This window comes from Acinetobacter sp. BIGb0102 (assembly GCF_003815055.1).
Taxonomy (GTDB): Bacteria; Pseudomonadota; Gammaproteobacteria; order Pseudomonadales; family Moraxellaceae; genus Acinetobacter; species Acinetobacter vivianii.
Genome location: NZ_RKQE01000014.1, coordinates 115,343 through 230,685, shown reverse-complemented (window position 1 = coordinate 230,685; position 115,343 = coordinate 115,343). Strand labels below are relative to the sequence as shown.

General features: G+C 41.3%; 103 protein-coding genes and 3 tRNA genes (2 of these 106 running past the window's edge). 44 read left to right on the top strand and 62 right to left on the bottom strand.

Features of this window, described 5'->3' with window-relative positions:
- Both EC846_RS14365 and EC846_RS14360 read right to left on the bottom strand, forming a co-directional pair.
- A protein-coding gene (locus EC846_RS14365) for a fatty acid desaturase family protein (RefSeq protein WP_004770259.1) crosses the window boundary here: on the bottom strand, positions 1-113 show its beginning. 982 nt of this gene lie to the left of the window's left edge; only the first 113 of its 1,095 coding nucleotides appear in the window; it begins with the start codon at positions 111-113; its stop codon lies off the left edge, out of view.
- Positions 114-127: 14 nt separating this feature from the next.
- Positions 128-1,195, bottom strand: a complete 1,068-nt coding sequence (locus EC846_RS14360; RefSeq protein WP_123775577.1) for a ferredoxin reductase — start codon at positions 1,193-1,195, stop codon at positions 128-130.
- A gap of 140 nt (positions 1,196-1,335) precedes the next feature.
- Here EC846_RS14360 and fabR point away from each other — a divergent pair, with 140 nt between their 5' ends.
- From fabR to dps, 3 genes are all read left to right on the top strand, one after another.
- Positions 1,336-2,031: an HTH-type transcriptional repressor FabR gene (gene fabR, locus EC846_RS14355; protein WP_004770262.1), complete on the top strand. Its 696-nt coding sequence runs from the start codon at positions 1,336-1,338 to the stop codon at positions 2,029-2,031.
- Between the two features lie 82 nt (positions 2,032-2,113).
- A complete protein-coding gene (locus tag EC846_RS14350; protein WP_004770263.1) occupies positions 2,114-3,130 on the top strand; it encodes an AI-2E family transporter in 1,017 nt (338 codons plus the stop codon).
- Positions 3,131-3,348: 218 nt separating this feature from the next.
- The gene (dps, locus tag EC846_RS14345) at positions 3,349-3,846 is read left to right on the top strand and encodes a DNA starvation/stationary phase protection protein Dps (protein ID WP_005258969.1); all 498 of its coding nucleotides are present in this window, start codon (positions 3,349-3,351) and stop codon (positions 3,844-3,846) included.
- A 57-nt stretch (positions 3,847-3,903) separates the two neighbouring features.
- On the opposite strand, the gene rapA is transcribed toward dps, so the two are convergent.
- The 6 genes from rapA to EC846_RS14310 all read right to left on the bottom strand — a co-directional run bounded on the left by rapA (position 3,904) and on the right by EC846_RS14310 (position 10,958).
- On the bottom strand, positions 3,904-6,741 hold the full coding sequence (gene rapA, locus EC846_RS14340; protein WP_047426840.1) for an RNA polymerase-associated protein RapA: 2,838 nt from the start codon (positions 6,739-6,741) through the stop codon (positions 3,904-3,906).
- Between the two features lie 144 nt (positions 6,742-6,885).
- Complete coding sequence (locus tag EC846_RS14335; RefSeq protein ID WP_171066968.1) at positions 6,886-7,530, bottom strand: RluA family pseudouridine synthase; 645 nt, start codon at positions 7,528-7,530, stop codon at positions 6,886-6,888.
- Positions 7,531-7,672: 142 nt separating this feature from the next.
- Positions 7,673-8,089, bottom strand: coding sequence for a GlcG/HbpS family heme-binding protein (locus EC846_RS14325; protein ID WP_005258973.1), 417 nt, complete (start codon positions 8,087-8,089; stop codon positions 7,673-7,675).
- Between the two features lie 350 nt (positions 8,090-8,439).
- Positions 8,440-9,738 carry a glutamate-1-semialdehyde 2,1-aminomutase gene (gene hemL / locus EC846_RS14320; protein WP_047426834.1) on the bottom strand — a complete coding sequence of 433 codons (1,299 nt, stop codon included), beginning with the start codon at positions 9,736-9,738 and terminating at the stop codon, positions 8,440-8,442.
- Positions 9,739-9,821: 83 nt separating this feature from the next.
- On the bottom strand, positions 9,822-10,433 hold the full coding sequence (gene thiE / locus EC846_RS14315) for a thiamine phosphate synthase (protein ID WP_123775607.1): 612 nt from the start codon (positions 10,431-10,433) through the stop codon (positions 9,822-9,824).
- A 153-nt stretch (positions 10,434-10,586) separates the two neighbouring features.
- Positions 10,587-10,958 carry a DUF962 domain-containing protein gene (locus EC846_RS14310; RefSeq protein WP_004770275.1) on the bottom strand — a complete coding sequence of 124 codons (372 nt, stop codon included), beginning with the start codon at positions 10,956-10,958 and terminating at the stop codon, positions 10,587-10,589.
- Positions 10,959-11,135: 177 nt separating this feature from the next.
- Here EC846_RS14310 and EC846_RS14305 point away from each other — a divergent pair, with 177 nt between their 5' ends.
- On the top strand, positions 11,136-12,593 hold the full coding sequence (locus EC846_RS14305) for a CYTH and CHAD domain-containing protein (RefSeq protein ID WP_123775576.1): 1,458 nt from the start codon (positions 11,136-11,138) through the stop codon (positions 12,591-12,593).
- A gap of 326 nt (positions 12,594-12,919) precedes the next feature.
- On the opposite strand, the gene EC846_RS14295 is transcribed toward EC846_RS14305, so the two are convergent.
- Positions 12,920-13,552 carry a hypothetical protein gene (locus tag EC846_RS14295; RefSeq protein WP_123775574.1) on the bottom strand — a complete coding sequence of 211 codons (633 nt, stop codon included), beginning with the start codon at positions 13,550-13,552 and terminating at the stop codon, positions 12,920-12,922.
- A 105-nt stretch (positions 13,553-13,657) separates the two neighbouring features.
- Between EC846_RS14295 and EC846_RS14290 the strand changes: the two genes are divergently transcribed.
- On the top strand, positions 13,658-14,041 hold the full coding sequence (locus EC846_RS14290; RefSeq protein WP_004770279.1) for a DUF3144 domain-containing protein: 384 nt from the start codon (positions 13,658-13,660) through the stop codon (positions 14,039-14,041).
- Positions 14,042-14,093: 52 nt separating this feature from the next.
- Here EC846_RS14290 and EC846_RS14285 read toward each other — a convergent pair whose 3' ends face one another.
- Together EC846_RS14285 and EC846_RS14280 are read right to left on the bottom strand one after the other, a co-directional pair.
- The gene (locus EC846_RS14285; RefSeq protein ID WP_123775573.1) at positions 14,094-16,862 is read right to left on the bottom strand and encodes a M16 family metallopeptidase; all 2,769 of its coding nucleotides are present in this window, start codon (positions 16,860-16,862) and stop codon (positions 14,094-14,096) included.
- 144 nt (positions 16,863-17,006) lie between these two features.
- Positions 17,007-17,825 (bottom strand): PhzF family phenazine biosynthesis protein, encoded by an 819-nt coding sequence (locus tag EC846_RS14280; protein WP_123775572.1) that lies wholly within the window; start codon positions 17,823-17,825, stop codon positions 17,007-17,009.
- A gap of 273 nt (positions 17,826-18,098) precedes the next feature.
- Here EC846_RS14280 and EC846_RS14275 point away from each other — a divergent pair, with 273 nt between their 5' ends.
- Both EC846_RS14275 and EC846_RS14270 read left to right on the top strand, forming a co-directional pair.
- A complete protein-coding gene (locus EC846_RS14275) occupies positions 18,099-18,710 on the top strand; it encodes a DJ-1/PfpI family protein (protein WP_123775606.1) in 612 nt (203 codons plus the stop codon).
- A gap of 13 nt (positions 18,711-18,723) precedes the next feature.
- Entirely contained in the window at positions 18,724-18,888 is a 165-nt protein-coding gene (locus EC846_RS14270; RefSeq protein ID WP_123775571.1) for a DUF1427 family protein, read from the top strand.
- Between the two features lie 79 nt (positions 18,889-18,967).
- On the opposite strand, the gene EC846_RS14265 is transcribed toward EC846_RS14270, so the two are convergent.
- The gene (locus EC846_RS14265) at positions 18,968-19,588 is read right to left on the bottom strand and encodes a pentapeptide repeat-containing protein (RefSeq protein ID WP_123775570.1); all 621 of its coding nucleotides are present in this window, start codon (positions 19,586-19,588) and stop codon (positions 18,968-18,970) included.
- A 137-nt stretch (positions 19,589-19,725) separates the two neighbouring features.
- A complete protein-coding gene (icd, locus tag EC846_RS14260; RefSeq protein ID WP_123775569.1) occupies positions 19,726-20,982 on the bottom strand; it encodes an NADP-dependent isocitrate dehydrogenase in 1,257 nt (418 codons plus the stop codon).
- A gap of 195 nt (positions 20,983-21,177) precedes the next feature.
- On the opposite strand from icd, the gene EC846_RS14255 reads away from it, so the two are divergent.
- The gene (locus tag EC846_RS14255; RefSeq protein WP_004770289.1) at positions 21,178-21,981 is read left to right on the top strand and encodes a pseudouridine synthase; all 804 of its coding nucleotides are present in this window, start codon (positions 21,178-21,180) and stop codon (positions 21,979-21,981) included.
- A 65-nt stretch (positions 21,982-22,046) separates the two neighbouring features.
- Here EC846_RS14255 and EC846_RS14250 read toward each other — a convergent pair whose 3' ends face one another.
- The 4 genes from EC846_RS14250 to EC846_RS14235 form a co-directional block, all read right to left on the bottom strand.
- A complete protein-coding gene (locus EC846_RS14250) occupies positions 22,047-22,691 on the bottom strand; it encodes a hypothetical protein (protein WP_123775568.1) in 645 nt (214 codons plus the stop codon).
- A 101-nt stretch (positions 22,692-22,792) separates the two neighbouring features.
- Positions 22,793-25,024: an NADP-dependent isocitrate dehydrogenase gene (locus tag EC846_RS14245; RefSeq protein WP_123775567.1), complete on the bottom strand. Its 2,232-nt coding sequence runs from the start codon at positions 25,022-25,024 to the stop codon at positions 22,793-22,795.
- A 327-nt stretch (positions 25,025-25,351) separates the two neighbouring features.
- On the bottom strand, positions 25,352-26,719 hold the full coding sequence (locus EC846_RS14240; protein WP_123775566.1) for a heavy metal sensor histidine kinase: 1,368 nt from the start codon (positions 26,717-26,719) through the stop codon (positions 25,352-25,354).
- Positions 26,712-27,398, bottom strand: a complete 687-nt coding sequence (locus tag EC846_RS14235; protein WP_123775565.1) for a heavy metal response regulator transcription factor — start codon at positions 27,396-27,398, stop codon at positions 26,712-26,714. Before EC846_RS14235 ends, EC846_RS14240 begins: the two co-directional genes overlap by 8 nt.
- A gap of 150 nt (positions 27,399-27,548) precedes the next feature.
- Here EC846_RS14235 and EC846_RS14230 point away from each other — a divergent pair, with 150 nt between their 5' ends.
- Together EC846_RS14230 and uraH are read left to right on the top strand one after the other, a co-directional pair.
- Positions 27,549-28,241, top strand: a complete 693-nt coding sequence (locus EC846_RS14230; RefSeq protein ID WP_123775564.1) for an outer membrane protein — start codon at positions 27,549-27,551, stop codon at positions 28,239-28,241.
- Between the two features lie 117 nt (positions 28,242-28,358).
- Positions 28,359-28,763, top strand: a complete 405-nt coding sequence (uraH, locus tag EC846_RS14225; protein ID WP_123775563.1) for a hydroxyisourate hydrolase — start codon at positions 28,359-28,361, stop codon at positions 28,761-28,763.
- Between the two features lie 36 nt (positions 28,764-28,799).
- Here the strand turns inward: uraH and EC846_RS14220 are convergent, their stop codons facing one another.
- Positions 28,800-30,503, bottom strand: a complete 1,704-nt coding sequence (locus tag EC846_RS14220) for a M61 family metallopeptidase (RefSeq protein ID WP_123775562.1) — start codon at positions 30,501-30,503, stop codon at positions 28,800-28,802.
- 170 nt (positions 30,504-30,673) lie between these two features.
- Between EC846_RS14220 and EC846_RS14215 the strand changes: the two genes are divergently transcribed.
- From EC846_RS14215 to EC846_RS14175, 9 genes are all read left to right on the top strand, one after another.
- Complete coding sequence (locus EC846_RS14215) at positions 30,674-31,993, top strand: D-alanyl-D-alanine carboxypeptidase PBP6B (protein WP_123775561.1); 1,320 nt, start codon at positions 30,674-30,676, stop codon at positions 31,991-31,993.
- Between the two features lie 93 nt (positions 31,994-32,086).
- A complete protein-coding gene (locus tag EC846_RS14210; RefSeq protein ID WP_123775560.1) occupies positions 32,087-33,373 on the top strand; it encodes an NAD(P)/FAD-dependent oxidoreductase in 1,287 nt (428 codons plus the stop codon).
- Positions 33,374-33,498: 125 nt separating this feature from the next.
- Positions 33,499-33,981 (top strand): FKBP-type peptidyl-prolyl cis-trans isomerase, encoded by a 483-nt coding sequence (locus EC846_RS14205; protein ID WP_004770302.1) that lies wholly within the window; start codon positions 33,499-33,501, stop codon positions 33,979-33,981.
- A gap of 120 nt (positions 33,982-34,101) precedes the next feature.
- Positions 34,102-35,544, top strand: a complete 1,443-nt coding sequence (locus tag EC846_RS14200; RefSeq protein ID WP_123775559.1) for a cryptochrome/photolyase family protein — start codon at positions 34,102-34,104, stop codon at positions 35,542-35,544.
- A gap of 179 nt (positions 35,545-35,723) precedes the next feature.
- Positions 35,724-36,473 carry a hypothetical protein gene (locus EC846_RS14195; protein WP_123775558.1) on the top strand — a complete coding sequence of 250 codons (750 nt, stop codon included), beginning with the start codon at positions 35,724-35,726 and terminating at the stop codon, positions 36,471-36,473.
- Positions 36,473-37,378 (top strand): hypothetical protein, encoded by a 906-nt coding sequence (locus tag EC846_RS14190; RefSeq protein WP_123775557.1) that lies wholly within the window; start codon positions 36,473-36,475, stop codon positions 37,376-37,378. The genes EC846_RS14195 and EC846_RS14190 overlap by 1 nt, the downstream gene beginning before the upstream one ends.
- Entirely contained in the window at positions 37,365-38,615 is a 1,251-nt protein-coding gene (locus tag EC846_RS14185; RefSeq protein ID WP_123775556.1) for a glycosyltransferase family 2 protein, read from the top strand. Before EC846_RS14190 ends, EC846_RS14185 begins: the two co-directional genes overlap by 14 nt.
- Entirely contained in the window at positions 38,616-40,463 is a 1,848-nt protein-coding gene (locus EC846_RS14180; RefSeq protein ID WP_123775555.1) for a hypothetical protein, read from the top strand.
- Positions 40,441-41,328 (top strand): hypothetical protein, encoded by an 888-nt coding sequence (locus tag EC846_RS14175; protein WP_171410033.1) that lies wholly within the window; start codon positions 40,441-40,443, stop codon positions 41,326-41,328. The genes EC846_RS14180 and EC846_RS14175 overlap by 23 nt, the downstream gene beginning before the upstream one ends.
- A gap of 18 nt (positions 41,329-41,346) precedes the next feature.
- On the opposite strand, the gene EC846_RS14170 is transcribed toward EC846_RS14175, so the two are convergent.
- The gene (locus tag EC846_RS14170; RefSeq protein WP_123775553.1) at positions 41,347-42,561 is read right to left on the bottom strand and encodes a tetratricopeptide repeat protein; all 1,215 of its coding nucleotides are present in this window, start codon (positions 42,559-42,561) and stop codon (positions 41,347-41,349) included.
- A gap of 231 nt (positions 42,562-42,792) precedes the next feature.
- On the opposite strand from EC846_RS14170, the gene EC846_RS14165 reads away from it, so the two are divergent.
- Complete coding sequence (locus EC846_RS14165; RefSeq protein WP_069578029.1) at positions 42,793-43,494, top strand: VIT1/CCC1 transporter family protein; 702 nt, start codon at positions 42,793-42,795, stop codon at positions 43,492-43,494.
- 118 nt (positions 43,495-43,612) lie between these two features.
- Positions 43,613-44,656, top strand: coding sequence for an NAD(P)H-dependent flavin oxidoreductase (locus EC846_RS14160; protein ID WP_123775552.1), 1,044 nt, complete (start codon positions 43,613-43,615; stop codon positions 44,654-44,656).
- A gap of 52 nt (positions 44,657-44,708) precedes the next feature.
- On the opposite strand, the gene ppk1 is transcribed toward EC846_RS14160, so the two are convergent.
- Together ppk1 and mtgA are read right to left on the bottom strand one after the other, a co-directional pair.
- A complete protein-coding gene (gene ppk1 / locus EC846_RS14155) occupies positions 44,709-46,787 on the bottom strand; it encodes a polyphosphate kinase 1 (RefSeq protein ID WP_062846519.1) in 2,079 nt (692 codons plus the stop codon).
- 113 nt (positions 46,788-46,900) lie between these two features.
- A complete protein-coding gene (gene mtgA / locus EC846_RS14150) occupies positions 46,901-47,575 on the bottom strand; it encodes a monofunctional biosynthetic peptidoglycan transglycosylase (RefSeq protein ID WP_004770313.1) in 675 nt (224 codons plus the stop codon).
- A gap of 72 nt (positions 47,576-47,647) precedes the next feature.
- Here mtgA and EC846_RS14145 point away from each other — a divergent pair, with 72 nt between their 5' ends.
- The gene (locus EC846_RS14145) at positions 47,648-48,454 is read left to right on the top strand and encodes a rhomboid family intramembrane serine protease (RefSeq protein WP_123775551.1); all 807 of its coding nucleotides are present in this window, start codon (positions 47,648-47,650) and stop codon (positions 48,452-48,454) included.
- Here the strand turns inward: EC846_RS14145 and EC846_RS14140 are convergent.
- On the bottom strand, positions 48,451-50,937 hold the full coding sequence (locus EC846_RS14140) for an ABC transporter permease (protein WP_123775550.1): 2,487 nt from the start codon (positions 50,935-50,937) through the stop codon (positions 48,451-48,453). The genes EC846_RS14145 and EC846_RS14140 overlap by 4 nt on opposite strands.
- Positions 50,934-51,638: an ABC transporter ATP-binding protein gene (locus EC846_RS14135; protein ID WP_047426761.1), complete on the bottom strand. Its 705-nt coding sequence runs from the start codon at positions 51,636-51,638 to the stop codon at positions 50,934-50,936. The genes EC846_RS14140 and EC846_RS14135 overlap by 4 nt, the downstream gene beginning before the upstream one ends.
- Before the next feature lie 42 nt (positions 51,639-51,680).
- Between EC846_RS14135 and EC846_RS14130 the strand changes: the two genes are divergently transcribed.
- Positions 51,681-52,304 carry an arylesterase gene (locus tag EC846_RS14130; protein ID WP_171410037.1) on the top strand — a complete coding sequence of 208 codons (624 nt, stop codon included), beginning with the start codon at positions 51,681-51,683 and terminating at the stop codon, positions 52,302-52,304.
- Positions 52,305-52,331: 27 nt separating this feature from the next.
- Here EC846_RS14130 and aac(6')-I read toward each other — a convergent pair whose 3' ends face one another.
- A complete protein-coding gene (aac(6')-I, locus tag EC846_RS14125; protein ID WP_123775548.1) occupies positions 52,332-52,772 on the bottom strand; it encodes an AAC(6')-Ighjkrstuvwx family aminoglycoside N-acetyltransferase in 441 nt (146 codons plus the stop codon).
- A gap of 104 nt (positions 52,773-52,876) precedes the next feature.
- The gene (locus EC846_RS14120) at positions 52,877-53,491 is read right to left on the bottom strand and encodes a carbonic anhydrase (protein ID WP_032810306.1); all 615 of its coding nucleotides are present in this window, start codon (positions 53,489-53,491) and stop codon (positions 52,877-52,879) included.
- Positions 53,492-53,727: 236 nt separating this feature from the next.
- On the opposite strand from EC846_RS14120, the gene EC846_RS14115 reads away from it, so the two are divergent.
- Entirely contained in the window at positions 53,728-54,741 is a 1,014-nt protein-coding gene (locus tag EC846_RS14115; RefSeq protein ID WP_123775547.1) for an alpha/beta fold hydrolase, read from the top strand.
- 25 nt (positions 54,742-54,766) lie between these two features.
- Positions 54,767-55,774 (top strand): hypothetical protein, encoded by a 1,008-nt coding sequence (locus EC846_RS14110; RefSeq protein WP_123775546.1) that lies wholly within the window; start codon positions 54,767-54,769, stop codon positions 55,772-55,774.
- A 37-nt stretch (positions 55,775-55,811) separates the two neighbouring features.
- Here the strand turns inward: EC846_RS14110 and EC846_RS14105 are convergent, their stop codons facing one another.
- The 10 genes from EC846_RS14105 to nfuA form a co-directional block, all read right to left on the bottom strand.
- Positions 55,812-57,821 (bottom strand): ligand-gated channel protein, encoded by a 2,010-nt coding sequence (locus tag EC846_RS14105; protein WP_123775545.1) that lies wholly within the window; start codon positions 57,819-57,821, stop codon positions 55,812-55,814.
- Positions 57,822-58,279: 458 nt separating this feature from the next.
- Positions 58,280-59,365 carry an agmatine deiminase gene (gene aguA / locus EC846_RS14100; protein ID WP_123775544.1) on the bottom strand — a complete coding sequence of 362 codons (1,086 nt, stop codon included), beginning with the start codon at positions 59,363-59,365 and terminating at the stop codon, positions 58,280-58,282.
- Between the two features lie 72 nt (positions 59,366-59,437).
- Complete coding sequence (locus EC846_RS14095; RefSeq protein ID WP_123775543.1) at positions 59,438-60,766, bottom strand: APC family permease; 1,329 nt, start codon at positions 60,764-60,766, stop codon at positions 59,438-59,440.
- A gap of 112 nt (positions 60,767-60,878) precedes the next feature.
- Complete coding sequence (locus EC846_RS14090) at positions 60,879-62,294, bottom strand: aldehyde dehydrogenase family protein (protein WP_123775542.1); 1,416 nt, start codon at positions 62,292-62,294, stop codon at positions 60,879-60,881.
- Between the two features lie 206 nt (positions 62,295-62,500).
- Positions 62,501-63,901 (bottom strand): aminotransferase, encoded by a 1,401-nt coding sequence (locus EC846_RS14085; RefSeq protein ID WP_123775541.1) that lies wholly within the window; start codon positions 63,899-63,901, stop codon positions 62,501-62,503.
- Positions 63,902-63,978: 77 nt separating this feature from the next.
- Positions 63,979-65,238 carry a Zn-dependent hydrolase gene (locus EC846_RS14080; RefSeq protein ID WP_123775605.1) on the bottom strand — a complete coding sequence of 420 codons (1,260 nt, stop codon included), beginning with the start codon at positions 65,236-65,238 and terminating at the stop codon, positions 63,979-63,981.
- Positions 65,239-65,620: 382 nt separating this feature from the next.
- On the bottom strand, positions 65,621-66,382 hold the full coding sequence (locus EC846_RS14075) for a TorF family putative porin (RefSeq protein ID WP_123775540.1): 762 nt from the start codon (positions 66,380-66,382) through the stop codon (positions 65,621-65,623).
- Positions 66,383-66,554: 172 nt separating this feature from the next.
- The gene (locus EC846_RS14070; protein WP_123775539.1) at positions 66,555-68,273 is read right to left on the bottom strand and encodes an amidohydrolase; all 1,719 of its coding nucleotides are present in this window, start codon (positions 68,271-68,273) and stop codon (positions 66,555-66,557) included.
- A 156-nt stretch (positions 68,274-68,429) separates the two neighbouring features.
- On the bottom strand, positions 68,430-70,151 hold the full coding sequence (locus EC846_RS14065; RefSeq protein WP_123775538.1) for an amidohydrolase: 1,722 nt from the start codon (positions 70,149-70,151) through the stop codon (positions 68,430-68,432).
- 311 nt (positions 70,152-70,462) lie between these two features.
- The gene (gene nfuA, locus EC846_RS14060; RefSeq protein WP_004770341.1) at positions 70,463-71,101 is read right to left on the bottom strand and encodes a Fe-S biogenesis protein NfuA; all 639 of its coding nucleotides are present in this window, start codon (positions 71,099-71,101) and stop codon (positions 70,463-70,465) included.
- Between the two features lie 153 nt (positions 71,102-71,254).
- Here nfuA and EC846_RS14055 point away from each other — a divergent pair, with 153 nt between their 5' ends.
- The 5 genes from EC846_RS14055 (at position 71,255) to EC846_RS14040 (ending at position 76,258) form a co-directional block, all read left to right on the top strand.
- Positions 71,255-71,872, top strand: coding sequence for a rhomboid family intramembrane serine protease (locus EC846_RS14055; protein WP_004770342.1), 618 nt, complete (start codon positions 71,255-71,257; stop codon positions 71,870-71,872).
- A gap of 133 nt (positions 71,873-72,005) precedes the next feature.
- Positions 72,006-73,688 (top strand): arylsulfatase, encoded by a 1,683-nt coding sequence (locus tag EC846_RS14050; RefSeq protein WP_123775537.1) that lies wholly within the window; start codon positions 72,006-72,008, stop codon positions 73,686-73,688.
- Positions 73,685-74,686, top strand: coding sequence for an SUMF1/EgtB/PvdO family nonheme iron enzyme (locus EC846_RS14045; RefSeq protein ID WP_123775536.1), 1,002 nt, complete (start codon positions 73,685-73,687; stop codon positions 74,684-74,686). Before EC846_RS14050 ends, EC846_RS14045 begins: the two co-directional genes overlap by 4 nt.
- A 100-nt stretch (positions 74,687-74,786) precedes the next feature.
- A complete protein-coding gene (locus EC846_RS18345; RefSeq protein ID WP_171410032.1) occupies positions 74,787-74,948 on the top strand; it encodes a hypothetical protein in 162 nt (53 codons plus the stop codon).
- Between the two features lie 182 nt (positions 74,949-75,130).
- On the top strand, positions 75,131-76,258 hold the full coding sequence (locus tag EC846_RS14040; RefSeq protein ID WP_123775535.1) for a helix-turn-helix transcriptional regulator: 1,128 nt from the start codon (positions 75,131-75,133) through the stop codon (positions 76,256-76,258).
- An 18-nt stretch (positions 76,259-76,276) separates the two neighbouring features.
- Here EC846_RS14040 and epmA read toward each other — a convergent pair whose 3' ends face one another.
- A complete protein-coding gene (epmA, locus tag EC846_RS14035) occupies positions 76,277-77,260 on the bottom strand; it encodes an EF-P lysine aminoacylase EpmA (protein ID WP_123775534.1) in 984 nt (327 codons plus the stop codon).
- Complete coding sequence (locus EC846_RS14030; RefSeq protein WP_123775533.1) at positions 77,257-78,321, bottom strand: 4-phosphoerythronate dehydrogenase; 1,065 nt, start codon at positions 78,319-78,321, stop codon at positions 77,257-77,259. Before EC846_RS14030 ends, epmA begins: the two co-directional genes overlap by 4 nt.
- Positions 78,322-78,513: 192 nt before the next feature.
- Between EC846_RS14030 and EC846_RS14025 the strand changes: the two genes are divergently transcribed.
- On the top strand, positions 78,514-78,888 hold the full coding sequence (locus EC846_RS14025; protein ID WP_123775532.1) for a diacylglycerol kinase: 375 nt from the start codon (positions 78,514-78,516) through the stop codon (positions 78,886-78,888).
- Positions 78,889-78,958: 70 nt separating this feature from the next.
- On the opposite strand, the gene groL is transcribed toward EC846_RS14025, so the two are convergent.
- The 4 genes from groL to EC846_RS14005 all read right to left on the bottom strand — a co-directional run bounded on the left by groL (position 78,959) and on the right by EC846_RS14005 (position 82,807).
- Positions 78,959-80,593 carry a chaperonin GroEL gene (gene groL / locus EC846_RS14020; RefSeq protein WP_123775531.1) on the bottom strand — a complete coding sequence of 545 codons (1,635 nt, stop codon included), beginning with the start codon at positions 80,591-80,593 and terminating at the stop codon, positions 78,959-78,961.
- Positions 80,594-80,652: 59 nt separating this feature from the next.
- Positions 80,653-80,943, bottom strand: a complete 291-nt coding sequence (locus tag EC846_RS14015; protein ID WP_004652030.1) for a co-chaperone GroES — start codon at positions 80,941-80,943, stop codon at positions 80,653-80,655.
- A 177-nt stretch (positions 80,944-81,120) separates the two neighbouring features.
- Positions 81,121-81,888 carry a metallophosphoesterase family protein gene (locus tag EC846_RS14010; RefSeq protein WP_069577560.1) on the bottom strand — a complete coding sequence of 256 codons (768 nt, stop codon included), beginning with the start codon at positions 81,886-81,888 and terminating at the stop codon, positions 81,121-81,123.
- Entirely contained in the window at positions 81,869-82,807 is a 939-nt protein-coding gene (locus EC846_RS14005; protein ID WP_123775530.1) for a diacylglycerol/lipid kinase family protein, read from the bottom strand. Before EC846_RS14005 ends, EC846_RS14010 begins: the two co-directional genes overlap by 20 nt.
- 398 nt (positions 82,808-83,205) lie before the next feature.
- On the opposite strand from EC846_RS14005, the gene EC846_RS14000 reads away from it, so the two are divergent.
- Together EC846_RS14000 and EC846_RS13995 are read left to right on the top strand one after the other, a co-directional pair.
- Entirely contained in the window at positions 83,206-85,035 is a 1,830-nt protein-coding gene (locus tag EC846_RS14000; RefSeq protein ID WP_005259074.1) for a phosphoenolpyruvate carboxykinase (GTP), read from the top strand.
- Between the two features lie 197 nt (positions 85,036-85,232).
- On the top strand, positions 85,233-87,425 hold the full coding sequence (locus EC846_RS13995) for a TonB-dependent siderophore receptor (protein ID WP_123775529.1): 2,193 nt from the start codon (positions 85,233-85,235) through the stop codon (positions 87,423-87,425).
- Between the two features lie 42 nt (positions 87,426-87,467).
- On the opposite strand, the gene glpD is transcribed toward EC846_RS13995, so the two are convergent.
- The 3 genes from glpD to glpK form a co-directional block, all read right to left on the bottom strand.
- The gene (gene glpD / locus EC846_RS13990) at positions 87,468-88,988 is read right to left on the bottom strand and encodes a glycerol-3-phosphate dehydrogenase (protein WP_123775528.1); all 1,521 of its coding nucleotides are present in this window, start codon (positions 88,986-88,988) and stop codon (positions 87,468-87,470) included.
- A 260-nt stretch (positions 88,989-89,248) separates the two neighbouring features.
- Complete coding sequence (locus EC846_RS13985; protein WP_004770366.1) at positions 89,249-90,007, bottom strand: DeoR family transcriptional regulator; 759 nt, start codon at positions 90,005-90,007, stop codon at positions 89,249-89,251.
- Positions 90,008-90,060: 53 nt separating this feature from the next.
- Complete coding sequence (gene glpK / locus EC846_RS13980) at positions 90,061-91,575, bottom strand: glycerol kinase GlpK (protein WP_047426602.1); 1,515 nt, start codon at positions 91,573-91,575, stop codon at positions 90,061-90,063.
- 261 nt (positions 91,576-91,836) lie between these two features.
- Here glpK and EC846_RS13975 point away from each other — a divergent pair, with 261 nt between their 5' ends.
- A complete protein-coding gene (locus EC846_RS13975) occupies positions 91,837-92,259 on the top strand; it encodes a hypothetical protein (protein WP_004770368.1) in 423 nt (140 codons plus the stop codon).
- A gap of 55 nt (positions 92,260-92,314) precedes the next feature.
- Here EC846_RS13975 and EC846_RS13970 read toward each other — a convergent pair whose 3' ends face one another.
- From EC846_RS13970 to folD, 3 genes are all read right to left on the bottom strand, one after another.
- The gene (locus EC846_RS13970; protein WP_004770370.1) at positions 92,315-92,596 is read right to left on the bottom strand and encodes a GNAT family N-acetyltransferase; all 282 of its coding nucleotides are present in this window, start codon (positions 92,594-92,596) and stop codon (positions 92,315-92,317) included.
- Positions 92,597-92,740: 144 nt separating this feature from the next.
- Positions 92,741-93,409, bottom strand: a complete 669-nt coding sequence (locus EC846_RS13965; protein ID WP_069576236.1) for a class I SAM-dependent methyltransferase — start codon at positions 93,407-93,409, stop codon at positions 92,741-92,743.
- Between the two features lie 48 nt (positions 93,410-93,457).
- Positions 93,458-94,306: a bifunctional methylenetetrahydrofolate dehydrogenase/methenyltetrahydrofolate cyclohydrolase FolD gene (gene folD, locus EC846_RS13960; RefSeq protein ID WP_123775527.1), complete on the bottom strand. Its 849-nt coding sequence runs from the start codon at positions 94,304-94,306 to the stop codon at positions 93,458-93,460.
- 152 nt (positions 94,307-94,458) lie between these two features.
- Between folD and EC846_RS13955 the strand changes: the two genes are divergently transcribed.
- Positions 94,459-94,532 (top strand) — tRNA-Cys (locus tag EC846_RS13955).
- A gap of 8 nt (positions 94,533-94,540) precedes the next feature.
- A tRNA-Leu gene (locus EC846_RS13950) sits at positions 94,541-94,626 on the top strand.
- 122 nt (positions 94,627-94,748) lie between these two features.
- Here EC846_RS13950 and EC846_RS13945 read toward each other — a convergent pair.
- On the bottom strand, positions 94,749-96,509 hold the full coding sequence (locus EC846_RS13945) for an alkaline phosphatase D family protein (RefSeq protein ID WP_123775526.1): 1,761 nt from the start codon (positions 96,507-96,509) through the stop codon (positions 94,749-94,751).
- 212 nt (positions 96,510-96,721) lie between these two features.
- On the opposite strand from EC846_RS13945, the gene EC846_RS13940 reads away from it, so the two are divergent.
- Positions 96,722-96,807, top strand: a tRNA-Leu gene (locus EC846_RS13940).
- A 131-nt stretch (positions 96,808-96,938) separates the two neighbouring features.
- Here the strand turns inward: EC846_RS13940 and pgaD are convergent.
- The 7 genes from pgaD to EC846_RS13905 form a co-directional block, all read right to left on the bottom strand.
- Positions 96,939-97,355 carry a poly-beta-1,6-N-acetyl-D-glucosamine biosynthesis protein PgaD gene (gene pgaD / locus EC846_RS13935; RefSeq protein WP_005259094.1) on the bottom strand — a complete coding sequence of 139 codons (417 nt, stop codon included), beginning with the start codon at positions 97,353-97,355 and terminating at the stop codon, positions 96,939-96,941.
- A gap of 33 nt (positions 97,356-97,388) precedes the next feature.
- Entirely contained in the window at positions 97,389-98,645 is a 1,257-nt protein-coding gene (gene pgaC / locus EC846_RS13930) for a poly-beta-1,6-N-acetyl-D-glucosamine synthase (protein ID WP_123775525.1), read from the bottom strand.
- A 12-nt stretch (positions 98,646-98,657) separates the two neighbouring features.
- Positions 98,658-100,655 carry a poly-beta-1,6-N-acetyl-D-glucosamine N-deacetylase PgaB gene (pgaB, locus tag EC846_RS13925; protein WP_004770377.1) on the bottom strand — a complete coding sequence of 666 codons (1,998 nt, stop codon included), beginning with the start codon at positions 100,653-100,655 and terminating at the stop codon, positions 98,658-98,660.
- A gap of 258 nt (positions 100,656-100,913) precedes the next feature.
- Positions 100,914-101,315: a hypothetical protein gene (locus EC846_RS13920; protein WP_004770378.1), complete on the bottom strand. Its 402-nt coding sequence runs from the start codon at positions 101,313-101,315 to the stop codon at positions 100,914-100,916.
- Positions 101,316-101,681: 366 nt separating this feature from the next.
- Positions 101,682-102,023 carry an FKBP-type peptidyl-prolyl cis-trans isomerase gene (locus EC846_RS13915; protein WP_004770379.1) on the bottom strand — a complete coding sequence of 114 codons (342 nt, stop codon included), beginning with the start codon at positions 102,021-102,023 and terminating at the stop codon, positions 101,682-101,684.
- Between the two features lie 30 nt (positions 102,024-102,053).
- Positions 102,054-102,584: a YaeQ family protein gene (locus EC846_RS13910; protein WP_123775524.1), complete on the bottom strand. Its 531-nt coding sequence runs from the start codon at positions 102,582-102,584 to the stop codon at positions 102,054-102,056.
- 81 nt (positions 102,585-102,665) lie between these two features.
- The gene (locus EC846_RS13905) at positions 102,666-103,679 is read right to left on the bottom strand and encodes a CobW family GTP-binding protein (RefSeq protein WP_069576228.1); all 1,014 of its coding nucleotides are present in this window, start codon (positions 103,677-103,679) and stop codon (positions 102,666-102,668) included.
- A gap of 478 nt (positions 103,680-104,157) precedes the next feature.
- On the opposite strand from EC846_RS13905, the gene EC846_RS13900 reads away from it, so the two are divergent.
- Positions 104,158-104,343, top strand: coding sequence for a hypothetical protein (locus EC846_RS13900; protein WP_123775523.1), 186 nt, complete (start codon positions 104,158-104,160; stop codon positions 104,341-104,343).
- Positions 104,344-104,480: 137 nt separating this feature from the next.
- On the opposite strand, the gene EC846_RS13895 is transcribed toward EC846_RS13900, so the two are convergent.
- The 3 genes from EC846_RS13895 to EC846_RS13885 all read right to left on the bottom strand — a co-directional run bounded on the left by EC846_RS13895 (position 104,481) and on the right by EC846_RS13885 (position 106,315).
- Complete coding sequence (locus EC846_RS13895; protein WP_004770386.1) at positions 104,481-105,002, bottom strand: acyl-CoA thioesterase; 522 nt, start codon at positions 105,000-105,002, stop codon at positions 104,481-104,483.
- Positions 105,003-105,213: 211 nt separating this feature from the next.
- Complete coding sequence (locus tag EC846_RS13890; protein WP_004770387.1) at positions 105,214-105,837, bottom strand: MarC family protein; 624 nt, start codon at positions 105,835-105,837, stop codon at positions 105,214-105,216.
- Between the two features lie 61 nt (positions 105,838-105,898).
- On the bottom strand, positions 105,899-106,315 hold the full coding sequence (locus EC846_RS13885) for a J517_1871 family lipoprotein (protein WP_123775522.1): 417 nt from the start codon (positions 106,313-106,315) through the stop codon (positions 105,899-105,901).
- A gap of 318 nt (positions 106,316-106,633) precedes the next feature.
- On the opposite strand from EC846_RS13885, the gene EC846_RS13880 reads away from it, so the two are divergent.
- Positions 106,634-106,969, top strand: a complete 336-nt coding sequence (locus tag EC846_RS13880) for a hypothetical protein (protein ID WP_123775521.1) — start codon at positions 106,634-106,636, stop codon at positions 106,967-106,969.
- Positions 106,970-107,175: 206 nt separating this feature from the next.
- Here the strand turns inward: EC846_RS13880 and EC846_RS13875 are convergent, their stop codons facing one another.
- Positions 107,176-108,063 carry an ArgP/LysG family DNA-binding transcriptional regulator gene (locus EC846_RS13875; RefSeq protein ID WP_123775520.1) on the bottom strand — a complete coding sequence of 296 codons (888 nt, stop codon included), beginning with the start codon at positions 108,061-108,063 and terminating at the stop codon, positions 107,176-107,178.
- Positions 108,064-108,281: 218 nt separating this feature from the next.
- Here EC846_RS13875 and EC846_RS13870 point away from each other — a divergent pair, with 218 nt between their 5' ends.
- A complete protein-coding gene (locus EC846_RS13870; protein WP_004770393.1) occupies positions 108,282-108,878 on the top strand; it encodes a LysE/ArgO family amino acid transporter in 597 nt (198 codons plus the stop codon).
- Positions 108,879-109,385: 507 nt separating this feature from the next.
- Here EC846_RS13870 and EC846_RS18495 read toward each other — a convergent pair.
- The 3 genes from EC846_RS18495 to EC846_RS13855 form a co-directional block, all read right to left on the bottom strand.
- Positions 109,386-109,610 (bottom strand): hypothetical protein, encoded by a 225-nt coding sequence (locus EC846_RS18495; RefSeq protein WP_228200684.1) that lies wholly within the window; start codon positions 109,608-109,610, stop codon positions 109,386-109,388.
- Between the two features lie 115 nt (positions 109,611-109,725).
- On the bottom strand, positions 109,726-109,992 hold the full coding sequence (locus EC846_RS13860; RefSeq protein WP_228200683.1) for a type II secretion system protein: 267 nt from the start codon (positions 109,990-109,992) through the stop codon (positions 109,726-109,728).
- A gap of 228 nt (positions 109,993-110,220) precedes the next feature.
- Positions 110,221-110,700, bottom strand: a complete 480-nt coding sequence (locus tag EC846_RS13855; protein ID WP_002047820.1) for a hypothetical protein — start codon at positions 110,698-110,700, stop codon at positions 110,221-110,223.
- A gap of 93 nt (positions 110,701-110,793) precedes the next feature.
- On the opposite strand from EC846_RS13855, the gene EC846_RS13850 reads away from it, so the two are divergent.
- From EC846_RS13850 to EC846_RS13835, 4 genes are all read left to right on the top strand, one after another.
- On the top strand, positions 110,794-111,000 hold the full coding sequence (locus EC846_RS13850; protein ID WP_002047802.1) for a helix-turn-helix domain-containing protein: 207 nt from the start codon (positions 110,794-110,796) through the stop codon (positions 110,998-111,000).
- 98 nt (positions 111,001-111,098) lie between these two features.
- Entirely contained in the window at positions 111,099-112,580 is a 1,482-nt protein-coding gene (locus tag EC846_RS13845) for a type I restriction-modification system subunit M (RefSeq protein WP_123775519.1), read from the top strand.
- The gene (locus tag EC846_RS13840; RefSeq protein WP_123775518.1) at positions 112,577-113,743 is read left to right on the top strand and encodes a restriction endonuclease subunit S; all 1,167 of its coding nucleotides are present in this window, start codon (positions 112,577-112,579) and stop codon (positions 113,741-113,743) included. Before EC846_RS13845 ends, EC846_RS13840 begins: the two co-directional genes overlap by 4 nt.
- Before the next feature lie 29 nt (positions 113,744-113,772).
- Positions 113,773-115,343: the 5' end (the start) of a DEAD/DEAH box helicase family protein gene (locus EC846_RS13835; RefSeq protein WP_123775517.1), read on the top strand. The gene runs 1,870 nt beyond the window's last position; only the first 1,571 of its 3,441 coding nucleotides appear in the window; its start codon is at positions 113,773-113,775; the stop codon falls past the right edge of the window.

Below are 115,343 nucleotides of genomic sequence, written 5' to 3'. Positions count from 1 at the left end.
AGTACCTCTTGTTTAATTTGATCAAGTTCACGAGCAAACGCATCTAACTCGGCAGCAGTAAGATCACGATTTTTAGGATTTTTGAAAAATTCAATTTTAACAGGCATGTTCATAATCAATTTCTCTCTTATAGATCAATCACAAGATCAGACTGGGCTGAATTGACACAAATTTTTAACAACTGAGCAGGTTCATTATTGGCCGCGCCATTCAATAGGTTTTTGGTGGCACCTTGCGCCTTGTTGCAGGCACATTTATTACAGATTCCCATCCGGCAACCGTGATTCGGTTTAATGCCTTGATGCTCCAGACTGGAAAGAATCGACTGGCCTTTCGGAATCGCAATCGTCTTATTGGATTGCGTCAAGGTCACATTAATAAAACCCGTCTCAGTGCTATCTTCCGTAAACTGGCTCAAACTAAAGGCTTCTGTTTGCAGTGCTGCGGCATCTTTAAACAGGCTTTCCGCCGATGCTGCAAAACCTGATGGCCCGCATGCATAAACCGTGGTATCGCTTAACGTAGTGAATTGATCCACATGGCTTTGATTTAAACGCTGATCTTGTTCTTGGGTATAAAAAATCTGATAACTAAAATTAGAGAAGTTTTCTGATACTTCTTTCAGATATTCAACATAGGCTGCATCTGCCTGAGTCTTGACCCAATACATCAATTGAACTGTATGTGTATTCAATTGTTTAGACTGGCACAAGGCTTCAATCAGACTCAGCATCGGCGTAATGCCACTACCAGCTGCCAACAATAATAAATGAGACGTCTCAATGGTCTGTTGCATTTCACCATAAGGTTGTCCCAAACGGAGGACATGACCAGTTTGGCTGTGCTCAACCAACCACGAACTTACCAGACCTTGATCCACTCTTTTAACAGTTAAACACAAGTGATCTGCATCAATCTGCATCAGGCTATAAGTACGCTCGTAATGACGACCTTCAATCTCAACCGTTACAGGATGGTGCTGCCCTGCCACACCTCGTACCACATGACGGTTGCACTGTAAAATCAGGCTGACTGTATCCTTTGCCACATTTTGTTTTTTTACGATTTTGGCAAGTGGCTGATTGATTGACCACAAGGGATTGATTTTCTGTAACCAAAAATTGGCGTCATGGCTGTTCATTACACTTTGAGCCAACGAATTAAATAGAGAATTTCTCTTTTCAATTGCTTGCATGAGCAGTTTTACTCTGGTTGTTTGCTAATTATTATACACATGTATATATATTTGTATATACACTCGTATAAGAATTTACATTTCACAAGTACAACGACAATCGCTATAATCCCGAGTAGCTTACTTATATATTGAAAATAATGGTTCATTCTTCTTTTTTACCGCTCGGCCATGACACCGTAAACGAACAAGATGTCATTCCCATGAAATCTCCTGTACGTTCGGTGGGTAGGAAAGCAACGATTACAAAAGAAGAGTTGTTTCAAGCCACTCTGAATCTGATCGGCCCGCAAAAAAGTATCGCATCCCTCAGTTTACGTGAAATTGCACGTGAAGCTGGCATTGCACCAAACAGCTTTTATCGTCATTTCAAAGATATTGATGAACTAGCGATTGCATTGATTGATCAATCTGGTCTAGTACTTCGTCGCATTATTCGCGAAGCACGTTTACAGGCTTCAAAGCAGCAAAGCATTATTCGTAGTTCGGTTGAAGTGTTTATTCAACAACTGAATACCGACGAAGGCAATCTGAGTCTGTTATTGCGCGAAGGCTATACGGGTTCAACGTCATATAAAGCTGCGGTTGATCGCCAGCTCAATTTCTTCCAGCAAGAATTGCAAGAAGACCTGATCCGTTTAGAACGATTAAATAACAGCAAAATCAGTCATGCTGATCTGGCTGCCAAAGCCATTACCCAACTGGTATTTAACATGGGTGCGAAAGTCATTGATCTACCTGTGGAGCAACGTACCGAAGTTGCGGAACAGACCATGGTGATGATCCGTATGATTTTAGAAGGCGCTCGTCATATTCATGAAACGGAAATTGATTAATTCTTTGCATCACAATACGATAGATCTCAGCAAAATTATATTTTGTCTCTTAGCATAACAACTTAAATCAGGCATATAGATCATGAATCTACTGAATGACCGTCAAAGCATCATCGCCAGTTTTATCCTGATGTCTTTATTTTTAATGATGGTCATTCCCCTGCATTTACTGCCAAGTTTCTTTGCCGGGTTTCTGGTTTTTGAAATTATTAACAGTTTAAGTTCAATTGTTGAAAAACATATTGATGGTCAACGTGCTCGTATTTTTATCAGTATTATTCTGGGGATATTGGCAACCGTGCTGATCGGCTTCTTTATTACCAGCCTGATCAGCTTTGTGATTTATGATCTTAAAGGTACAGGGCTAAATTCTTTCAATATTAAAATCGACCAGACGCTGATCAAGTTTCAGGCGGAGATGAGCCATTATTTGCCGGGCTATCTGCCGCATAGTGTTGCCGATATCAAGAATCAGATCTTGTCCTTTATTAAGAATAATATTTCCATTGTTAAAAATACGGGCACCGATATTCTGCATAATCTGGCCACAATGGTGATCGGCCTGATTGTTGGTATTCTGGTATCAATCCAGAATTTTAAACAACATGCCCCGCAACCTGCATTTAAGGCAGCAATTCTGCATCGTATCCAAAAGCTTTCGGTTTCTTTTAAAAACGTTGTCTTTGCTCAGGTCAAGATTTCACTGATTAATACCGTGTTATTCATGATCTTTGTGTTTATTGTTCTGCCTCTATTCAATATCCACTTACCTTTTGCCAAGACCCTGACCATTCTGACCTTTATTTTTGGTCTACTCCCGATCATTGGTAACCTGATTTCAAATACCCTGATCATTATGGCAGGCTTAACCATTTCCTTGTCTGTGGCAGCGATTGCACTGGCCTATCTGGTGATTATTCACAAACTTGAATATTTTATTAACGCCAAAATTATTGGTACCAAAATCAATGCCAGTGCATGGGAAGTATTATTGGCGATGCTGATTTTTGAAGCTATTTTTGGGCTGAGCGGTTTGATTGTTGCACCAATTTTCTATGCCTATATCAAACTGGAATGCAAAGACGCAGGCCTGATCTAAGCCATTTTTTTACAAGTGAATACGCAGCGTAACAGATTGAATCATCATTTAATCTGAATCAAAACCTGCGTTTCTAAAAATAAAATTGATGATAACTAAACTTACAAAAGATTAGAAAATGAAAACACTCACTGCCCTATTCACGGCGTAAGCTAGAGATGAATTAGGCGGTTTTTTATTCACTACATTTCATCACATTATAATTGAATGAGGTAACTATGAGTTCTTCAGCAGCTAAAGCTTTAAAAGTATATACACGTAATAATTTAGATGATGCGATCAAAGAATCTACCGTAAAAATTTTAAATCAAATTCTTGCCAATCTTATTGATCTTTCGTTACTGACGAAACAGGCGCATTGGAACATGCGGGGTAGCAACTTTATTGCGGTACATGAAATGTTAGACATGTTCCGTACCTCGCTGATCACACACTTGGACAATGTAGCTGAGCGTGCCGTACAGATCGGTGGAACAGCGTTGGGAACAACGCAATCTGTTGGCGAAAGTTCGCACCTTAAGCCTTATCCAGTGGCGATCCACGCGGTACAAGATCACTTAAAAGAACTGGCAGATCGTTATGGTGTGGTTGCCAACCATCTGCGTGATACCATTGATGAAATTCAGGATCCGATTTCAGAAGATATTCTGCATGCTGCACTCGAAGATCTGGATCAATATTTATGGTTCCTGGAAGCCAATATCGATCAAAAATAATCAAAAGTAGACCACAAAAAAGAGGACATATTGTCCTCTTTTTTATTTCTATCTCAATTATGGTTTAACCACAACCAACACCTGAATCGCTTCTGGAGTTACAGAAAGACCATCTAACAGGCCTAAACCTTCTTTTTGGAATTTCTGTAAACGCTCAATTTCATCTTCACGAATACTTGGGTTAAATTGCTTGAGATAAGTTAAACGGTCAATTTCATATTGCCATTTACCGCTGTAATGCTCTTTGGCTTGTTGCATCAACTCTGGTAATGATTCTTTAGCAATATCCAGCGCCTGTGCATAACGTGATTCAATTACTTCACGGCGTGCTTTCACCACCTGACGGCAGCTATTACCGTCTAAATGATGCAAGTATGGACGTAAAATGCTTGGATCAATCTTGGCAGACAAGTCCTGACCATTTTCACTGAGCAATACACGGATCAGTTGTTTCGGTAAGCTTGATGGCAGATTCAATGCTTTTGGCGCCACCACATCGACCTTAAACCAGACTTCTAATAACACTGAACCTTGTTTCAGGGCATTCGATTTGAGTAAAGCAACATTGGTACTACCAAATGATTGCGTGCGGATCATCTCCATCACACTTTCAATAAATGGATGTTCCAGCGTCAGGTACTGTGCATCTTCACGGATTTGTGCCTGATCACGATAGAAGGTTGCTGTCATACCCTCTTCGTCTAGAGTTAGACCTTGAACTTGCATTTGATCAGTCGGCTTGATAATCACCGTACCGTTACTTTGCTCATCAAAATCGATATTGGTTGATGACATGAAACGCTTCACAAACATTGGTAAAGTGGTGTTGTCATCATAATCTTCAAGCGCTTGCACGATGCCCTGCGCAACCACTGGACGGCATGAATTGTACTCAAGCAAACGGTCACGACCCGCCTGTAATTCAGCTTCCAGCGCTTGACGCTGTACATTCACTTCTTCAAGTAAATCTTCAAAGGTCTGGCCTTGATCTGCGAGTAAGCAATCTTTCAGCTCAACAATAAAGTTCTCTTGTAGCGTTTGTGCCGTTGGAGAAATATTGCTGAAAATATTGAGTGCTTCGTTGTACCAGCGGAACATACGCTCTTGCGCTGTCCCCATGAGATAAGGCACATGGATCTGGATACGATTTTCCTGACCAATACGATCCAGACGACCAATACGCTGTTCGAGTACGTCAGGGTTTGCTGGCAAATCAAATAAAATCAAATCACTGGCAAACTGGAAGTTACGCCCTTCTGAACCAATCTCGGAACACAGCAAGATTTGTGCACCATAGCTGTCTTCGGCAAAGTATGCTGCCGCTTGGTCGCGCTCCAGCAAGCTCATGCCTTCATGGAACATCGCTGTACGAATACCTGCATGTAAACGCAATACATTTTCCAGCGCTTCGACGACAGGCCCACTACGTGCAATCAATAATACTTTTTTGTGTTTTAAGTCTTTACGCAAGACTTCCATCAACCAAGGCACACGCGGATCATTTTCCATCCATGCACCATCAAGCTGACCTTCTTCTGGCCACATCTGCTCGCGCATTTTGCCGTCCATTGACCAGTCTTCTGGCGCTGTTAATGGCGCTGGCTGACAATCACGGCCTGGGAAGCCTTGAATCGCTTCACGGGTATTACGGAACAGGATACGACCTGTACCATGACGGTCCAATAATTCATGAATTGCACGCATACGCTGTTCAGGCTGATCATCAATTCGATGACCCAATAAGCCTTCCAGTGCAACAAGATGATCTTCTGTTAAAGCGTCATCTGACATCAACACTTCTGCAATTTTCGCAGTTTGCTGATATTGCTCTTCTTCATCAAGGAAACGGTCAAGGCTGCTAAAACGTTGCGGATCAAGCAAACGTAAACGCGCAAAATGACTTTCTACACCAAGTTGCTCTGGAGTTGCAGTGAGCAGCAACACACCAGCTGTCTGTTCTGCCAATTCTTCAACGAGGTCATAACGATCATTGCCGCCTTCTTCCTCACTCCACATCAAGTGATGTGCTTCATCGACCACCAATAGATCAAAACCAGCTTCCATCGCCTGCTCACGCAAGTCATCATGGTCAACCATCAGGTCAACGCTGGCAATGATGCATTGTTCAGTCAAGAACGGATTTAAATCAGGATCATGTTCTTTGATCGATGCGGTACGGGTTAAATCAAATAGAGAGAATTGCAAATTGAAACGGCGACGCATTTCAATCATCCACTGATATTGCAGTGAATCAGGCACCAAGATCAGAATACGTTCTGAACGGCCTGTTTTGAGTTGCTGGTGGATAATCAAACCCGCTTCAATGGTTTTACCCAAGCCAACTTCATCAGCCAGTAAAACACGCGGCGCAAAACGCTTGCCGACTTCATGTGCAATATAAAGCTGATGCGGAATTAAACCGACACGCGCACCAAGAAATCCACGTAAAGGGCTGGTATGCATTTGCGCCTGCAATAACATGGCTTCAATACGCAGGTCATACCATTCTTTATAATCGACTTGGCTAGCTAACAAACGCTCTAAAGGTTTTGACAGCTGGATTTGCGCACCGATACGGGTTTCGTTCAGTGACTTGCGTTCTTGTTCGCCATTTTCCAGTGTACGAACTACATCATAACGAAGGACGCCATGACGGTCTTCAATCGACTCAACAATCCACTTAAGGCCTTCTTGGTCTTGGACTTCATCATTTACATTGAAGATGATGCGAGATAAAGGCGCATTGTTGCGTGCATAGACACGAGTTTCATCACTTTTAGGGAATAAAATGCTGATAGAACGTTCATCTACATCAATAAGAACCCCTAAACCGAGTTCAGTTTCAGTATCTGATAACCAACGTTGACCAATAGCAAACTGCTGCAATTTTTCCACCTTTATCTCAAGTTAGCCCACATATTTTATGCCCTGACCCAAATAAAAGTTAAGGCATTTTATGTAGTTTTCAACGATGTATTTTGACACAAAGCATCATTAAATAGCGTGCATCACATCGTGTTTCATAAAAAAGTTTTTAGACTAAAACGGTACAGGACAATCAAATGTCAGTTGCGCACCTGTTTTAGGATGAGCGAAGCTTAATTGCGTTGCATGTAAGCACAAACGCGCATAAAGCTGCTGCTGTTCTGGTGTGGCATATAAGGTATCGCCCAGAATCGGATGACCTAAATATTGCATATGCACACGAAGCTGATGTGAACGCCCTGTAATCGGAATCAGTTGAACTCGGGTTACAGCTTGTCCTTGAATTTCTAAATGTTCAATCGCTTGCCATTCCGTTAATGCTGGTTTGTGATGAGTGGCATCAACAATATGCAATGGCGGACGGCTTGGATCATAAATCACAGGAATATCAACAGTGCCCTGACCTTCTAAATGGCCTGCAACCAAAGCTTGATAAATTTTTGAAGTTTGACGATCCTGAAACTGACGTGAAATCGTGCTCTGTCCAAATTTGGACAAGCCAAAGACCAAGATCCCTGAAGTGTCACGATCTAGACGATGAATCAGTAAGGTTTTGGGTTCTAGTTCTAATAGACGATTGATTAAACAATCTTGTAAATCTGGCGTTTTCCCAGGTACGGTGAGTAAGCCTGCTGGTTTATGGATGACCATAAAATCTTCATCACGATGAATCAAATGTTCACTTAGAAAATCACTCAAGGTAGCCTTCCAACGACTGGATGAAAACAAGCGGGCAATCATAAAAAGCTTGGCGCTGAATTACAATGCATGACACGTATTTTTACTATTTTTTTTCGTGTTTCTCTCGAATTTTCATCCAGATTCGAATTTAAATGCTGATTTAGACTTGTTGCTCTAGAAATTGTTGAATCGCATGCTGAGCAATTTCTGCATCTTGGAAAGATTGTACACCCGAAACACCAACAGCTCCGACAACCTGCCCTTGATAAACAATCGGCTCACCGCCTTCTAACATGCCTTTTGCCGCATTAATGGTTAAAAAGCCGATTTTACCATCACGGATCATATCTTCGGATGCCTTGGTTGCTCTTCGACTGACCGCAGCAGATTGTGCTTTTTCTTGGCAAATCTCGGTTGATAATACTGATGCGCCATCCATACGCTTCATCATTAATAAGGTTCCACCGTCATCGACCACTGCGATACTGACATTAAAACCATGTGCTGTTGCATATTGTGATGCTGCATGAACCAGAATTTCTACATCAGCAGAAGTTAAATAATGTTTAGTTTTCATGTTTTACTCCATTCCTATGAGTTTCTTATATAAAGCTTGTTTAAACATATGCTACAAGCGCTATCTTACAGCTTGCCTAAGCCAATACGTTCGCGCTTTGGGACAGCCAAAGACAAACGCCAAGATAGTGGATTATTCAAGCATATTTTACTTTGCGATACAGTAAAGATTCTTTATCTTTACTGCTATTCGTCGCTGAGGTTTATCGTAAAAATAGATGAAAACTCAATAAGATTTGGATGATGACTCAGCATTATTTTTTTAATGAGTTAAAGTCGGCTTCTATTTAGATCAACCTAAACAGCAGCCATAAAAAAAGCCCGAATAAATCGGGCTTGTGTATCACATGTTTATTTCATTTCAGCAAAGGTTTCTTTGGCTGCCTGAATGGTATCTGCAATATCCTGATCTGAATGCATTGACGAAATAAAGCCTGCTTCAAATGCAGAAGGTGCAAGATAGACACCACGCTTTAGCATGCCATGGAAGAATTTCTTAAATGCTTCAACATCACAGGCCAACATTGAATCAAAGCTGGTAATGTCATCCTGATCCGTGAAATACAAACCAAACATGCCGCCCACTTGCTGGGTCTTAAATGGAATCCCCGCTTCGTCTGCCGCAGCCTGTAAGCCCGCAAGCAATTTGGCTAACTGTGCAGCAAGCTTGTCATAGAAACCCGGTTCACGTAAATGTTTGAACATTGCGATACCTGCACGCATTGCCAATGGGTTCCCTGACAATGTACCTGCTTGATAAACGCCACCTAAAGGTGCGATGCATTCCATAATTTCACGTTTACCACCAAAAGCACCGACAGGTAAGCCAGCACCAATGATTTTACCCAACGTAGTCAAGTCAGGTTTAACATTATAAACCGATTGAGCACCACCTAAAGCAACACGGAAACCAGTCATCACTTCATCAATAATGAAGACAGATTTATATTCATCACAAACATCACGGATCGCTTGCAAGAAACCATCGATTGGTGTCACCAAGTTCATATTGCCTGCAACAGGCTCAATGATCACACCCGCAATCTCATGACCAAATTTGCTAAAGCATTCTTTTAACGCTTCGATATTGTTATATGGCAGCGTTAAGGTATGTTTTGCAAAATCAGCAGGTACACCTTTTGAGGTTGGCTCACCTTCACCTAAAGTCAGCAAACCAGAACCTGCTTTTACTAACAATGAATCCGAATGACCGTGGTAACAGCCTTCAAATTTTACAATCTTGTCACGACCCGTATAACCACGTGCCAGACGAATCGCGGTCATGGTTGCTTCAGTACCTGAACTGGTCATACGCACCAATTCGATTGAAGGCATAATGTCGCAAATCGTATCGGCTAAAGTGGTTTCGTGCACAGTTGGTGCACCAAAACTTAAACCATCTTCTGCCGCAGTTTGTACCGCTTGAATAATATCTGGATGTGCATGACCTAAGATCATTGGGCCCCATGAACCAACATAGTCCACGTAACGCTTGCCATCAACATCCCACAAATATGCACCTTTTGCCTTTTCGATAAAGACAGGCGTACCGCCAACACCGTTAAATGCACGTACAGGAGAGTTAACACCACCTGGAATATGTTTATTTGCTTGTTTAAATAGCTGTTCTTGCTTTGGAGATAAACTCATATAAGGCTCAACCTAGAATCAAGGACAAGGAACGCTGTCGTTCCGAGAAACAATGAAAGCTCCGCAAAAGCGGATGCCTATAATTAGTCAAATAACGTTGCCCATGCAGTTACACGAGCAGGAATTTCGGCTGTTGATCGTCCTAATATATCACTAATTACCGCACAAAGGCTCGCTCCAGCCTCAATCACCACTTGAGAATTTTCCACAGTCAGACCACCAATTGCACAAATCGGCACAGCAAACTTTTGTTTCGCCTGTTTGATAACTTCGATACCGACATTGCCCGCTTCAGGTTTGGTTGAGGTGGCATAGACTGCACCAAACGCGACATAAGTTGCGCCATCGGCAATCGCCTTTTCAGCCAATTCCAGTGAGTTTAAGCAGGTACGGCCAATAATCACACCTTTCGGTAAACGTGCAGCAGCATCACTTATTTCCCCATCGGACTGCCCAAGATGTACACCCAAACCAAATTGTTCAGCCAGCGCCAGATCATCATTAATGACGAAAGGAACCTGATGCTGTTCACACAATGCTTTGATCTGCTCTACTTCATGTGGCTGTTGTGCTTTTTCTACTTTCTTACGACGATATTGCAGAATCGCAATCTGTCCTGTTGCCAAAGCAACATCTAGTTTTTCGAGTAAGAGCTGGATTGGGTCATCGTTGGTGATGAGGTAAAGACCACGCATGAATGTTTCACTATTCACTATAATTACATTAGCTTCAGGGTATATTTTCTTATCTAAAATTTAAAGAGAGGGAGTGTATTTACATCATTAATCTTTATACATCAGAGCAAATAAAAAAGCCGCCAAAGCAGCTTTTCAAATATCAAATGAATTTTACGACTCAATTTTATCAAACTGACGATCAATCAAACTCAAACGACCACGGGTAATATCCGACAGCATCCGCCAATCTGAAATAAAACTATAAAGTGGTTGCTTAAAGCTGGCAGGCTTATTATGTTCAAAAAAGAAATGCCCGACCCACGCACAGGCATAACCCGAAACCAAACCATATACCGCATATTTGGCCTGACGCTTACGAATGGCTTTGCTAAAGAAATATAAACCGATCGAGCTGCCCGCTGCATGCAAACGACGGCTGGCAATACTACGGTGTTCAGTTAAATAAAAGCGATAAAATTCATCATAATTTTTAATCGGTAATGAAAATTCCACTGGCTGGGTGATATTGGCTGGTGCATTCATTTCTAGATCATCCTAATCCTGCAAGACTCTACACACGTTAATGCATTTTTTGTACAAAATAAAGTCATTGTATCCCCTGCTTTCAATCCTTAAAACAACTTTACAATGATTTTTCAGATCAACAGTTTATACTCATTTCTATATTTATCATTCTCGCTGGTCAGGAGTCATAACATCATGGAAATAGAGCTAAAATTTCAGCTTCCTGAGTCTAAGAAAAGAAGTGTTTTACAGGCCTTAAGCAAACAAAAAGCACAAAAAATTCAGTTACAAGCAAAATACTATGACACTGCTGACCGTTTGCTTGCTAAAAATTATGTGGCTATTCGCCTGCGTCAAGAAGGTGAGCATTGGGTGCAAACCTTTAAAGCTGCCAGTAAAAATCATTTACAACGTATCGAAGAAGACATCTATTTAGGAAAATGTGCTCAAGAACCTGAGCTTGATCTGTCCCTCTATAAACATAATCAAACTGTTCAAACTGTACTACGTGAGGTTTTAGGCGAAACGCCAGCCGAACTACAATTACAATTCCAGACCAATGTACAACGTACTTTTCATGTGTTCGAATTTGAGGGTTCTCAAATTGAAGTTTGTCTGGATGATGGTGAAATCCGAACTCCAACTGACCACGCCAGAATCTGTGAAGTCGAATTTGAGTTAAAACAAGGTTCAGCACAAGAGCTGATTGATTTTGCCAAAACTTGGGTGGATAAATACCAGCTCTGGCTTGATGTGCGCAGCAAAGCTGAACGTGGCAATTTACTGGCCCAAGGCAAAGTCGTCTCTGCTGCTACCAAAGCGAAATCACTGAATTTGGATAAAGATGTCAGTGCTGAACAGGCCATCAAACAAATTATCGAAAATACGCTCAATCATATCCTCCCCAATGCCGCTGCAATCGCTGATGGGGTAGCAGAAGCCGACCATATTCATCAAGCTCGTGTCGGTTTACGCCGTTTGCGTTCAGCTTTAAAGCATTTTTCTAATTGGTCGGCACAGATTGATCCGACTTGGGAAAGTCAATTGGCAGAAATCTTTAGAGCACTAGGACAATCACGCGATAATGATGCGATTCAAGATTCAGTCATTCCCTTAGTCAAAGAAATCTGTGATTTTGATTTTCCCTTCCCTGAAAATGTCGATGCCAATATTGCTGAATTATTAAGTGGCAGCAAAACAACCCAACTGTTTTTATCCTTATTCAGCTTTAGCTACAGTGAGCATCAATCAAAATCCAAACTCTCGAAACAAGCTGCCAAAAGCTTAACCAAACTGTATCAAAAGATTCTTAAAGATGCAGGCCAATTTTCTAAGTTAGAAGTCGAGCAACAACATCGTACCCGTAAGCGCGTTAAACAATTGCGTTATTGCATCGACTTTATTGCAGGAATTTACCCAGAAAAACAGGTTCAGCAATTTTTGAATAAGCTACAACCAATTCAGGAATACTTAGGTTTTTATAATGATCTATTTGTGGCTGAGCAGATCTTTGAGCAACAAGCTGCTGAGCATCCGCAATTTTTATTTGCTTTAGGTTGGGTTAAGGCACAGCAACCGCATGTTGCAAAGAAAGCGGCAAAGAAACTACAGGCTTTATCAACTAAAGATATTTTTTGGGATGAGGAGCGATAGCTCCGCAAGGGAAAACCACCTTACATCCCTATCGTGCTGGCGGCATGGATGCCGCCACAAATAATCTACGCCCTACAGAAATGGATACTCGGAAACGTCATCAGCAACCTGCGTGTTATAAGCAAAGTAATATTTCTGCGATACATTTTAATAAATCCAAGAAACAGACAGGTTTTGCTGATGACAATGGCTTTGCCTACTTTGTCCGAAAACAAAGTAGGAAATCGCCTATGCGAAAACATCCAAACTTTATATAGCACTTGTGGCTGTGCTGTTATTTTTTAATAAAAATTAGTGTTTTAAACTATTTATTCCCCTTAAATCACTTACCGATACTTTCCAAAAATCTTCCACGTTCCATTATCTGCAATCGGATCACTATAGCTATCATTACGCTGCTTACGTGGCTTATCCCGTGCATCCACCAATTTAAAATGTGGCTCAACACTAAGAATCATGCCATTCATATAAAAACGGGTACGGGTATATTCACTCTGCCCATGTTGAAATACGTAAGTCCGTAAATCGATAAATTCGCGATGTGCAACTAAAGCAGCAGTGTCATCACTCCCCAACCACTCTTGCATGGCAAAAATCTGATCCGTTTCAAACTGCCCGCATTTTTCCAATAAGGCCGCGACACCACGAAAGGTTTTCGATTCTTTAGCGCGGGTTTTATTAATCCGAATTCGATCCACATGAAAGAAAAATAACGGTAGATTTAAATGGCTAGGCAAATGAATCGCATCCACCACTTCATCTTCCATAAAAGGCTGGCACAATTGCTGTGCCCTCTCAATCAAAGGCTGCCATTGTCGGTAATATTCATCGACCTCATCCTTTAGACCATAATAAATCGGTAAGCCCTCAACATGCTCTAAATATTGCGGTGGATAGATATGTTGGCGTAGTAAGGCAATATCCGTTTTCAGGCTTTGAATCGCGATCGCATCTTGCATAGTGATTATTCTAATTGCTTAGGCTATTTTAGATTAAGGCAAAGGTTTAGTTTCGACAAGGCTTTGTCTATAATAATGTGTCTTTACTTGTCGCTGGAAAATCTCATGTCTCAAAAAATTAACGCTACCGATGTGACGGAAGAAGAAGCTTTAAATGCCGTATTTTTTGAGCGCGCCGATGAATTTATCAAACTCGCTAATGATTTTTGCCGCCCACCAAAAGGTCAACAAGCTAAACCAGAAGAGTTACGTGGCCAAGTGAGCGCAGCCATGTTATTTGCCACTGCCCGTTTTAACACCTGGGTCGCAGCCAATAACTTTAAAGATGGCGAAGAAATGCGTGAGGCAAAAGAACAAGTGATGTCTTATCTGCTGCAACAATTCCAAATGATGCTGGAAGATAATTTTGACGAATATTGCGAACAGTTCGAAAACTACTTACGTTTCCGCAAAAATGAAGATTTTCATGCACACAAACATGATCATTAATGATTGATACAAAAAAGAAAGCCACCTAATCGGTGGCTTTCTTTTTGTTTGCTTATTTCAAGTTTTGAGGCTGACCATACTGATCTGCCATTACTTCGACAAACTGATCAAGTTTAATGTATTTCTTGATTGCTGCATTCACATCTTCTTTGGTCAATTTGGCAAGTTCCTGATCACGTTCAGCGCGATCCAGCAAGGTTTTGTTGCGCTCTAACTGACCTGTCAACATGCCATGAATATTACGTTCATCTTCCAAAGCTGTGACGCGTTTTTTCATGATATCTGCTTTCGCCGCTTCAACTTCCTGCTCTGTCACGCCTTTACTTAACAGCTCATTCAAGACTTTATGTACCGATTGCGATACTTGCGCCGATCGTCCAGAAGTATAGTTTGCAGTAATGCTTAATGTACCATCATTAATATCTGGATCTAAGTCTAAACCACTGCCAAAACCATAAACCAAGGCATTTTTCTCACGTAACTCTTGTGCCAAACGCGATGAAAGCTGCGAGTTACCCAAAATATGGCTCAAGATAATTAACGCTGGCGCATCTGCATGATAAGAACCGACTGGCAGCGCTAACACGCTTTGGTAACTACCAAATTCACGTTGTTCCGATAAAGCATGCACTTTCTGTGCTTTATAAACCGTATATTGACCTGTTACTTTGGTGTAAGGCTGTTTTGCTTTCCAAGAACCAAATGCCTTTTGTAAGGTCTTTTGCATTTTCTTGGCATCAAAATCACCCGTCACAGCAATTTGCGCATGATCAGTCACAAAGAATTGATCATAGAATTGCTTCACTTGCGGTTGAGTCACATCACTGATCTGTTTTTTCGCAAAATCAGGTTCAAAGTGATAACGCAAATCGCCGGGTTGATAGATTTCCAGAATTTTAGAGAGCGTCATCGAAGCCACAACCGCAGGCTCAGTATAAGGACGATCCAGTACGGATAAACTTTGATTTTTGGCAAGATCAAATTCTGTTTGTGAGAATTTTGGCTGCTTCAATACGTCGACAATAAAGTTGAAGAAGTCTTCAAACTTGTCTTTTTTCGCCTGAACCACGATGGTAAAACCATTGCCATTTGAGCTAACAGATGCACCACCACTGGCAGCAATTGCTTTATCGGTAATTTCTTGCAAAGTATGCTTTTCTGAACCGCGCAACATCAGGTAACTGGTTAAATCCAGCGTTACGCCCTTACCAAATAACGCTTTTTCATCACCAAAATCCAGACTAATCGTGGCATAGGTTTTATCGTCACGAGTTGCGGTTGGGAATAAAGCATAGCGAATGCCATTCTTCAACTCGCCACGCTGGATTTTCTGCTCATTCTTCTGCAACTGCTGAGCAGACTGTGCCATAAACTGGGTCACTTCCTGTTTATACACACTTGGATCTTTTAAAGGTTCAGGCTGTTCATTGCTTTGATCTAAAGTTTTTGGCTTCTCTTCAGCCTTCAAAGTCATCGCTTTCTTTTGATCTTCGGGCGTTGGCAAAATATCACCAGAAATACGATGTGAAGCGGTTAAAAACGCTTTGAGTGTTTCATTGGTATCTTTTAACTTTAATGCTTGAACTGTCTTTAAGTCCTTGAAATATTGATCCCATTGTCCCTGAGAAGAGACGGCGTAGTCACTGAGACGTGAACCTAAAGCCACCGCATCATTGGCAATTGTATCAGCCGTATTCTGGGTAATATTCTTGATACGTTGTAATTCAGCCTCGGTAAATGGCTGGCTATTTTCCACGCCCGTTTTCAATGCATCATCAACTTTTTTGGGATCATGGCTTGGTGCATAAACTGCGCCCATAAACACCACGTTAAAGTCCTGATCTAACCATGTTGCAGATTGAACTGCAGTACTGATGCCTGTCTCGACCATATTTTTATATAAAGGCCCGCTAGGCTGCATGGTATAGAGAGAAGGTGCGAGTGCCAGAATCGGCTGTAATTCGGTATTTTTTCCATTCATATAAATATGGAATTTGGCCAGATCACTGCCCTTTTTCACGGTAAATTGACGTTGTTCAATCTTACTCGCATCAAGAACTGGCACTTTCACCTGAGCAGGTACGGCGCGTGCAGGAATTGGACTGAAATACTGATCAATCTTATTTAATACTTCGGTTTTATCAAATTTACCAGAAATGACCATGACCGCATTATTCGGCGCATACCAGGTCTTATAAAACTGATTCAATTCATTCAACTGAATTGATTTTAATTCGGGTAAGTCGCCAATCGGTAAACGACCTAAATACTGGTTGCCATACGCGGCTTTCCACACCTGATCTATTAAAACTGCAAACGGCTGATCCATACGAATTTCACGTTCACGTTTTACGATTTCAATTTCAGAGGGTACAAATTTTTCTTGTAACACCAATTTATCCATACGCTCTGATTCGAGATACAGGATTTCATTCAGTGCATTCTTTTCAGGACGAACAATATTTAAGTATTTGGTTGAGTAATAATCCGTACTGGCATTGGTCATCAAGGTATATTGATCTAAACGGCGCTGAAACTCTTCACCTTTAACGTTTTGCGTCCCTTTAAAAGCCAAATGTTCTAATAGATGTGCCAGCCCGCCTTTACCTTTTGGATCATTCAGTGAGCCCGTCAGGTAAACTGTATTTACATAGACTTTATTTTCTTTATCGTTTGGCGCAAGAATAACTCTGAAACCATTATCTAATTTATATTCTTCAATATTTTTTTCACTTTTTACGAGCACTGTCTGAGACCAAGACGTCGCACTCAACCCAATCAAACAAAGCGAGAGAGTAAGCTGCTTAAAGCGCATTAACATAATTTATCCAAGTATTTATGGTGATTTAAATCATACAGACAAGCTATGGTAGAGAATGATTCGCATTTTTAATAGTTACGTTTTGAAAAAAGCTGCTTATTTAAACAGCTTTTATCTTTGTTTTTGCACAATTTAAGCTAAAAATCAGATTGCCAGTTCAGCCTGCATATACAATTTTGCATAACCTGAAATTTCGATCCGTTCGTCAGACTCAATCACACAGTCTAAAATTCCACCGCGTGCTGACGCCTGAAAAGCCACGAGTCGCGTCTGGTTCAACTTCTCGGCCCACAGCGGCACAATCGCAGTATGGATAGAACCTGTTACAGGATCTTCATCAATCCCGATTGCAGGTGCAAAGTAACGAGAAACACAATCAAACTTCCCCTCACCTCGCGCTGTAATCGCTACATCAGGTTGAGAGGCAGTAATCGCGGTCCGGACTCTACCTAAGCGTTTTAGTACTTCCAGATTAGGTTGTTCATCTAATACATCCTGTACCGTTTCATATTCAATAATATAAGCTTGAGGATTGCGATATACCGCTTTGAATGGTTTTGACAACCCTTCACGTAGTTCTGACGGGTAGTCAGACACTTGCTCTGCTCTACGAATCGGGAAGTTCATTTTGATTTTTCCATCAGCATCTTGGCTAACGATAAAAATACCCAGATCACGTACATGAAATTGAATTGTTGTTGCTTGGGTGAAATCCTTAAAAAGCACAAACGCACTGGCTAAAGTGGCATGCCCACAAAAGGCAACTTCCTCTAAAGGTGAAAACCAGCGAATCTCGTAATTACTCTCATCAATTGTCTTTACAAAAGCAGTCTCGGAAAGATTATTTTCCATTGCAATATTCTGCATCAACTGCTGATCCAACCATTCCTCTACTACGATAACGGCTGCTGGATTTCCTTTAAATAATTCTTGGGTAAAAGCATCAACTTGATACATCTTCATGGCATAACGCTCGCTCTATTTTTCCATCATTTTGAACATCTGCTTGATAAATGATAGATACAGATTTTTCTAAATTTACGATACACCCATTATTTTGTCGTAATAAACTACTAAATGCCTAAAAAACAAACCAAAATCAGCATCCGCTTGCTAAAAGATCAGTCAAAAAGTCCAATGATTTAGCATAATTCAAAATAAGCCATACACAATATTCACAAACAAAAATTCACAGCTCTCTATGGTAGTACGCAGATGAAACTAGCGAGAAAAGAAATGCGTATTCCTGTTAATGCCATTGTATTTGAAGACTTTGAAACCCTCGATATTATGGGGCCTGTCGAATTATTCGGTTTACAGCAAGAACTTTATCAAGTGCAATTTTATAGCCTGAATGGTGGACTGATCTCCAACAAACATGGTGTCATACTGCAAACACAGCCATTTAAAGATATGACGGTCAATGAACATAGTATTTTGTTGGTTCCAGGCGGAATTGTCACTTTTGATTTAATTCAGAATCAGCCACTTCTCGATCAATTAAAAACGCTTGCGCTGCACAGCGGACATGTACTGACCATTTGCACTGGAAGTTCTTTACTGGCTGCGACGGGTGTACTGGATGGCGTTCAGGCGACTTCCAATAAGATGGCGTTTGAGTTTGTGCAAAAACTCAATGATAAAGTGCGCTGGCAAGCTCAGGCACGCTGGGTAATTGATGGCAAATTCTATACCTCATCGGGTGTAAGTGCGGGTATGGATATGACCCTTGCTTTTATTCGTGATACACAAGGCGAAAAAATGGCGCAACTTTGTGCCGAAGAAGCTGAATATATCTGGAATTGTAATCCTGAAATTGATCACTTCTGTAAAGTTAAAGCGGACTGATCAAACGTAGTTTATGAAGATTTACCTGTTATCACTTGCAGTAGGTATATTGGTGGGTGTGTTGTATTATGTTTTAGATGTCAAAGCACCTGCACCGCCAATTGTTGCTTTACTGGGTTTATTGGGCATCGTGATTGGTGAGCAATTTATCCCTTTTACTCGACTTTATTTCTCTTAAAGCAGCAATTTTTCTTTAATCTCCCAAAACATGAGTGGCTCATAACCACTCATTATGAACAAAAAATCATTCAACGATCCTAGTCAATTCGGACATCAAAACCTAAATTTTCAGCAATCATCAAAGTTTGATCAAGGTTAATAATCGCCTCTTTAATTTGAGTCTCTTTCGGATCTAATGTACTTAAATCACTGCCTCTTAAATCACACTCGGTAAAATCTGCGCTGTGCAACCATGCACCCGATAAGTCACTCTCTCGAACTGAACTTCCATGACATCGTGCCCCTGTCAAATCGGCCTCTCTTAAACGCGTTCGAAGAAAAGAAGCTTTTTCTAAATCAGCACCCGGCAATCCAACAAAAGCCCAGTCACTGTCTTCGACCCGCATATGATGAAACTGGCAATCACTAAACATACTGCCCACAAACTTACAGTCAGTAAATTTACTATCAAAGAAATTACAGAAGGCAAAGGTACAATTGATAAAAGCACTACTTTGATGAGTTGAACCATTGAAGCGTGCACGGCGAAAGGTACATTCATTAAATACTGCACCAGTGCTGTGAGCCTCAGACATGTCTAAATCGACAAATAAAGTATGCTCATATTTTTGGTTACTGAGTACTTGCTCATACCAATCTAAACTGGCAATGCTGTCTGTCGTTTTAGGTGCAGCTTCACCATATTTTCTTTCAGCCATGATGTTCAATTTTTTATTTTAGAAGATTTAAAAATATGCCATGCATTCAGATTTGTACATGCTTTTTTCATCACATCTTTAATTCTTGATTAAATAAAAAGAGCGGAAAAAACCGCTCTTCTGGTGAAAACAAACTATCAATCTTGCATGTGCTCAATAATAGCTTGTGCGAACTCTGAACAGCGTAGCAAAGTTGCATTTGACATGAGACGTTCAAAATCATAGGTCACAGTTTTAGCAGAGATCGCACCTGAAATCCCCGTAATAATTAAATCCGCAGCTTCTGTCCAGCCCATATCACGCAGCATCATTTCCGCAGATAAAATAATCGAACCGGGATTCACTTTATCCTGTCCTGCATATTTGGGTGCTGTCCCATGGGTTGCTTCATATACGGCAATTGCGCCACCAATATTGGCACCTGGTGCAATGCCAATCCCTCCTACTTCGGCTGCAAGTGCATCAGAAATATAGTCGCCATTTAGGTTCAGTGTGGCAATGACAGAATAATCTGCTGGACGCATTAAAATTTGCTGTAAGAATGCATCAGCAATCACATCTTTAATAATGATATCTTTTCCCGTTTTTGGATTTTTAATTTTTACCCAAGGTCCGCCATCCAGCAACTGTCCACCAAAACGTTCCATCGCAAGTTCATAGCCCCACTCTTTAAACGCACCTTCGGTGTATTTCATGATGTTGCCTTTGTGAACCAAGGTCACAGACGGTTTATCGTTATCAATCGCGAACTGAATCGCTTTACGGACTAGGCGTTGAGAACCTTCTTTAGACACGGGTTTAATCCCGATTCCACACTCTTTGGGAAAACGAATATTGGTTACACCCATTTCTTCTTGTAGGAATTTAATTACTTTTCTCGCTTCAGGAGAATCCGCTTTCCATTCAATCCCCGCATAGATATCTTCCGAATTTTCACGGAAGATCACCATATCGGTCAGTTCAGGATGTTGTACTGGAGAAGGCACACCTTTAAACCAGCGAACTGGGCGCACACAGACATATAAATCAAGTTCCTGACGCAATGCGACATTTAAAGAACGAATTCCACCACCTACAGGTGTGGTTAAAGGGCCTTTTATTGATATAATAAACTCGCGTAAAGCATCAAAAGTTTCTTCGGGCATATAGCTGCCGTAAATTTTGTCTGCTTTTTCACCGCAGTAGACTTCCATCCATTCGATCGAACGTTTGCCACCATAAGCTTTTAGCACGGCGGCATCTACTACTGCTTTCATTGCTGGTGTAATATCCACACCAATACCATCACCTTCAATAAAAGGAATGATCGGACGATTTGGAACATTCAGTGACAGGTCTGCATTTACTGTGATTTTGTCTCCATCTGCAGGAACCACGATCTTCTGATAACCCATTTTGCAGGTTCTCCCTCATGTATTTAATGATTATGTCTATGCCTTCTATGGCATGCTTTTCGTTTTTTATTACATGAAACAGTTTAGTTCAAAACTGGTTTTTTTTGAGATTTATACGGGAAATAACAACATTTTCCCATTAAATAAAAACCTTTATTGTTATGATGCCGCCCATAGCCAAAGCAGTATACAGATATGAAAATAGTCGTATTTAATAAACCTTATGACGTTTTGTCACAGTTCCGTGAGGATTCCGCTCACCTCACCTTTTCTCACTTTATCCATGATCCTGATTTACGTCTTGCGGGTCGACTTGATCTCGACTCAGAAGGCTTAACCTTCCTGACGGATCACGGCGGTCTGAATCAATACATTACCAATCCAGCCAATAAGAAATTTAAGACCTATCTTGCGCAAGTCGATGGCGATGTGACTGAAGAAGCATTAGAGCAACTTCGTAAAGGTGTGGAACTGGCTGATGGTATGACTTTACCAGCAAAAGCGCTGAAAGTAGACCAACCAGAATGGTTATGGGAACGTGATCCACCAGTACGTTACCGCGCCAATATCCCGACCAGCTGGATTGAACTACAAATTTGTGAAGGTCGTAACCGTCAGGTGCGTCGTATGACTGCTGCTGTGGGTTTCCCAACATTACGTTTGATTCGTACTAAAATCGGTGCAATCGATCTGATTCGTCTAGGCTTACAACCTGGTGAGCAAACTGAAATTGAACCGTTACTTTATCCTGATTTTAAAGACCTACCTGAAGATAAACCTTATCGCTCTCGTTCTTATGTGAAAAAACCAGGTGGCACGGGCGGTAAGCCAATGCACCAGAAGAAAAAAGAAGGTGATAAAAAAGACGGTGACAAGAAAAAATCAGGCACTAAACGTATCTGGCAAATGGACGAAAGCGAAAAACCACGTCGTAAGACCAATGGTACGACTCGTCCAAACACCAAAGCACCGCGCGGTCGTAGCCGTAATGGTCGTTAATCTTTAGAGATTATTTTAAAGCCCACGGAAGTGGGCTTTAAAATATACGTGAAACAACAGATGATTCAGAATACAAAAGAATAAATATCAAAAATGCATTTTATGAAATAACCAAGCATAAGTAAGGGACAACCATAAATTATCCAATAATCATATTTATATTTATTTAGCTGTCTTTCACGAAGAATTTTACACCAATAAATCAGGATCGAAAGATTTACGCAGAGAGCAAAAACAAGACTGATCACCAATTTACCAATAAGTGTAGACAATGATGGGGAAAAAAACTCTCTATTATTAATAATCTTATATTTATCATTATTAATTAAGTCAAAATATTTAACTCTAACCGACTTTACCTCATTTAAATCATTAACTCGGGCTTCGTAGGCTAAATTTTCGACTTTAAAGCCATACTGATGATCACTCCACTCCCGACATAACTTAATCATAGTTGATCCACAAAAAATATCTCCTAAATAAGCCCCATCATTATAAAGTTCAAAATAATATACCGTGTTTTTAGCTGGATATTTTTCTATATAAACTCTTATTTTTTCATCTGCCTCAACATAATGTTGTATCTTTTGATAAAGATGATTTTCAATAAAACTGCAAGTGGATTCCGAAACGGCATAATAAGCTAGATGCAACAATAAAAAAGCAGCCATAAAAACAGAGGCATGCTCATCAACCCGAGTTTGTTCCATCTTTTATTTTACCCAAAAAAATCCGACTCAAATTAATAAAAAGCCGATGCTTTCGCATCGGCTTTTTTCACTACCAACAAAATTATCAGTAATATTTAAACTTAAGCTGTTTCAAGTGTTGCATTAAGCGTAGCACTTGGACGCATCACTGCGTTTACTTTTGCAGGATCAATTGCATAGTAACCGCCAATATCAGCAGATTGACCTTGTACTTGAGCAAGCTCAGCAACGATCTTCTCTTCATTGTCAGCAAGTGCTTTTGCAAGTGGAGCAAACTTCGCTTTTAACTCAGCATCTTCGTCTTGAGCAGCCAATGCTTGAGCCCAATACAATGCCAAGTAGTAGTGACTACCGCGGTTATCAAGCTCACCTGTACGACGTGATGGAGACTTGTCATTATCAAGAAGTTTACCTGTTGCCTGATCAAGTGTCTTCGCAAGCAATTTCGCGCGGTTATTGTCTTCTTTAAGACCAAGCTCTTCTAAAGAAACAGCTAACGCAAGGAACTCACCAAGAGAATCCCAACGTAAGTGGTTTTCTTCTACCAACTGCTGAACATGTTTCGGCGCTGAACCACCCGCACCTGTTTCATACATGCCGCCACCCGCCATTAACGGCACGATTGACAACATTTTCGCTGAAGTACCCAACTCCATGATCGGGAACAAGTCAGTTAAGTAATCACGTAAGATGTTACCAGTCACAGAAATCGTATCTAAACCACGTGCTACACGCTCAAGCGTATAACGCATTGCACGTACTTGTGACATGATCTGGATATCAAGACCTGCTGTGTCATGATCTTTCAAGTATTTTTCAACTTTCTTGATCAATTCATTTTCGTGTGGACGGTATGGGTCTAACCAGAAGATTGCTGGCATGCCAGAGTTACGTGCACGTGTTACTGCAAGTTTCACCCAGTCACGAATCGGTGCGTCTTTCACCTGACACATACGCCAGATGTCGCCTTCTTCCACATTTTGGCTCATCAACACTTCGCCAGTGTCTAGATCTGTGATGTTGGCAACGCCTGCTTCTGAAATTTCGAAAGTCTTGTCGTGTGAACCGTATTCTTCCGCTTTTTGCGCCATCAGACCAACGTTAGGTACAGTACCCATGGTACGTGGGTCGAAATTACCATTCCACTTACAGAAATTGATCATTTCCTGATAGATACGCGCGAAAGTTGATTCAGGCATAACTGCTTTACAGTCGTAAGGTTTGCCGTCAGCACCCCACATTTTACCGCCACCACGGATCATTGCAGGCATAGAAGCATCTACAATCACGTCATTTGGTGAATGGAAGTTCGTAATACCTTTCGCAGAATCAACCATTGCAAGTGCAGGACGGTGTTCTTGGCAAGCATGTAAATCTTCGATAATTTCTTCACGAAGTGAAGTCGGTAAAGTTTCGATCTTCTCGTAAAGACCAGCCATACCGTTATTTACGTTGATGCCTAACTCGTCAAATAATTTGCCGTGTTTTTCGAAAGCATCTTTGTAGTAAATTTTCACACAGTGACCGAATACGATCGGGTGTGATACTTTCATCATGGTTGCTTTTACGTGTAATGAGAACAGGATGCCTGCTTCACGACAGTCTTCAAGTTCTTTCTCATAGAAATCGCAAAGCGCTTTCTTGCTCATGAACATTGAATCGATGATTTCACCATCCTGAAGTGCAACTTTTGGCTTAAGCACAATCGTTTCACCAGACTTAGTGATGAGCTCCATTTTCACATTACGCGCACGGTCTAAAGTCATTGATTTTTCACCGTGGTAGAAGTCGCCTTCATCCATGTGAGAAACGTGAGTTTGTGACCATTGTTTCCACTCGCTCATTGAGTGCGGGTGTTTTTTCGCATAGTTTTTCACAGCAGCTGGTGCACGGCGGTCAGAGTTACCTTCACGCAATACTGGGTTTACTGCTGAACCAAGGCATTTACCATAACGCGCCTTAAGTTCTTTCTCTTCTTCAGTTGCTGGATTTTCTGGATAATCAGGAATCGCATAGCCCTTCGACTGGAGCTCTTTAATACATGCGGTTAACTGAGCAACAGAAGCACTGATGTTTGGAAGTTTAATGATGTTTGTATCTGGGTCTTGCGTAAGACGACCTAACTCCGCAAGGTTGTTGTTTACCTTTTGTTCATCTTTAAGGTAATCTGAAAATTCTGCAAGTACACGTGCTGCAACTGAGATATCACTTTTCACAATCTCGATGCCAGCAGGCTTGGTAAAGGTCTCAATGATCGGTAGCAATGAATAGGTCGCCAATAACGGCGCCTCATCAGTCAGTGTATAAATGATTTTTGACTTTCCACCAGCCATATATAGCCCCTTGTGTTGGATTGAGTTATGGAAAACTGCGCTTGTGGCCCAGCTCCTAGAACCGATTTGCTTAAAACAAACTTGAGAGTATCAGTCTTCATAGCATACTAGTCAACGCCCTATCCCGTGATAACGACATTTCGCTAAAAAATACTACAATTTTATATAATAGATACCGTTAGTTCATATAATTTGGGCCAAATGTTGCCTTTTCAACTACCAAAGCGTTAGCGACCTGAAAATGCCCAGCAAACTGATCATTTAGCAAACAAATAGGTGTTTAGCTACAAATGTGCCTTATTTTGTCAAAGTTTTATGAACCTTAGGTTAATTCTTTAGTGGTAGTCTCAACGTAAATGCCACACCTGCTGTCTGATTTTCAACTTCAGCACAACCACCATGCAGTTGCATGATGGATTGAACAATTGCGAGTCCCAGCCCACCTGTTTGTGCTCTCTTATGTCGACTCTCATCAATTTGATAAAAACGGTCAAAGAGATAAGGCAAATGTTTTTCTTCGATCCAGATGTCATGCGTCACAATACGAATCACACAATCAGCCTGTTCCCGTTTTACCTCTAAAGTAATTCGCCCCTTTTCTACACCATAGACCACCGCATTGCTGATTAAATTCGCAATCGCACGCTGGATAAGGGCTTCATTCACTCTCAAATTCATTTCATCAGGAAGTTGAAGCATCAAGCTCATCTGCCTTTCTTCGATCAGATAATCAAAATAATCCGTCACATCCCGAATCAATTGCAGGATATCTACGCTGCTTTTCTCAAGCCCTGCTTCCGTATATTCAGAACGTGCAATAAATAGCATGCTCTCAATCATTTTGGTCAGTCTTTCGTACTCTTCCAAGTGCGAATACAGGAGATTTTCCAGTTCCTCAGTTTGACGGGGTTGAGACAGCAAAATCTGTGTTTGACCCATCAAATTATTGAGTGGCGTTCTCAATTCATGCGCAATATCTTCCGAAAACTGCGCCAGCTTTTGATAATCCTGCTGAATTTTATCCAGCATCTCATTCATGGCATGGCTGAGTTGTTGTACTTCAGTATTTGTGGTCTCGATCTGAATACGATGATTAAGTTTTTGTACGTTGATTTTACTGGTTTCTGCAATCAATGCCCGCATCGAACGGAACATGTAATGCCCGACCATAAAACCTAATAAACTCGACAATAAGATGCCCAGCCCAGTGTAAAAGGCGATTTTCCAAAAATATTGCTTCAGGGTTTGATTCGCGGCATACCATTGTTGACCTGCAATCAATTGATAATGCTGATCGCCATGTTGTACCGATTGAAATGCAAGCCGTGTCGTTGGCTGTTCAGGGCTATTATTCGTAAACTGGATTTTACTGGAATAATTTAAACTCGGGATTTTGATGTTTAACGGATTGATTCGAATCAGGTCTTTACCTGCCTCTTTGACAATAAAAATACTGTCCTCATGCCCAACCATATTTTCATAAAGTTGAGGGTATTTGCCCAAGATCTGAACGGTATAAGCATCTGTCAAAAACACTTCCATGCGCTTAATCCGCGCGGCAAGTGCTTTGTCTTGCTGGATATAAACCATTTCACGAAAACTTTGATAAGACAATGTTCCAATACTGATAAAAACCACACATGAAATCAGGCTAAACGCGATTCTCAGACGCGAAGCCAGAGATAATCTATTCATCAGCATGGTCTTCTTTTAAATCAACTTTATAGCCCATCCCCCGAATCGTATAAATCAACTTAGGAGAAAAATGGTCATCAATTTTTGCACGTAGACGACGTATGGCGACATCGACCACATTGGTGTCAGTATCAAAATTAATATTCCAGACCATAGAGGCAATTTGTGTGCGGGTTAACACCTCACCACGATGCTGTATCAACAACTGCAACAGCACAAACTCTTTGGCGGTTAAATCGATCTTGATCTCTGCGCGGTGGACTTCCCGACTTAAACGATTCAAGCTGAGATTGGCAATGCTATAAATTTCTTGTTCAATCTTGGGCACACGGCGTAATAAACTTTTGATGCGTGCCAATAATTCGATATATGAAAATGGCTTAACCAGATAGTCATCTGCTCCCAATTCCAGACCTTTCACCCGATCCATGACCTGATCTTTAGCCGTGAGCATGAGCACAGGGATTTTTGAAAATGTACGGAGCGTCTGCAACACTTGCCAGCCATCCAGTTTCGGCAACATCACATCCAAAATTAATAGATCAAAAGCTTCATCTTGTAACCGCGACAAAGCCTCCATGCCATCTTTTGCGATCGCACTGGTATAGCCTGATTCACTTAATCCTTTTGCCAAAAACTGCGCAATTTTGGATTCATCTTCGACAATTAAAATATGCATCCCACATCTTAACCTTTTTTATTCAGCGCAAAGATTACAAATCGGTAATTCAATTGTCATCATGACCAGATGCATTTCTTCCTACCATGTGCTGAGGAAATAAAGATTTTTATCACCAAACACTCCTTCACGAATTTTGGAAAATTGCATATGGACAAAGGATTTACCCGCTTCGCTCTTGGCTCTGTTTTACTTGTGACTGGCTCATTAAGCTATGCTCAAGACGCTGCTCTTTCTGGCTATTATCTCTCAGCAAAAGTCGCGGCAGCCCAACTCAAGGCTGACAATATGGAAACCAGTTTACGCCCAGGGATTGGCAAATTTGTCGCAGGTGACGATCAAAAAGATTTAACCAATGCATCACTGGGGTTCGGTTATGACTTTGGCAATGGCTGGCGTACCGAAGGAGAATATACCTTTAAAAATGATGCAGAATTTACCAGCGGTTCAACCAACTTTCCAACCAGTCTCAACCATCATAAAGTCGAGACGCAGCGCCTGATGCTGAATGCTTATCGTGATTTTGAAGTCATGCAAAATGTCGCTGTATACGGCAATCTGGGATTAGGTGTTGCACGTACAGAATCTTCAGGCTGGCAAGGGAATAACTCTCGTCAATATCTTTCAAATACCGAAACCCAACTGGTGTATAGCATAGGTGCGGGTGCGAGTTATAAAGCAATTGATAACCTAAACCTTGATTTAGGCTATCGTTATGTCGACTTGGGTAAAGCCGATAGCGGTTTAAATAACTTCACCAATGCACGTAACTTGCAGGATGAGCAGATGAAAGCACATCTTTATTCAAGTGAGTTCTATCTCGGTGCAAGATACTCATTCTAAATTTGAAAGGCACTGATCAGCAGTGCCTTTTTTTGCACTCGTCCCCCATGTATTGCCCTCACCACAACTGATGGCAATACATACCAAAACATTGATCAAGAAAGGTGGAATATTGTTATGTATAAAAATCTATTCGCCATCGCCGCACTATCGGCTTCAAGCAGCTTGTTTGCAGCAGCACCCAATCCATTAAGTGTACATGTTCTCAATCAGCAAAATGGTCTACCTGCTGCTGATGTCACCGTTGTGCTCGAAGCGCAACAAAAAAACCAGTGGGTAAAAATTAATCAGGCCAAAACTGATCAGAATGGACGAATTACCGCCCTTTATCCGACGCAACAACAATTAAAGTCAGGTGTTTATAAAGTGACGTTTAAAACAGGTGACTGGTATAAAGCGCAAAAGCAAAGCAGTTTTTTCCCTGAAATTCCGGTTATTTTTGAAGTTGACGGCACTTTACCGCACTATCACATTCCATTACTGCTCAGCCCTTATGGTTATTCCACTTATCGTGGCAGCTAATAAAAAGGACGCTTGTCGCGTCCTTTTTATCAAGTCTTAACCCTTCAACCAACGATCAACTTTTTGCTGGTCCTCAACTTTTAATTCAACCGTGGTCAATTCACTTTCACCCGCTTGAAGTTCAAATTGTAAAAGCTCATCAAGACGGAATGCATAGACCGTAAATGTGCCTTGTTGTTTTGCATACTTGGCTAAAAGCTTCTCGGAAGCCTTCACACCATTAATCGCAAGGATCACATCATTTGCAGATAAACCTGCTTGAGCGGCTGCGCTATCACGACGCACTTGCTGTACCACCACGCCTTCTGCTTTATCTACCACTTTCAAGCCAAAAGCCAGAGCCTTGTCATTTTTAAGCGTGTAACTCAGTCCAAACTCTGGGAACAACTGATCGAGTGGTAATTCATCGGTGGTGTTGATCAAATGATTGATTTGCTCAATCCAGTTATCGCCTGTCAGTTCATTACATAATTCAAAAATGGTTCGTTCATTAACCTGAATCCCCTGTTGGGTATTTTCGTACAAACGACGCATTAAGGCATCCAGATTTGAACCACGTAAACGTAAGCCCAAATCTAAACAAAGTGCCACTAAACTGCCTTTGTTATAGTAACTGGTGCCTGCATTATTTGAGTTTTCATCCTGACGGTAGAACTTGATCCACGCATCAAAACTTGACTCTGAAACCGATTGAATCAAACGGCCCGGATTCTGCAAATAACGATCAAGCTGTGCTTTTAGGAGATCCAGATAAGACTTCTGTGAAATCACACCGCTACGCAATAAAATCAGGTCATCATAATAAGAGGTAAAACCCTCAAAGATCCACAATAAGCTGGTATATCCCTCTTTATGTAAATCATAATTGGCAAAGTTTTCAGGGCGAATAAATTTGACTAACCATGAGTGGAAATACTCATGGCTACATAAACCCAAGAAACGTTGATAATCTTTAGAAGGTTCTTCGGCTTCATCTGCTTTCGGCAAATCATCACGCGGGGTAATCAAGCTGGTACTATTGCAATGTTCCAGACCACCATAGCTATTGCCAGTTGCCATAGTCATAAAGGTATAGTTCTGGAATGGCGCTGAACCGAACATATCAATTTCAGTCTGACAGATCTTTTTAATATCCGCTTCTAAACGGCCCATATTGGTCGTGTGTTTGCCCGAAATCACAAACTCATGAGGAATCCCGTTCGCATCAAAGCTGAAACGGCTCTGCTCTGCCAATTCAAACGGACTATCAATCAATTGATCATAGTTATCTGCTTTTAGAGTAAAGCGCCCTTTGACTAGACTCTTACTTGGTAAACCTGTTGCGATCTGGAAATGCTTTAATTCATCTGGCAGGAAAATTTCAACTTCACAAGGTGCATGTTCCTGATCTTGCAAGCCCAAACAGATACATGCAGGATTAACATAGAAACGTGTCTGATCAACGTAGGCACCACGCACCGATAAATCATAGGCATAAACATCATATTCAACAGTAATCAGTTCATGATCGGTATTGAATAAACGCCAGCGATTTTTCTCGGTTTTTTTAATATTCAGTAAACGCCCTGCTTCATCAGAGGCTTTCACCGACTCAATATGCTTGGAAAATTCCCGAATCAGATAGCTTCCAGGGATCCAGGTTGGTAACCACAACTCTTGATTGGGATTGGCTAGAAAACGTAGGGTGACATGAATCAGGTGCTGGCGATAATCGTCGAACTCAATTTGATAGTGCAACATAATTTCTAATCATGAAAATGGGAATAACTTCACACAGCTTAGCATTTTTTTACAAAGTCATGCGCAGATGTCGTAATTGTCAGCAAAAGTTGCTGGATTCTTCAACAAAAAAGTCATAGCATTCTCCTCTCACATTTAAGGCCACTGGATCGGCAATACAAGGTATGCACGTGAAATTTCTCCTCTCTCTCTTTACGTTGTTTAGTCTCGTTTGTGCAAATCTCGCACATGCAAACTTACTTAACATTGCCCCTGAAACAGTTGAAGCTGAAGCATGGTCAATCATCGATGCCCAGTCTGGACAAATCATTGCTGAACATAACAGCCATGTTCAGCGCGCCCCTGCTTCACTCACCAAAATGATGGTGGCTTATATCGCTTTAAAAGATATTGAAGCAGGTAAATTACGTAAAGAAGAAGTCCTGACTGCAACGCCTGTAGTCAGCACAGTGATGTGGGATGAATCACAAATGTACTTAAAAGCAGGTGAACAGATTTCTGTTGATCAGCTTTTAGCAGGTCTGATCGTGATGTCTGCCAATGATGCCGCAGTGACGCTTGCTGAAAAAATTTCTGGCAGCGTGCCACAATTCGTCGCGCGGATGAATCAGGAAGCACAGGCATTGGGAATGAAGGATACGCATTTCAGCAATCCAGCTGGAATCACCATGACCGATCATTACTCTACAGCTGCCGACTTGAGCCTATTAGCCAAAGCCATTGTGAAAGAAACGCCTGAATATTTGTATTATTCAAAAATGCCAAGCTTTAGCTACAACCAGCGTTTTCACCATGCCACTAACCTTGCCTTGAAAATGGATCCGACATCCGATGGTCTGAAAACAGGTTATACCAAGGCGGCGGGCTATAACCTTGCCCTGACAGCTGAACGTCCAACATTCAATCCACATGTCGAAAAACGTCGTCTGATTGTGGTGGTATTGGGAACACCAAGTGCAGTAAAACGTGCAGAAGTTGCACATAAACTGATGAATCTGGCCTATACCTATACCCGCGATGAAGAAGTGATTCCAAAGCAGAGACTGATTGCAGAATTGCCTGTGATTAAATCAACCTTGAAAATGTTTAAAGTCGAAACCCAGCAACCGACAATCGTGACCACATCGTTATATGGTCAGTCTGTTCCGATTGATTTGAATAGCTTTGATCTACTCACCCAACGTATTCATCTGATTGATGCAAACCAACAAGTCACGACTGTTGAGCCGCTTCAAACCACCAATACTCGCATCAATATTGAACTGAATGAACAGCATTTGACTGCGCCTTTGACTAAGGCAATGAATCTGGCAACAGTTTCGATCTATCAAAATAACCAGTTGATTCGCAGCTTACAGATTGAAAATGATGTACAGATTGAAGAAGCCAATATTTTCCAGAAAATTATGATCTGGTTCTCAAATCTGTTTTCATTCTTTTCGACCAGCGATAGCAAAACTGCCAAACTTTATCCTTTAAATCAAGGATAAAAAACCTACTATTTTTATCAAGATTAAACATACATTATTGAAAAAAGGATGGCATAATCCAGCCATCCTTTCACAAAAATAATTAGGTTAATCATGAGCAAAACCTTACATCATATCGTGATTGTGGGCGGTGGCGCAGGTGGTTTGGAACTTGCGACACAGCTAGGTGAACGTTTTGGCAGACGAGAGAAAGCCCGAATAACCCTAGTCGATCAAAATCTCACACACATATGGAAACCTCTCCTCCACGAAATCGCAGCTGGCTCGCTGAATCCTCACGAAGAACAAACCAATTATTTTGCCCATGCAGAAAAACATCATTTTGAGTTCGTACTCGGCACACTTATTGATGTGAATAAAGATCAAAAACAAATTACCCTTTCTCCCCCGCAGCTTTCTAAAGAACACACTCCACAAACTCAAACACTCAGCTACGACACTCTAGTGCTGGCCGTGGGTTCTGTTTCAAATGACTTTGGTACAGAAGGCGTGCGTGAACACTGTCATTTTCTGGATAGCCGTCAACAAGCCGATATTTTCCAGCAGGATTTATTTCACCTCTATATCGAGGCGCAAAATCAGTCAAATGAGCGAGCTTTGAATATTGGCATCGTCGGGGCTGGTGCAACAGGTGTTGAACTGGCAGCAGAGTTGATTGAAACCACCAAGAATTTCTATCGCTATGGATTAAAGAAAATTAATCCGAAGCAAGTCAAAATCACCCTCATTGAAGCATCTGACCGCATCTTGCCTGCCCTAAATGAAAAAACAGCAGCGCATAGCGCCAAACAGCTCAAGAAAATGGGGATTGAGATTCTGACTCAACATAAAGTCCAGAAAGTCGATGAAACCAATGTCTATTTCAGTAATGGAAATGTCATTCACTCAGATATTACGGTGTGGGCGGCAGGTGTTAAAGCGCCGAAAGTTTTAGAGTCATTTACTGATTTTAAACGGGATAAAATCAATCGCCTGATGGTATACGCGACCCTGCAAACCTATTCTGATCCGAATGTTTTTGCTTTTGGTGATTGTGCAAATTGTCAGTTAGATGCACGCCAGCCACCGTTAGGCCCTCGTGCACAAGTGGCGAGTCAGCAAGCAACCTTCCTTGTCGATGCAATGGCAGCACGTTTATCAGATTCTCCACAACCGATGTTCACATTTAATGACAAAGGTTCACTGGTTTCACTGAGTCGTAATCAGGCCGTAGGAGAATTGTTAGGCGATGTTAGCGTACAAGGCTTCATTGCCAAAACCATGTATGTTTCACTTTATCGAATGCATCAGGCCAATATTCATGGTTACACCCAAGCAGGCATGCTCACCATGAAAGATTTCCTGACGCGTCGTGTCCGTCCAAAAATTAAACTTTATTGAGTTGAAATTTGATATTTCATCTCAATATTTAACTAAATCGTTTCAAAAAGTGGAAAATAGTCAACAAAAACTGTTTTTCACTTTATGATATACAGCTAAAACTATTGATGACATGGATTCAAAACATGACTGCTATTGCAAATAACCACGTGGTTTCATTCCACTACACTTTAACAAACGCTGAGGGTGAAACACTTGATCAATCTCAAGGTGAACCACTTGCATATTTGCACGGCGCGGGCAACATCATTCCTGGTTTAGAAAATGCACTTACAGGTAAAACTGTTGGCGAAAAATTCACTGTAAACGTTCCAGCTGCTGAAGGTTATGGCGAATATAACCCTGAACTTGTTCAAGAAGTTCCAGCTCAAATGTTCCAAGGTGTGGACAACATCCAGCCTGGCATGCAATTCCAAGCTCAAACTGATGACGGCGTACAAATCGTAACTGTTAAAGCGATTGAAGGCGACAACATCATCGTTGATGCAAACTTCCCGCTTGCTGGTCAAGACCTTACTTTCGAAGTAGAAATCGTTGAAATCCGTGATGCTTCTCAAGAAGAATTAGATCACGGTCACGTTCACGGTGCAGGTGGTCACCACCACTAATTCATTTTTGAATTAGATGAAAAAAGCAAAGCTTCGGCTTTGCTTTTTTATTACCGCTACTTTTATAAAATAAAAAAATCGCTTATGGTCATGTCAATTTCTTTAAAATAAAACAGAATTATGTCGACTGCTTATCAACTGATTTGGTTTCGCCAAGATTTGAGAATTCAGGATCATGCTGCGCTCTGGCATGCGACTCAGGCTGGCCCCACGATTGCCGTCGTCATTTTATCTCCTGAACAATGGCAATTACACGATGATGCAGCGATTAAAACTGAATTCTATCTCAGACAACTGCAAAGCTTAAAAGACGAACTTACGAATCTGAATATTCCCTTGCTGGTACACACAATTCCGCTCTGGAAAGATGTACCTGAGTATTTCGTAAATTTAATGCAGCAACTGCCGATTCAAAATGTATATGCCAATATTGAACTGGGGATAAATGAGTTAAAACGCGATCAAGCTGTACAAACACTTTTAAATCAGCAAGCTAAGGAACTGGTCCTTTTTCATGATCGCACCTTATTTCCTGTTGGCTCGATCCGTAACCAGTCCAATTTGCCCTATCAGGTTTTTGGCGCGTTTAAAAAGACCTGTTATCAGCGTTTACAACCTGCACTACCGCAATGTTATCCAACACCTGCTCCCCAACAAGCAATTACGGATTTAAAGTCGGGCTCACAAACCGATCTCAAGACACTGCAACTTAAATATAAACAACAGCTCAAACATACACAGGATCTTGAATGGCAGATCGGCGAAGCCTATGCCTTGAAGCAACTTGACCAGTTTGTTGAGGAACAGCTCAATGAATATACCACTGGACGGGACTTACCTGCACGCTCTGGCACCAGCCAGCTTTCAGCCTACTTAAATATCGGCATCATTTCGATTCGCCAATGTCTTCAAGCGCTATTCAGACAACAGCAAGGCCATTTTGAAATTCAATCCGATGGACAACAAAGCTGGTTAGACGAATTGTTGTGGCGGGAATTTTACCAACATATTCTGTTTGATTTTCCTCGTGTCTCACGGCATTTACCCTTTAAGCAATCGACTCAGAATATCCCTTGGCGTGATGACCCAGTCGCTTTAGAAAAATGGCAGCAAGGTCAGACCGGCATTCCGATCATTGATGCAGGCATGCGACAAATGTTGGCAACAGGCTGGATGCATAATCGGGTAAGAATGATCTGCGCCATGTTTTTAAGTAAAAATCTATTGATTGACTGGCGTAAAGGTGAGCAATGGTTTATGCAGCATCTGATTGATGGCGATCTTGCAGCCAATAATGGTGGATGGCAATGGTGTGCCTCGACAGGCACAGATTCCGTACCTTATTTCCGGATATTTAATCCGATTAGCCAATCACAAAAGTTCGATCCTGAGGGGGAATATATTCGAAAATGGGTTCCTGATCTGGCCCAAATTGATAAAAAAATCATTCATGAACCTTATGCAAAAAACCATTCTTTAACGCTAGACTATCCAGCTCAAATGATTGATTTAAAAGGTAGTCGTGCGCGCGCAATTGAGGTATTTAAAACCCATTTGCATTAGTTACATAAAAGTAAAAATTATTTTAAATACAATACTTTTCACATATTAGTTAGACGGACTATACTGTATGTTACTGTTTATAAAATTATTTTACACAATCAATAACAGAAAATTTATCGTCATAGCCGTAAAATAATGATACCTTGATCACAAAATACATTTATTAAAACTAAAAAATTATGCAGAAAAATCCAGCTTCAGCACTCGTCTTGTGGATTATCTCAGCCCATGTTTTTATGGGTATCGTCGCGTATGAGTGGTTACCAGCAAGTTATCGTGGCAGTTGGGTTTTCCTTCTCATCCTTTTGATCGCGGGCGCATTTTTAAATGTCGGTCTGGCCATTATACTCGGGTTAATCACCTTCATTGGAGTTGCAGTTTACTTCCTGCTCGACTTAGCCAATCAAACTTATGTCGAGCGTCAGCTGCTGTTATTGTTTGTACTGCCCATCACTCCGATTTTTTTAAGCGCCATTCGTCACAATATTCAGAATGCACTGAAAACCTTCCGCGCAATTCAAAGTTATGATCGTAATTATCAACATGATATTTTGCCACTGACGGCATTAAAACACTTTCAGGGCGAGTTAAAGAAGCTGCTTAAACTCACGCACAAAGATCACTACAAGATTATTACCACCCAGATCGACAATACCTTACTGATTCGGGAAATGCTCGGTGAAGATATCTGGAAAGAAACTCAGAATAAGATTATGGCAATTCTCTCGACCGAAAGAGATAGCGTCATTTACCATTTTATTAATGAAGAGCTGAGCCAGATTAAGAGTATCGTCATTCATGAACCTGTGATTGAAGAAAATCAGATCTATCCTGTATTTATTCAGCAGCTTCAGGAACTCACTGTATTAAAGCTCAAAATTGAACAACATACTGAATATTTGAGCCCTCAAGATCAAGAGGTGCCTTAATGTCAGTACTGCTTAATATTTGTGGTTTGCTGGTGAGTACTGCAAATTTTCCAGATACCACCTTACAACAGTTTTATCAGCAGTATTATCACTGTTCGATCCAGCCTGCACAAAATCAGATCAACCCTCAAACTGAAACACCCAGAAATATAGCGGCACTCTTTCCACAACCGGCCACATGGTGGCCCGTGTTCACCTCAGATCAGCTTGAATCTGAAAGTTTTAAGCGACTGATAGAGAAAGGTGTCAAACCTGGTGTCATTTTACCCAATGAATATTTTAGTGCCATCAAATATTATAAAATCAAAAAAGCGGTGGATGAAGGTGCAATTCCTGTTGCCTTTTACCAAATGCAACATTCGAAATATTTTGCTGCCAAAGCCACCTTTTCAACAGCATTGGGATTAAGACCCCTCGCCGCCCTGATTGAAACTGGCTGGGATGAAAACCTGATTTCACAACCTGCGGGCAGCTATATCATCCAGTCCGATAGCCCGAATGAGCTACGTATCCCTGCGCGTAAAATTCAACAACATCAACATTATTTTTATCAGGCCATTAAAGATCCCTCACAAGCTTCGGGTTATCAGGTGGTGATTAACCCTCCAGCAGATATGCCTGTCAATAATATTGAATATCCACATCTAGGCATCTCATGGGACATCAATAATATTCAATACACCAGTACAGCAGACGGTGTAGAAACCAATATTTTTGGTTATTTACTGATTGCATTGAGTACAGTCGTGATTCCACTAGACTATGTCTACTCAGCACAGTATCCAAGTTTACTCAGTACCTTTGGTAGCTCTATTTCCTGGATCTCATTATTACTTGGTGGCGGATTGCTCCTGATTTTGATCATTTCCATCATTCGCAGGAGAAGAATAAATGCCCGCAATTGATATTCTTTTCCTGTTCGGTTTTCTGGGCATCTGGATCCCTCAAGCCTTCTGGGCGTGGCTCAGTTATCAAGCCTGGAAATATTCGAAAAATGCAGCCAAAGAACTGGAAAATATGCCAGTTCCAGAACACTGGCCTGTATTAAGTGTCTTAATTCCAGCCTATAACGAAGGCGTGGTCATTGAAGATACCTTACATGCCATTGCGCAACAGGATTATCCAGCCCATGCTTATGAAGTTTTACTGATTAATGACGGTTCCAAAGACAATACTTTAGAAATTGCGGAACGCATGGCAGAGATTTACCCTTGCATAAAAATCGTCAATGTACCCAAAGGAATGGGCGGAAAAGGAAAATCGCGCACACTGAATAATGGTTTGCCGCATGCCAAGGGTGAATTAATTGTGGTCTATGATGCAGACAGTACGCCCGAACCCGACTGTGTGCGTTTATTGGCGCAAACCTTACTGGCAAATAAAAAACTGGTTGCCGTCAACGGTAAAGTACGCACGCGTAACTGGCGTGACAGTATTCTGACCCGTTTTATTGCGATTGAATTTATTTTCTTTCAATGGATCTTCCAAGGTGGACGCTGGCAGCGTTTTGAGCTTTCTACCCTGATGGGAACCAATTATGTGATCTGGCGTGATGCGCTGGAAACACTGGGTGGTTTTGACGAAAAATCGCTGGTCGATGATACCGAGATGAGTTTCCGAATTTTTCTGGGTCAACGCCGCATTAAATGGGTGCCTTATGCCGTCGGCTGGCAACAAGATCCACCATCCTTAAGTGTCTTTGTTAAGCAACGTTCCCGTTGGACTCAAGGAAACTTTTACGTCACCAGTAAATATTTACCGATTGCGTTAAGAAAACCGTTCCCGATCGGGATCGAAATTTTTAACAATATTATGTGTTATGTCCTGTTTGTGCCCGCACTGATCTGGAGTCACATTACGTTAACCCTTGGTTTACTGGGTATTGCCGGGATCACTGTTCCTGGCCCATTTACCTTACTTTGGGGCTTATCGTTCTGTCTATACGTCGCACAAATGTGGTTTACCTTATCCCTAGAAAGAGCCAAACCTCAACTATATTTCTTCTCGGTTTTATCTTATGTCACCTATTCACAGGTCTTTCTATTTATCGTGTTTAAAGCTGCCTACGACATGCTGAAAAATAAGATACAGGGAAATTCATTGCAGTGGTACAAAACTGAGCGCAGCAAGGAGAAAAAATAAATGAAAAAGAATCCATTACATCATCAGATTTTTAAAATACTGGTCGCAAGTGCAGCGCTTTCCTTGCCCGTGTTGGGCTCTGCTGACACACTGAATACCTGGACATTTGATAATATCAATACCTCCAACAAATACACGATTGAGCCGCATTTCTTTTATGTGGGTAAAGGCTCAGAATGGCAAAACATTCAATTTACCAGCGAATATTCGACTGAACATTTCACCACTTTACTGGTGAAATTTGATGACAAACTGATTTATAACACCACTTTGAATGGTGATGGAACGCTGAACTTTAATATACCAGCGACCACGAGTGGTTTTCACCGCTTAGATTTCATCTTGCAACAATACTCGCCAACTACATCACCTGCGGCTGATCGCACCACCTTCTGTAGTGAAGATGTGGATCAGGTGACTTATCTTAGTAATTCAAAAATTGATTACCAACGCCATCGGCCAATTTATCGTTTAAAAGATTTACCTGATGCCTTATTTAACCCACAAGTGGTACGCCCTACACCATTCATTGGGGTGTTAAAATACAATCGAGCCAATATCAATGAAGCCTCTATGCTGGGGCGTTTAATCAGTGCATGGGGCTCAGTCACCCCGATCCAGTGGTATGAACAAAATGCACCAGAGAATCAGCCAGCCAACTTTTCTATTGAGATTACAAAATCGGCAACGCCTTTACCCAACGGTACTTTAGTTCAAATCAGTGCTGAGAATGAGGTTCCGACTTTACGTATTCAATATGACAATCCGGAAAAGCTGGTCTCCGCTATTAACGGTTTATTAAATCCAAATTATTTACAACAGCTCGATACCTCATCCACCTATCTGCCGAATAAACTGGCAGCGCCTGCTTGGGCACAGATCAAGCAAATCAAAACCCTTGCTGACTTAGGTATCAGCGATTTCCGTTTAAATCAGGCTGAAAAGAATCTATTCTTAAACTTCCCTGCGGTGTGGCAACCGACCGATATTCTACAAGGTCAAATTGCCTTACGTGTCCAAAGTGGATTACTCGAAGGCTCAAACATTACCACATGGATTGATGGTGGCTTAGCAGGTAGCTTAAAAACGGCAGAGCTAGATTCTGATCCAGTGAACCGACAATTTAACTATTTCGCTAAAACCATTTCCAATAACACCAACTTTAGCCTCAAGCTGGAAAACTCGGTCATTGTAAACTCACAATGTCTACCAACTGCCAAAGGTTCACTCTGGATTGATACGCAAAAATCGACCGTGAAACTGCCGCACAAGCTCAAAAATGGGGTTGCTTCACTTTCCATGAGTTTTGCCACACATCCAACCATTGCGATTGATGAAAATCCGGGCAGTCTGGAAATTGCCATGACCATGAGTCAGGTGGCTAAAAAAATGCTGATGACCAATGATCCGATTCCTTTGAATCTGGTCAAGTTTGATCCAGCTAAACCTGAACTTTTAAATGTACAAGTCAACCCGAATATATATCGTCAACAGGTATTGATGCATAAAGATATTCTTTATGCTCCAGCAACTGCACGGGGTTTTCTGGTAAGTTTCCATGACCAACGTTTCAATGTCATCACAGACTCGATTGCGGGCGCGCAGAACTTTACCAAGCTTTGGGATAAAATCCAGACAAATATTCCAAATAATGCCAGCAAAATCTTGGTGGCAGAAAATGGGCAAGTGTTTATTTTACAAAAAATTATTGTGGGTAATCAGAAAGCACCTTTAGTCCAGCAGTCATCATTCTTTATCTTGGTTGTTATAATCTCTGCTATCATGATTCTTGCAATTTTGCTCTGGTACTGGCGTAAACGACCGAATGCTAAAAATAAGGCAGATTAAATTTATACTTTTAAAAATTATTATATTATCCGCCTTATTCAGTTTAGGGGGTTGCATGCACTTCTTTCAAGCAGACGTGCAACCTCCCCAGATTGAAGGAATTTTTTGGCAACCCGATTTAGCCACCACCCCGCCTTCAGGTAACTGGAATTTACTTGGTGTTTCAACCTTTGTCCCGCAGTGGTCCACTGTACAATCCAAAGCTTGGTTTGATCATGACATGGGTTTTGAAAAATGGGATAAAACCCTCAACTTAAAACAGCTCAATCAGCAACCATGGTCTCAACAAATTATTTTGGGGCTGGCGGGTGAATATGATGAAAAGCTTGCCCGTTCAAATGTTCTGCAACTGGCAGAAAACTCGAAACAGATCATTGAGAAAACCAAATCAATTCCATTAAAAGGTTATTACTTTCCTGTTGAAGCAGATCCGACATGGTTAGGTGTAGGTGTATTGGCACAAGCTTTAGCGACCTTACCTCAACCCGTCTGGGTCAGTATTTATAGTGCAGAGCAGTCTCCTGAACATCTGGATTCTTGGCTGAAAAGCTGGTTACCGCACAATGCCAATGTGTTTTTTCAAGATGGCGTCGGTGTAGGAACCCGCTCTCCCCAGCAGGCAAAAATTATTCTGGAAGATCTTCAAAAAGAGTTCGGTAAAGATAAGGTCGTGATTGTTTTAGAAGCTTTCCGTCCAGTAAAAGCAGGCCATTTCCGCTCAGCTTATCCGTGGGAAGTGATTGAGCAGCTTAAAGCCTATGAAGGACAGAAAGTTTATATTTTTGATGGCCCGCATTATATGAACCGTATCACCGTTTATGCCGTGGCTTTATGGTATAAACTGAAATACGGCTCAACTACCTGACCCTATTTATAAGCGCGATTAGAAGCTCTTATAAAATACCAATTCAGTGCGCGTGTTGTTATAGGTATCTGTTCCATCAGCTAAAGCATCTTTGAAATAACGTCCATATAAACGCTCAATGCGTAGCTTTACTGGAACATAGTTAAAAGGCTGCCATGCAACACCCGCACCATATTCAAATAAGTTATTGTAGTTTTCACCTTTCGAGTCCGCTAAAGTATGTAGCTTGCCATAAGCTTGTACGGTACCCGCTTCACCACGATAGACATTAAAACCAGAGCGCAATCGTAGATCCGCAATTACGTTATAGTCTTCTCGTGAGTAACTCGCGACATTACCGTATAAATCAGTGAAATAATCATTCCAGATGGTACGCTGTTCCACCGTGGGATTGGCATACCATTCCTGATATCCCGTTACACCACCGACCACACTTTCACGGAACTTATCCCGATTACGATCAATCAGATCATAGCTGCCGCCCACTTCTAAATAAGCACGAACAGGAATCGACTGCCACGGCTGATAATTTGCACCAACACCGACGGTTACTGCATTTTCGTCGATAATCTCAGGACGTACCCCACCTTTCGATTTGGTATCACGATTCAGGTTCACAAAGCCATATACCTGCGCCCGACCATTATCCAGATTTTTACCATATCGCATTTTCAATGGGAAAATGAAATCGTCATATCGTGATTCATAAGAAGGCGCAAAGTAGACATCTTTAAAAGTTGATGGTACAGCTGAAGCACTGAGATTCTGAACCGCTTGTTGTGCCTTGCTCGCCATTTCTGGATCAGATGAAGCCGATAAATCTTTAAAGATCACCAAAGCTTCTTTATTTCTTTTTTGCTGGTTGAGTAAATACGCTTCCTGCAATTTTAGTTGTTCATCCTGCGGTGCAAGCTGTTCTGCTTTACGCACACTCTGGATCGCTTCATTTTGCTTGTTCAAACGAATTTGTAAATAGGTCAGGCTCTTCCAGACTTTAATATCTTGTGGTGTGAGTTGTCCCAATTCAATCAGGATTTTTTCAGCTTCTTCTGGCTGGCTTTGTTCAATTTTATAAAATTTATCCCAACGGTCATAAATCGGATGACCAGGTTTATATGCCGCATCCCCTTCTTTCACAAAATCAGGCTCAGCACTCACCGCCTGTTGTACAGGTACGATTAGACCTAAAAGTAATAGTGTATGACTCAGCAGCTTATTTTTGGAATTGTTCATCGCAAATCTCAACTAAAAATATTCACAATATGGTCTATGGCGAGAAGGCTTAATTAGCATTTAAAATGTTAAATTGTTCACATATTATAACTAAATCATCGTTATGCTATCGTTAAAATAAGTTAATTTATAATAGATTAAGTTTATGAATCATCAATAGAATTTTACAAGCAATTGAACTGTTATAGAACTAGACGCGAACAAATTAAATTAATTTAAAAGAGCAAAATTATGTCTTTTTCACAACATGCAGAACCACATGTGATACAACGTTCAGGCTGGCTCCGTGCGGCTGTGTTAGGTGCCAATGATGGCATTATTTCTGTTACCAGTCTGCTTATGGGGATGGCAGCCAGTGGTGCAAGTTCTCACACCTTATTGATTACCTGTATCGCTGGGCTAATCTCGGGCGCAACGTCTATGGCCGCAGGTGAATATATCTCAGTCAAGTCTCAAGAAGATATTGAAAAATCGGACCTGAGATTTGAAGCACGAGAACTGGAAAAAAATCCTCATGCCGAATTAACAGAACTGACCCAAATCTATATCTCACGCGGTTTAAATCCTGAACTTGCTCATGAAGTTGCCAAACAACTCACTGCACATGATGCACTTGGTGCGCATGCACGAGATGAAATCGGCATTCATGAAAATACTGCCGCCAATCCTGTTCAGGCAGCGCTGTCTTCTGCCGCCTCTTTCTCTTGTGGTGCAGCCTTACCTATGTTGGCAATCTTACTCAGTCCAGATACATGGATCGCACGGGCTGTGTTAATTACAGGAATTATTTCACTGGCTTTATTGGGTGCATTATCGAGTTACTTTGCTCATACCTCCATGCTTAAAGGCAGCCTGCGCATTACCTTATGGGGCATCTTGGCAATGGTATTTTCCAGCTGGGTGGGTTCCTTATTTAATGTCACCCCGATTTAAACCAACATGCTGTCATTTTGAAAATAGCGTCTATATTCAATAATTAAATAGCGATTATTATTTGCAAGCCTTTTTGTTTTTACGTTAAGGTGATTAAAAATGCAGTGAGTCATTCATCATGTCAATTTTAGAATTATTAGAAATAAAACATCCGATTTTACTTGCGCCCATGGCTGGGGTTTCTACACCTGAACTTGCTGCTCAAGTATCAAATCAAGGTGCATTCGGTTCTTTAGGTCTCGGTGCCAATACGCCTGAAGCAGCCAAAGCACAAATCTTAAAGACACAAGAACTGACTGATCATCCCTTTCAGGTGAACTTCTTTTGTCATCAATCAGAACAGCTCAATCCTGAAACTGCCCAACAATGGATTGAGTATCTTCGTCCGCAATTTGAGAAATTTGCTGCAGAAGCCCCGACCCAGCTCAACTGTATTTATCCCAGCTTTTTAGACAATGATGACTTTCTCAATGTGGTGCTTGAAACACGTCCCAAAGCAGTCAGTTTTCATTTTGGTATCCCACACCCGCATCAGATTCAGGCTTTAAAACAAGCCGGCATCATTACCATGGTGTCTGCAACCAATTTACTTGAAGCCCAAGCAATTGAAGCAGCAGGTATTGATATTATTATCGCGCAAGGCATTGAGGCGGGTGGGCATCGCGGGATTTTCAATCAGCATTTTGATGCTTCGATTAAAACCCTTGATCTGGTGCAACTCATTACAAAACACTGCACCCTCCCCGTGATTGCAGCAGGTGGAATCATGAATGGTGAACATGCCAAAGAAATGCTGAAACACGGCGCTGCAGCAGTACAATTAGGGACAGCTTTTGTACAATGTAAAAGTTCTAGTGCCAATGCCGCCTACCGCAAGGCATTATTTAATCAAACGATCACGCAGATTAGTGCCAGTCTTTCAGGCCGACCCGCACGTGGTTTAATTGGCACATGGCATACACAGATCGATACTCCAGATCGTCCTGACGTGCCTGCCTATCCATATACCTATGACTTGGCAAAGCAATTGATGGGTATCGCCAGTGCGCAAAATGACTTTAGTTATGGTGCTTTCTGGGCAGGGAGCAATGTCAATCAAATTCGAGAGCTGGAAGCGGCCGATTTAGTCAATCAACTGGTACTGGAAATAAAAACCAATTAAATTTTGCGCGTAAAAAAGCCGACCATAATCGGTCGGCTTTTTAGTAGATCACTTATTTGATCGCCTCAAGTAAGGTGTGTTGGGCATTATGTGGTGCTTCCCCCTCCATCGGTCGCGCACGTTCCCATACACCATCCCCTTGTAGCAACCAAGCTTGTTGATTGTCTTTGAGGTAATTCAATAAACCCAGTTGGTAAATACGCTTTTTCAAGGCTGGATCTTCAATTGGGAAACACGCTTCAACACGGTTAAACAGATTACGATCCATCCAGTCAGCACTTGAACCGTATATACGTGGGTTACCATTATTGCTGAAATAATAAACCCGTGTATGTTCAAGGAAACGTCCAACGATCGAACGCACACGAATATTTTCTGACAAGTTTGGTAAGCCCGGACGTAAACAGCAAATTGAACGAATAATCAGGTCAACCTGTACGCCCGCTTGCGAAGCTTCATACAGTTTATTAATCAGTTGAACTTCCGTTAAGGCATTCACTTTAATAATAATTTGTGCAGGTTTGCCTGCTTTGGCATTGGCAATTTCGTCATCAATATAATTGATCAACTGGGCATGCAAGGTGAATGGTGCATGAAGCAACTTTTTCGGCTTCGCCATTTTGCCCATCCCCGTCAATTCCTGAAAGATACGATGTACATCTTCACACAGGTCTTTATCGGTAGTCATGAGGCCATAATCTGTATAAATACGTGCGTTGGTGGCGTGGTAGTTCCCCGTACCTAAATGCACATAACGCACCAGTTTATTATTTTCACGGCGTACCACCAGAATCATTTTGGCATGTGTTTTATAACCCACGATGCCATATACCACTACGGCACCTGCTTCTTGCAGCACGTTCGCCACTTCAATATTGGATTCTTCATCAAAACGGGCACGTAACTCAATCACTGCCGTGACTTCCTTACCATTACGTGCAGCTTCGGCAAGCACTTGCACGATTTCTGAATCGGCTCCACTACGATAAAGCGTTTGTTTGATAGCCAGCACTTGCGGATCACGTGCAGCCTCACGCAACAACTGAATCACAGGCGCAAAAGATTCAAATGGATGATGCAATAAAATGTCCTGTTTCTGCATTGCTGCAAAAATACTTTCAGACTTTTTAAAAGCTTTTGGAATCACAGGTGTGTGTGAGTCATAACGTAAATGCGGACGTTTGAAATTTGATAATAAACGCGCCAGATTTACAGGGCCATCTACACGATAGAGTTGTTCTTCATTTAGATCAAACTCATTGAGCAGATATTCATAAATGTGTTTTGGACAGTTATGGGTTACTTCCAGACGGACTGCACGACCAAATCGACGTGAACTCAACTCACCTTTTAAAGCTTTTGCGAGATCTTCAACATCTTCGTTTAGCGCTAAATCGGCATTACGGGTGACACGGAATTGATAGCAGCCTGTTGCGGTCATGCCAGGGAACAGATCAGAGATATGTTCATGGATAATTGCCGAGAGCATGACATGGTGTTCTTTACCGTCAGTTAATTCATCTGGCAAACGCACTACACGCGGTAATGAACGTGGCGCAGGGACAACCGCTAAATCAATTTGACGACCAAAGGCATCTTTCCCTTCTAGCGTCACAATAAAGTTCAGGCTTTTATTCACCAGTCGTGGAAATGGATGCGCAGGATCCAGACTGATTGGCGTAAGCACAGGTGCCACCTGTTCATGAAAATATTTCTTGATCCATGCCGATTGTGCAGGCGTCAATTCACCACGACGTAAGAAGCAAATATCTTCTTCACGTAATTTCGGCAAAATTTCTTCATTTAAAATTCGGTACTGACGTTCAATTGCCGCATGTGTTGTTTTTGAAATTTGTTCTAAAACCTGCTTTGGCGTCAAACCATCTGGAGTGCGGCTTTCATTGCCCAACGTCAGTTGTTCCATCATTCCCGCAACACGGATCTCAAAGAATTCGTCCAGATTACGTGAAAAGATCAGAAGGAAGTTCATCCGCTCTAATAATGGATGAAGTGGATCGACAGCCTGTTCCAGTACGCGTAGATGAAAATCGAGAATCGAAAGCTCACGATTTATATAACGATCGTTGTAACTGTATTCTATTGGCGTTGTTGTCGTCACTGCAGTATTCATACCCAACCTTGTTGCTTTATCATTCATCAAGTGATGATTTAAGTATGCTGCAAAATTATGTCAATTTGGTAAAAAAGCCCAAAATATTGGGCTTTTTTTTGAAATTTGGCGAATTATTGCGGAAGTTGTATCCCATTCATATATTTTAAGATCACCCGCTTGCGATATTGCAGCTTACGGTCATTGCGGTTGTCTTGATAATACTTTGGATTTGGTAACAGAGCGGCTAAAAATGCAGCCTGCTCTCGGGTCAGACTTTTAGAACTTTTGCCATAATAAAATTGAGCTGCTGCCTCAACACCATAAATGTTTTGACCAAACTCAACCGAGTTCATATAGACTTCCAGAATGCGTCGTTTTGACCACATCCGCTCCATCATCCATGTCGCTACAGCTTCCTGCCCCTTGCGGATGAAAGAACGTTTATTATAAAGAAACAGGTTTTTTGCCAGCTGTTGTGAAACCGTTGAACCACCCGCGACCAGTTCACCTTTTTTGCTATTGCGCTCCAGTGCAAACTGGATCCCCGCCCAGTCAAAACCATGATGATGAATAAACTTGGCATCTTCGCCCGCTAAAATTGCGCGTTTAAAGTTATCACTAATATTGTCATAGTCACGCCATTCCTGTTTGATCGGTTTAAAGTCGGTAAAGTAATCCCAACGCATAAACATGGTCGTATTCACTGGATGGGTTCGCCACCAGACCAGACTACTAAAAATCCAGAGCTGGATCAGTAGAATGACGCCAATAATCAACATTACTGCGCGTGCTAAAAAGGCTTTCATTAAAGTGCATCACTCCATCATGCAATGAATTCATGCTAAGCTATTTTTTATATCAATAACTAGCGTAAACATATGACTGAAACGACTCCACCACAAATCAATCAAAAATTGCAAATACAAACATGGTGGTTTACTGCATTGTTAATCGCAGTCAATGTCGGATTATTTGGCTGGCAAATTCTTTCAGGGGTGAATATTACCGACCCTGCCCCTGTTGATGCAATCGCTTGGGGAGCAGATTTTACACCGCTCACCTTTACTGGGCAGGCAGAACGCTTGTTCACCAGCATGTTTTTTCACTTTGGCCTGATCCATTTAATGTTAAATATGTGGGCGCTGTATATCTTTGGCAGTGTGGCAGAACAATTATTTGGTAGAAGCTATTATATCGGTTTGTATTTTCTGGCTGGTCTCATGGGCAGTGTCTTGTCCAGTTATCTAAGCATCCGTGATGGCTACGAACTTTTACAACATTTTGATCCCAAGTTACTCCCACATATCAGTGCAGGTGCCTCAGGTGCCGTGATGGGGCTAGGTGCAGCACTCACCGTCATTTCCCTGTTTCCACCTTTGCCACAGCAACGCTTCTTGCTGGATAAAAAATCATTATTAATGATTATGGCGATTAACCTTGTCTTCGGTTTTACCGTTTCAGGGATTAATAATGCCGCACATATTGGTGGCATGATCATGGGTGCATTGCTAGCCGTGACATGGTATTTCAGCCAGAAAACGCCAAGAAATACACTGGCTCAAGTCATTGCCTTAATGATTGGTGCCTTACTGCTCAGCGCATTCTATTTTTATTGCACAGAATTAAGCACAGGACTCAATCCTCTCTGGAATGAAATCCTGCGTCAGAACCAGCTCACTTTTTAAGACTGGTTCATTTCTCTTAAACTTTGTAAGGGCGGAATATCGCATAAGTAACTTAAGCGATAGCGCCCGATCAAGGTACAAATCAGCATCATGCTTAACGGTAGAATCAACCAGATCTCAGCATGCCACTGAATTGCCATTTGCATCTTGTAACTGGCAATGGCGCTGATCACTTCTGCAAACAGACACGCCACGACACCCGCCAACAGACCGATAAAACCAATCTCCAGACTGAGCATACGTTTTAATTTATTCTTGGCAACGCCAAATGAACGCAATAAAGCCACCTCTTTACGTCGCTCATCCATCAGTACATTTAAACAGGCAATCAGTACCAGTACACCCGATAAACCGACCAGCATGGCTAGAACCGTGATAATCTGCACCAGTACATTGACCAGACGTTTCACCTCTTCCAGAATACGCCCGACATCAATAAATACCGTGTTGGAAAATTGCTGAATCAATTGCACCATTTTCGGCTGATCCGCTGGCGGAACATAGAAGCTTCCTAAATAACTGCCGGCATTTTCATCCATGGTTTTGGGTGAAAAAATAAAGAAGAAATTAGGACTAAAACTTTCCCATTCCACGCTACGCAGATTGATGACGGTCGCATTCAACGGCCCTTCGGGTAAGCTAAAACTGAGTTGATCTCCAATCTTGATCCCAAGCTCAGTGGCCAGTTTTGCTTCCACAGACACCTGACCAATCTGGGTAAAATGGGAACTGCCCTGCGTAATCATATTATCTTTCGGATACACTTCTGCTTGAGTCAGATTCAGTTCACGACGCAACGAATTATTTTGTTTTACCTGTTCTGCTGCAAAAGGCTGACCATTTTTGGCAACCAGTCGGCCTCGAATATTCGGATAAAGCGGAGTGCTCTGCCATTTATTTTGCTCAAGCTGTTGTTTCAACTGAGGCATATCAAACGGCGGTAGGCCATAAACAAATTGATTCGGTGTCCCTTCTGGCAATTGTTGCTGCCAACGCTCCAATAAATCTGTTCTTAATACACTTAATACCGTAATCAAGCTCAAGCCCAAAGCGAGGGCTGTAATCTGTAAAGCAGTTTGATGTGGAATCCGTACATAGGCTGATACAGGATGTTTAAGCTGCTTGATCGCTTTTAACAGCAACCAGATCACGGCAAAAAGCGTCGCACATAAAATCAAGATCGCGGCCAACACCCATAGGCTTAATTGTAAATTATCACTGAGCACCAAACTAAAAATCACCAGACTGGCAATACCGACTGCAAACATGGCGAAATACGACTTACGTGAACGCTCCTGCTGACGGATCACCCGAATCGGCGGTGTATTTAATAGCTCCCAGATACTTGGCAAGATAAAACCAATCAGCACCATCACACTGGTAAAAATGGCGACAGGCAAGGCAAACAGCAAATCAGCCAGCACAAAGCTCAGTTGTAATTGTGGAATCAGCTGCAACATCAACTGCAATAAGCCATAACCTAAAGCAATCCCGATCAGACTGCCCAACACAATCGATAAAGCACTGACAATTCCAAGCAAGGCCAGATAAGCCAGCAAAATCTGTCTCTTACTTGCCCCCAGACAACGCATCAGGGCAATATGGTCCTGATTCTGTTGCACATAACGTTGACTGGTCAATGCAATCGCAATACCACACAGCAAAATGGTTAACAAATTGGCAAGCTGTAAAAAAGTATCCAGATTTTCAATCGGTTTCATTAAGCGCGTATTGGATTGGCTGGCATCGCGTAACTTCAACGAACCTTGTTCGCCCTCGCCCAACTGCTGATCACTCGGTTGATCAAGCGTCTGTTCATGCTGTGTTTGCTGCCTGAAGATTCTTTTAAATGCCTTGATCTGCTCAGGCGGCCCTGCCATCAATAACCGATACTCAATCCGGCTACCGACTTGAACGGCATTGGTTTTGGCAATATCTGCCTGATGGATAATCACTGTCGGTGAAAATCCTGAAAAGCCAAGCTCCTGATTAGAATCATGTTCGATGATCCCCGTCACTTTAAACTGCCCATCCGCAATCGCAACCTGATCCCCCACTTTCGCCTGTAGAAGATCAGCTGCACGAGGACTCAGCCAAACCTGTCCAGTTTGAATACCTTGTGACTTGGGCTGGATTTCCAGTTCACCCCGTAATGGAAAATGCGCATCAACGGCTTTCACATTGACCATCACAAACTGATCCGAGGTATGCGCCATCGAACTAAACACAGTCACAGCAGCCTGTTGCAAATCCAGTTTTTGTGCTTGCTGTAACCATTCGGTCTGAATTGGATCTTGATCGTAGAGCACCAGATCCGCAGCCAACATTTCAGCGGCCTGTAGAGTCACGGCATTTTGTACTTGGGTATTACTGAACTTGAGTGCTGTGGTGGCACTAATTGCTAAAGAAAGTGCAATGATTAATAAATACAATCCACCCGTACGGAAACTTTGCAGCAACAGCGGCTTGAGAACTGAACTCATAAGCCCACCTCAAGCTTTACAATTTCCTGAATCTGGCCATCAGCCAGTTTGACATGACGTTGACATAAAGCAGCCAGATTCTGATCATGCGTCACCAGAACCAAGGTTGTTCCTAATTCTTTATTAAGCTCAAATAATAGCTGTTCAATTTCTTCAGCCGTTTGTCCATCCAGATTACCCGTGGGCTCATCTGCAAAAATAATTTTTGGCTCTGCAATCAATGCTCTGGCAATCGCAACACGCTGCTGTTCCCCACCAGAAAGCACTTTCGGTGTTTGCTGAGCCTGACGTACCAGCCCAACTCGCTCTAACCATGCCAATGCTTTTTGTTCTGCCTGCTTGAAATTAAAGTCAGGTTGTAAGCGTAATGGCAACATGACATTTTCCAGTGCACTGAGCTGCGGCAATAGCTGAAAAGACTGAAATACAAAGCCGATATTTTCCAGACGAACCTGCGCGCGCTGTTCTTCCGACAAACTATGCACCGCCTGTCCACACACCCATAACTCCCCAGCACTGGGACGATCAAGTGTTGCCAGAATACCCAACAAGGTCGATTTTCCTGAACCTGACCGACCTGTAATGGCAATCTGTTCACCTTGATAAATTTCCAAATCGATATCTTTTAAAATCGTTAAACTTTGCTGATTAATTTGAATATTTTGTGTAACTTTTTGGGCAGAAATAATCGGTTGTGGCATGATGTCACGTATCCTTTAGGACAAATTTGAAGTGCAATGCAAATATCTAAAGTTATCTTGTCAGTATCTAAAACGCTTGCAATGATCAGTGTCTGTTTGATCCCGACACTGGTTTCAGCAAAGACTATTTTAATTTTGGGTGATAGCCTGAGCGCAGGTTATGGCATAGATGCAAAACAAGGTTGGGTTCACTTATTACAACAACGTTTAGACCAACAGTATCCGAAACAGCACAAGGTGGTCAATGCAAGTGTCAGTGGAGAAACCACCAGTGGTGCACTGGCAAGACTGCCAAAATTATTGCAAACCTATCGACCAGAAGTGGTGGTGATTGAACTGGGTGGCAATGATGGCTTACGCGGTCAGCCGCCACAAATGATTCAAAAAAATCTTGCCGAATTGGTGCAGCTGAGTCAGAAGCAGAAAGCCCATGTTTTACTGTTTGGGATGAAAATACCGCCTAACTACGGCACAGCCTATAGCAAGGCTTTTGAAAATAATTACAAGGTGATCAGCCAACAATATAAAGTGAAATTACTGCCTTTCTTTCTTGAAGGTGTCGCGGGACAAAAACACTTGATCCAGAACGATCAGATTCATCCAAATGCGAAAGCACAGCCAATGATGCTGAATCTGGCATATCCTTATATTAAAGGTGCGTTATAAACTGCACCTTCAACTCAATAGACGATTTCAACTGATCTTTTTCTTAAAATAAACCACACGTTCGGTTTCCTGAAAACCCAGCGCGCGATGCATGGCATGACTGATCGTATTATCAATTGCTGCGTCTGAGGCAAATTCAGTACAGGAAAATTGCTTTGCCCAGTCTTCTACTTGCTGCACCAAAGTGGTAGCAACACCTGAACGTCGATATTCAGGCAAGACATAAATGCCTTCCAGAAAAGCCACAGGTGAGGTTTGTGTACCATTTACATATTCATATCGAATAGACGCTTCTAGCATGGCGATTGCTTGCTGCTGATCGTTATAGCTTAATAATTGCAAAGTATATGGTTGTTCGAGTAGCCGCCGCATTTCTGGTAAATGCGCGTCTTCATGATCAGGCCAGAGTAATATTCTTAATTGCAGCCAGTCGGCCAATAACGGCTCGGTTACAGGCATGATTTTCATATCGATTCTGCCCTTTTGCTTCACTTATTTTTCTAATTCAATAAAAAATTAAAATTTATGCTTCCAACAGCGAAATTAAGGCGAGTTAAAACTCGCCCTGATTCTTAGAAATCAAAAAAAGAAACTTCACCTGTTTCTAGCGAATATTCTGCACCAACGACAATCATTTTGCCCTTTTCAATCAGGCTTTCCAGCACAGCAGAACCATGACGGAGCTGATTCACAGAAGCAAATACATTTGAACGTACCGCATGCGCAGACAATTTTTTCAAATCATTTTTGAGTTCGGTTTGCATCAAGATTTCAACCGACGGACGGACACGGTTTACGATCGACATTAAATTCGATGAAGGCGGCTGATCAGGGTTCATCAGGGTATCAATCGTGGCTTGAATCGCACCACAATGACTATGACCCAGTACCACCACAACAGCACAATCATAACGCTCTGCTGCAAATTCAACACTGCCGACCTGTGAAGGCGCCACAATATTGCCTGCCACACGAATCACGAACAAGTCACCCAAGCCTTGGTCAAAAACCATTTCAGCAGGTACACGTGAATCAGAACAGCCTAAAACAATTGCAAAAGGATTTTGATCACTTGCCATCTCGGCACGTTCTTGGTGAGATAACAATCTTTGTTGAACTGCCTCTCCTTTTACAAAACGGGCATTACCAGCTTTTAAACGTTCTAATGCTTCTTGTGCGGTGAGCATGTGTGTATCCATGTGTGATTGACCTAAGGCAACAGTTTAATGTGCGCCCGTTTGAAAGTCACTGACAAAAATAGAAACGATCAGCATACTTGCTAATCTTTTGAACCGTAAAATAGCGGAAAATTGCTGATTTCATTGGCAAGAATTTCCATACATCTGTAGATTATGCAAATGACTCGCGTCGTCTCTTCCTCAATAATCAATTGGTTTAAAAATAGATCAAGGATTGAACAACGATGATAAATACCCGACTTACCCAACCTTTTCGTCAGGCTTTTGGCGCTGCTTTGCTGGTCTGTAGCTTAAGTACACTAGCAGTGAGTACAACTCAAGCTGCCGAAATAGAAATGAATTTTCAAAACCTGTTGCAACAAGAGCGTGCATGGGCTGGCTTACAAACCAAGACCTTAAAAGTAGGTGACATCACTTGGTCGTATAGTGAAGGCGGTCAAGCGGGTAAGCCAATCGTCATTTTAATTCATGGTCTTGCAGGCAGTCGTGACAACTGGAACCGTGTTGCACGCGCCCTCACGGCAAACTACCACGTCATCATTCCTGATTTACCAGCCAGTGGTGAAACATTAGTACCTAAAGATTTTGACTATTCTGTTCCGAATGTCACAGAGAAATTACGCCGTTTTGTAGAAGCTGCCAATCTGACAGGCCCAGCGCATGTTGCTGGTCATTCACTGGGTGGTTCTATTGCCATGCTCTATGCAGGTCAATATCCTTTTGAAACCAAAAGCCTATTCCTGATTGATGCGGCGGGTGTCTATAAGGCAGCGACCACGCCTTATTTAAAAGATCCAAATCAGGTGAAAAACATGATTGTGAGCAAGAAAGGAGATTTCAATTTCCTGATGCAACAAGCCATGTTTACCCCGCCATTCATTCCAAAGGAAATTGCTCAGGCGCAAGAAAAAATGATGATTGGTCAGGTTGAGCAAACCCAGAAAATGGTCGATCAAGTCATTGCCTTAAATAAGCTCTATACGCCTGATTCATTTGCCTTGTTGGCAAGATCAATTGATGCACCGACCCTGATTTTATGGGGTAAGCAAGATAAAATCGTCAATGTTGAAGTGGTCCCTGAGTTAAAAGCATTACTAAAAAATGCCCAGACACCAGTCATTCTGGACAATGTCGGTCATATGCCGATTCTGGAAGCAGATCAACTAGTGGTTCAGCAATATCTACCTTTCCTCAGCAAGATTCAGGCACAAAAACCTGCTGTGGCTCCAGCGCAATAAACTTAATTTAGCGATTTGAGAATATATGTCTAAACATCCAATGATAGAACAACTGATTGATGCACAGCTCGACTTTCTTGAGCATGAGTTTGCACAACCAGACACCATTCAATCGGAATTTAAACAATTCTATCATTGGTTGCGTTTACAGCCGTTACAGCAGATCTGGTCTTTTGAACAGATTTTCAACCTGATCGAAAAACAAATTCTTGCGACACCCGCAAGTGCATTTCTAGTTGAACAAATTGCAGAACATATTCGCTTTGCCCTGATTCACCCGATTAATGACCAGACCACGATTGAAGATGTTATTCCTGTTCTTACCGTAGATTCGATTGCCCAGTATGTTGCCAGTAAAAGTGGACACCGCCAGCGTTTAATTAAAACCGTGGTGAACAATCCCGCGTTCTCTGCATTGATTACCCAGTTAATCCAGCACTCGATTCAGGATTATCTGGATAATTCAGTCATGTCGAAACGTGTCCCAGGTGTCGGACATTTTATGAAAATGGGCAAATCTGTTTTAGAAACAGTAACGGATTCCAATCTGAATGAAACCATTGCGCATTATTTACAAAAGAATATTTTAAAAATCAGTCAAATGAGTGAGAGAGTGCTGAATCAGCATTTTAATGATGACAAGCTCTATCATTTTCAGGCCAATCTCTGGCATAAAATTAAAGTCATGCCCTTATCGGTATTGCGTAATTATGTAGAAGTACAAGACTTACCAAAAACCGTCGAGATGGGGCATGAGATTTGGGATCATATTCGTCAAACACCGTATCTAAAACGACAAGTACATGATGGTGTGTATGCATGGTACGCACGTAATCAGGAACGGAGTTTTGATCTTTTATTACGTGATCTGAATATTGATGAAGCCCTGATTGAAAATGAACTCAGCCATTTGCTTGCGCCTGTACTGCAACATGTGATCGAAACGGGTTATTTGCGTGAGCGTGCTCGCACGTATTTAGAGAGGTTTTATTATTCGAAACAAGTGATGCATATCTTAAAAGTAGAAGGATAAGGCTTTGTAACCCTACCCTTCAAGTTCAATTGATGTCTTAGAAACTATAAGTCACACCAAGATTATAACGGCGACCATCTAACACATAGTTATAGGTCGCAGTATCAATCTCTTTATCAAATAGATTGTAGATCCCTGCGGCAACAGCAATATTTTGCGTTGGCTTATAATTTACCCCCACATCTACCATCGTATAAGCAGGTTTACCTTTTGCCATAGCAGTACGGCTTAAGTAATCCGATGTCTTACTACGGTAATTCACACGTCCCCAGCTTGAGAACTGATCGTTAATTTCCCAGTCTGCGGTTGTATTGAACATATGTTTAGGCATTTCATTTAAAGGCTTGCCTTTATTCGCGCCACTCTTTTGTTCAGTATCCGTGAAGGTGTAATTCGCACTCAAGTTCACATTTGGTAAGACTTTCCAGCCAAATGTTGCTTCTGCACCACGCATATTGGCTTTATCAACGTTCTCACGCAGGCTGACAAAGTCAAACTTCTCACCCAACCAGTCACAGCCCATTGACCCAGATGCCCCCTGACAGGTTCTGATTTCAGTGATCTTGTCTTTAAACTCACTATTGAATAACGTAAGACCCGCCGTCAGGTTATCTAAATTGTCCCAGTTAAAGGACATTTCATAGTTCACACTTTTTTCAGGTTTTAAATCAGGATTACCGACAATCACACCTTTACTTTGTCCACCGCCTGTTGCCTGTCCCCATTCAGCAACGGTCGCACGCAGTGCTGGTGTTTTATAACCCGTTGAAATACCACCTTTAATGACCCAATTATCATTTAAGCCCCATACTCCGTACACTTTCGGGCTCCAGTGATCACCAAATTTTTCATCTTTATCTAAACGTAGTGAACTGGTTAAAGTGAAGTCATCGACAATATTCCATGCATTTTCAGCGAATAATGCCCAGCTATAACGATCAAGATTGGAAACAGGTTTCGCTCCACCGACACTTAACTGGTTACCTTTGTCATCTAATTCTTCTTTGAGGTACATCCCGCCAAAACTCAGACTCTGACGACCAAAGTTAATTTTATTGATGGTATTAAATGTGGTATTGGTCGCTTCCATATTACGTGACGGGTTTTCGTTTTCTTCACGCTGAATATAAGAATGTGTTTCTACCGCACCAATTTTGCCACGATGCGTCAAACTATACTCTGTGCGATAGTAATCTGTAAGTGAGTTTGCTGGTGGGTTTCTGCCCGTTTGTACGGGGGAAATACTTTTACCAACAGTTGCATCACGGTTTTGAATCGAACGTTGATATTCCAGATCAATCGTGTGATCATCATTTGGAGTCAGACTAAAGGCAGCTCCGCCTGCACGAATTTTTTGCTTACTATAGCCACCATAAATTTCATCTTCATCACGTTGAGAATATAGGCCATTGGCTTTAAATGATAAAAGATTGGCAATTAAAGGCCCAGCAATGTAAGCATTAGTTTGATATTGATTACCTGAGTCAGAATTTTCCTGCAACGTGGTATCAAGCTTAATGGAACCCGTCCATTCAGTTACATTTTTCTTGGTAATAATGTTGATGACACCGCCCATTGCATCTGAACCATATAAGCCAGACATTGGTCCACGGATCACTTCAATACGTTCAATGGCGCCAATATTCGGTAACCAGCCTTGTTCAATACCCGAGTTGTCGCTATTTGGGCGTACCGAACGTGTATTTACTTTTTTGCCATCGACCATAATGACCGTATACGCACTGCCCATACCGCGGATACTGATATCACTTGAACTACCGCCCCCTGTTACAACCACGCCAGGTACATCTTTTAAAGCATCGGTTACATCACGATATGCTTTTTTATTAATTTCTTCTTGTGTAAGCACAGATATAGATGCTGCTGCTTTTTTAATGTCCTGTTCAAATCCACTTGCTGTAACAACAATCTTTTCCAGTTGTACAGCCTCTTTATTCGCTTGAATTTCTGCTGCGTGTGCAAGCGCCATCATACCGCCCAATACGGAAATAGTGAGGAGTGATTGACGTGCTATTTTGTTGGACATATTCCCACCCGATTCAGAGATATCTTAAAGATTGCTTAAAATTTATGGGAATTCTAACAAAAAACAAATAAAACTCAATACAAATGATAATTATTATTATTTATAAATTCATTTTTCATTCACATTGTTTGCTTATCAGTTTAGGAAAACAAGTTTAACTTTTTAATTTTAAGTCAAAAATAATTATCTCAATCCATTAATTTTATTTAAGAATAATATGAAATTCTTATATAAAAAATATGAAGATTAAGCTTACACGATTTTGTCATTCTTATTGCAATCATCAAATGAATAAAGATGTTCAAATTTTTGGGCATTTTATGCTTTAGATGATCTCTTTAAAATTATGATACTTTTCCAGTATTTTTTTATTATTATTTCATCCATTCATTGACTGAGCAAGTTGAAAAGCGCTACCGATCTATAGTTACTTTTCAACTTGCTTGCAGCATCGTGACTTAAGCTGGAATTTGCTGGGTAATGCAGTGAATATTTCCACCACCCAGTAAGATTTCTCGCGCTGGTACCCCTGTGATGAGATAGTCTGGATACATCTGCTGGAACAATGCTTTTGCCTGTTCATCGGTACGTTCATCCAGTAATGGGAAAATTATCTGCTGATTACTAATCAGATAGTTCACATAAGAACCCGCCAAACGATTTCCTTCAAAACGTTCAATCGCATTGCCCTTATCAACATCAACCGTCTCATTTCCACTGGCATAGAGTGGACCCGGTGATGGTAACTTCCATACTTTCAATTGGCGGCCTTTTGCATCTTTCGTATTTTCAAGCACTTTCAATGCGGCTTGTGAACGCGCGTATTGCGGATCATTGATATCATCTGTCCAGTGCAATGCAACTTCACCTGGGCGAACGAAACAGCACATATTGTCGACATGCCCATCAGTTTCATCATTAAATACACCTTGAGGCAGCCAGATAAAAGTCGTTACCCCGAGACATTCTTGCAGAATGTTTTCAATCTGAGTCTGAGACAGATGTGGATTTCGATTTGGATTGAGCAAGCATTCTGCTGTAGTCAATAACGTCCCTTCTCCATCGACATGAATTGCCCCGCCCTCTAAGATCAGCGGTGTCGAGTACGTCTCAATGCCATGTTGAGCAGCAATTTTGCCTGCAATCAGTTGATCTTGATCCCATGGGAAATACAATCCACCATTTTCCCCGCCCCAAGCATTAAACACCCAATTAATGGCTTTTTTCTGGCCTTGTGCATTCTTGACAATGGTTGGCCCCGTATCGCGTGTCCATGCATCATCACTTTCCATTTCAACCAGAGTCACCTGTATAGGCATAACCTGACGTGCTTTTTCCATTTCAGCTTGAGGAACAGCCATAAATACTGGCGTTTTCTGAGCAATTGCAGCCGCAACCTGTGCAAAAGCCTGTTGTGCAGGCGCACCATTTCCACGCCAGTTATCTGTACGATAAGGCCAGACCATCCATACAGCTTCTTGTGCAGACCACTCGCCAGGCATGCTAAAACCTTGCTGATTTGGGGTTGTCGCATTCTGTTCCATATAGTTTATCTCCATATTTTCAAGTTTTTAGAAATCAAATATTCATTTATCAAATCAATTGATTAAAACGGTTTAAGTCGTGGCTCCGAACGAAAGTGGCTGTTTGCGGATACGCTTATAAAGCAACAGTAAAACGCCAGCCAATAACCACACGCCACCAAATTCCAGCGCTGATTTTTCCAGATGTACCCACAAACCTAATAAGCACAACACCGAAGCCAGTGGTAGCAATAGATTGAAGAAAATATTTTTTAAACCTGCGCGCTCTTTACGTATCACAAAGAATTTCATGAATACAGAGAAGTTCACCATTGTAAAGGCGATCAAGGCACCAAAACTCACCAGACTCACAACGGTTGCTAAGTCGACTTTAATTGCCAACAGAGAAATCAAGCCGACGAAGAAAATCGAATATAACGGCGTACCTAATCTGTTATTCACATAACCGAATATTTTTTGGTTAAACACACCATCACGCCCCATGATGTAAAGTAAACGCGAAGCACTGGCATGAGAGGCTAAACCAGAGGCAAATGCATTCATAATCTGTACAGTGAGCAAAGCTGACTGGAAAAATACGCCCCCGACAAAGAGTGCAATTTCAGGTAAGGCTTCATCTGGATTTTTAAACTGTTCTAATGTCGGAAAGGACAATTGAACAAACCAGGAAACCGTAATAAAAATAAGGCCGCCTAATAATGTTGTGAGCATAATTGCCCGAGGAATGGTCTTGGTCGGATTGCGGCTTTCATGGGCTAAGGTCGATACCGCATCAAAACCTAAATAAGAGAAACACACCAATGACACACCTGTCAGCAAGGTTAGATATTCAGGATTACCATTAAATAAGGGTGTCATTGTCGCTAGGCTTTGATAACCTTGCGAATGCCCCATCCCTGTGACTACCAGAAAAATAAATACCAGCATCATTGAAATCGTGGCTGCAATAAAGATAAAGCTAAAATTCGCCAGAATATTGATACGAAAGCTGTTGATCAGCGTGATGATCCCGACCATGATCACCACCCAAGTGGTATAGGCAATGTCAGGCATCAATGCATGGAGATAAAAGGACGCGAGTAAAACATTAACCAGCGGAATAAGTAGATAATCAATAAGCGAGCACCAGCCCACAAAAAAACCCGCTGTCTTGCCGCATGTTTCAGTGGTGTAGGTATATGCTGATCCTGATTTTGGGGTGAGTTTACTAAAGCGTGCATAGCTAAATGCCGTCAATAGCATTGCAAACAAGGCCAAGATATAAGCTAGAGGAACCCGCCCTTCAGTGACTCTTGAAATAATACCAAAGGTATCAAATACGGTTGCTGGAGCCATATAAGCCACACCAATGACAACGACTTGCCATAGTGAGAGCCCTTTTCGTTTGTTTTCGCTTTCCATGCACGTTTCTCCTGCATCAATGCAAATATTTTCGCAGTGCTTTTTTATTCATCTTGGATGGTGCTATTGAACAGAGAAGTCCCTTTCCCGATTCAATCAGCAGTTGGAAAAATTAGAGCGTAATCACGTTTTCTTCGAGATAACTTTGCATCCCCGACTGCCCTAGTTCTCGCCCAATTCCACTCTTTTTGAAACCGCCCCATAACGAACCGGGTTGAATCATTTGATGGGAATTAATCCAGATATGACCAGAACGAAGCCACTTGGCAATTTTTTTACCATGCTCCAAAGACCCTGTGATAATGGTTGCAGCCAGACCAAACTCAGAGTCATTGGCAAGGCGAATAGCTTCTTCTTCAGTCTCGAAACTTCGACAGCAAATCACAGGGCCAAAGATTTCCTCTTTCCACAATCGGCTTTCTGTCGGAACATTGACAAAAACATGCGGCTGAATGAAAAAGCCTTTTTCAGGTACAGCAATTTGCTCGAAATCAATTAAAGTTTGGAGTTTTTCGTCTTTCGCAATACTTAAGTATTCATGAACTTTCTGAAATTGCTTTTGTGTGGTCATCGGCCCCATTGCAAATGGACCGCTCAGATCTGAACCCAAAGTGATTGATTCCACCGCAGCTTTAAACTTCTGGTAAAAGCGTTCGGCAATCGATTGATGCACCAATAAACGTGAGGTCGCAGAACACATTTGACCACTGTTATAGAACATACCGCCGAGTGCTTTATCGACTGCTTCATCCAGATCGGCATCTTCAAGAATAAGGATTGGCGATTTGCCGCCTAGCTCTAATGTGACGCGTTTAACCGAACGGGCTGCGGCCTGCATCACATGAATGCCTACCTCTGTGCTACCAGTGAAAGAGACTTTATTCACCTCTGGATGTGTCACCAAATGCTGCGCTGCAACTGCATCTCCCAAAATCAGGTTAAATACACCCTGAGGAAACTGGATCTGATCCAACAGCTGAGTAAATGCATATTCAGGCAAAGGTACCAACTCGGAAGGTTTAAAGATGAGCGTACAACCTGCAGCAAGAGCGGGTGCGATTTTCCATGCGCTGGTGATTAACGGGAAATTCCACGGCGTAATTAAAGCAACCACACCGACGGGATTTTGCTGATGCGTCAGTTCAATACCACCGTCACATTCAGTCACCTGACTAAATGCAAAGCTTTTAACTAGATTGGCATAATAGCGGTAACACTTAATGCTGTTGTCGACATCGACTTGTGCTTGTTCCGAAGATTTACCATTGTTACGGTGGGAAAGTTCAATCAAGGTGTTTTTTGCTGCTTCAATCGCATCGGCAATTTTATTTAACCAATTCGCGCGTTCCTCAGGGCTTGTCAAACTCCAGCTTTCCAGTGCCTGTTGTGCAGCAGCTACGGCAGCATCTACATCCTGCGGGGAAGCCGTAGTAAATCGGATTAATTCCTCTTCACTGCCTGGATTGACCACCGTAATCTGGGATGTTCCTGTCGTGTTTTCCCATTTTCCATTGATATAATTCTTCATCTGCTTGCTCTCATACGGGTACTAAAACGGATTCATCGTGACTCTCTACAGGATTTCAGCCTGCTTCATGTCAATCATGTCCGCTTTATTCCTCATTCATTCCATCGACATCATCTGTTGTTCTCCCGCTATTTCTATCAATCAGCGAGACTCAACTCGCCCCGCGAGGCAAGTTGATTTTTCATTGGGAAACAAAGAGATTTGGCTTATAAATGACCTTCAGCTTTTAATTCCTGAATCGTATTCTGAATCGCATGACGTAAGGTTTTCACAGCAAAGTCAATTTGATCACGTGTCAGGATTAATGGTGGAGACAAGACATTCATGTGACCCACTGGACGAACAATCAAACCGAGTTTTTGGCAATGGTTCGCAATACGTTTACCGACGCCAACAGAACGGTCAAATAGTTCTTTGGTTTCTTTATTACGTAAGTTTTCGATACACATCATGAATTTTTTGCCGCGTACTTCACCGACAATTTCCAGATCCGCAAGCGTCTTTAATTGCTCTTCAAAGTAAACGCCCGTGTCTTGAACATGTTCACAAATCTTTTCTTTTTCCAGAATTTCAATATTCTTCAGTGCAGCCACACAACTCACTGGATGGCCTGAATAGGTAAAGCCATGCGTAAGCAAACCACCTTCATGATGCGGCTTACTGATGGCGTCATAAATCTCATCAGAAATAATGGTTGCACCTAAAGGTAAGTAGCCTGAAGAAAGCCCTTTTGCACAGGTAATAATGTCAGGAACAATGCCAAACACGGCTTCTGAAGCAAACATATGACCTAAGCGACCAAATGCAGTGACCACCTCATCAGACACATACAGAACATTGTATTTCTTACATACTGCCAAAGTTTTGGCATGGTAGCCTTCTGGTGGAACAATCACCCCGCCTGCACCCATGATTGGCTCGGCAAAGAAAGCAGCCACATTATCTGGGCCAAGTTTCAGAATCGTATCTTCCAGTTCCTGAACCTTTTCATTACAGAAATCTTCCATCGACTGCGATGCAGGCTTACGGTATGGATTTGGGCATGACACATGGTGAACCAGTTCGTTGTGAATTTCGAAACCGACATGATCGGCTTCAATTCCCGTCAAGGTCATACTGATGTAGGTACTACCGTGATAAGCATCTTTACGAGCAATCAATTTTTTCTTGGACGGCTTACCGATTTGATAGAAATAGTGGTGAATTAAACGTACCGCCGTATCATTCGCCACCGAACCGCCACAACCATAAAACACATGATTCAGGTTACCCGGTGCCAACTCCGCCAGTTTAGCGGCCAACTTGGCTGCTGGCGCTGTGGTTTGATGACCAAAAGGCGAAAAGTAAGGTAATTCCATGATCTGTTCAGCAACAGCATCGGCAATTTCTTTACGACCATAACCGACATTGACACACCATAGGCCGCCAATACCATCTAGATATTTATTGCCTTGTGCATCATACACATAGACATTTTCACCTTTAGACATAATTAAAGAACCTTCGTCTTTAAATGTCGAAAAATCTGTCCACGGGTGAATCACATGATCCTTATCTTTTTGCCAGATATCCTGAATATCTACTTCTACTGGTAATTTTGAGTTCATCTTCTATCCATCCATCTTTATTGCAATGCTCCATTCCAGCAGCATGCATGTCTTACACATTGTTAATTTGTTGATAATTAAACTGTTGCTGTATTTTTTTGAGCGACTTGTGCGGCTGACTGCGCGTCATAATTTAAAATGGCATTCAGCAGCACATCGGCACCTTGAGCGGCATCTTGCATATAAATATCTTCTGCCTCGTTATGGCTTAAACCATCAATACAAGGAATAAAGATCATGGTCGTTGGACAATGTTTTGCGATATTGATCGCATCATGTCCTGCACCACTCACGATTGTCTGGTTGCTATATCCCAAACTGTTAACAGCATTTTGAACTGTTGCAACGCAAGTCGGATCAAAATAAGTCGCTGGACTCAGCCAATGTTGAGATACGCGAACTTCCAGATCTCGTTCCATCGCTAGACGAGATAAGATTGCAGTTGTTTCGATTTCCATTGCTTTCAGTGCTGCATCATCAGGATGACGTAAATCAATGGTCCACTGAATCTGGCCTGGGATGGTATTTCGTGATGAATTGGCGACCTGCATTTCACCAAATGTCACCAAGCCTTGTGGGAATTTCTCAAGAATGCATTTTTCAATCGCGACAATCATTTCTGCCGTGCCGACCATAGTATCTTTACGCATATTCATTGGAGTCGTACCAGCATGCGCAGCTTTACCTTGGGTTTCGACATCTAACCAGAGAATGGCTTGACCACCTGTCACCACACCAATCGAGATCTGGTTTCTTTCCAGTACTGGCCCTTGCTCGATATGCGCTTCGTAATAAGCCTGAAATGGACGAGCCAACGGATAATCGCCCAATTGCCCTGTACGAACCAGCTCCGAATAAACAGAAATACCGTTTTTATCCGTGGTGTCATAGACTTGCTGTTTAGGTAATACGCCAGCGAATGCTGCTGAACCCATCATTGCAGGAGTGAAGCGTGCACCCTCTTCATTCATCCAGACCACCAATTCAAGTGGATGGTCAGTAACAATATTCTGTTCTTCTAAGCGCTGTAACACTTCCATGCCAGCCAGCACACCATAAATTCCGTCAAAGCGACCACCCTTTGGCTGGGTATCTAAATGGCTGCCCATAGCGATAGGTAATGCGGTTTGGTTTTGCCCTGCACGGCGTAAAATCAAGTTACCCACTTCATCATAATGAATAGAAAGATTAATCTGCTTGGCCCATTCAAGCAGTAAAGCCCGGCCTGAAATATCTTCATCCGTGAGCGCTAATCGTGTATTTCCGCCTTTCGTGGTCGCACCGATCTTTGCCATATCCATGAGCATCTGCCATAAGCGCTCTGCATTCACTCTCATTGTTTTTAACATCCCTTTTATCGATATATTTTTAATATCACTTTATTCATGCTACTTTGATTAATTCTTCAATTAAAAACGAGTACCAATTCTTCCAAAAAAACAGGTACCAATTTAAGTATGAATGAATAAAAAATAATTCCTTTTGTTTTTCAAACAAATAAACAGAGCATTAAACTAATCTTATTTTTAGAAAAATCAATTTATTTTTATTATTTTTTGAGTCTTTTCTAACACCACCCAAATCCGAACACAAAACAGCCAAAATGTTTTATATATAAAACATTTTGGCTGTTGTTCAACATCAACCACATTTAAAACATAAATAATTACATACTCACCAAAAGTATCTTATTTAATTATTTAAAGATTTATTTTTAAATTAAAAAATTTTAGTTAAACTAAAAACCACTGTCTTATCCGCACTTGGTAGATCTTTATTAACATTTGCATTGGCATAATAAAGATCAAAGATAAAATCCTGATAGTTAAAATCCAGCCCTATTTTATAATCATAAAAATGACTTTTCTCATCAGTTCCCCAAAGTACGGCATAGGCATTTTTATTTGCGAACTGGTTATAGGCCACTTGAGTATATATATTCCATTGATCCGCAATTGGATAACGATAACCAGCCTCATAACGCAGCATTTTACCTGTTTCAAAGGTATAATCAGGTGTGTAATAAAAAGACAGGTTGAGCTCATCCTGAGCATTGAGTAAATTTGAAGTCATCAATCCTATTGAATATTCCTCAAAATCGACACGAGGCAGCGTCTTATCTTCATCAGGATAGTTCACATCAAGATATTGCAGATTCAACTTTAGATCATTATTTATTTGATAATTATAGCCAATATAATAATCCAGCTCTAAACTACTTCCTATATCTAGCTGAATATTCGATGCAAATAGTTGCGTATAAAATCCAGAATCATGATCGAGCCTTAATATTCCTTGAACAGCAGGTTTTCCTTTGGTTTGCGTCGTCCCTCGCCAATAATACTCTGTTAAAAATGCAAGCGAACCACTGACTAAAAAACTGTCCTTATTATCACCCTGATCATGATCAGTTGATTTTGCATTTACTGGTGATATCAACACAGATGCAATTACAGCTAAAATCCATTTTTTATTGATCATCCATTTATTCCATTAGCATATGATTATTTTGAATCTTGATTATGTTGTGCACATTTTATAAATCGAGAACCAATTTCAAAAAATCAGAAGAGCCATTTATTATTTTTTAAAAATACAACCAATCAAATAAAAGTAAAAAAGAAAGCCACCTGACTTTCTTTTTTAAATATACCTATTTATTTTTGCTTAACTTCCCATTATAAACCTGTTTTCCAGCGAACCAGGTTTCGGCAACTTTCCAGTCCTTAATGTCTTTGTTGAGTGGTGTTTTTAAAGCATCCTGTAAGACCACAAAATCAGCCCATTTCCCGACACTGATACTGCCAATCTCATCGCCCCACCCTGCAACATTGGCAGGTGCTTGGGTATAGGCATATAAAGCTTCATCCAGACTCAAAGCATTATCGCTATAACGGGTTTTACCCTGATACTCACGAAACACCACATCGCTGAGCTGTAACATTGGATTTTCAGGTGCTGTTGGCCAGTCACTTCCCAATACCATGGTTGCGCCGCTACTGAGCAGAGATTGCCAAGCATAACTATATGGCATACGCGCCTTGCCCAAACGGGATTCCTGATAATTACCTGTAATGGCATGATCAGGCTGCATCGAAGCCACAACACCTAACTCTGCAAAACGTGGAATAGCGTCTTTAGATAGAACCTCAATATGTTCAATTCGATTGGCAAATTGGCGATGTTTTGGACTGTTTTCAATCGCATTCAAGGCCATATCCACACTCTTATCGCCAATCGCATGAATCGCGACAGGGAAGCCTGCCTCATTGGCATTTTTCACTGAATTATTCAGATCTGCCTGTGACGTAATTGGGGCAATATTAAAATGATGACGATCTGCATACGGTTCATTTAATGCAGCGGTATAGCTCATCAATGTGCCGTCAACAAAATATTTCATATACGCAAAGCGGAACTGCGGCCCTTTTTTCCACTGCTGTTCTTTTTGTATAAATTGCTGATTCAGTTCATCACGTTGCTTCGCATAACGTTGGAAATCAGCAGGCGTTACCTGATCATCACCCGCCATTAATCCAAAACGGATACGCATTGGTAATTCCTGTTTCGACTCCAGCAAAGCAGGATAAACCGTATCTAACTCAGTCCACATATCATGTACAGAGGTAATGCCCAAACTATTAAAATGCGCAATGATCTTTTCAACGACTGGCAGTGCCGCTTTTCCTGACAGTAAGGCACTGGTGTATTTAGGATTCCCTAGAATCAGTTGAGTACCCGCAGTTTCTTTGAAAATCCCTGTCGGCTCACCTGTCCGTGGATCTTTGACAATCTCGCCACCTTCTGGTGCTTTGGTATTTTTATCAATCCCCAGCACTTGCATCGCCTTGGTATTGACCCAAACCGTGTGATAATCAATATCCTGTAACACCACAGGACGATCTGGAGCAATCGCATCCAACTCCTGACGGGTTGGCAAATGATCATCTTTCAGGCCCGTGATGTCCCAGCGTCCTCCTACTAACCAGGCGTCTTTCGGTAATTCTTTATCTCTTTTAGCAATTAATTTAAACCATTCCTGACGATCCGTGATTCCAAACAGATCAACACCGTCCCATAATTCCAGACCGCCCAACAAATGGGTATGCGCATCGGTTAATCCCGGAAGAACTGTTTTACCTTTTACATCAATAACTTGTGTCTGCTTGGTCGCCATATTCTGGATATAGGTATTATTGCCGACAGCCACAAACTTTCCATCTTTCACGGCAAAGGCCTGTGCTTTTGGCTTGGCTGGATTCGAGGTTCGAACATCGGCATTTAACACAATCACATCCACTTGCGGGGTTTTCGCATAGCTGGCCAAGCTCATGACACCGATACTGATGCCTAACACTAATTTCTTATTCATAAATCCCTTAAGTCCTTATCCAAACTTATTTTTTGTTCATTTTTATTCTCTTTGCTTTCTTTATAAAACCTAGAACCAATTTAGCTAAAAATGCAGGAACCATTTTTATGGAAATACAGCTTATCCAAACTGAAAACAAAGAATAGCCAAGTGCTTTTATTCAGATTTAGGCTTTGCAGCATATACCTGTCTGCCCGCAAACCAGGTTTCAGCAACTTGCCAATCCTTCAGGTTTTTAGGTAATGGTGGTTGTAAAGTGCCTTGTAAAATGACGAAATCGGCCCATTTACCAACGCTGATACTACCCGTTTCATTTCCCCAGCCTGCAACATTGGCAGGTGCCTGCGTATAGGCATATAGAGCTTCATCCAAACTTAAGGCATTATCGCTATAACGGATTTTTCCATTGTATTCACGAAATATGGCATCACTGAGTTGTAACATTGGATTTTCTGCTGCCGTCGGCCAGTCGCTTCCCAACACCAGAGTAGCCCCACTGCTCAATAAAGACTGCCATGCATAGCTGTATGGCATACGCGCCTCACCTAAACGAGATTCCTGATAATTACCAGATATGGCATGATCAGGCTGCATCGAAGCCACCACGCCTAACTGGGCGAAACGAGGCATAGCAGCCTCACTCATGACTTCAATATGTTCAATTCGATTAGCAAATTGTCGATGTTTAGGGCTATTTTCAATCGCATTTAAAGCCATATCGACACTTTTATCACCAATCGCATGCATGGCAACTGGAAAACCCACCTCATTTGCCTTGCTGACCAGATCATTTAATTTGGCCTGTGAACTCACAGGCTCACTATTAAAATCATGGCGATCTGCGTAATCGGCATTTAATGCAGCGGTATAACTAAATAAGGTGCCATCGACAAAATATTTGAGATAACCATAACGGAATTGTGGTCCTTGCAACCATTGCTTTTCTTTTTGTTTAAATTGTTGATTCAGTTCATCCCGTTGTCTTGCATATTCAGCAAATTGCGCCGTTGTCGTTTTTTCTGTGGAGGTATCAGCCATATAGCCAAACCACACTCGCATTGGTAATGGTTGCTTTTGTTGTAGCATTGCAGGATAAACAGACCAATCACTTCTCCACATATCATGCACAGAAGTCACACCCAAACGGTTGAAATGTGCAACCAGTTTCTCCAGAACAGGTATGGCTTCTTTTCCAGCCACAACCGCTTTTAAATAAACAGGATTTCTACGAACCAGTTGAGTTGCGGCTGTTTCTTTAAATATCCCCGTCAATTCCCCTGTCAACTGATCTTTAACAATTTCTCCCCCTTCAGGTGCTATGGTATTTTGATCAATTCCCAGTAATTGCATCGCTTTGCTATTGAGCCATACCGTATGATAATCAATATCCAGCAAGGCCACTGGTCGATCTGGCACAATCGCATCTAGCTCCTGCCGTGTCGGTAATTGCTGCTCTGACAGTAAACTGATATCCCAGCGCCCGCCTGTCATCCATTGCCCTTTTGGGAGCTGCTTGTCACGTTCGGCAATCCGCTTGAACCATTCAGCACGATCACTGAGACCATACAAATCAACACCTTGTGCAATCTCCATCCCACTACCAAAATGCGTATGCGCATCAGTGAGACCTGGAATAACCGTTTGACCTTGGGCATCAATGACACGTGTATGTCTGGTTGCCATCTTCTGGATATAGGTATTATTGCCGACAGCCACAAACTTTCCATCTTCCACGGCAAATGCTTGTGCTTTGGGCTTGGCTGGATTTGAGGTTCGTACATCAGCATTCACCACAATCACATCAACTTGTGGGGTTTTCGCATAGCTTGCCAAACTCATGACACCGATACTGATGCCTAACACTAATTTCTTATTCATAAATCCCTTACGTCCTTATCTAGACTTATTTTACTCATTTTTATTTTGTCTATTTTTGTCATAAAGCCTAGAACCAATCTGCCTGCAAAGACAGGAACCATTTCAACTTTCTATACTTCGATTAAAGATGTTGCCTTCTGTTTTATTGATCAGGAGTAATTAACAAATCTGAATAAGACCTGAATTCAGGTAACTTAATGTTGTACTTATTTGTAAAATCACCTCTCATTTAAATTATTAAAAATCAAATTTTTAAAAAAACAAAAAAAGCCCTCGAAAGGACTTTTTAAACGACAGTAGATGTCTAGCGATTATTTAAAATACGCGCCTTCTGCTTGTGTATGATCCGTTTGATCCACAACACGCTGTAACTCTGGTACATGCTGTCTTAATGTGGTTTCTACACCTTGCTTTAAAGTTACATCAATCGCAGAACAACCTTGGCATCCACCACCGAATTTCAATACAGCAGTCAACCCATGCTCTGGGCTATCCTGTACTTCAACCAGACTACAATTACCGCCATGACCTGCTAGGCCAGGGTTAATTTCTGATTGCAATACATAAGTAATGCGTTCTTCAATCGATGCATCTGGGCCAACACGCGGCACTTTCGAGTTCGGTGCACGGAACGTCAATTGACCACCAAAACGATCTTTGTTGTAGTCAATTACCGCATCAACCAAATACGGAATTGATGGCGCATCCACATAGGCAGGAAAATCTGGATAATCCTGTTTATAGTCTGTTGGCACCACTTCATCAGGTGCACTATATGCCATACAACATTCAGCACGTGGAGTACCTGGATTCTCTACAAAAACACGAACGCCAATCCCTGGTGTATTTTGCTTTGCTAATAAATCACCTAAGTACTCTTGTGCAGAGGGAGTAATTAAAAGGTTTGGAATTTCTTCTGCGACAGCAGTGTTGGTGTTCTCAGTCGACATAACAATAATCCTCAAGCTGATGTCGTTATATTAACCGAAGATGGAGGGTAATTAAAAAAATTCAACCATTTTTGTAGGAATTCTATGCAAGATCATTGTTTATTAAGTTTTTAATGGCATTATTGCTTAGACTCTGATCAATTTAAAATATTTATGTTACATCTACCCTTTGGGCACACTGTGACCCTGATCATTATTACAGTTGCAATTTCCTTATTGGCCTTCTCCAATCAGGCCGTGATGAATCGTCTGATTTTCTGGCCTCCTGCCATGCAACGTGGGCAATATGACCGTTTTATCACGCATGGTTTTATTCATGCCGATGGTACACATCTCCTATTCAATATGATCACGCTGTTTTTCTTTGGCAATATCATTGAAAGTTTCTATCGTCAGTTTTTCTATGACATGGGCTTTGTCTTATTTTATCTGGGTGGCTTAATCGTTGCGATCTTACCCAGCTACCTAAAACATCGTCATGATGCACAGTGGGCCAGTCTAGGAGCCTCAGGCGCCGTGTCAGCGGTGCTATTCGCCTATATCCTGTTCCAGCCTTGGAATCTGATTTTTGTCTTTTTCATTCCTGTGCCTGCGATTATTTTTGCAATTTTATATGTCGCTTATAGCATCTGGTCGGGCAAACGTGGCAACACCAATATCAACCACAGTGCGCATCTTTGGGGAGCCGCCTACGGTGTGGTGGTGACCATCATTCTGGAACCTCGCGTTGTTCCACATTTCCTGAATCAGTTGACCAAGCTTCCTTTTTAAATTCATTCACGATTTGCCCCAGTTTTGGGGCTTTTCTTTTTTTAAGATTAACAATCAAATTTTAATTATTTTTATCATAAAAATCATCTCTCTAAACTCGACTGCATTATTTTAATGGATTAAGTCGAATCTCATGCCTCGTAACAGCCTTCTCACTACCTTGTCGATTGCCCTCTTTAGTCTTTCGATTTCAGCGTGCAGTAATGATGATTCAAATGAATCCAATACTGTGGTTGAAACCAAGAAACAGCCCAATATTTTATTCATCATGGCCGATGACTTAGGCTATTCAGACTTAGGTGCGTTTGGCGGTGAAATTCACACCCCGAATATTGATGCACTGACGCAAGAGGGCCGCATTTTAACCGACTACCATACAGCGCCAACCTGCTCTCCAACACGTTCGCAATTGATTTCAGGTACTGACCATCATTTGGCAGGAATTGGGGCAATGGCTGAGCTGACGCCTGCACATTTAAAAGGCCAGCCCGGCTATGAAGGTTATTTGAATGAACGTTCGCTTTCGATTGCTGAAGTTTTAAAAGACAATGGCTATCGTACTTATATCAGTGGCAAATGGCACTTAGGTTTGACACCTGAAACCAACGCACATGCCAAAGGATTCGATCATTCATTTACCCTATTACAAGGCTTGGACTTACATTTTAAACAAGCGCCGAGTGCCTATAAACGCAATGCGACCTATACGGAAGATGGCAAAGAAGTGCCTATTTCATCTTTACCTGATGATTTCTTCTCAACCAACTATTTCACCGACAAGCTGATCAGCTATTTAGAATCTGGCAAAGATTCAGGCAAACCATTCTTTGCTTATGCGGCTTACACCGCGCCGCACTGGCCTTTACAAGCGCCTGCCGAATATCGAGACCGTTATCGCGGTGTCTACGATGCGGGTTATGATGTGATTCGCGATGCGCGTATTGCTCGCCAGAAACAGTTGGGCTTGATCCCAGCCAACTTCACTGCAGCTGAACCGATTGCCACGCAAAATGCACCTCAAAAATATGGCAAATGGAATGAGCTTTCAACTGAACAAAAAGCGCTGGAAGCCCGCAGAATGGAAATCTATGCAGGCATGGTGGAAAATCTGGATGCTAATATTGGGCGGGTCATCCAATATCTCAAAAGCAATAATTTATATGACAATACGCTCATTTTCTTTGTTTCAGATAATGGCGCAGAAGGTTTTATCCGCGGCAACTATGGCACTGAATCTGGCTTTGATAACAGTGTCAATAACGTAGGTACATCAAGTTCTTATCATTATGTGGGGCCACGTTGGGCAGAAGTGAGTGCTGCACCATTCCACTTATGGAAGGATACGGCGGGTGAAGGCGCAACCACTGCCCCAGCAATCGTAAAACTCCCTTATCAAACCAAAGCACAAAGCACGCATCATGGTTTTGCTTCCGTGCTGGATGTTTTCCCGACGGTTTTAGATTACGCCAATATTGCCGTGCCACAAGGCCAATATAAAGGTCGCCAGATTAATACCCCAAGTGGCTATTCATGGAAATCGGTACTCGAAAATAAAGCTCAGGCCATTCGTCCCGTTAACTTTAGTTTTGCCGATGAATTACATGGCAGTAAATATGCACGTCAGGGTGACTGGAAAATTGCCTTACAAGGTAAAGCTGAGCTGGGTACAGGCACTTGGGAACTCTACAACCTGAAAAATGATCGTGGTGAAACCCAAAATCTGGCCCAAACTAATCCTGCAAAACTGCAAGAACTGGTAGATGTGTATAACAAATACACCCAGCAAAATGGGGTCAAGGAATACAATCTTCAATGAAACTAAATCCCCTTCTCGTTTCCCTCTGTAGCCTGTCCCTTATGGCAGGTTGCAGTAGAGTTGGGCCAGAAGTAAAGCCATCTCAACAATACCCAACAACTCAACCTGCATTGTTAGGCTCTTTATCACAATGCCAGAGCTATTCTGGCTTGCCCAATGCATGGCAAAAACATAAAACAGCGGGGATGGTCTGGATTCCTAAAGGCTCATTTCCACTGGGTTCCAATCAGGCCTATCCAGATGAACTCAATTTTGGTGCAAAGGAACGTCAAGTAGATGGCTTCTGGATCGATCAAACGGAGGTCACGGTTGCCCAGTTTTCCAGTTTTGTCAAAGCCACAGGCTATATCACAGATGCAGAAAAACAGAAGCAGGCAGCGGTATTTTCTCCAGATGCCAATCAGCCTAATCAATGGTGGCAGTTAAAGGCTGATTACACATGGAAAACGCCAAATGGCCCGTCGGGTCAAGCACCACTACCCTCCGAACCAGTCCGCTATGTCACCAAGAATGATGCAGAACATTATGCAGTCTGGTTGGGGCACGATTTACCCTCTGAACAGGAATGGGAGTATGCAGCCAAGGCGGGTTCAAAAAATGATACCCCTCTTCATCAGGCACCACAGGATGCCCATCAACATCCGCAAGCCAATTATTGGCAAGGAGAATTCCCACTTAAGAATACAGTTGAAGACCATTTTGAAGGCGTTGCCCCTGTCGGCTGTTATGCGGCCAATGCATTTCAGTTATACGATATGATCGGGAATGTTTGGGAATGGACGTCTTCTGTCTATCATGGCGCACATGATCAACATATGGGAAATTATACGGATCTGCGCCAGCAAAATAGTGCGACTACGCAATATGTGCTTAAAGGCGGCTCTTTTTTATGTGCTTCTAATTTCTGTGCACGTTATCGCAATAGCAGTCGTTATCCTCAGGAGTTTGATCTGGCGGCAACACATGTCGGGTTTAGAACCGTGTTAAGGTCTCAATAGTGATATAAATCTCATTTAAAAATTTTCAGTCCCGTTCTGGTAAAAACGAACCGATCGTTTTAAAGTGATATTCAAAGCAATAAAAATACGGGATGGAACCATGAAAAAAATATCACTCTACCTTTGTCTGTTATTCACATTCAGTCTATCCGCTTGTGCGGCACATACGCCACATGGCAGTGTTGTGGTTGATCCAGAAGGTTATCACGATGGTCATAGTGACTTTTGCCCACCAGGACAGGCCAAAAAAGGCCGTTGCTAAATTTAATCTTGCCTAAATCTGTAATGGGTTTAGGCAATTCATTTTGTTCTGTCTTACCTGAATGGCTTAACTCATCTTTTGATTGCATAAAAAATCACATTTTTTCTGATTGATAATTTTATTTTGGTAAAACCCATATAGACTATATGGAAATAGTTCTTGTTCTTTGCTGGACGCTTTAAATGAATCAAACCCAATCTCATGCTGTACTGGAAATCCTGAACAAGGTTCAGCATGCTGATGACTGGATGATTTTCCTCAAAGAGCTTAACCATCATTTTGACTTTCAGGCAGCACAACTTCTTGCAGTTGATCTCGAGGTGCAGGCACTCTCATTCAGTGTGCATCATGGGGTTAATCTTGATCCCCATCAACTTGAACAAGCGGCTCTACAACAACTTCGTTTAGCCATTGATGATGACCCACAATTAAAAAAATTATTGGCAGCACCAATCACGGGCTGGATGCATTGCAGCCAACATTTTACGGAACAGGACATTGTTCAGACGCAAGTCTATCAACAAATTTTACAACCACTTAATTTACGTTTTTGCTCAGCACTTCAGGTTATTTATGATCATAAAGTCTGTGTGATTCTGGCCTTTCTGACCAGTCCTGATCGTGGTGCATTAAGTTGCTCTGAACTCCAACCGATTTATGAGATCTTGCCTCAGATCCAGCAAAAGCTTCAGCACTATCGCCATCATTTTGAATATTCCACCATGACCTTGCTTGGGTCACAATTGATCCAGAAAATGAATCAGCCAATTGCGATTATAAATCTCAACGGCGATATTCTGGAAATGAATGGAGAGGCTGAAAAATTTATCGAAAATAATGCACACATCCAGATTGAACAGCGTCGCTTCTTTTTCAAACCCCATCAACAGCAAAAATTTGAACAACATTTGCTTGAATTAGAACGTCTGCATAATACCTATTCAGACGTAGCGTATGCTGAACGAAGTCAGGTGATGCACTTAGATCATCAGCTATTTTTAACGCTGGATCTACTTTGCCCCGAAAAGACCCATAAGATTTTCGGTTTACGCCCAGTATTACTGGCAACATTTTCAGGGCTTCAACATCAGCCTAAATATCAGAAAGACCGATGTAGACAGCTTTTTATGTTCACCCCCGTAGAACATAAAATATGCGAGCAACTGCTTAAGGGCAAAACCACCAAAGAAATTGCTCTTTTATATGAAATTCAGGCTGATACCGTAAAAAAGCACCTGCAAGCTATTTTCAAAAAGACCAAAACACATCGACAAAGTGAACTGATCCAGTTGCTGATGCAATTACTCTAAGTTTTAAAATAGGCAGCGTTATGCAATCTCGGCAGGGAACGCAATCACCTGATCAATCTTGACCTGATTCATCGCAACCATCAGCAAACGATCAATACCTAACGCAATCCCAGAACATTCAGGCATATTAGGCAAAGCTGCCAATAAATATTGATCGGTTGGAATGACGGCTAAGCCTTGTTGTGCGCGCTCTGCATTATCAGCTTCAAAGCGGGAGGCCAACACATCTGCATCTAGCAATTCATCATAGGCATTTGCCAGTTCCAGACCTTCGATATAGACCTCAAAACGCGCTGCGACCAGTTCACCCTCTTCATCCTGTTTCACTTTTGCCAATGAAGCCATTTCAGGTGGAAAATTAGTTAAAAATACGGGTGCATCGAAGCCCAAACTTGGTTCAACAAAGTGCGAAAATAACAAGTCCATATACCCCAGACGATCATCACCTAAATCAAGATTCAGACCGACACGATTAGCCGTATCTTTGAGTTGTTTTAAGGTTGCCTGCAACGGATTAATATCCAGACGATCCTGAAAGGCATGCTTATAACTGAGAATCACTGGACGAATTTCACCGAAACGGTGTGCCAAGCATGTTTCTAACAAGTCCGCAGTTTCATGCATCAGTGCCTTTAGATCCAGACCCGGACGATACCATTCCAGCATGGTAAATTCACTGTTGTGCTTACGCCCATGCTCATCATCACGGAATACTTTACAGATTTGATAGATTGGCCCACTACCACTGGCCAATAAGCGTTTCATTGGAAACTCGGGTGAGGTTTGTAAATATTGCGTATTTAATTTGCCATGAATATGACGCTGTACCTGCACTGAAGCCAAATGCACATCGGTCACACCCGCCTGAGATAGGACTGGGGTTTCCACTTCAAGTACTTCACGTTCAGCAAAAAACTGGCGGATTTTCTGATACATCGCTGCACGTGCTTTTAAGGCTTCAATGGAGCACGTTGGCTGATAGTTTTTCATCGTCTCGCTCATGCTTTTGGCCCACCATGTGCAGCCCATTCTCGGCGCAAAGGATAATTTTTTCGGAGTAAATCAAATGCGGTTTGCTCAACCTTGCCATCCTGAACACAAGCACGGAGTTGCTGATCATCCGCAGCAATATCATAAATCTGCGTGAGATGCTGTTTAAGCGCAGCTTTTAAATCCTGCTCAAAGTATTGTGGTACCTGTGGCAACTGGCTCTCAAAACGTTTTGTCACCTCATAAGCAAACGTCTGGCAAAAAGCCTCATAGATCATCTGCGTACCTCTGGCCTTGCCTTCCAGACTATAACCCGCAATATGCGGCGTCGCTAATGCCAATAAATCCAGTAATTGTTCTGAAATTTCTGGCTCGAATTCAAATACATCCAGCACTACTTGACGTTTGGTTGTTGGAATATCCTCCATCAAGGCCGTTTGCTCAACCACAGGCCCACGCGCACTATTGATTAAAATAGCGGATGGTTTCATTGCAGCAAATGCAGTCGTATCAAATAAATGCTGGGTTGGATAATCACCAGAGACAGTGAGTGGTACATGAATTGAGATAGCATCGGCGCGTTTTAGCAACGCATCAAAGGAAACATTTTCAATCCCCGCAAGTTGCACATAAGGATCATAACCAATCACATTCCAGCCCAATAGCTGCGCCATCACCGCCAGTCGGCTACCCACATTGCCAAGACCCACAATTGCTAAAGTGAAGTCCTTATTTTTCTCTAATAAATCAACATTTAAATGCAGCAAGGCAGTAATCACATATTCTGCCACCGCTTGTGCATTACAACCCGGTGCATTGCTCCAAGCAATGTTTTGTTGTTCTAAAGCCTGAATATCTAGATGATCAGTTCCAATTGTGGCACTGCCAACAAATTTAATTTTAGTCTGATCAATCAGGGCATGGTTCACTTTGGTTACCGAACGTACCAAGAGTGCGTCTGCATCCTGTACATCGTGATGCGTCAAGGTACGTCCTGCCCGATGCTGTATTTCTGCAAATTCCGCAAAGAAATAATCGGTAAATGCCAAATTTTCATCTGCGATAATTTTCATGCAGAATTTTCCCTCAATAGACCTGTGCTTATTATCCTTAGCCTGATCTGAATTGACAATTCATAAATGCAACTCTGATGAGATTCGCTGGCAGAAAACTGTCTTGATTGGTACACGCATGCGACATATTGCCAATTTACTGCAACATGTTTGGATTTATACTTAAGCTTTCTCCAGTCACTCCAAATCGCAATGACCCCCTACTCTCCTTATAAAGGCAAAAATGGCCTCAAACGGATTTTAAATGCAACGGGCTATTCACTGGCAGGCTTTAAAGCAGCGTTTAGCCATGAAGCAGCGTTTAGACAAGTCATTTTGCTCAATATCATCCTCATTCCGCTGAGCTTTTTTGTGCATGTCTCGGCTTTGGAACAAGCCTTAATGGTTGCGGTATGTCTGTTGGCGATTATTGTAGAATTATTCAATTCAGCCATTGAAGCCGTTGTTGACCGCATTTCACTTGAGAAACATGAGCTGTCTAAAAATGCCAAAGATATGGGTAGCGCTGCGCAATTTGTTTCTTTAGCCATTATCTTTTTCACTTGGACAATTATTTTATTTAAATAAACATTCAATATTTTGCGCATAAAAAAATCCCTGCATATGCAGGGATTTTTTTATCTAGACGTAGATGTAATTACATCATGCCGCCCATACCACCCATGCCACCCATATCTGGTGCAGCTGGTTTGTCTTCTGGGATGTCAGTAATCATGCATTCAGTTGTCAGCATCAAACCAGCAACAGAAGCTGCGTGTTCAAGTGCAGAACGCGTTACTTTAGCAGGGTCAAGGATACCCATTTCTAACATGTCGCCATATTCACCAGTAGCAGCGTTATAACCAAAGTTACCTTCACCCGCTTTAACTGCATTAATCACAACAGAAGGCTCATCGCCTGCGTTTGAAACGATTTGACGAAGTGGCGCTTCGATCGCACGACGTAAAATGTTGATACCTGCTGTTTGATCTTCGTTAGCGCCTTTTAAGCCATCTAACACATTTACAGCGCGTACTAATGCAACACCACCACCGGCAACAACACCTTCTTCAACCGCTGCGCGAGTTGCGTGAAGTGCATCATCTACACGGTCTTTCTTCTCTTTCATTTCAACTTCAGTTGCTGCACCAATTTTGATGACTGCAACACCGCCTGCTAATTTAGCAACGCGTTCTTGAAGTTTTTCTTTGTCATATTCAGAAGTAGATTCTTCGATTTGCGCACGGATCTGTTGAACACGTTCAGCGATTTGTGCAGCATTACCCGCACCATCAACGATCACAGTGTTTTCTTTAGATACCGTAATTTTGTGTGCAGTACCCAAATCTTGAAGAGAAGCTTGCTCTAAAGACATACCAACTTCTTCAGAAATGACAGTCGCGCCAGTCAAGATCGCGATGTCTTGAAGCATTGCTTTACGACGGTCACCAAAACCAGGTGCTTTAACAGCACATACTTTGATAATACCGCGCATGTTGTTCACAACAAGTGTAGCAAGCGCTTCGCCTTCAACATCTTCAGCGATGATAAGAAGTGGTTTACCTGTTTTAGCAACAGCTTCTAATACGGTAATCAATTCACGGATATTGCTGATTTTTTTATCAACAAGAAGGATAAATGGATTTTCAAGTTCAGCAGTAAGCGTATCTTGCTTGTTCGCGAAGTATGGAGAGATATAACCACGATCGAACTGCATACCTTCTACAACGTCTAAAGCGTCTTCGAAGCCAGAACCTTCTTCTACAGTGATAACACCTTCTTTACCTACTTTTTCCATCGCTTGAGCGATAAGTTTACCCACAGTTGTATCAGAGTTCGCAGAGATTGAACCTACTTGTTCAATTGCTTTGAAATCATCAGCAGGTTTTGCATTGGTACGGATATTTTCAACAACTGTTTTTACAGCGATGTCGATACCACGTTTTAAATCCATTGGGTTCATACCAGCAGTTACTGATTTGATCCCTTCATTTAAAATTGCTTGAGCAAGTACAGTTGCAGTTGTTGTACCGTCACCCGCGATGTCATTTGTTTTAGAAGAAACTTCACGAACAAGTTGAGCCCCCATGTTTTCAAACTTGTCTTTCAAAGAAATTTCTTTTGCAACAGTCACACCGTCTTTAGTGATGTGTGGCGCACTGAAAGAACGGTCGATTACAACATTACGGCCTTTAGGACCTAAAGTTACTTTTACAGCATCTGCAAGTACGTTAACGCCTGCAATCATTTTTGAGCGAGCTGAATCACCAAATTTTACGTCTTTAGCTGACATGTTAAACTCCGAATCTTTTTAAATACTGAATCTGATAATAAATTTGAGTTATGTGTCGATTAGCCTTCAAGCACAGCTAAGATATCTGACTCTTTCATAATCAAGAGTTCTTCACCACTTACTTTTACTGTTGTACCCGCATAAGTACCGAACAATACTTTGTCGCCAACTTTAACGTCTAAAGCACGAACGCCGTTGTCAGTGATCTGACCATTACCCACTGCAATTACTTCACCTTGAGATGGTTTTTCAGCAGCAGAACCTGGAAGTAAAATACCACCAGCCGTTTTAGTTTCTTCTTCTACGCGACGAATCACAACACGATCATGTAATGGACGAATGTTGCTCATAGTTAACTCCATCAGACTTAGTCTTATTGATTAATGTGTGTCACCAGTTCGTGGCAACACATATAAAATTTTGGTATGCCACTTTTTTGGGGATGAAAAAAATGGCTTCAAGGGGAAAATGAAAAAAAATTCTATTTATAGATGTTTTTTTAATCACAATAATGAAGTTATGCCGAATTAAACAACATTTTGTGATTTCACAAATGTTTTAACAGATTCATCAAACCAGTAATGCTCTATCAGACCGTCATCCGAAATCACATTAAAACTATTTGATAATCCAAAACGTAAACGCTTAGATGTGGCCGTTCCTGCATGAATATCCAGAATAGGATGATCAAATCCTAAATGAAAAATCTGATTGAGATCGTGTACTGCCACTTTATGTAAGTGACCATGCAAAAGACCGAACAAACCTGTTTTGCCCCATTGTTCTAAAGCAATTTTTCCCAATACGGGGCAGTCCTTATCGCCATGGTCATTTGGAAAGGTATAAAAAGGTTGATGGAATACCACGATTTTTATTTTATTGGCTGGCGCACTGTTCAACCGCTCATAAGTTTCATGAATCTGCTCCAGTGAAACATGTCCTCGGGTGTGATATCGCCGCCGAATACTGTTTACACCAACCAGATAGAAATGTTCAGTCTCCAAAGTGGTTTCCATGCGACCGAAAAAAGCCTGATAACGCACAAAAGGAGAAAAAAAACGGTTCCAGACGTGATAAAGCGGAATATCGTGATTGCCTGGCACCACCAGATAAGGAATCGACAGTGCATCCAGAAATTGACGGCAGGCATAAAACTGCTTAATACGCGCACGTTGTGTCAGATCACCGCTCACCACCACAGCTTCTGGACGATGCTGCTGACAAAACGCCTTGATCGCGTCAATACAAGCTTCACGCTCTGTTCCAAAATGCAGATCAGACAGATGTAATAACATTCGGAACCATCACTTTTAACGCAGATTTTTCGACTGCAAATTTTAATGGAGTTTGCATCTCCTTCAACTCCCCATCTAACGCAACCGTTAACTGTGGTTTTTTACACTCAACCAGTATATGTTCAGCACAAAATGAATAAACACCTGAAGCCTGATCGATTTTTCCCTGAATCAGTTTCCATAACATTTTCAATAAACTGAAACGATCACTTTTAGCCACCACCACGCCCGCCAGTTTGCCATTGGCAGCACATTCCGCAATTCTTAATTTCATGTCGCTGAGTTGCAACTGATTATTACCAAAGAAAATCAATGGTGTTGCGACTGGATATTTTTCCCCATCTACGCTCACGGAAAGCTTTAAGGATTTATGCTCACGCAGTAATACATCCAGCGCAGAGGTATAAGCATTTAAAGGAAGCCGTCCAAAATGCTGATTAAAACGTTCCCGTTTTTTAATAAATAAAGGATATAGCCCAAGACTGGCATTATTTAAGTAAATCTGGTCATTGATCGTGGCAATATGGACTTTTTGAATCGCGCCAGTTGCAATCACTTCTGCCGCCTCAAAAACATCTAGCGGGATATTCAAGACACGTGCGACATAATTAAAAGTCCCCAACGGAATAATGCCCATCGGAATATCGGTATGCATCAACTTTTTTGCCACCGCATTTAAAGTGCCATCTCCTCCCGCTCCCACCACAACACCGCGTGACGCAGTCTGTTGATGTCGAGCCAGCACCGTTCTCATCATGGCATCAAAATCAGTTTGAGAACTCAGCTCAAAAACCTGAATTTCGAATCCATATTGCGTCCAGAAGGTCATCAGACGCTCATATTCTTCATCTTGTTGTGCTGCATGAAAACCTGATTTTTGATTATAAATAATAGACAAAGGCTTTACATCGGGGGCCATAATTTTCAACCTTAAAGAAGATTACAGGCTTATTTTTGTTTACAAAATCAACAAATAATAGCTTGTTTATGTAAATTTTGAATGAGCTTCATTCATATAATCAATAACAATTCTCAAGAAATTTTAAAATATACTAAACACTTGTTTTTATTAAAAATTTATAACAAAAATAACATATATAAAAAAACAAAATAGCAAAATATAAAATGATTAAGTTAAGTAAAAACAATGCTTTAAAAACAAAAGTGGATTCCATGCTTTAGACCCCACCCTATTCTTTAGTCTTATATTTTTTATGATTTTATGCTTTAATACAGCCACTTTTTTTACTTCATCTGTCTTACTGTCATCCAGTAGATAGAACTTGTACGTTGTACACACTTTAAAAAGGCATCACCATGACCCAAGTGAACGCACCAGAATTCGTTCGTCACCCTAAGCTAATTGCATGGGTGGAAGAAATTGCAAAATTAACCAAACCAGCAAATATCGAATGGTGTGACGGAAGCGAAGAGGAATATCAACGTCTAATGGACTTGATGATCGCTAACGGCACCATGCAAAAGCTCAACCAAGAAAAACATCCTGGTTCTTATCTTGCAAATTCTGATCCTTCTGACGTTGCTCGTGTTGAAGACCGCACTTATATCTGTTCACAAAATGAAGAAGATGCTGGCGCAACAAATAACTGGGTTGCACCTGCGGAAATGCGCGCAAAATTAAATGGATTATTTGACGGCGCAATGGAAGGCCGTACCATGTATGTGGTTCCCTTCTCGATGGGTCCTTTAGGAAGCCACATTGCTCACATCGGTATCGAATTAACAGATTCGCCTTACGTTGCTGTCAGCATGACAAAAATGGCACGTATGGGCAAAGCAGTTTATGACGTGTTAGGCACAGATGGCGAATTCATCCCATGTGTACACACGGTTGCTGCACCGCTTAAAGATGGTCAAAAAGATGTTGCTTGGCCATGCAACAACGAAAAATATATCGTTCACTATCCAGAAACTCGTGAAATCTGGTCTTACGGTTCTGGTTACGGCGGTAATGCTTTACTTGGTAAAAAGTGCTTAGCATTACGTATTGCTTCTGCAATGGGTCGTGAACAAGGCTGGTTAGCTGAACACATGCTTATTTTAGGCGTGACTAATCCGCAAGGTGAAAAACACTACATCGCAGCTGCATTCCCTTCTGCTTGTGGTAAAACTAACTTTGCAATGTTGATTCCACCAGCTGGCTATGAAGGCTGGAAGATTGAGACTGTAGGTGACGATATTGCTTGGATCAAACCAGGTGAAGATGGTCGCTTATACGCAATCAACCCTGAAGCTGGTTTCTTCGGTGTTGCGCCGGGTACAAATACCAAAACCAACCCGAACTGTATCGCAACGATGCATAAAGATGTTATCTATACCAACGTTGCAGTGACTAAAGACGGCGAAGTATGGTGGGAAGGCCTAACTAAAGAAGTTCCAGCTGATCTTATCACTTGGAAAGGCCAACCATACGTTGAAGGCGAAAAAGCTGCGCATCCAAACTCACGCTTTACCGTTTCTGCGGGTCAATGCCCTTCGATTGATGCTGACTGGGAAAATCCAGCGGGTGTACCAATCTCTGCATTCATCTTTGGCGGTCGTCGTGCAGACACAGTGCCTTTAGTCTCTGAAGCATTTGACTGGGTTGATGGCGTTTATAAAGCTGCAACTATGGGTTCTGAAACAACTGCTGCGGCTGTTGGTCAACAAGGTATCGTTCGTCGCGACCCATTCGCAATGCTTCCATTTGCTGGTTATAACATGGCTGATTACTTCGGTCACTGGTTACAACTAGGTAAAGAAGTTGGCGCGAAAGCTGAAGCCGCTGGTAACAAATTACCAAAAATCTTCAACGTAAACTGGTTCCGTCGTGACGCTGAAGGCAACTTCGTATGGCCTGGTTTTGGTCAAAACATGCGTGTTCTTGAGTGGATCATCGATCGTTGTGAAGGCCGCGCTGAAGCGACTGAGACACCAATCGGTTATGTTCCAACTTACGAACAATTGAACTGGACTGGTATTGAGTTCTCTAAAGAACAATTCAACACAGTAACAGCGCAAGATAAAGACCAGTGGATCAAAGAACTTGAAAGCCACACCGAGCTATTTACTAAACTTGGTGATCGCTTACCTCAGGCACTTAAAGATCGTCAAAATGAATTATTAGCAGCTGTTAAATCTGCTTAATCTCTTTCGCCTCCCTCTTTAAAAGAGGGATTCAGAGAGAATGAAAAGGTCGCTTAGGCGGCCTTTTTTAATGGCTTTTCGAAATTTTCTATCAATCCCCTGCTTAGCTCTAACTATTCCCATTAAGCTTTAGACAAAATAAATTGCAAAGTTAACGAATATTAACAATAATTGTAATAATAATATTTCTCATTTACATGGTTGTAGGCATGAGTTCTTCTCCGCTGTTCAAACGCACTCCTCTATTTTTAGCAATCTCCACATTAGTCAGTATCAGCTCATATAGCCATGCACTTGATGAAGGATCGCAACAACTCCCAACAATTAAAGTTCAAGCTACTCAGGATGATAGTACCAGCGAAAAAACCAAAGCTTACACCATTAAAAATAGCTCAAGTGCAACCAAGCTCAACATTGAAGCCAAAGAAGTTCCTCAAACAATTAATGTTGTAACACGTCAACAAATTGATGATTTTGGCCTTACCAGCTCCCGTGACATTTTAAATAATACGCCGGGCGTTATCGTCAATTCATCTGAAACTGAACGCTCTGTGTATATGGCACGTGGTTTTGAGATTTCGAACATTCTGGTCGATGGCGTCGGCTTTCCTGCAAGCGCATGGAATTATAATGATACCAATCCAGATAGTTTCTTTTATGATCGCATTGAAGTCATTAAAGGTGCAGATGCATTAACCAATGCGTTTGGTGACCCGAGTGCAACCATTAACTATATTCGCAAACGCCCAACTAAAGAGTTTCAAGCCAATGCAGGACTAAGCTATGGCTCTTGGGACACCCAACGCTACGAAGCAGATGCTTCTGGCAGCCTCACACCAAGTGGCAATATTCGTGGTCGTCTTGCTGGCTTTGAACAAACAGGTGACTCACATTTAGATCGCTATTCTTCCGAAAAAAACGGAATTGCAGGCGTTTTAGAGGCTGATCTTACAGATAGCACCCTACTTACAGTGGGCGCCAGCCAAGAAAAAAACAAACCAAATGCCAACAACTGGGGTGCTTTACCCCTCATGGATTCCTCAGGGAAGCAGATCACTTATGATCGTTCTTACAACCCAAATCCAGACTGGGCATATTGGGACAACACTTCTCGAAATGCTTTCATTGAATTAAAACAAAAGTTTCTGGAAACATGGTCGGCTAATCTTAGCTACAACTACAATGAAAAAGAGCGTCAAAGCCAATTACTCTACTATTATGGCTATCCTAAAGCGGATGGCTCAGATGTAGATCTGACAGCTTGGGGTGGAACAGAACATAATAAATTACAAACTGCCGATTTTAACCTACAGGGTAAATTCGATCTTTTAGGGCGCGAACACGAAGCAATTGTGGGATACACTTTTTCTCAAAGCGAACAAAAGGATAAGCAAAAATCTGGAACAATCCTCGACAGTAATATCGGAACATGTACTCGTGGTACAGCCCCAAATAGCTATCCAACACAATGTACAACTGGCTGGGCAAGCTGGACACCAAACAATGTAACATGGAGTGCTTTAACGGATGCTGCGGATTACACCCAACGCAATCAGTCCGTTTATGCTGCAACACGCCTACATTTGACCAATGACCTCAAACTCACATTAGGTGCGAACTATGTTCAAGCCAAGAGTGAAGGCTCAAGTTATAGCTCACCAATGAATTATGATGAAAGCAAAGTATCACCATATGCAGGTATTACCTATAACTTTACCCCTGAATATACAGGTTATATGAGTTATACCTCGATCTTCCGCCCACAAACATCAGTGGATGAAACAACAGGAAAAGTAGCCGATCCAATCGAAGGTAAAAGCTACGAAATCGGGGTGAAAAGTGCATGGTTAGACAATAAGCTAACAGGCACACTTGCGGTGTTTAGAACTGAAGAAAATAATTATCCACTCAGACCGACAGATAGCCACCCGCTCAACCGTACGTCAGCAATCAGTGACTTACGTTCACAAGGTGTAGAAGTTGGCCTAGCTGGACAATTAACAGATCAAGTCAATGTTTCTCTCGGCTATACCCAATTTAGCCTGCAAGATCTGAAAAATGATGGCGCAGCACGAACCTACAATCCAACCCAAAGCTTTAATCTGTTAACCACCTACTCGCCTACCCAACTACCAAAACTGAAAGTTGGTGCAGGTCTAAAATGGCAAAGCAAAATCACACGCTTTGATCCAAGCTACAACACTTATCTCAAACAAAGTGATTACGCCTTGCTTAACTTAATGGCGAGTTATGAAGTCAGTCCAAACTTTAGCATTCAGGCCAATGCCGATAACGTTACCGATAAAAAATACCTGAACAGCTTCACTGATGGGCAGGCATTCTACGGAGAACCAGCAAACTATACCGTCGCCCTGAAATTTAAATACTAATAAAAAAGCCCTCTAAATCAGAGGGCTTTTTTATGAAAAGAATTAAGCGGCAACAGTTGTATGTGGTTTATTTGCCAAATACGCATCTAAACTTTCAATCTCGCTTTGCGCAAAGTTCAGACCAAGCTTAGAACGTCTCCATAAAACATCCTGACTGTTGCTTACCCACTCAAAAGCACATAAGTAGTCAACTTCTTTTGCATACAAGCCTTGACCAAAATGCTGTCCAAGCTGCTCAACCGAAGTTGCATCACCCAAAATATTCCAGATGCGCGAACCGTATGCAGATGCCCAACGTTTTGCTAAAGCTTCAGAAGCATCTGTAATTTGTGCGCGAATTTCTTTTGCCAGCTGTTCAGCCGACTCCATATTTTCACCACCCGGTAAAGCTTCTGTTGCAGTCCAGCTACCCTTCATTTCAGGGAAGAATGGTTTTAACTGCTGCATAGCAGACTCAGCCAACTTACGATAAGTTGTTAATTTACCGCCAAATACTGAAAGTAATGGTGCTTGATCATCCGACTCTTTAGACAGTGCTAAGGTATAGTCACGGGTAATTGCAGATGGATTATCAGACTCATCATCACACAATGGACGAACACCCGCAAAAGTCGACACAATGTCAGCTTGGGTTAACTGATTTTTAAAGTGTGCATTGCTCACTTTAATCAAATAATCGGTCTCTTCCTGTGTAATTTTCACTTGTGCAGGATCACCTTGATACTCACGGTCTGTCGTTCCAATCATGGTGTATTGATCCAGATATGGAATAGCAAAGACGATACGACGGTCATCATTTTGCATAATAAATGCTTTGTCGCCTTCATACAGTTTCGGCACGATGATATGGCTACCCTGAATCAAACGGATACCGTATGGTGATTTAAGCTGTAAATCCTGCTTGATAAACTGCGCCACCCAAGGACCAGCAGCATTCACCAAAGCTTTTGCTTTAATCTGGAATTGACCTTTTTCATTTTCCAGAACAACGACCCAATACTGCCCTTCACGTTGTGCTGATAAACAACGGGTACGTGTCACAATATCTGCACCTTTTTCACGGGCATGCATTGCATTGAGCACAACCAGACGAGCGTCATCGACAGCACAATCTGAATACTCAAAACCACGGGTAATTGCCGCATTTAAAGGGCTGTCTTCTTTAAAATAGACATTGTTTGAACCCAATAATTTTTCACGCTTACCAAGATGATCGTAGAAGAATAAACCTGTACGAATTAACCAAGCTGGTCGCAAATGCGGACGATGCGGCATGATAAAGCGCATAGGACGAATAATATGCGGTGCTTTTGCTAGCAATACCTCACGTTCAGCCAATGCTTCACGTACCAAGCGAAACTCTTTATGTTCAAGATAGCGTAGACCACCATGAATGAGCTTACTACTTGCAGAAGATGTATGGCTCGCCAAATCATCTTTTTCGCACAAGAAGACAGACAAACCACGTCCTGATGCATCAGCTGCGATACCAACACCGTTGATACCACCACCAATCACAGCAAGATCATAAATTTTGTCATTTAACTGAGGAGAAGTTTGCATAAATCACCGCAAATGTTCATTATTGTTCAATTACGAACATTTAAACATGTTAAATGAAAATAAACAATAAAAAATGAGCGCAAAAAACCCAATTTCTAAACATTTTTAGATAAATGGTCAAAAATGAAAAGTAAGACAATGCAAAGATGAAAACGATGGAAAGCTAGTGTTTATAAGAGAATCAGGATTATTTTAATAAAGTGCTCTTGAGCCAAAAGCCTTTAGCTCAAGAAAAGTAACAATTTTTCGAAAATGAAGATTTATTTTGCAATAATCAAACCAACATCCAGTTCCTGAATGGTTTTCATAAAGGCATCATTCGGTTGCTGATCGGTAAAAATACAATCCACCTGCTTGAGTGAACCTAAACGAATCATGGCATTACGACCAAATTTACTACTATCGGCAGCAAGAAAAACCTGACGTGCGCTGGAAACGATTTCTTGAGAAACGCAAACTTCCTGAAAATCGAAATCCAGTAAAGTCCCATCCTCTTCGATTCCACTGATCCCGACCAGTGCATAATCGGCTTTGAACTGTTTAAAAAAGTCCGCAGTCGCTTGTCCAATTACCCCACCATCTGGGCGAACACGACCACTGGCAATTAGAACTTCAAAGTCTTCTTTAGTACTGAGGATTTTCGCAACATTGAGGTTATTGGTAATAATCCGCAAACCAGTATGGTTTAACAATGCATGCGCAATTGCTTCGGTTGTGGTACCAATATTAATGAATAATGAAGCATGATCTGGAACGGCTGCAGCGACAGCGGCTGCAATCGTTCTTTTTTCTTCCAGCATATGGCCGACACGCATCGTATATTCAGTGTTCTCTACACTTGAATCATGCGCTGCGCCACCATGGTAACGACGTAATAACCCTTCATCCGCCAATTGATTAATATCACGACGGATGGTTTGCGGGGTAACATCAAAATGTTGAGCAAGCTCCTCAATACTGATATAGCCACGTTCTCTCACTAACTCGAGGGTTTTCTGTTGGCGCAATATCAAGCTCATGCTCATCCATCCTGTATTATTTTTTACGTCTTACTCAATCTGGTTATTTTAGCTTAATCTTCCGCCCAATCACGAGTACGTCCGACTGCTTTTAACCAACCTTTATACAGTTTTTCAGTCACTTCCTGACCGCATTCTGGTGTAAAGGTATTTTCAATGGTCATTCTGCTCTTTAACTCGTTCAAGTCAGACCAGAAACCAACTGCCAGACCCGCAAGGAAGGCTGCGCCCATACCCGTTGTCTCTTTCATCGCTGGACGTTCTACCGAAGTGCCCATAATGTCTGCCTGGAACTGCATCAAGAAGTTATTTGCGGTTACACCACCATCCACACGTAAGGTACGTAACTTTTCACCCGAATCCTGTTGCATTGCATCCAGTACATCACGTGTCTGATACGCAATCGATTCCAAGGTCGCACGGATAATGTGTTCAATGCTCACACCACGGGTAATACCCAAAATCGCACCACGTGCAGTCGGATCCCAATACGGTGCACCTAAGCCAGTAAAGGCAGGCACAACATAGACCCCATTGCTATCTTTTACTTTGGTTGCATAGTATTCAGAATCATGTGAGTCATTAATGGCTTTCAGCTCGTCACGTAACCACTGTACACATGAGCCACCATTGAACACTGCACCTTCCAGTGCATAGTTCACTTCACCACGCGCACCACATGCAATGGTTGTCAACAGACCGTGATCTGACTGAACAATACGTTTACCTGTATTCATGAGCAAGAAACAGCCCGTACCGTAGGTATTTTTTGCCTGACCGACTTCAACACACATTTGACCAAACAAGGCTGCCTGTTGATCACCCGCAATCCCGGCAATTGGAATTCCAATTTCCTGACCACTAATCGTGTGGGTATAACCATAGACTTCAGAAGAACTACGCACTTCTGGCAACATTGCTTTTGGAATGTTCAATGCTTCAAGTAGCTTGTCATCCCACTCTAATGTTTCAATATTGAATAACATGGTGCGTGATGCATTGGTGTAATCAGTCACATGGACTTGACCATTGGTCAGTTTCCACAACAACCATGTATCAACTGTACCAAATAACAGTTCGCCACGTTCTGCGCGCTCACGACTTCCCTCAACACGATCAAGAATCCACTTAATTTTTGTTGCCGAGAAATATGGATCAATCACCAAGCCCGTCACTTTACGCACGTAGTCTTGCCAACCATCCTGACGAAGCTGATTACAAATCTCATTGCTTTGACGGCTTTGCCATACAATTGCATTGTAGATAGGTTTACCTGTCTGCTTATCCCAGATGACCGTTGTTTCACGTTGGTTAGTGATCCCAATCGCTGCAATCTGATCACTTGAGATGCTTGCTTGCGCTAAAGCTTCTACCCATACTGCGCTTTGCGTCGCCCAGATTTCCATAGGATCATGCTCAACCCAACCTGGTTGTGGGTAAATTTGCGTAAATTCACGCTGAGCAATACTGATGACATTCGCATCGTGATCCAATACGATTGCACGTGAACTCGTTGTACCTTGGTCAAATGCAACCACGTATTTTTTTTGACTATCTGTAGAGATCATGACATACCTATCCAGACTTGCTTGTGTATAGTGCAATAAATTAAATGCCCGTTAAAAAACGGGCTCTAAATACTGCAAAAAAGCAATGACTTCTGTATTAAATAAAAAACTTGGCAGATTATATGCAAAATTGTTCGAAAACGAAAATTCTTTCTTTAACTTTGAACATAAAAACGATGAATAGCCCGTGTTTTAAAGATAACTCACAATAAAAAACTGTTTTTATGCGATACTAAAAGCAGAAATAACAGGACCATTGATATGAAAAAAACGAATTTATTCTTTCTTGTAAGCGGTACTCTTCTTATTGCAGCCTGTCAAAGCAGTCCACATCAATATAATGGTGTGACTGGCTATCAAATTGAAAATAAAACAACAACTTCGGCGACGATTGCTTATACACTTGCCGCTCACAGCAATCGTGATATTGACGAGAAAAAGTTACAACACGCTTGTAAGCAAGTGTTAGGTGCAGAAAAAAACTACAAAATTTCAGTGCTTAGCGTTAATGAAATTATGAATCCGACACAGCAAGAACAATACGGCGTCAAACTCGGTAACAGTCGCGCAACTTTTGGTCTATCGAACTCACCAGACTTAAATAATAGCGAAGGTTATGCGACCCGTCAGGCGCTTGAAACACGTCCAACTACATTAAAAGTTGTACGTTATACCTGTTCTTGATCAGGCTGATTGCTAAAAGAAAGGACGTATCCAACTCAGAATACGTCCTTTTTTATCATTTTAGAACATCGTGAATAGAGAGATCTTTATCAAATACAGATTTTGCAAAAGGACATAACGGAATCACTTTCACCTGACGCTGCCTGACGAATGCGATTAATTCATGTAGAAGCTTGTGTCCGACACCTTGACCACGAAATTGATCGCTGACATCCGTGTGGTCAATAATTAACATGCTATCTCCTGCCCAGGTATACGCCATTTCTCCCGCTAGCACGCCATCTTCCAACAGCTTGAATGAGCCATGTTTACCATCATCAGTTTGTTCAATTCCCATGTGCGCTCCTCATCTTGTTATTCAATCCAGTCGCAAAATTTCATTTTTTAACTTCAATGTTTTAACATGGGCGTTAACCCTGCTTTGTTAAAATTTTATATTTATTTATGAGGCAATCATGGTCATCCTTAACCACAATCACTTTTATTTAGTACGATAAAAACTCACATTTCGAAACTCTTTGGATTCATCCAGATCAGGCCACGTTGTGGCACTACGTTCGTCAATTTTTAGATATTGAGGATGACTAAAATTCTTCACCCGACTATCTGCCACCCACACTTCGGGTGCAAATTTCAAGAATTCATCTAAAAAGAAACGATTACATTGATCATAGAGTACATCGGCTGCTAGCAGCACATCGACTTGCTCTGCTTGATATAAATCGTCCAGATATTCCAGTTCAACATCATTCAATAGTGCATTTTCACGACATGACGCCAAACTGACAGGATCAATATCACAGCAAATTACTCGTTTTGCGCCCGCCATTTTTGCTGCAATGGCAACCACACCAGATCCAGCACCAAAGTCCAGCACCACTTTATCTTTGACATGGTGCGGCTCTGCCAATAACCATTGCGCCATTGCCAGACCAGATGCCCAACAAAAAATCCAGTACGGTGTTTCATTCCAGATTCTTCGGATCACTTCATCATCTAAACGATCTGTTGGAAATACAGGTGGAATTAACCAGAGTGAAATCGGTGTTTCAGGCAGTTGCTGCGCCAGCAAATCCGTGTTTGGAATCACTTCATGCAATGCTTTAAGCAATTGCTCAGGGGCTTTGGCAAATTGAAAAGTACAGCTCATATTTGTTTAATTCTAAAAAAACCCCTCTTAGCGAGGGGTTATTAATGCTTATCCTAATGCTTTTTCAGCAGCTTCTACGGTTTGACGAATTAATGTGGTGATGGTCATTGGACCTACCCCACCTGGTACTGGTGTATAAGCAGACGCAACTTCTTCGATGCCGACCAACTGGATATCACCTACACCACCACCATCACGTGGATGGAAACCAGCATCAACAACAACTGCACCTTGCTTGATCCAGTCTTTTTGAATTAATTCAGCTTTACCCACTGCACCCACAATAATATCTGCCTGTTTTACAAGATCAGAAAGATTTTGTGTACGTGAATGGCAAATGGTCACAGTTGCATTGGCTTGTAATAGCATCATTGCCATTGGTTTACCCAAAATCGCTGAACGGCCCACCACTACGGCATGTTTACCTGCGATTTCAATCTTGTTTTCTTTTAGAATCGTCATGATGCCCGCTGGTGTTGCAGAACCATATGCTGCTTCGCCCATTGCCATACGACCAAAACCAAGACAAGTCACACCATCCACATCTTTTTCTAATGAAATCGCATCAAAACATGCTCTTTCATCAATTTGTTCAGGCACTGGATGTTGTAACAAGATCCCGTGAACATCTGGATTGGCATTTAATTTTTCAATTTCAGCCAAAAGCTGTTCAGTTGTGGTTTCTTTTGGAAGTTCAACTTTAAGAGAATCCATACCGACACGGCGGCAAGCATTTCCCTTCATACGCACGTAAGTTGCAGATGCGCCATCATCGCCAACCAGAATGGTGGCCAAGATTGGGGTACGCCCCGATTTTGCTTTTAATGCTTCTACACGTACCAACAAATCCGTTTCAATTTGTTTTGCTAATGCACGACCGTCTAAAACCAATGCCACAGCGCATCTCCAAAGTGGGTATGAATGAATTGGGTAAATAATACATGATAATTTGACCAATATTCTTTTAGATGTTGTTTTTATGTGCATATTCGCGATAAACACTATTGTTTTTTTTTTAAAGATTGCTAATATGTGCATCACCAAGAGATGGCGGGGTGGCAGAGTGGTCATGCAGCGGACTGCAACTCCGTGTACGCCGGTTCGATTCCGACCTCCGCCTCCATTGGTAAAGCCCGAGTGGTGAAATCGGTAGACACAGGGGATTTAAAATCCCCCGCCCACAAAGCGTGCCAGTTCGAGTCTGGCCTCGGGCACCATTTTTCAACTAATGAAATATGGTGCAAATAAAAATCCAGCGTAAGCTGGTTTTTTTATGCCTGAAATTTAGATTACAAGAAAAAAGCCAAGCACGATGACTTGGCCTTTGCTACTTTTAAATTTACGCCACCTGTTGAGCAGTTTTCATTGGCAATAAATTTTTATCCAGACTTAACTGATAGCCACGGCTTTGATCAATCGCATATACAGGTTTTTTGATTGAATCCAGATAAATCCATTGGGATTGGACTTGTGTCTCATCAAACTGAACCATCAAATACCCTCTCTGATTCAAATTGCAATAATTCAATTCATCAATCAGTGTATTAAAAGCAAATTCGAATTGCTGTAACTGCGCCAAAGGAATATTCAGATACTTTTCCAAACCCGGTGAAGATACCGAACTTGTGGCAAGCTCTACGCCGACAAATGCCCCATCTTTGCTATATAGATTAGAAGACCATGCATTGTGTGTATCCCCTGCCAGCACCACGACTTTTTTCTTTAATTGCGCCAAAGTGCCATACAGAATTTCACGTTCTGCAAAATAACCATCCCACGCATCAAGGTTATAAGGCGCGACAGTTAACACACGTGCTTTTTCTTGTGCAGTTAACGTCGGATCACCTTTTTGCAAACGGATTTTCAGCGTAATCAGCTCAGCAATCTGTGCATTCATTTTTTCCAAAGTTTCATCACTCGGATTTCCCGAAGTAATTTCTGCCAACGCAAACAGTAACTCAGCAGGTACCAGCATTTTGGTCATAAGAATTTGCTGCCCCAAGACATTCCATGTCGCTGTTGATTGCTGCAATTTTCCAAGCAACCAGTCTCGCTGGGTATAACCCATCAAAGTACGTGCGGGATTAGTTAAATCAGCCTGAAACCTAGCAGTATCCAGTCCTGTAGCTGTCAGATAGTCGTCATAATCAAGTTGTTCATCACGCGCAATAATACGGGTATCTAACATGGTCAACTGCACCAAGCTGCCAAAGTCAAACTGGCGATAAATCTTGGTATGTTGATCATCAACTGGACGAATCGGCATCCATTCAAAATAAGCCTGTAATGCGGCAAGTTTACGCTCTAAGAAAGGCCCTTCATCTGGCTGATGATTTTCAGCCCCTTCCCGCCATGTATCATTGGCTAACTCATGGTCATCCCAGATTACAATAAAGGGATGACGTTGATGTGCTGCCTGCAAATCCAGATCTTCACGATAGAGTGCATAACGCTTGCGATAATCATCCAGCTTGATAATTTCCTTATCATTATCTGCGGGTAATGTTCGTCTCAGCTCCTTCGCTTCTTCTGTCGCATAGCCAGTGGCACCATATTCATAAATATAGTCCCCCAGATGGATGATCACATCGACATTTTGCTTGGCCATTTCACGATAGACATAAAAATAGCCTGCTGGATAATTCGAGCATGAACACACCGCAAAACTGACTTTAGAGGTGCTGGTGGGCAAAGTTTTGGTTCGTCCGACTGGAGAAATTTTATCTCCAAAGATAAAACGGTAGAAATAACTTTGGTCTGGAATCAACCCTGTCGCATCGACCTTCACGGTAAAATCTTGCGATGCAGCCGTTGTCACTTTATCCGTTTTTACGAGCTGCTTAAATTGGTCATCCAGTGCAATTTGCCAAGTGACTTGCAAACGTGCACTGCTGTCATTGGGTGTCAAACGCGTCCATAAGATCACACGATCTTTTAACGGATCACCACTGGCAACCCCATGTTCAAAATTGACTTTTAAAGTTGAAGATTCCTGATCAGAGCTATCATTACACCCTATGAAGCCAACCGATAAAGATAACGCGCCGAAACCGAATAAACTTTTTTGAATGAGTTCCCGCCGAGAAATTTTTGCTGTCATGTGATAGCTACCTTTACTTTTATTCGTTTAAATAAATGAGTAAAGTTAATTAGCCAACATGAAGCTTTGATCTCAGTTTAATGAAATAATCATGAAAAGAAGCCTTTGCCGTTTATTTTTTATCAGATAACTGCATGAATCGCTTGAAAAGAAAGCAAATAGTGAGTTTTACTCTTGCCAAGTTTTAAAGTGTCCTCTATTATTGCGCACATGCCCGAGTGGTGAAATCGGTAGACACAGGGGATTTAAAATCCCCCGCCCACAAAGCGTGCCAGTTCGAGTCTGGCCTCGGGCACCATTTTTCAACTAATGAAATATGGTGCAAATAAAAATCCAGCGTAAGCTGGTTTTTTTATGCCTGAAATTTAACACTACAAAATAAAGATGCCCGAGCAAAAGACTCAGGCATTCGATATAAAACAATAAAAATTATTCCACCCGAATAATTTTACCATTCTCATCATGATGAACAACACTCACTTTCTGCTGACGTCCAGCCTGAATTTCTTGCTCAGGGAGCTCAAAATAACGTGCATAGTCAGGCAGTGTCTTTTCCACCACATGTTTTTGATGCACACGCTTGGCAGGCAACAATCCCCAAAGCAATAACGCAACTGCACACATAAATAAGGCAGTTACACCATGCTCAAGACCATCACTAAATGCCGACATCAAACGCTGGGCAATATGGGTCTTTTGTAATTCAACCAACACCCACACCAAAATAAATGGACGCCATAATAATAACCAGGCTGCCCACATCATTGCGGTTGTTGTTGTCGAAAAATAACGTTTGTGCCATGGGAGCTGGCGACGTACATCAATAATCAAACTGTCTGCTTTCATTGCTTTTTCTCAGCAAAAATGAATCTTTGCGATTCAACGAATTCCACGATCTGGGCTAATCCAACGGGCACGCTTTTCATCATTACGCAACAGGACCTTTGGAAAGGCGACGATTGTAGCAGTAATCGTGATCAACCAAAACACAAATGGGTACCAAATCATCCAATAATAATTTTTCCCTAGGTTTGGTTCATAACGACTATCCATCCATTTGCTTAAAGCAAACTGAATTAAACAGGTTGCCCCCAATAAAATTCCACTACCGTACGGTAAAAATGGTGAGCTAACGATCGCCAATGCCGGTATTGCCAGAATAAAATGCAATAACCAGATCACAGCCATAATAAGCATCAAATATGACCAAATGAGTGTCAAACACAGCTCAAACATCAAAGGCCATAAAAAATTTAATTTGGGTTTTAGGAATACATCAATATTCTTGACCAATACCTGTGCCCCGCCCATAGCCCAACGCAAGCGCTGCTTCCATAGACCGTTCAAAGTTTCAGGCATTAAAATCCACACCAGTGCATTCGGCTCAAAACGTACATCCCAGCCTGCACGTTGCAGTTTCCAGGTAATATCAATGTCTTCGGTCAACATGTTCGGTGACCAATAATCCACTTGATGCACAGCACTTTTACGAAATGCAGTAATCACACCAGATACGGTAAATAAGCGGCCAAAAGTACGCTGAGCACGCTTGATCATACCGACAATCGAGGAAAACTCACCAACCTGAATCCGTCCAAGCAATGTTGAACGAGTCCGAATACGTGGGTTGCCTGTTACAGCCGCAACCGTTGGATCTTCCAGAAAGTGTCGCATCATCCATTTTGCGGCATGTGGATCCAGCAAGGCATCGCCATCAATCCCGATCAGGAATTCAGCATCAGTCATCAAACTGCCTGCTTGCAATCCCATTGCCTTACCCTGATTTTGTGCTAAATGCACCACACGCAATTTGTCATACTGTGTCGCTAAGCGATCCAGTACTTCTCCTGTATTATCAGAACTACCATCATTAATTGCGATGACTTCAAAGTTTGGATAATCCAGTTTCAGTGCATAGCTAATGGTTTCTTCGGCATTGTCCCCTTCATTAAAACAGGGAACCAATACCGCAACTTTTGGGTATTCAGGCAAAGTGGCGGGTTGCTGATAAGGCGGATCCTGACGCTCTTTCCAGTAGAAAATGATTGCTCCAACCATCCACAAATACGACATAAATAAGGGATAGTAAAAAACAAACTTAATGGCGTATGACCACAATAAAGCAATCCAACTCATCTCATTACTCCACTATGGTACTAATTGAGATGATTTTAGACTAAAAGCCTTATGCATTGTTTCTACATCTGGATGTCCTTTGATCGGATCGTCAGGATAATAGGCAATATGCATCGCACCTTGCTCATATAAAGACTTGATTGTCGCTGACATCTCTTCAGAAGGCACCTTTTCATTGTTGCGCCAGTTAATGGCCTGCAACTCCATGACCGTCTTTTTAATGCCATTTGGATATTTTTTCACGCGATTTAAAATATCACTGTAGAACTTTGCTGGATTCTCAGATTGTTCCATATAAGGCATCGCCATGATTGCAGTAAAATCATAACGGTTGATCGATTGCTCTAAGGATTGGGCATACCAGTTTTCCGCATACGGATTTAACGCCACTTGCGCATATAGATTACGGGCAGTAACAAGGAAAGGTTGATATTGACGTACCTCTCCTGCCAGTTCCATCGCAAAATCATCTAAATAACGCGTCTTATACGCTGTCCATTTTTGCAAATCAGCATCATTGTCACGAATTTTTGCCAAATCAGTCGGCAGGCCTTGTTTTGCATAAGCAGCTAAAGCTTCTGGGCTGGCATCTTCATAGTCAGACAAGGTCACATCATCATGGAACAACAAACCATCAAACGGCGTTGATTTAGCTAAATCCTGATAAATTTCCTTAATGGTTTGACGTGCTTCTGGCGAAAATGGGCTAAGGCGGATATAACCCATATTCAAATGGTCACCTTCTTTTGCCTGCTGGGTTTCAACCAGATCTTTGGATACAGGATCCGTTTTTGGCAGTTCCCAAGCCAATAATGGCATCCACGCATATAAACGTTGTACAGGTGTGCGGGTCTGGATTTGCCAAGCCACACGATTAAACAAGTCCGCACGCATTGGAATATGACGGTTCGGGAAATACACCATATCTGCTGAGCCGTTGGCATCTGGATCGGAGAAAGCTTGTAAATAGACGGTATTGACGCCCATGCCATTAATACGGTCAATCAGATGATCCAGATTACGTTCTTGCTGCTTCTCATCTGGATCATAAATATAGTCCAGATCAACATGCATGATTTTCTGCGGGCGATTATTGTCGTTCAGGTTCAGTTCACGGTTTTTAATTTCTTGTGCTAGTGCGCTGGTCGACATACTGCCCTGAATCAGAATACGACTCATATTCTGTAAGGATTGCTTGGCATGGTCTGCCCCATCATCCAGTGTAATGGTAATTGGCATACCGAGCTGTTTCGCGGCTTGTACCAGTTGCATATTATAACGACCATAAGGCCAGACCATAACACGCGGTGAACGAAGACCATGTGCTTTTAGTAGCTCATTGTTCTTTTTCAGGTCTCCAAAAACACGTGCCTGATAAGTTGCATCACTTTCATAGCTTTTGCTTTTTGGATCATAAATTCGTGCAATCGCGGCAGGTTCCAGATTGCCCTGTGGATTGGCATTAATCCCTTGATGCAAATGATAGCTGTGGCTGGCAATTTCTACCAAGCCACTGTTTTGCATTTCTTTAAGTTCTTCCCAACTCAAGATTTTATTACGTGCAATTTCCTCACCACCAAAGTCCACCTTTTGGCCCGCCTTTGGTTCTAGCCACGACCCGACGACAGCCAAAACAACTGGGATTTTTTTCGCACGAATAATTGGATAGGCATTTTGATAAAAAGATTGATAGCCATCATCAACTGTTAATAAAACAGGTTTTGTGGGTAACTTATATTTACCTTGATGTGCCTTGATCAATTGATCAACATTAATAAAGTGATAGCCATTCTTCTTGAGCCAGTCGATATGCTCACTAAACTGTTGTGCAGTCACCGAATAACTAGGAATCAGCGCATCTTTTCTGTCTGTGATTTCATGATAGCCAATGACGGTTAAGGTGGTCGCATCAATTTTTGGTTTTGCCGCAAAAGTAGTGGTGCTTGCAACCACGCCAAACACAAGACCTAAAAATGCATTTAAGGTCGGAGACACTAAACGTGTTGTCATAGAGATATCGTCTCAAGATTAGAAATGTGCTGATCGCAAAGCATGCCTGAATCATCTTACCGTTTATGGAAACACAAGATGAATTAAATGATCAGCTGGGAGTATGGATTGTATTTATAATTTTAAAAACTGAAAATAAACTTAAAAGTATTTTTTATGAAATAAATCACACAATAACTGCATATTGATTAACAAAAATCTAAAAACTCCTAAGATGACAAGCAACATTAGGAGTTTTCAAGCAGTGAGCGAGTTAAATTAATACTGGATTGACTGAAAGTTTGGATGCTCTGCGAGTTGCTGTAAATAATGACGCTCTTTTTGATAAAAATATTTATTTAAACGGTTCACCCATTCTCCACGGCGAAAGGTCAATATTTTTTTATGGACACCATCATATTCCAGCAATACCACATTACTGTCATCTTCCCCTGAGGCTAAGCGGGTAATTTTATAATCATGCGGTGCATATTGATGTGAGGGCTGTAATGATCTCAAAATTTCTACTTTATATTCGCCATCCAGCCAGTAATGTTTATCCATCAGGGCTTTTTCATTGACCCAGAAACCAGTCTGTGCGCCATCATGCGTATCGATCAGAAAAAAATGATCGAGCTCTCTTAATAATTCTGATGCAGTGATATCCAAATAATCATTCATACCCACCTCTACTCACTCAAATTCTTATCGTTGCGTATTGCCATATTTTTATCGTGGATAAACTACAAGTGACTGTTCCCCCATCTACCTGTAGTGATCCGAAGTGCAAATTTTCACGACCTGTATTGAATAATCGCGCTTTAAAATAGAATCGTAGAAAATTGCTCTTTTAACTCAAAGATATACAGGACTGTATACAGAATCAATATTTTTCTCTTGGGTTGTCCTATAATTCAGATAAAAGAAATTTATATAAAAATCAAAATGTTAGTTAGAGATTATATTTATATTAATAGGTGTTTGATTTTAAAGTGATTTAGCTCAAAAATAAGACTAAACCACTTTAATTTTGACATGACAAACGTGTTATTCGTCGCGCGTTTTTACATCAAAAAGTTCGATTTCAAAAGTCAGATTGGCGTTAGCTGGGATAATTTTCCCAATCTTACGTGTGCCATAAGCCAAGTGTGCAGGAACGATTAGTTTACGCTTTCCGCCTACTCGCATCCCCATAATGCCCTGATCCCAACCTTTGATCACACGGCCTGTACCAATCACGGTTTCAAAATAGTTGCCGCGATCAAGTGAAGAATCAAACTTTGTGCCATCTTCCAGCCAGCCTGTATAGTGAGTCGTGATCAAAGCACCACGAACTGCCTCTTTACCTTCACCTACTTTTAAATCAATAATTTCTAATTCTGCAGTCATTTCTATCTCTCCACATTACTCAAACCAAGATTATTGCAATTGTTGCCATTGAATGTCGACCTGACCTTTGTCACTTAACAACGACCATTCTCCATCCATAATATTGAGTTGTAATTGCATAGTACGTTCACATAAGCTTTCAAGTGCTTGCGTGGTTTGAGGAGCCAATTGCCATACTTGCACATTACTTAAGGTTTTAATTTTGCTATTCTTCTGCCACCAGTCGTCCGCCTGTGAGCCATAAGTCACGACAGCCACCTGCTTACAACGTGCGCTGGCCTTTTTGACTTTATCTTCCGATGGGCAACCCACTTCAATCCACTTTTCTAAAAGTCCAGTCAAATCTTTTTGCCATAAAGCAGGCTCATCTGTTTCAAACAGGTCTTTGGTAAATTCCAGATGCTCATCAGCAAAACGTGCATAAGCAAGAATACGAACCATTAAACGCTCAATCGTTTCAGATGGATGCAAAGCAAGTGTCAGTTGGTAATCTGCATAGATATGCTCATCCATATTGGCGATATTCAGGTCTGCCTTATATATTGTTGCTTTTAACGCCATAAACGATACTCTTAAAATGCGGTGCTCTCAAATTTGGCGCTAAGCATACTCTATTTTAGGGGCAAGAATGCGCTGAATTATTCAGGTGGTCGACGAATCTTCAGGATTGCGACAAGCCAACAACTGGGTCTCAAATGCCAGCCAATCCTGCTCAGACTGCGTAATCACCTCAATCCGGTTATCAATGCCCTCTTCGGCAGATTTATAGTTAAATTGCTGCGGATTGAAATTAAAACTTTTCCAGCCCTGATCGGTATTAAAGATTCCCTTAATGCGCACCCAGTCTTGCTGCGCACACAACACATCCAGCAGATCATAAAAATCAAACTGCCAGCGTTTGGGAAGTTTCCAGCCTGCGACCGTATAGCCCTGAGCTGTTTCAATATAATGATAAGGAAGCTGTTTAATCTCAGCGTTTGGTGCATGCATCGGCTGTGCTTGCTGTATCTTTAATAAAGGCTGAATTTTTCGTTGCAGCGCTTGCTGCTGAATATCTAATTGTTGAATATCCACTTGTCCATTTTCAGCTTCAATCCAATATTGGACATAAGGTTCATATTCTTGTTTTAACGCCATATAAGCTTGACGATCTGCTGCTGTCATACAGTCGATATGAGATAACACCACAATTTGTGCCGCTTTGAGTTGATCGGTATATAAGTTTTGCTTCACCCATGCTTCATCATGCAAACGACTACCATCTACCACAATTACCAAAGCTCGCATCGCCAGACTGCTTTGCCAATGTGGCTCAGTCAATTGTTCCAAAAGTTGAGCTGGATGCCCTAAACCCGTCGGCTCGATAAATAAACGGTCAGGCTTGCTTTCAGTTAATAAACGCGCAAGTGCAATTTGCATCGGCAATTGACTACTACAACATAAACAGCCGCCTAATAACTCTTTAACTGCATAACCTTGCTGTTGGCTAATCAATTGCTGATCAACACCAATTTGCCCAAATTCATTCATCAATATGGCCCAAGTCTCATTCTCAGGCTTTTGCGTCAGTAAATGCTGCAATAAAGTGGTTTTACCCGCTCCAAGAAAACCAGAAATAATATGGGTTGGAACCGTTTTGGGAGCAAGAAATTTCACGATGCACTCGCATTAAAAATTTATTTCATTTTAAAGAGAAAAATTTATTAAATAAATTAAAGAATAGAGATTTAATATAACTTGCCTTTTGACTCATTAATTAAAAATAAAGAGATACATGTCACAAACAATATCTAAAAAGATTATTTAATGTTGAAAACTAAATGGTTTATTCAATTAACAGATATTCGTCAAACTTAAATCAATGTTTAAAATACGTAAAAAACCAGCTTGTTTTTTGACCATAAAAACATATTTCCATACATTTTCATCCTTAATTTCTCCATGCTGTTTTACATAGCAACTACATAAAGCGACCCAATATTTCATATTGTTAAGAATGACGTAATAGATTGTTAAGGATGTTGCCGCAAAACCGTTTGGCCCATAGCATGAACCTCATGCCGAAATGAGAGATTTGGATTAACCGAATCATCCATTGATGGCTGTTATTTTAAATGAAATAAGGATGCCAAACATGAAACTTATCAAAACTCTTCTTGCAACAACTCTTACTCTTGCAGCAGCTTCTTCATTTGCAGCAACAGCTGAAGAACAAGCTCAAACTCAAGACCAAGTTGTTGTTTCAACTCAAGAGCAACCTAGTACTCAAGCTGCAACTGATGCTACAGCACCTGCGTCTACTCCAGCACCAACTAACTAAGCAGATCTAAAGATTTCCTCCAAATCTTTAGACCAACATTCGTAATGATCTAACGCTTATTTCATTACCAATGTAAAAAAAGATCGGACCATGCTGCGGTCCGATTTTTTATTTTAAATGATCTACAACTTAAAGCATTAGCACTGCGTTGATTTTTTAAACATACTGCATGAAGGTTGATGGACTTCTTGCAAACGCGTTGCTTTACGTTGCTCTGCTGCCTCAAAACGACAACGTTTCCACTCAGTATCTAAATTTAATTGTGGCACTTCTTTTGGCTTACGCTGCTCGTCAACTGCGACCATGGTGAAATAACAGGTATTGGTATGGCGTATGGTTCTGTTCTGGATATTCTGTGCTTCGACACGAATACCGATTTCCATTGAAGTACGGCCAACGTGGTTCACACTGGCCAAAAATGTCACCAGTTCCCCCACATAAATCGGCTCTTTGAAATTTACGCGGTCAACCGATAAAGTCACCACATAGCTCCCCGAGTATCGACTTGCACAAGCATACGCAACTTGATCTAACAGCTTGAGGATCGTACCCCCATGAACATTGCCTGAAAAGTTTGCCATATCAGGCGTCATCAAAACGGTCATGGTCAACTCTGACTGGTCGTCAGGTGCCTGGTTCGCTTGATCTAATTGATACATGAGAAGAGCTCATTAAGAATGCAACCTCATTATTATCGTTTATTCATGAAGATAAAAATATGCGCAAAATGCTAAAACATCATCAATTATTTTTATGATCTTTCTATTTATTCATTTGAAATAATGACATTAAAGCTGCTTCTACAAGAGAGATGACATTCTCTCCCACATAAAAACAGCTCCAATTTCAAAAAATCAGATTCTAAGCGGTTTAGCTTAGATTGGCTGAACGAATCAGTCCTACTACGCCATTCACGATCATATCAATCGCAATCGTACCAATCAGCAAGGCAGATAAACGACCAACAATATCAAAATACCGGTCAATATATTTGGCATGTTTATAGCGAAGATGATCATGACCAAATTTCATCAGGATGAGAATACTACAAGTCAAAATCAAGGTTAATGCGATCACCGCCATTGCGCCTGTAAAAGGTACGCTCACCCCTGTTACAACCGCCGCACTAATCGTACCTGGGCCGATCATAAAAGGCATCGCAATTGTGCCCGCCAGATGCTCAGGTGCGCCGCGCATTTCACCAATGGTTTCTGCGCCCTGAAACACATAACGATAGCCAATGACCAGAAAGATTAAACCGCCAAAAATTTGAAAAGATTCAAAACGCACATTCAAATAGCGACTAAAAATATTCTCGCCGCCCCATGCAAACAGGATAAATACCCCAAAAGCAATCAAACTCCCCTGAATTAATGCCTTACTAAATATCTTGGCATCCGTATTGCGGATCATCCCCACCATATAAACACTCATCAGGAAGGGATTTAAGAGTGAGAAAAATAATGCAAACGCATGAATATAAGGAGAAAACATGGCACTCTCGTTATCAGCGGAAAATATTAAAAACGATCAACATAAAAATCAGATATCGCGCTTATGAACCTACGACCAATGACTTACAACGCGGTGTCACATTCTTGAGCTGATCATCTTTATTCAGATCCAATGTCACCCCTAGCCCCAACAGACTCACGCGTATTTTTGCATTGCTATTATTTAATGCTTTCACATTAAATTTCACGCCTTGATCACTGTAAAGCATATTGTCGACCAATTTCACCTTATAAGACATCGCTTCCTTACGATCGTCCAGACACAATACGCCACTTCCCTGACGATTCAGATTTAAGACGGCCATTGACAAACCCGCCTCCCCTGACCAACTCCCTGAAAATGGTAGTTGGGTAGCACTTAACTGATTAAATTGAGCGGGTGTCATAGTTGTTATCGAAGTACAGCCCACCAAAGCAAAAGCGAAAATCCCGGGTAATAAAATGCTCTTCACAACCATCACCTAAACTAATAAAAATAAAAGAATTCCTTCTATTTTCCCACATTTAAGCTTTTTTTAATTTGTAGCGCATGTATATAGCTAGTATCGGAAATGTTAAGAAATTTAGATCACTTCGACGTTACTCTGCTATTTTTTCAATAGTGATCTAAAAATAATAATTTTGAATGAGAATATAAAAATGTTCATTCTTATCTTAATAAATCACTCCGACTCCATTAAATGTGAGCACTTTGTAATAATTAATTTAAATATAAAATTATGTCTTGATTTCTACTCGATTCATCTGTAGATTTTCTTTTTGAGCGAGTAATTCAAATGACTTTCCAAACGATCTTTGAAACCTTTCAAACACTTCCAAATGGAACGGATGCTTACAAACAAATAAAAAACCAATGTGAACAGGCAATTATTAATGCCGAAAACCCTCTAGAGCATTGTGCTTTATTGCTGGTTTATGGTTTCACAAAAAACTATGTTTTGCTCTACGAAGATCAACCTGTCACCCCTGATTTTTCAAACAAGGTAAAAGCCCAACTCACTCATTATATGCAGGAAATCAATACTGCTTTAACCACCGGGGATGCAGCTTCAATCCTGAGCGCCTTAAATCATATTTCTAAACAATACATCGATAGTTCTAGAATTTTCTAGTGAGTTAAAGCGCGGAAAATAAAGGACAAGGTTCATCTATTTTCAGTATAGCTTCTAAATAACGTCTCATTATATTTTTATACTGAGATTATTATTTAGAAGCGACTCAATATAAATACAATATGAGAATTTTAAAATACTTCTCATCTAATATGTCGTGCATAAAAACATATAATATTTATCTTAAAGTGTAATATTTATATTTTTTAGATCAGAATTTTCTTTGCGTGACTCACAATATGTTCAGTTAAAAGCTGCAACGGATTGGATTGCTGATTCCAGTGATGCCAATACAATGGCACTTCTATTTTCGCTTCTGGTAGCAACTCAACCAGAGCATCCGTTTTATTTTCACTCACCAACTGAAGCTCTGGCACCATGCCATAGCCCAGTCCCAATTTAATTGCAGTCACAAAAGATTCTGAAGAAGGAATGAAATGACAAGGATAGCTGCCTTTCATTAGACCGTAACTTTTTTCCAGAATATCGAAATGCATACGATCTTTATCATTAAAGATAATCGCAGGTGTGGTCCTTAAGCTTTCCCGATGAATACCGTCTGCAAACCATTTTTGACTAAATTGTTGAGTCGCGACCATTCGATAACGCATCACACCCAAATATTCAGCATGACAGCCCCGCATCGGCTTATCTTCAATTGAAATACAGGCACTGACCGTTCCCTTCTCTAATAAGGAATAGGTATGAGACTGGTCATCTATTCGAATCTCAAGCGCAATTTTCTGTTTGATCAGAACGTCTTTTAAGGTCGGCAATAACCATGTCGCCAGAGAATCAGCATTTGAAGCAATCACCGCCTTAAAAAAGTTTGATTCAGCGCCACCCGTCAGATCGTGCAGCATGTTTTGCTCTAAACGCTTTACATGCTGCAAATGCTCAAATAACTGTTGTCCAGCTTGGGTAAGAGCACAAGGACGACCACGGATCAATAACAGCTTGCCCAACTCTTTTTCCAAAGCCTGCACTCTCAATGTGACAGCAGAAGAGGTAATGCAAAGCTGTGCCCCCGCCTGTTCAAAACTTCCATGCTCCGCAACTGCGAAAAAAGCTTCACATTGTTTAGTATCTAGCATCACAAACCTTAAAAAAATTTAGGTAACCCAAAACAATCTTAATTTTACTGACTTTTCTAATTTAAAAAAGATAATAGCAAACATAAATTTTCAATACGCAAAATCTCCCTTTCTTTCAAGATCAGATTGAATACTCCGTCTGAAGTTAAATCAGCGGCATCAGCTCAGATCCAGAAAGATAAATCCATCTCCACCACAATTATTGAGGAGCTAAAAATATGACCGCATTCTTCTACGGGCTAGGCATCGGCTTTTCTTTAATTTTAGCTATTGGCGCACAAAATGCTTTTGTATTAAAACAAGGCTTAAAACAGCAGCACGTTTTTTGGGTCTGTTTAATCTGTGCACTTTCTGATTCTATTCTGATCTATTTAGGTGTGACTGGTTTCTCGAAAATTGTTGTCGATTATCCTTTAATTGTCACGCTTGCAAAATATTTTGGTGCAGCATTCTTATTTCTCTATGGACTCAGAAATTTTTATTCAGCCATTCACAATAATGCTGGACTCAATCCAAGTGAAATCGAGAAAGACTCATTACTTAAAATTATAGGTATGTGTCTTGCCTTCACCTGGCTGAATCCACATGTGTACTTGGATACCGTGATTCTAGTAGGTTCTATTTCTGTGCAGTTTGCAGATCAGATTTATTTATTTGCAGCAGGCACTATTCTGGCTTCATGGATTTTCTTCTTTGCTCTCGGTTACGGTGCAAAAGTATTGCTACCTTTATTTAAGAAAGCCGTTTCATGGAAAATTCTAGATGTGCTGGTCGGTATCATGATGTGGGCGATTGCCACTAAATTATTGTTCTAAATCATCAGATAAGAAAAAAACCCTTGTTTTCACAAGGGCTTTTTCGTATTTGGCGGAAGCGGTGAGATTCGAACTCACTAAAATACTTTTCAATAGATTCTATTAAAGTTTAGTTCATTATTTATCAATCAATTACACTTCAATAGAATCTTTTAGATTTTACTATTTGTGCCAAGTTTTGTGTCAAAGTCTTTTATAAAGCTATACTCATTTTCAAGAATTTCATTCCAATAAATGACGAAATTTTACTAGTAAATTGATAGTAGCCCTATTCACAACCAGACCTAAATTCCCATTGCTGATAAGTTTTAGCTTTATTAAACATTTCTAGCTCTCCCTCTTTGAATAAGGTTTTTATGGGTTTCTTCGTAGACGAACTTTTTACCCCGCATATTCCCCCTTCAGCAGAAAGAATCGTTAAAAAAGCTTTGTTCGTTAATGGGTCTGAGTAAAGCTTTCTTATATATCTACGCGTTACTATGTACCTAGAATCCTTCAATAAATCATCTAAATGTGAGGGATATTTGTTTTTTCTTGCCCACTTAAATAATATTGCCTAATGGCTTCCCGATATATCTTACCCACATATAAAAGTTCTTGTTCTTTCTGCCTTTGGTCCATCAAAGAAAAAATCTCTAAACTCTTCCCTAATCCTAACCCCAATAAAAAAACAAAAAAAAGCATCCAAAGATAGGTAATCCCTTGCTGAAAGAATAGCCTAGAACCAATCATCTCTCATCACCAACTTGTATATTCAGTACCATCCTTCGCTTTTCCTAGTGCCCCACTTTTGATATCAGTAATCTGCTTTTTACTATTTTCTTCCGTATAAACAAACTGCCAAGTATCATCGCGATGAGTAACTGTATCCGTAGGAACTTTCCTTAAATAACGTTTTTCTACTAACTCTTGTAGTGTAGATGGATATTCCCCCCTTATCGGCATAATATTGATCTATTGAATGTCGAATCGTGGATAAATTTTCTTTTAATGCGGCATCCTGTGCCCGATCTGTTTGCTGAATATAGCGAGGCACAACAATACTAAGTAATAAAGCCACAATAGCAAGCACAACCAATAGCTCGATTAGGGTAAAGCCAAAACGAAACTTCATCTGTTACCAATCCTTGTACAGGCGGCCATTTAGACCTATTTTTGTACTCAGCTGCATATTCTCTTTTAATTGACCACTGATTCTCTTATAAACCTGACCAGCTAAAATCTTTTTAAACTGACCAGACATCACAAATAGATTGAACATACCAAAGTAAAGTTGCTTAAAAGTAAAGCTCATTCATCTTATGATATGTCTCACAGTCCAACACTCTTATTAAAGCTGCACCTAATTTAAAACATCTTCCATGAATTTGATGTTGGAATTGATACTTCTGATGTCATTTTCCAATTTCTGCTGATGTACAATAAAATACTTTTCAAGTGTTTTATCATCTGCCAAGAGAGTCTGAATAAAATTTATATTGTTTTCTTTATCTTTAATTTGACCTAAAAATTCTGTCTTTTTTGCTAAAAATACTTTTTCAAGTTTTTGTTTTTTAAATTTTTCTCTTAGATTATCTAACCGATGTGTCTCTTTATAGCTAAAGGCCCTTCTTGTAGATTGAGATCCATCTACTTCCAAATAATGGCATTTTACTAAAACTCTTAATCCTGCATACATTAGGCGTCGATGTTGTTCAACCTTGGAACTTTTACCCATGCCCATTTTTTCCCAGAAATGCTTGGCTTGCCAATTCTTAATTTCATGATTTGCAAAAATATCCATAAACTCATCGTATAAAGGTAAATTTACGGTTTTTCTCATGACGGGCTGTCCTTTATGTAAAAGAGGATTATAGTCCGTGGATATATAGTCCTCAATTGGTGATATTTCTGTTTTTTGAGCAGTTAGTTTCAAATGTCAGAATTATCCAACGTAATTGGTCAATTAATTCGCAATAGAAGAACGCAAAGAAGCATCACGCAAGAAGCTCTTGCATTACAGTGTGGTATTGATCGTAGTTATATGGGTCGCATAGAACGTGGAGAGGTCAACCTTACTGTTGAAAAACTATATGAAATTGCGTCTGCATTAGAAATCAATGCCAAAGAATTATTACCATAGCACCAATGTCTAATCTTGTCGCATTGCTTTATTTTTCCATAGATTTTACTCTTTAAATCCAACACAATAGATATAAAAGAAATTTGAGAGTCATCTACGTGATTACAGGCGAAATTAAAAGCAAAATTGATCAGATTTGGAATGCATTTTGGAGTGGTGGTATTTCCAATCCACTTGAAGTGATGGAGCAAATGACTTATTTGCTGTTTATTCGCCGACTAGATGAAATTCAAATCACCAAAGAAAAGAAAGCCAATCGTTTAAAGAAAGAGATTGAGCATCCAATTTTTACGCCTGAGCAAGAGCATTTACGGTGGTCTAAGTTTATTACTTTGGGTGATGCTGCAACGTTATATAGCACGATTGCCAATGAAGTTTTTCCATTCATTAAAAATATTGGTGCAGAGGATGACTCGACTTACAGTCATCACATGAAGGATGCTCGTTTTACCATTCCTAACGCTGCGCTGTTAACCAAAGTGGTTGATCTGTTGGCTGATGTACCAATGGATGATAAAGATACCAAGGGTGATATTTACGAATACATGCTTGGTAAAATTGCTTCAGCAGGTCAAAACGGTCAGTTCCGTACTCCTCGCCATATCATCAAAATGATTGTAGAGCTGATGCAGCCAAAGCCAACCGATACGATCTGTGACCCTGCTTGTGGTACAGCAGGCTTTTTGGTCGCAGCAAGTGAATATTTAAACGAGCACTATAGCTCTGAGATTTTTGCCAATCCCGAAGCGGCGAAGCGTTTTAGTGAAGAAACTTTCTTTGGTTATGATTTTGATAGCACTATGCTTCGTATTGGTTCCATGAACATGATGCTGCACGGTGTAGAGAACCCACGAATTGAAAACCGTGATTCTTTAAGTGAAACGCATTCACATATTGCTGAAAAATACAGTCTGATTCTTGCTAATCCACCTTTTGCAGGCAGTTTGGACAATGAAAGTTGTGCTAAGAATATTCAGGCTGTCGTTAAAACTAAAAAAACGGAATTGTTATTTTTAGCCTTATTTTTACGTTTGCTGAAAACTGGTGGTCGTGCTGCGGTCATTGTGCCTGATGGTGTGCTCTTTGGTTCATCTACAGCGCATAAGGCATTGCGTCAGAAGATTGTGGAAGAGCAAAAGCTAGAAGCAATTATTTCCATGCCTTCTGGTGTGTTTAAGCCTTATGCAGGTGTTTCTACAGCGATTATGATTTTCACCAAAACCATGTCGGGCGGTACGGACAAAGTTTGGTTTTATGATATGCAAGCGGATGGTTATTCGTTAGATGATAAACGTAATGAACTAGACAGTTCTAAGCATGAAAATAACAACATTCCTGACATTATTGCCCGTTTCCATAACTTAGCATCGGAATCAGGTCGTAAAGCGACTGAGCAAAGTTTCTTAGTCGATAAAGCCGATATTGCTGCCAATGGTTATGACCTGTCGATTAGCCGTTATAAGGAAGTGGTCTATGAACAAGTGGAATACGAAGCGCCAAGTAAAATTTTGGCTGATTTAGAAGTTCTTGAGCAGGATATTTTGAAAGGTATGAATGCGCTTAAGGAGATGCTTAAGTGAGTTATCCTAAAATGAAGTTAGGTGAATGTGCTGAAATTCATTCTGGCTCAACCCCACGAACGAATAATCCCGATTTTTGGGATGGGGATATTACTTGGGTGACACCTAAAGACCTTAGTAAATTAAAATCTAAATTTATTTCGAAAACAGAAAGTAAGATTACTCAATTAGGTTTTAATAGTTGTTCGACGAAATTACTTCCTAAAAATTCAGTTTTGTTTAGTTCTCGAGCTCCTATCGGACACGTTGCAATTAATACAATTCCTATGTGTACCAATCAAGGGTTCAAAAGTTTTGTGCCCAAAGCTGATTTATTGGATTCACAATATTTATATTATTGGTTAAAAGCTAATAAAGAATATCTTCAAGATTTAGGTGTTGGTGCAACATTTAAGGAAATTTCTAAAACAGTTATTGCTAATGTTGAAATCCCACTCCCACCTCTTGCAGAACAACGCCGAATTGCGTCTATTTTAGATCAAGCGGATGTGTTGCGCCAAAAACGTCAGCAAACGATTGAAAAGTTAGATCAACTTTTACAAGCTACATTTATTGATATGTTTGGTGATCCTGTGAGTAATCCTAAAGGGTGGGATAAAGAAAAAATGGATACCCTTATGACGATTGTTCGCGGAGGGTCGCCAAGACCAATTGAGAATTTCTTAGGTGGTACTTATCCTTGGATCAAAATTGGTGATGCTACTAAAGGTGATGATTTATTTATTACTAAAACCAAAGAAGCAATTACTGAAGAAGGCTTACATAAAACAAGACTATTACCTGAAGGAAGTGTAATCTTTGCGAATTGTGGAGTAAGTCTTGGGTTTGCACGTATCTTGAAAATTCAAGGATGTATTCACGATGGTTGGTTAGCATTCCAAGATATTCGTGAGGATAAAATACATAAATTATTTTTACTAAAGGCTCTTAATTCAATTACTCAATATTTTCGTGATACGGCTCCAGATGGGACTCAACCCAATCTAAATACAGCCATCATGAAAAATTTTGAATTAATTATCCCACCAATGGATTTACAACTTAAGTTTATAGCCATAGTTGAATCCATTGTAAAACAAAAGAAAATATTAGAAACTTCAAATATTGAGTTTTCCAATCTATTCAAATCACTACAAAACCAAGCATTTAACGGCACTTTATAATATTTAATTTAAAATATGAGGGAATATACATGAGCAACTTTCAGTTTTTAGAACCTGAATTTAAAAGCTTGGCAGCCACTGCTAAAGAAGCTGAAAAGCTCGTGTATATTTCCCCACAATTTGCCCTTGCTGCTGCAAGATCATCATTAGAAAACCTCGTGCTATGGCTCTATCAATATGACAAGAAACTGACTCAACCTTATGATGCTTCATTGCATAACTTACTCAATGACCTCAAATTTAAAGACCTGATTCCACCTTATATTTGGGACAAAATGGACAACATCCGCATGGTCGGCAACAGTGCCGTGCATGGGAAAAAGTTCAAACAACTCACCACTGAAGAAACCGTCAAACACATCAGCCATTTATTCCTGATGTATGTTTGGTTTGAGCGTAATTATGGTTCACCATCAAAAGATCGTTCTCAGTCAATTTTATTTAACCCAAAACTGATTCCAAATACAGACAATACTCAGCAAATCACCGCCAATAAAGAACAACTGCAAAAAGAAACTGAAGCCAAAGAAAAAGAATTTGCAGAACAACATAAAGCCCTACGTGAACGTGAACAAAAACTATTTGAACTGTCCGCAAGTTTAGAAGAGCGTGAAAAACTACTTGCCAAGATTGATGCTGAACTTGCCCAAAAACGTGCCGAAGTAGAACAAGCCAAACTCGCCAACAGCAAAATCGAAGATCACACCGACTATAAAGAAGATGAAACACGTAAGCTTAAAATTGACCTCATGCTCGAAGAAGCAGGTTGGGAAATTGGCACATCAGTACGCGAAGAAGTTGCTGTGACAGGAATGCCAAGTGCATCGGGTAAAGGTGCAGTGGATTATGTGCTATATGATGCAAATGGTTTGCCTTTGGCAGTGGTTGAAGCTAAACGCACATCGACCGACCCAGATATTGGGCAGCAACAAGCTAAACTCTATGCAGACTGTTTAGAACAACAAACAGGACAACGACCTGTTATTTTCTATACCAACGGCTACAAAACTCGAATCTGGAATGATGTCCAAGGTGGCCCGCCACGTTTGGTACATGGCTTCTATACGCAGGCAGAACTCAAACGCCTGATCGAAAGACGTAAAAACAATCCAGATTTGAGTAGCTTCCCGATTAATGCAGAAATTGTCGAGCGTTATTACCAAACTCGTGCCATTAAAGCCATGCTTGCAGCCTACCAACGTAAAGAACGTGCGGGCTTACTGATTATGGCAACAGGTACAGGTAAAACCCGTACCGCTATTGCATTGGTTGATGTGCTGATGAAAGCCAATGTAGTGCAAAAGGCGTTATTTCTTGCAGATCGCACATCATTGGTCAATCAGGCGCACAATGCTTTCAAAGCCAACTTAAAAGATGCTTCATTCGTCAACTTGCTTGAAGATAAAAATCAGGTTGGTCGTGTGTATTTCTCTACCTATCAAACCATGATCGGCTTGATTGACGAAAAAAATGCCGATGGTACATGCCAATTCGGTACAGGTATGTTTGACCTGATTATTATTGATGAAGCACACCGCAGCGTATACCAAAAGTTTGGTGAGATTTTTAAATATTTTGATAGCCTACTGGTGGGGTTAAC

What these genes read in the sequence shown, in the direction of transcription:
- EC846_RS18345 (WP_171410032.1), top strand. Translation starts at nt 74,787, where the DNA reads ATGAAAAAAATATCACTCTACCTTTGTCTGTTATTCACATTCAGTCTA.
- EC846_RS13945 (WP_123775526.1), bottom strand. Translation starts at nt 96,509, where the DNA reads ATGACAGCAAAAATTTCTCGGCGGGAACTCATTCAAAAAAGTTTATTC.
- EC846_RS13995 (WP_123775529.1), top strand. Translation starts at nt 85,233, where the DNA reads ATGGTTGTAGGCATGAGTTCTTCTCCGCTGTTCAAACGCACTCCTCTA.
- EC846_RS14305 (WP_123775576.1), top strand. Translation starts at nt 11,136, where the DNA reads ATGGAAATAGAGCTAAAATTTCAGCTTCCTGAGTCTAAGAAAAGAAGT.
- EC846_RS14180 (WP_123775555.1), top strand. Translation starts at nt 38,616, where the DNA reads ATGAAAAAGAATCCATTACATCATCAGATTTTTAAAATACTGGTCGCA.
- EC846_RS14045 (WP_123775536.1), top strand. Translation starts at nt 73,685, where the DNA reads ATGAAACTAAATCCCCTTCTCGTTTCCCTCTGTAGCCTGTCCCTTATG.
- EC846_RS14140 (WP_123775550.1), bottom strand. Translation starts at nt 50,937, where the DNA reads ATGAGTTCAGTTCTCAAGCCGCTGTTGCTGCAAAGTTTCCGTACGGGT.
- nfuA (WP_004770341.1), bottom strand. Translation starts at nt 71,101, where the DNA reads ATGTCGACTGAGAACACCAACACTGCTGTCGCAGAAGAAATTCCAAAC.
- EC846_RS14185 (WP_123775556.1), top strand. Translation starts at nt 37,365, where the DNA reads ATGCCCGCAATTGATATTCTTTTCCTGTTCGGTTTTCTGGGCATCTGG.
- EC846_RS14255 (WP_004770289.1), top strand. Translation starts at nt 21,178, where the DNA reads ATGAAAATAGTCGTATTTAATAAACCTTATGACGTTTTGTCACAGTTC.
- EC846_RS13885 (WP_123775522.1), bottom strand. Translation starts at nt 106,315, where the DNA reads ATGGTTGTGAAGAGCATTTTATTACCCGGGATTTTCGCTTTTGCTTTG.
- EC846_RS14010 (WP_069577560.1), bottom strand. Translation starts at nt 81,888, where the DNA reads ATGTTATTACATCTGTCTGATCTGCATTTTGGAACAGAGCGTGAAGCT.
- EC846_RS14085 (WP_123775541.1), bottom strand. Translation starts at nt 63,901, where the DNA reads ATGAACTCAAAATTACCAGTAGAAGTAGATATTCAGGATATCTGGCAA.
- uraH (WP_123775563.1), top strand. Translation starts at nt 28,359, where the DNA reads ATGTATAAAAATCTATTCGCCATCGCCGCACTATCGGCTTCAAGCAGC.
- EC846_RS14350 (WP_004770263.1), top strand. Translation starts at nt 2,114, where the DNA reads ATGAATCTACTGAATGACCGTCAAAGCATCATCGCCAGTTTTATCCTG.
- EC846_RS13875 (WP_123775520.1), bottom strand. Translation starts at nt 108,063, where the DNA reads ATGCTAGATACTAAACAATGTGAAGCTTTTTTCGCAGTTGCGGAGCAT.
- thiE (WP_123775607.1), bottom strand. Translation starts at nt 10,433, where the DNA reads ATGCGTGGTCTTTACCTCATCACCAACGATGACCCAATCCAGCTCTTA.
- EC846_RS14110 (WP_123775546.1), top strand. Translation starts at nt 54,767, where the DNA reads ATGTCTAAACATCCAATGATAGAACAACTGATTGATGCACAGCTCGAC.
- groL (WP_123775531.1), bottom strand. Translation starts at nt 80,593, where the DNA reads ATGTCAGCTAAAGACGTAAAATTTGGTGATTCAGCTCGCTCAAAAATG.
- EC846_RS13850 (WP_002047802.1), top strand. Translation starts at nt 110,794, where the DNA reads ATGTCAGAATTATCCAACGTAATTGGTCAATTAATTCGCAATAGAAGA.
- EC846_RS14075 (WP_123775540.1), bottom strand. Translation starts at nt 66,382, where the DNA reads ATGATCAATAAAAAATGGATTTTAGCTGTAATTGCATCTGTGTTGATA.
- EC846_RS14070 (WP_123775539.1), bottom strand. Translation starts at nt 68,273, where the DNA reads ATGAATAAGAAATTAGTGTTAGGCATCAGTATCGGTGTCATGAGCTTG.
- EC846_RS14135 (WP_047426761.1), bottom strand. Translation starts at nt 51,638, where the DNA reads ATGCCACAACCGATTATTTCTGCCCAAAAAGTTACACAAAATATTCAA.
- EC846_RS14285 (WP_123775573.1), bottom strand. Translation starts at nt 16,862, where the DNA reads ATGTTAATGCGCTTTAAGCAGCTTACTCTCTCGCTTTGTTTGATTGGG.
- EC846_RS14160 (WP_123775552.1), top strand. Translation starts at nt 43,613, where the DNA reads ATGTCAATTTTAGAATTATTAGAAATAAAACATCCGATTTTACTTGCG.
- EC846_RS14190 (WP_123775557.1), top strand. Translation starts at nt 36,473, where the DNA reads ATGTCAGTACTGCTTAATATTTGTGGTTTGCTGGTGAGTACTGCAAAT.
- EC846_RS18495 (WP_228200684.1), bottom strand. Translation starts at nt 109,610, where the DNA reads ATGATTGGTTCTAGGCTATTCTTTCAGCAAGGGATTACCTATCTTTGG.
- EC846_RS14165 (WP_069578029.1), top strand. Translation starts at nt 42,793, where the DNA reads ATGTCTTTTTCACAACATGCAGAACCACATGTGATACAACGTTCAGGC.
- EC846_RS14105 (WP_123775545.1), bottom strand. Translation starts at nt 57,821, where the DNA reads ATGTCCAACAAAATAGCACGTCAATCACTCCTCACTATTTCCGTATTG.
- EC846_RS13970 (WP_004770370.1), bottom strand. Translation starts at nt 92,596, where the DNA reads ATGGGAATTGAACAAACTGATGATGGTAAACATGGCTCATTCAAGCTG.
- EC846_RS14240 (WP_123775566.1), bottom strand. Translation starts at nt 26,719, where the DNA reads ATGAATAGATTATCTCTGGCTTCGCGTCTGAGAATCGCGTTTAGCCTG.
- glpK (WP_047426602.1), bottom strand. Translation starts at nt 91,575, where the DNA reads ATGATCTCTACAGATAGTCAAAAAAAATACGTGGTTGCATTTGACCAA.
- ppk1 (WP_062846519.1), bottom strand. Translation starts at nt 46,787, where the DNA reads ATGAATACTGCAGTGACGACAACAACGCCAATAGAATACAGTTACAAC.
- EC846_RS14245 (WP_123775567.1), bottom strand. Translation starts at nt 25,024, where the DNA reads ATGGCTGGTGGAAAGTCAAAAATCATTTATACACTGACTGATGAGGCG.
- EC846_RS13915 (WP_004770379.1), bottom strand. Translation starts at nt 102,023, where the DNA reads ATGACTGCAGAATTAGAAATTATTGATTTAAAAGTAGGTGAAGGTAAA.
- dps (WP_005258969.1), top strand. Translation starts at nt 3,349, where the DNA reads ATGAGTTCTTCAGCAGCTAAAGCTTTAAAAGTATATACACGTAATAAT.
- EC846_RS14200 (WP_123775559.1), top strand. Translation starts at nt 34,102, where the DNA reads ATGTCGACTGCTTATCAACTGATTTGGTTTCGCCAAGATTTGAGAATT.
- icd (WP_123775569.1), bottom strand. Translation starts at nt 20,982, where the DNA reads ATGGGTTATCAGAAGATCGTGGTTCCTGCAGATGGAGACAAAATCACA.
- EC846_RS13910 (WP_123775524.1), bottom strand. Translation starts at nt 102,584, where the DNA reads ATGGCGTTAAAAGCAACAATATATAAGGCAGACCTGAATATCGCCAAT.
- EC846_RS14265 (WP_123775570.1), bottom strand. Translation starts at nt 19,588, where the DNA reads ATGGCTGAAAGAAAATATGGTGAAGCTGCACCTAAAACGACAGACAGC.
- EC846_RS14270 (WP_123775571.1), top strand. Translation starts at nt 18,724, where the DNA reads ATGAAGATTTACCTGTTATCACTTGCAGTAGGTATATTGGTGGGTGTG.
- EC846_RS13880 (WP_123775521.1), top strand. Translation starts at nt 106,634, where the DNA reads ATGACTTTCCAAACGATCTTTGAAACCTTTCAAACACTTCCAAATGGA.
- fabR (WP_004770262.1), top strand. Translation starts at nt 1,336, where the DNA reads ATGGTTCATTCTTCTTTTTTACCGCTCGGCCATGACACCGTAAACGAA.
- EC846_RS14195 (WP_123775558.1), top strand. Translation starts at nt 35,724, where the DNA reads ATGCAGAAAAATCCAGCTTCAGCACTCGTCTTGTGGATTATCTCAGCC.
- EC846_RS14310 (WP_004770275.1), bottom strand. Translation starts at nt 10,958, where the DNA reads ATGAATGCACCAGCCAATATCACCCAGCCAGTGGAATTTTCATTACCG.
- EC846_RS13965 (WP_069576236.1), bottom strand. Translation starts at nt 93,409, where the DNA reads ATGAGCTGTACTTTTCAATTTGCCAAAGCCCCTGAGCAATTGCTTAAA.
- EC846_RS14210 (WP_123775560.1), top strand. Translation starts at nt 32,087, where the DNA reads ATGAGCAAAACCTTACATCATATCGTGATTGTGGGCGGTGGCGCAGGT.
- EC846_RS14080 (WP_123775605.1), bottom strand. Translation starts at nt 65,238, where the DNA reads ATGAGAGTGAATGCAGAGCGCTTATGGCAGATGCTCATGGATATGGCA.
- EC846_RS13860 (WP_228200683.1), bottom strand. Translation starts at nt 109,992, where the DNA reads ATGAAGTTTCGTTTTGGCTTTACCCTAATCGAGCTATTGGTTGTGCTT.
- EC846_RS14030 (WP_123775533.1), bottom strand. Translation starts at nt 78,321, where the DNA reads ATGAAAATTATCGCAGATGAAAATTTGGCATTTACCGATTATTTCTTT.
- EC846_RS14145 (WP_123775551.1), top strand. Translation starts at nt 47,648, where the DNA reads ATGACTGAAACGACTCCACCACAAATCAATCAAAAATTGCAAATACAA.
- EC846_RS14120 (WP_032810306.1), bottom strand. Translation starts at nt 53,491, where the DNA reads ATGCTCACCGCACAAGAAGCATTAGAACGTTTAAAAGCTGGTAATGCC.
- EC846_RS13900 (WP_123775523.1), top strand. Translation starts at nt 104,158, where the DNA reads ATGAAACTTATCAAAACTCTTCTTGCAACAACTCTTACTCTTGCAGCA.
- EC846_RS14025 (WP_123775532.1), top strand. Translation starts at nt 78,514, where the DNA reads ATGACCCCCTACTCTCCTTATAAAGGCAAAAATGGCCTCAAACGGATT.
- glpD (WP_123775528.1), bottom strand. Translation starts at nt 88,988, where the DNA reads ATGCAAACTTCTCCTCAGTTAAATGACAAAATTTATGATCTTGCTGTG.
- EC846_RS14220 (WP_123775562.1), bottom strand. Translation starts at nt 30,503, where the DNA reads ATGTTGCACTATCAAATTGAGTTCGACGATTATCGCCAGCACCTGATT.
- EC846_RS13870 (WP_004770393.1), top strand. Translation starts at nt 108,282, where the DNA reads ATGACCGCATTCTTCTACGGGCTAGGCATCGGCTTTTCTTTAATTTTA.
- EC846_RS13920 (WP_004770378.1), bottom strand. Translation starts at nt 101,315, where the DNA reads ATGAATGATTATTTGGATATCACTGCATCAGAATTATTAAGAGAGCTC.
- EC846_RS14290 (WP_004770279.1), top strand. Translation starts at nt 13,658, where the DNA reads ATGTCTCAAAAAATTAACGCTACCGATGTGACGGAAGAAGAAGCTTTA.
- mtgA (WP_004770313.1), bottom strand. Translation starts at nt 47,575, where the DNA reads ATGAAAGCCTTTTTAGCACGCGCAGTAATGTTGATTATTGGCGTCATT.
- EC846_RS13985 (WP_004770366.1), bottom strand. Translation starts at nt 90,007, where the DNA reads ATGAGCTTGATATTGCGCCAACAGAAAACCCTCGAGTTAGTGAGAGAA.
- EC846_RS14230 (WP_123775564.1), top strand. Translation starts at nt 27,549, where the DNA reads ATGGACAAAGGATTTACCCGCTTCGCTCTTGGCTCTGTTTTACTTGTG.
- EC846_RS14175 (WP_171410033.1), top strand. Translation starts at nt 40,441, where the DNA reads ATGCTAAAAATAAGGCAGATTAAATTTATACTTTTAAAAATTATTATA.
- EC846_RS14205 (WP_004770302.1), top strand. Translation starts at nt 33,499, where the DNA reads ATGACTGCTATTGCAAATAACCACGTGGTTTCATTCCACTACACTTTA.
- epmA (WP_123775534.1), bottom strand. Translation starts at nt 77,260, where the DNA reads ATGAGCGAGACGATGAAAAACTATCAGCCAACGTGCTCCATTGAAGCC.
- pgaC (WP_123775525.1), bottom strand. Translation starts at nt 98,645, where the DNA reads ATGAGTTGGATTGCTTTATTGTGGTCATACGCCATTAAGTTTGTTTTT.
- EC846_RS13975 (WP_004770368.1), top strand. Translation starts at nt 91,837, where the DNA reads ATGAAAAAAACGAATTTATTCTTTCTTGTAAGCGGTACTCTTCTTATT.
- EC846_RS14095 (WP_123775543.1), bottom strand. Translation starts at nt 60,766, where the DNA reads ATGGAAAGCGAAAACAAACGAAAAGGGCTCTCACTATGGCAAGTCGTT.
- EC846_RS14115 (WP_123775547.1), top strand. Translation starts at nt 53,728, where the DNA reads ATGATAAATACCCGACTTACCCAACCTTTTCGTCAGGCTTTTGGCGCT.
- EC846_RS14325 (WP_005258973.1), bottom strand. Translation starts at nt 8,089, where the DNA reads ATGAAAACTAAACATTATTTAACTTCTGCTGATGTAGAAATTCTGGTT.
- pgaD (WP_005259094.1), bottom strand. Translation starts at nt 97,355, where the DNA reads ATGAAAGCAGACAGTTTGATTATTGATGTACGTCGCCAGCTCCCATGG.
- EC846_RS14295 (WP_123775574.1), bottom strand. Translation starts at nt 13,552, where the DNA reads ATGCAAGATGCGATCGCGATTCAAAGCCTGAAAACGGATATTGCCTTA.
- EC846_RS14360 (WP_123775577.1), bottom strand. Translation starts at nt 1,195, where the DNA reads ATGCAAGCAATTGAAAAGAGAAATTCTCTATTTAATTCGTTGGCTCAA.
- EC846_RS14005 (WP_123775530.1), bottom strand. Translation starts at nt 82,807, where the DNA reads ATGGCCCCCGATGTAAAGCCTTTGTCTATTATTTATAATCAAAAATCA.
- EC846_RS14050 (WP_123775537.1), top strand. Translation starts at nt 72,006, where the DNA reads ATGCCTCGTAACAGCCTTCTCACTACCTTGTCGATTGCCCTCTTTAGT.
- EC846_RS14090 (WP_123775542.1), bottom strand. Translation starts at nt 62,294, where the DNA reads ATGAAGAATTATATCAATGGAAAATGGGAAAACACGACAGGAACATCC.
- hemL (WP_047426834.1), bottom strand. Translation starts at nt 9,738, where the DNA reads ATGAGTTTATCTCCAAAGCAAGAACAGCTATTTAAACAAGCAAATAAA.
- EC846_RS13890 (WP_004770387.1), bottom strand. Translation starts at nt 105,837, where the DNA reads ATGTTTTCTCCTTATATTCATGCGTTTGCATTATTTTTCTCACTCTTA.
- EC846_RS14275 (WP_123775606.1), top strand. Translation starts at nt 18,099, where the DNA reads ATGCGTATTCCTGTTAATGCCATTGTATTTGAAGACTTTGAAACCCTC.
- EC846_RS14065 (WP_123775538.1), bottom strand. Translation starts at nt 70,151, where the DNA reads ATGAATAAGAAATTAGTGTTAGGCATCAGTATCGGTGTCATGAGTTTG.
- EC846_RS14170 (WP_123775553.1), bottom strand. Translation starts at nt 42,561, where the DNA reads ATGAACAATTCCAAAAATAAGCTGCTGAGTCATACACTATTACTTTTA.
- EC846_RS14040 (WP_123775535.1), top strand. Translation starts at nt 75,131, where the DNA reads ATGAATCAAACCCAATCTCATGCTGTACTGGAAATCCTGAACAAGGTT.
- EC846_RS14250 (WP_123775568.1), bottom strand. Translation starts at nt 22,691, where the DNA reads ATGGAACAAACTCGGGTTGATGAGCATGCCTCTGTTTTTATGGCTGCT.
- EC846_RS14280 (WP_123775572.1), bottom strand. Translation starts at nt 17,825, where the DNA reads ATGAAGATGTATCAAGTTGATGCTTTTACCCAAGAATTATTTAAAGGA.
- EC846_RS13855 (WP_002047820.1), bottom strand. Translation starts at nt 110,700, where the DNA reads ATGAGAAAAACCGTAAATTTACCTTTATACGATGAGTTTATGGATATT.
- aguA (WP_123775544.1), bottom strand. Translation starts at nt 59,365, where the DNA reads ATGGAACAGAATGCGACAACCCCAAATCAGCAAGGTTTTAGCATGCCT.
- pgaB (WP_004770377.1), bottom strand. Translation starts at nt 100,655, where the DNA reads ATGACAACACGTTTAGTGTCTCCGACCTTAAATGCATTTTTAGGTCTT.
- EC846_RS13895 (WP_004770386.1), bottom strand. Translation starts at nt 105,002, where the DNA reads ATGTATCAATTAGATCAAGCGAACCAGGCACCTGACGACCAGTCAGAG.
- EC846_RS14000 (WP_005259074.1), top strand. Translation starts at nt 83,206, where the DNA reads ATGACCCAAGTGAACGCACCAGAATTCGTTCGTCACCCTAAGCTAATT.
- EC846_RS14055 (WP_004770342.1), top strand. Translation starts at nt 71,255, where the DNA reads ATGTTACATCTACCCTTTGGGCACACTGTGACCCTGATCATTATTACA.
- EC846_RS14015 (WP_004652030.1), bottom strand. Translation starts at nt 80,943, where the DNA reads ATGAGCAACATTCGTCCATTACATGATCGTGTTGTGATTCGTCGCGTA.
- EC846_RS14235 (WP_123775565.1), bottom strand. Translation starts at nt 27,398, where the DNA reads ATGCATATTTTAATTGTCGAAGATGAATCCAAAATTGCGCAGTTTTTG.